This is a genomic window from Agrobacterium sp. M50-1, from assembly GCF_049843495.1.
Lineage (GTDB): Bacteria > Pseudomonadota > Alphaproteobacteria > Rhizobiales > Rhizobiaceae > Agrobacterium > Agrobacterium radiobacter.
The window spans coordinates 451989-563097 of sequence record NZ_JBBHZH010000002.1 but is presented as its reverse complement, the minus strand read 5'-3'; the positions used below and the strand labels follow the sequence as shown (position 1 = coordinate 563097).

The window sequence follows — 111109 nt, the reverse complement described above, 5'->3', positions numbered from 1 at the left end:
CCCCTGGCGATTTCTTCGCGAAGGAGCACCGTCGGGCAGAGGCCGATACCCTGTCCAGCCTTCAGCGCCGTGACGAGGAGATTAAAATCTGCGAAAATCGGTCCAGCGCCATAGGATAACGACAAGTCGGCCGCGGCAAACCAGCTCTGCCACGCGGTCTCGGTATCGTCATGCAGCAGTTCGGCCCGCAACAGGCTGGCTTCATCACTGAAGGGCCCAGATTTGGCGATGTAACCGGGAGCACAGGTGGGGCGCGTCTCGGCGCTGAAAAGCGGCACTGCATTGTCCGCAAAAGAGATTCCATGCCCGATGGTGAGATCGGCCGGGCCGGCATGTTGCGCCCCGGAATAGCTGATCGACACCTGTATATCAGGATGCAGCGCCCGGAAGCGGGGAAGGCGGGGCGTGAGGAAGTAGGTCACCACCGAAGGCAGGCTGGCAAGGTGAACAACGGGACGTTCGCGACCACGGCTGATCCGCTCTGCGCCGGAGGCGATCTGCTTTAAGGCGGTTGAAACCGTAGTGCCGAATTCCTTTCCGGCCGGGGTGAGCCTCACGCCCCTCGCATGCCGCTCGAACAGCGCCACGCCAAGCCAGGCCTCCAGATTGCGCACATGTTGGCTCACGGCCGCCGCCGTCATGCCGAGTTCCTGCCCGGCCAGAGAAAAACTCGTTCTTCTGGCCGCGGCTTCGAATGCGCGGAGGGTGGCAAGGGGAGGCAGTTTCATAGTCGTCAAGGCTAAGTCAGACTTGGCCTGAGCGCAAGAAAAACCCGTCTTGTCAGACGGGTATTCCTGACGCAATTTCGCATCGGTATTTTCATCGCCCAGAGGATTTCATGACCCCCATGCCCGTCGCCGAACCCGCTGACGCCGCCGCACGCCGCGCCGTCCGTCCCGTTGTCGTTTATCCGAATGGCACGCTTGAGACGCCGGACCTTGCTCGCCTCGCGCAGGCAAGTAATGGCATGGAAAAGATCGATGAGGTCATCGTGCCGCCGCGTGACGGCCGCACCTTTCATGTGCCGAAGGGACATTTCTTTCGCATCGTGAGTATTGAAGGTCCGCAGGTGGGAGACCTTAACCTCTGGAACGCCCACGATCTGACCGAGCGTTTTTTCAGCGGCAAGACCCGCGCCCTGCATGCCACCCATGTTACGGTCGGCAACCGGCTGTGGAGCAACCTGCCATCGCTGCGCCCCATGGCGACCATCACGCACGACACACTGTCATGGTATGGCTTCGACGAGGATGGCGGCGGGGTGCATGACGTGATCGGCACCCGCTGCGATCCCTATACCAACAAGCTCCTGAGCGGTGGCGACTATCACCATTGCTGCCATTCCAACCTGACGAATGCGCTCGCCTCCGCCAGTGGCCTGTCGTTCCGGGAGGCTGAGCCGCATGTGCACGACGTGCTGAACGTCTTCATGTGTACGGGCTTTACCCGCGACACGCATCAATATTTCATGAAAGCGAGCCCGGTGAGGCCGGGAGATTATCTGGAGCTTTTTGCGGAGATCGATCTTATCGGCGCTCTGTCCGCCTGCCCGGGCGGTGATTGCAGCGCCACGCATTCCAGCGATACGGCGGCCTGTTATCCGTTGAAGGTGGAGATATTCCGGCCGGATATGGCGGTGCTTGAAGGCTGGCCATGGCCAGAAAGGAATGCCTATCGCAACCCTGTGTGATAACGCGTCCGAAGTCCTCTCTTCCTTCATGCTCGGGCCTGTCCCGAGCATCCCCAACTTTTCTATGTCGCGATACGTGGTTGGATCCTCGGGACAAGCCCGAGGATGACGTCGCGCGTGAAGCCTGCATTACGACGCAAGCGCCGCCTTTATCTTTTCCGCATGGGCCTTCAATACCTCGCCATCGGCCATCACGCCGGAATGCGGCTTCAGCGGCTCGCCTTCCTTGCGCGGAATGACGTGGAAATGCAGGTGGAAGACGGTCTGTCCGGCCGCTGGCTCGTTGAACTGGGCGACGAAGACGCCGTCGGCATCGAAGGCTTCCTTGGCCGCGACGGCGAGTTTCTGCACCACGGGAATGGTCCTCGCCAGCACCTCCGGGTCGGCATCGAGCAGATTGCGCGAGCCGGTCTTGGGAACGACGAGCAGATGGCCGGGGGCCTGCGGCATCACATCCATGAAAGCAAGCGTATGCTCGTCTTCATAAAGCTTGTGGCTCGGAATTTCGTCACGCAGGATTTTTGCGAAGATATTGTTGTCGTCATAGGCGCTGGCCGTCATCGTGATCTCTCCTCGTAGCGGACTATACGTCCGGTTCCTGTCTCTCGCCCTTGCGGAAGGGCGTGTGTTCATCAAGATAATCGCCGATATGTTCGACCTCTTCGCGTTCGCGCTGAAGATAATCGGCAATGGCGCGGCGCAGGCCCGGATGGGCGATGAAATGCGCCGAATGGGTGGTCACCGGCACGTAACCACGCGCCAGCTTGTGCTCGCCCTGGGCGCCCGCTTCCACCCGTTTCAACCCCTTCGCCAGTGCGAAGTCGATTGCCTGATGGTAACAGACCTCGAAATGCAGGAAGGGATGATCCTCGATACAGCCCCAATGGCGACCATAAAGCGCATCCGAGCCTATGAAGTTGATCGCACCGGCAATATAGCGCCCATCCCGTTTCGCCATCACCAGCAGCACATCATCGGCCATGCGCTCGCCGATCAGCGAGTAGAATTTTCGTGTCAGATAAGGCCGGCCCCACTTGCGGCTGCCGGTATCCATGTAAAAGGCGAAGAACTGGTCCCAGATATCCTCGGTCAGGGCGCTTCCGGTCAGCCAGTCGATCTCGATGCCGTTTTCCACCGCCGCGCGGCGTTCTTTCTTCAGCCCCTTGCGCTTGCGCGAGGAAAGGGCGTCGAGGAAATCATCGTGGTCGCGATAGCCATTGTTGATGAAGTGGAACTGCTGGTCAGTCCTGTGCAGGAAATCGCGCGGCAGAAGGGCTGAAAGATCGCTCTCTTCCAAAAATGTGACATGTGCCGAGGAGACGCCGATCTTTTCAGTCACCTGCGCGAGACCGGAGGCCAGTAACGCCTTGAAGCGTGTCTCGTCTTCGTTTTCTGAAACGAGCAGGCGCGGCCCGGTTGCCGGAGTGAAGGGCACTGAACATTGCAGTTTCGGGTAATAATGCCCACCGGCCCGCTCGAAAGCATCCGCCCAGCCGTGGTCGAAGACGTATTCGCCCTTGCTGTGGTTCTTCAGATAGGCCGGCACTGCGCCGACGAGCACACCGGAGGCGTTTTCGAGAAGAAGATGGTGCCCAAGCCAGCCGGTCTTGGCTGTCGCTGACCCTGACTCTTCCATAGACGATAAAAATTCATGAGAAATAAAAGGGTTGTAGTGTTTTCCTAATGCATTACGCGATGTTCCGGAAAGCCGTTTCCAGCTTTCCGGATCGATATCCCCAAAGGATTGCGCAATGCTGATGGAATAGTCTTCTGTCATGCCGTCGCGGATGGGTTCTCTCTCGGGTCGAAACCTTCGAATGTCATCTGGTCCGCATATTTACAGGTGGTCTCGCGCGCATTTTCATCCCTGACCGTCCAGGTAATCACCGGAAGCCCGAGCTTTCTTTGCGCCTCGATAAAGCTGTTGGGCAGATGACCCCAATGATAGGAGATGAAATCGAGCCCCAGCTGCATCGCTTCATCATGTTTGAAGAAGTCTTCCGGCTTGTCGCCTTCGGCGGTTAGGCCCAGCGGCCAGGGTGAACCCGCAGCCTTCAGGTCCTTCAGCAGATGATGGTCGAAGCTCATAAGCGCCACATGGCCCTTGTAGCCTTCGAGGTCCTCCAGAACCGCCTCGGCGAAACCGTCATCGACGCCTTCGCCGGCGCGGCCCTTCAGCTCGATCACCAGCGGCACCCTGCCGGCGCAGAGCGCCAGAAGCTGCTTGAGGGTAGGCACGCGGTCCTTGGTCTGCCCGACGGCAAGCAGCGACAATTCAGCCGATGTGCGTTCGCGCACGTCGCCCTTGATGCCCGTCAGGCGGGCCATGTCGTCGTCGTGAAAAATCACCGGCACGCTGTCGGCTGCCAGCTGAACGTCGCATTCAATGGCGAAACCGGCCTCGATGGCGCGGGAAAATGCCGAAAGCGTGTTTTCCCAGACCGCCTTGTTGAGATCATGATAACCGCGATGGGCGACGGGCTCAGCCGTCAGCCAGGAAAGCTTGAGCGTCATACGTCGATTTCCACGATGGCGTCGATTTCGACTGATGCATTGAAGGGCAGGCAGGCCATGCCGACGGCGGCGCGGGCATGTTTGCCGGCATCCCCGAGAACATTGGCGAGAAGATTGGACGCGCCGTTGATGACGAGATGCTGTTCCACGAACTCCGGAACCGAGGCAACAAAGCCACTCAGCTTGATGACACGGCGGATTTTCGAGAGGTCACCATTCAAAGCGGCCTTGACCTGTGCGAGAATGTTGACGGCGCATAATTCGGCCGCGCGCTGGGCGCCTGGCACGTCGACATCGCGGCCAACGAGGCCCGTCACCGCAATCTTGCCTGATTCCATCGGCAGTTGACCCGATACATAAAGCAGATTGCCGCTGATGGCGAACGGAACGTAATTTGCGGCTGGCGCCGCGGCGACGGGAAGTGTGAAGCCAAGTTCCTTGAGGCGGCCTTCGATGACGTCCGACATTTTCGTCTCCGGTTTTGTTGTAAATCCTTCAAGAATCCGGCATTCAGAAGATGTTGATCCAAAAGCCGGGCGGTTGCTTGTACAATATGAGCGGCGAGTCCAACAGGAGATATTGCATGTTTGTCAGGACGCTTGGTTTCGTTGCCGCAACAGGGCTTATGACCGGCCTGTCAAGCGCTGCCAATGCCTTGCCCGTCACGGTTCCGGATCTCGTCGCCCACCGCGCCGTCTACGATCTCGAACTCAAGGATGCGTCGGATCGCTCCGGCATCGAGGGCATGACCGGCCGCATGGTCTATGAATTCACCGGCTCATCCTGTCAGGGGTACAAGACCGATTTCCGTTTCGTGACGCAGATCAACACCGGCGACGCCGTGCGCATGACCGACCAGCAGACCACGACTTTCGAAGACCTTGCCGCGAAGAAATTCACCTTCGAGACCAAATCCTACACCGATGACAAGCTGGACAAGGAAGTGCAGGGGGCCGCAACCGACAGCACCGAGGGCGTGAAGGTCGATCTCACCCGCCCGGATGCCCGTCAGGTCAGTCTCGTCGCCAGCGAATTCCCGACACAGCACATGTTTCAGGTCATCGAACATGCGAAACAGGGAAAGCGCATTTTCGAATCCCGGATATTCGACGGTTCTGATGATGGCGATGAAAGCCTGATCACATCCACGCTGGTCGGCAAATCACAAATGCCGAAGGATGGCGACGCCGACGCCGGCAAGGCGGGCGAATTCGCCAAGGCGGCCTTCTGGCCGGTGACGATCGCCTATTACAACGACAAGACCGGCACCGACGCCCTGCCGATCTATCGCATGTCGTTCAAGCTTTACGAAAACGGAATCACCCGAGATCTGACGATGGATTACGGCGATTTCGTTCTGACGGGAAAGCTTGCGAAGCTCGATATTCTCAAGCCCGAAACCTGCGAAAACAAGCCCGTTCGCTGAAACGCGGCTATTTCGCCGGTTTTTTCGCATAAATGCTTGCATTTTCATGCGGGCGACTGTATGCGGCTCACCATTCCACACGCGAAGCTTGGGATGTTCCGGGAGAAATCCGGTCCGTTCCGCCCGGTGGTGTCGATGAAAATCGGCGCTGTTCGCTTCGCGGGGGTTAAACCGGAAAAGGAGTAACAAGGCATGGCATTGCCCGATTTTTCTATGCGTCAGCTTCTGGAAGCTGGTGTTCACTTCGGCCACCAGACGCATCGCTGGAACCCGAAGATGAAGCCGTACATCTTCGGCGACCGTAACAACATCCACATCATCGACCTGGCTCAGACCGTTCCGATGCTGTCGCGCGCCCTTCAGGTCGTGTCCGACACCGTTGCCCGTGGCGGCCGCGTTCTGTTCGTCGGCACCAAGCGTCAGGCGTCCGAAATCATCGCCGACAGCGCAAAGCGTTCGGCCCAGTACTACGTCAACTCCCGCTGGCTCGGCGGCATGATGACCAACTGGAAGACCATTTCGAACTCGATCCAGCGTCTGCGCAAGGTTGACGAAATCCTGAACTCGGAAGGCTCCGGCTACTCCAAGAAGGAACGCCTGAACCTTGAGCGCGAGCGCGAAAAGCTTGAAAAGGCTCTCGGCGGTATCCGCGATATGGGCGGCGTTCCGGACCTGATGTTCATCATCGACACCAACAAGGAAAAGATCGCGATCGAAGAAGCCAAGCGTCTTGGCATTCCGGTCGTTGCGATCATCGACAGCAACTGCGACCCGGACCATATCGACTACCCGATCCCGGGTAACGACGATGCTTCGCGCGCCATCTCGCTCTACTGCGACCTGATTGCCCGTGCTGCCATCGACGGTATTGCCCGTCAGCAGGGCGCTTCCGGCCGCGACATCGGCGCTTCTGAAGAAGCGCCGATCGAGCCCGCTCTCGAAGACGAGGCTGGCGCCTGATTTAGGCCCTGTCTGGCGGCGATTTCTTGATCGCCGTCTCCTCGACCAGGATATGACAAGGCCGTCAAAGACCTTCAATGGGTTGACGGCCTTGTTCGTTTCAAGCGCTCCGCTACGTTTTTAGGAAACCGCTGGCGTCTGACGTGGTTGAAACGCAAGGCAGTCTTCATAACGCTGTCACACTTCGGCGGCACCCATCATTCCGATGTATGGAGACGCCGCAGCACTTGGGAATGCGCATGCCCCTTTCCTGAAATCCTCTCCGGTTTCAAAGGGTGTGCGGCCGGGTACAGTCATCACCCAGAACTTCGGCACGGCAAATTCCGCCGGCTGACCGATCGAACCGATAAGAGGCAAACAATGACCGAAATCACAGCCGCAATGGTGAAGGAACTGCGCGAGAAGTCTGGCGCAGGCATGATGGACTGCAAGAAGGCTCTTGCTGAGACCAATGGCGACATGGAAGCGGCGATCGACTGGCTGCGCGCCAAGGGTATCGCAAAGGCCGACAAGAAGTCCGGTCGCACGGCTGCCGAAGGTCTGGTCGGCGTTGCCACCATGGGTCACAAGGCTGTCGTTGTCGAGCTGAACTCCGAAACCGACTTCGTTGCCCGCAACGATGCGTTCCAGGACCTCATCCGCGGTATCGCCCAGGTTGCCCTCACCACCGACGGCACCGTTGACGCTGTTTCCGCTGCCACATATCCGGCAACCGGCAAGTCCGTTTCCGACAGCATCAAGGACGCGATCGCGACGATCGGCGAAAACATGACGCTGCGCCGCTCCGCTGCACTCGAAGTTCCGCACGGCGTTGTTGCGACCTACATCCACAACGCTGCCGGCGACGGCATCGGCAAGCTCGGCGTTCTCGTTGCCCTGAAGTCGGACGGCGACAAGGCCGTTCTGAACTCGATCGGCCGCCAGGTCGCCATGCACATCGCTGCAACCAACCCGCTCGCCATCCGTGCTGAAGAAGTCGACGCTGCCGTGGCCGAGCGCGAGCGCAACGTCTTCATCGAACAGGCCCGCGAATCCGGCAAGCCGGAAGCCATCATCGAAAAGATGGTTGATGGCCGCATGCGCAAGTTCTTCGAAGAAGTCGCCCTTCTGTCGCAGGCTTTCGTCATCAACCCCGACATCACTGTCGGCGCTGCCGTCAAGGAAGCCGAAAAGGAAGCCGGCGCGGCGATCGAAGTGACGGGCATGGTTCGCCTGCTGCTCGGCGAAGGCGTCGAGAAGGAAGAAAGCGATTTCGCAGCAGAAGTCGCCGCAGTCGCCAAGGGCTGATTATATTTACCCAATCTTGGGAAAACGGGAGGGCATCGCGTGACAACGCGGTGCCCTTCGTGTATCCGCGTTTCGGTTACATTTCCGAGGAGTCATGATGTCTTCCAAGCCGATCTACAAACGTGTTCTTCTCAAGGCTTCCGGTGAAGCCCTTATGGGCGATCAGGGTTTCGGTATCGATGTGGCGGTGGCCGACCGTATCGCCTCCGATATCGCCGAGGCGAGGGCGATGGGTGTTGAAGTCGGCGTTGTCGTCGGCGGCGGCAATATTTTCCGCGGCGTGGCCGTGGCCTCCAAGGGGGGCGATCGTGTTACCGGCGACCATATGGGCATGCTGGCAACAGTCATCAACGCACTGGCGCTCGCAACCTCGCTTCGCAAGCTCAGCATCGACACCGTCGTTCTCTCGGCAATCGCGATGCCTGAAATCTGTGAGAGCTTCTCCCAGCGCGCCGCCCTTCACCATCTCGCACAGGGGCGTGTGGTTATTTTCGCCGGCGGTACGGGCAACCCGTTCTTCACCACCGATTCTGCTGCAGCGCTTCGCGCAGCGGAAATGGGCGCCGAGGCGATCTTCAAGGGTACCCAGGTGGATGGCATCTACTCTGCCGATCCGAAGAAGGATCCGGCAGCCACCCGTTTCGACGAGTTGACCCATAGCGAAGTGCTCGGCAAGGGCCTGGCGGTCATGGATATCGCCGCCGTCGCGCTTGCCCGCGAAAACCATATTCCGATCATCGTCTTCTCGATCCACGAGAAGGGCGGTTTCGCGCAGATATTGACCGGCGGTGGCCGCAAGACCATCGTGCACGACAAGTAATCAAAAAAGACGCCGCCCCCTGGGCGAATTCCGGCCACAGCCGACAGAGACGGAGTATCAAGATGAGTGGTATTGACCTCAACGATATCAAGCGCCGCATGGATGGCGCCATCAACGCATTCAAGAGCGATATCGCATCGCTGCGCACCGGCCGGGCTTCGGCCAACATTCTCGATCCGGTCACCATTGAAGCTTACGGTTCGCGTGTGCCGCTCAACCAGGTTGCAAACATCACGGTTCCGGAGCCGCGCATGCTCGGCGTCAACATCTGGGACAAGTCGATGGTCAATGCCGTCGATCGCGCGATCCGGGAATCCAATCTCGGCCTTAACCCGATCGTCGATGGTCAGAACCTCAGAATTCCGCTGCCTGAACTGAACGAAGAGCGCCGCAAGTCGCTCGTCAAGGTCGCTCATGATTATGCCGAAAAGTCCAAGGTCGCGATTCGCCATGTGCGCCGCGACGGCATGGATGGTCTGAAAAAAGCCGAAAAGGATGGCGACATCGGTCAGGACGAAAGCCGTGGACAGTCGGAAAAGGTGCAGAAAATGACCGACGACACGATTTCGGAAATTGACCGCTTGCTTGCCGAGAAGGAAAAGGAAATCATGCAGGTCTGATATCGCTTGCGGTAGACCTGTATTTTATTCGTTTTAATTCCGCACTGCCCTGTTACTGGATCGATATGCCGACGACGACACGTTCCTCCATACCCGAGCACGTCGCCATCATCATGGATGGCAATGGACGCTGGGCAAAGCAGCGCGGTCTTCCGCGCGTGATGGGGCATCGCCGTGGGGTGGAGGCCGTGCGCGAGACCGTGCGCGCGGCCGGTGATTGCGGAATACGCTATCTCACGCTGTTTGCTTTCTCGTCGGAAAACTGGCGCAGACCCGAATCCGAGGTGAGTGACCTGATGGGGCTGTTGAAGGCTTTCATCCGGCGTGACCTTGCCGAACTGCATCGCGAAAATGTCCGTGTGCGGATCATCGGTGACAGGCAGGGGCTGAAGACCGACATACGCTCTCTCCTCGAAGAGGCGGAGCAGATGACGGCTGGCAATACCAAGCTGACGCTGGTGATCGCCTTCAACTATGGAAGCCGTGACGAGATTGTACGCGCCACGGCGGCAATCGCCCGCGATGTCGCCGAAGGCCGGCTCGATGCCGATTCGATCACGCCGGAGATGATTTCGGCCCGGCTCGACACGTCGGGCATGCCGGATCCGGATCTTATCATCCGCACCAGCGGCGAAGAGCGCCTGTCAAACTTCCTGCTCTGGCAGGCCGCTTATTCCGAGTTCCTGTTCGTTCCCGAATATTGGCCCGACTTCGACCGCCAGCGATTCTTCTCCGCAATCGAGCAATATGCAACGCGTGACCGCCGCTTTGGTGCACTCACCGAGCAGGTTGCCGTGGTAGGCGCCTGATGAGCCGTGAACTCAGACTGCGGATCGTCTCCGCAATCGTCATGGCGGCGGTCATTCTGGCCGCGACCTGGTATGGCGGCATTCTGTTTCGCATCGTCGCGGGTCTTCTGGCGATCCTCATCTATTATGAATGGTCGACGATTACCCGGCTGTCGGAAACCAACCCGACCGGCAATGCCTGGGGCTGGTTCGCGGTCGCCGTCATCGCCGGCAATACGATTTTTGGCGAATCCTCGCTCGATCTGCCGCTTTTATCCGGCTTCACGCTGACCGCAGCCCTGTTTCCGGTTTTGCGCGGCAGGAACTGGTGGCTGGTGGGCGGCATTTTTTATGCGGGCCTGAGCGGCATCTCGCTGGCGGCCATTCGCGGTGATGAGCTGACGGGCTTCGTGTCCATCCTTTTCATTTTCGCCGTCGTCTGGTCGACGGATATTCTCGCCTATTTCGTTGGACGCGCCATTGGCGGGCCGAAGCTTGCGCCTTCGATTTCGCCCGGCAAGACCTGGTCGGGTGCGATCGGCGGGGCAGCGGCGGCGGTGATCGGAGGCGGCGCAGTGTCCATGGCCTATCACGGCAGATTGAGCCTGCTGGTGCTGGGGCTCGCGTTCATCCTGTCGGTATTCAGCCAGATCGGTGACCTCTTTGAATCCTTCGTGAAACGGCGTTTCCAGGTCAAGGATTCCAGCCATCTCATTCCGGGCCATGGCGGCTTCATGGACCGTGTTGACGGTCTTGTTTTCGCCTGCTTTACGGTATTCCTCATTGCTTTCGTGCATGCGGCGGCAACCGGCGACGTGCCCGGATCGGGCGGCGGTCTGTTGCCGGGTTTCTGAATGGCGCGAAAGGTCACGACATAAAGGGCAGATTGTCATGAACACAGTAATGGCGGCGACCGGCTTTTTGACCGGCTATATCGTGCCCTTCATCCTGGTGCTGTCCCTGCTCGTTTTTGTCCATGAAATGGGCCACTATCTGGTCGGGCGCTGGTGCGGCATCCGTTCCACGGCATTTTCCATCGGCTTCGGCCCGGAGCTGATCGGTTTCACCGACAAGCACGGTACGCGGTGGAAGATTTCCGCGATTCCCCTCGGCGGTTACGTCAAGTTCTTCGGCGATGAGGATGCCGCCAGCAAGCCGGATAGTTCCGGCCTGTCGCATATGTCGCTGGAAGAGAGGGCGCAGACGCTTTCCGGCGCAAAGCTGTGGAAAAGAGCGGCCACGGTTGCTGCGGGCCCGATTGCAAATTTCATTCTCGCCATTCTCATCTTCGCGGTGCTTTTCGGCATTTATGGCCGGATGATCGCCGATCCGGTCGTGGCGGAAGTGCGCGAAAACAGCGCTGCCGCCGCAGCTGGCGTGCGGCCCGGCGACCGGCTGGTCGCAATCGATGGCGAAAAAGTGATGACTTTCGAGGATGTCCGCCGTTACGTCGGCATCCGCCCGGGCACGCCGATCACCGTAACCGTCGAAAGGGCGGGCGAGGAGATGAAGCTGCCGATGGTTCCGACCCGCACGGAAACCACCGACCAGTTCGGCAACAAGCTGGAAATGGGCATTATCGGCATCGTTACCGACCAGACCAGCGGCAATTTCCGCCATATTGAATATTCGCCGACCGAGGCCCTGGCCGAAGGCGTGCGCGAAACCGGCCACGTTATTACCGGAACCTTCAACTATATCGGCAATCTCGTGACCGGCCGCATGAATGCCGATCAGCTGGGTGGTCCGGTGCGGGTGGCGCAGGCGTCCGGCCAGATGGCGACGCTCGGCATTTCCGCTGTTATCCAGCTTGCCGCAGTCCTTTCCGTCTCGATCGGTCTGCTGAACCTGATGCCTGTGCCGGTTCTGGACGGCGGTCATCTGGTGTTTTACGCGATCGAGGCCATTCGCGGCAGGCCGCTCGGCGCGGGCGCGCAGGAAGTCGCGTTCCGTATCGGCATGATGATGATTTTGGGTCTTATGGTTTTTGCAACATGGAATGATATCAGCAGCTTGATCGGCTGAGGATTGTGTTTTAACGGTTTTGTTAGTTGTTTGTTTACCCTGTTTTTATGCCGAAGTGGCGAATGAGCCACTCTGGAGCACGAAGTAAACAGAATTTAACGTTCGCGCTTGCTTGTAGGGGAAAAGCAGGTAAAACGACGCACATGGCCGGAGTCGGGTTCCGCCCGCTGAGGGACAACGTAAAAAGGTAAGAATTGAAATGAAGGCTGGTTCAAGATTTTTGAACGCTGTGTCGGCGGTTGCTCTGTCTGCCGGTGTTGCTTCGGTTGCGGGCCTTGGCGTGCTTGCCTCTGCTGACGTTGCAAATGCAGCCGTCATCAGCAGGATCGATGTTCGCGGGGCTGAAAGGTCCGGCGCGGACTCCGTGCGTTCCAACATCACCATTGCGCCGGGTAAGAACTTTTCCAATTCGGATATCGATGAATCGGTGAAGCGTCTTTACGCCACCGGTTACTTCTCGAATGTCTCCATGCGCGTTTCCGGCAGCACGCTGGTCGTCACTGTCAATGAGAACCAGCTGGTCAACCAGGTGGTCTTCAACGGCAACCGCAAGATCAAGGACGACAAGCTCGCCGGCATCGTGCAGACCCAGTCCCTCGGCCCGTTCAATCAGGCCATCGTGACGGCGGATATCGCCCGCATCAAGGAAGCCTATGCCGCCATCGGCCGTAGCGATGTTGAAGTCACCACGCAGACCGTTTCCGTCGGTCAGGGCCGTGTGAACATTGCTTTCGTCATCAATGAAGGCGAGCGCACGAAGATCGGCCGTATCGATTTCGTCGGCAACAATGCCTATAGCGATGGTCGTCTGGCCGCCGTCATCAATACCAAGAAGTCCAACATGCTGTCGTTCCTGACACGCAAGGACGTCTACAACGAGGACAAGCTGCGCGCCGACGAAGAGGCGCTGCGCCAGTTCTACTACAACCGCGGTTACGCCGACTTCCGTGTCGTGTCCTCCGAAGCTGTGCTGGACGAGTCCAAGAACGAATACACCATCTCCATCACGGTCGATGAAGGTCAGCGTTACAACTTCGGCAACGTCGCGGTCGAATCGACCGTTCCGGGCGTCGACGGTTCGGAGCTGCAGGGCCTCGTGGAAACCCGTCAGGGTGGCAGCTACAGCGCCAAGGAAGTTCAGCAGAGCATGGAAGCGATTTCCAAGCGCGTGGCCGGCGAAGGTTATCCCTTTGCCCGCGTAACGCCGCGCGGCGACCGCGACATGGCTGGCAACACCATCGGTGTGACCTATATCGTCGACCAGGGCGAGCGCGCCTATGTCGAGCGTATCGAAATCCGTGGCAACACCCGTACGCGTGACTACGTCATTCGTCGCGAGTTCGATATCTCCGAAGGCGACGCGTTCAACCAGACGGTCATCACGGCTGCAAAGCGCCGTCTCGAAGCGCTCGGCTATTTCTCGAAGGTCAATATCTCGACCGCCGGCGGCAGCGCGCCTGACCGCGTCGTGATTGTTGTCGACGTCGAAGACCAGTCGACGGGTTCGTTCGGTATCGGCGCAGGCTATTCGCAGAACGACGGCGTTCTGCTCGAAGCCTCCATCGAAGAAAAGAACTTCCTCGGTCGTGGCCAGTACATTCGTCTTGCCGCCGGTGCGGGTGAAGACGATGCACGTAGCTACACGCTGTCCTTCACCGAGCCTTACTTCCTCGGCTATCGTCTTGCCGCAGGTTTCGACCTGTTCAAGAGCCAGAGCCGCAGCGAAGATTATTACGACTACGACGAGCAGGGTTTCGCGCTGCGTGTAACCGCGCCGATCACCGAGGACCTCTCGACCACGTTCAAGTACACCTACAAGCAGCTCAACTATGATGGCGAAGGCGACTGGGAAACCGGCAGTAACCTTGCCGCGCCTTATAAGGACCTGATCCGTGGCGGTGACTGGACGCAGTCCATCATTTCGAACACGCTGAACTACAACACGCTCGACGACCGCAACATGCCGCGTGAAGGCTGGCAGGCTGCTCTGACGAACGAATTTGCAGGCCTCGGCGGCGATTCCGAATATTACAAGATCTACGCCAAGGCTCGTTTCTTCTATACGCTGTCTGACGAATACGATGTCATCGGCTCGCTCACGGGTCAGGCCGGTCACGTAGTGCCGACGGGCGACAATCTGCTGGTCTTCGATCAGTTCAAGTTCGGCGGCCGTCAGGTTCGCGGCTTCAAGAACGATGGTATCGGTCCGCGTATCGGCTCCGACTCCATCGGCGGCACGACCTATTTCGCCGCGTCTGCTGAAGTCACGGCTCCGATGCCTGGCGTTCCGGAAGATTTCGGCCTGCGTCTTGCTGGCTTCGTGGATGCCGGCACGCTCTATGGCAACAAGGTTGCCAACAGTGCAGGTGTGAAGGACGACAACTCCATCCGCGCATCCGCTGGTGTCGGCGTGATGTGGGCGTCGCCCTTCGGTCCGATCCGCGTCGACTACGCGGTACCGATCGCCAAGGAAGACTACGACGAGGAACAGCGTTTCCGGTTTGGCATGTCCAACACTTTCTGATATCGGCAGTCCAGAACTGCAACTTTGAACGTTCTGGAGTTTCCGGCTGATGGAATACAATGCCTTTTTTCCGCCCCACGAAGGACTGCGATTGAAAGATATCGCAGACCGTTTTGGGGCGGAACTGTCTGACGACGCGGCGGGAGAACGGATTATCAGGTCCGTTTCGCCGGTCTATAGGGCAAAGCCCGATCAGCTCTGCTATATTCTTTCGCGCAAGAGCCGCGATGAGCTGCAGACCTGCGACGCTGGCGCCGTTATTTGTGATGCGGCGCTTGTAGACATGCTTCCGTCTCACACACCCGCGCTGATATCGAAGAACCCACACACTCTCTTTGCGCAGGTTGGCGCCCTTCTGCATCCTTCCGCCATGCGACCCGGTCCGATAGCGCGGATGGACGCCGAAATTTCCCATGCTGCGCATGTCGATCCATCCGCGAAGCTGGAGGCGGGCGTTATCGTCGAGGCGCTTGCCGTGATTGGAGCCGGCGCGCATATCGGCGCTGGTACACGGATTGGCCCCGGCGTCATCATCGGGCAGGATGTGCAGATAGGGCGCGATTGCACCATTGCAGGCGGCGCAAGCGTTCTTGCCTCGCTCATCGGTAATAATGTGATTATCCACAACGGCGCGCGCATCGGTCAGGACGGTTTCGGTTATGCCCCCGGTCCACGCGGCATGCTGAAGATCGTGCAGATCGGTCGTGTCATCATTCAGGACAATGTCGAGATTGGCGCCAACACCACGATCGATCGTGGCACCATGGATGACACGGTCATCGGCGAAGGCACCAAGATCGACAATCAGGTCCAGATCGGCCACAACGTCCGCATCGGCCGCCATTGCGGCATCGTCAGCAAGGTTGGCATTGCGGGCAGCACGCGCATCGGCGACGGTGTGATGATTGGTGGTGCGGCCGGCATCAATGGCCATATCAACATTGGCGACGGCGTGCAGATTGCGGCGATGAGCGGTGTTGTGGCGGACGTACCGGCAGGCGCCCGTTATGGCGGAACGCCTGCGCGTCCAATGAAATATTTCCTGCGCGACATGGCCGAAATTCTGGCGCGCGCTGAAGGGCGTGATAAAAAAACAGGAGAGAAAAACAATGACTGAAGAAACGAAGACGACGCTCGGCGCGGCTGACATTCTGGAAGTCATGAAGCTTCTGCCGCATCGTTACCCGTTCTTGCTGATCGACAAGATCATCGAGATCGATGGTAACAACTCGGCGATCGGCATCAAGAACGTCACCGTCAACGAACCGCATTTCACCGGCCATTTCCCGGATCGCCCGATCATGCCTGGTGTTCTGATCGTCGAAGCCATGGCCCAGACGGCAGGCGCGATCTGCGCCCGTAGCCAGGGTGAGGGCGGTTACCTCGTCTATTTCATGACCATCGACAATGCGCGTTTCCGCAGGCCCGTCGTTCCCGGTGATCGTCTGGAAATCCATGTGGTGAAGCAGCGTCAGCGCGGCAATGTCTTCAAATTCCATTGCGAGGCGAAGGTGGACGGCGCGCTGGTGGCGGAGGCCGATGTAGGCGCCATGATGATCCCCGAGGATCAGCAATGAGCACGATTGCCGCCTCGGCCAGAATTCATCCGAGCGCCGTGATCGAAGACGGTGCGGTGATCGGTGAAAACGTCGTCATCGGTGCGCTGAGCTATGTCGGCGCGAAAGTCACGCTGCATGACGATGTCCAGCTGCACAATCACGCCGTTGTTTCCGGCCTGACCGTGATCGGCCGTGGTTCGGTTGTCCATCCCATGGCGGTTATCGGCGGCACGCCACAGGCAATTCGCCACGACGGTTCGGAAACGACCCTCGAGATCGGTGAGCGCTGCATCATGCGTGAAGGCGTGACGATGAACGCCGGCAGTTCCGATGGCAGCAGCAAGACCATTATCGGTGACGATAATCTTTTCCTCGCCAATTCGCATGTGGCGCATGATTGCCGCCTCGGCAGCCACATCGTCCTGTCCAACAATGTGATGCTGGCGGGCCATGTCACCATTGAGGACCGCGCTATTCTCGGCGGTGGCTGCGCCGTGCACCAGTTCACCCGCATCGGCCGCCAGGCCTTTATCGGCGGACTTTCGGCGGTCAATTACGATGTCATTCCCTATGGCATGCTGAATGGCAATCCCGGCATCCTCGGCGGCCTGAACGTCGTCGGCATGACCCGTGCCGGCATCGAGCGCGCCGATATCCACAAGGTCAGACGCGTCTACAAGGCGATTTTCGAGGCTGAGGGCACGATCCGCGGCAATGCGGCGGCCATCGACCGTAACGACTATCTGGATTGCCCGCAGGCGCTTGAGGTCATCGATTTCATCGGTGCGGATAGCGACCGTGCGATCTCTTCGCCCAACCGGGGCAAGTGAGCCGTGACAGGCGGCGGGCGTCTCGCCATTGTGGCCGGCAGCGGCCAGCTGCCGCTTTATGTGGCGTCAGCCGCCCGTGAGATGGGCGAGAACCCTTTCATCGTGCGCCTGCGTGATGATTCCCGTTTCGACTGGAGCGGTTTCGACAATGCCGTCATCAGTGTCGGTGATGTTGCCGGGCTTGGCCGTATGCTGCGCGAAAACCAGGTAGACCGTGTCGTGCTTTCCGGCGGTGTGGCGCGACGGCCGGAATGGCGGGAAATCCGCCCTACACTCGGCATCCTGCTCAAACTGCCTTCCATTGTCAGAACACTGCTGTCGAGCGGCGACGACGCCGTTCTGCAGATGGTCATCAAGATCATCGGCACGCTTGGCGCAAAAGTCATCGGTGCCCATGAGATCGCCCCCGGCCTGCTGGCCTCTATAGGCCCTTTCGGTACGCAAAAACCTGCCGAGGATGATCTGCGTGATATACGCAAGGCTGCGGAAGCCGCGCTTGCGCTCGGCAAGCTCGATGTGGGGCAGGGTGCAGTTGCCGTCGGTGGCCGTATCGTTGCGCTGGAAGGCGTTGAGGGCACGGACGCCATGCTGGCGCGCGTCGCGGCATTGCGCGCCGAAGGACGTATATCCCCGCGCCGCAAGGGTGTACTCGTAAAGCTGTGCAAGCCGCAGCAGGATGTGCGCGCCGACCTGCCGACAATCGGTGTGGAAACGGTGGAGAATGCGCGCAAGGCCGGATTGGCCGGCATCGCCGTCGAAGCCGGACGGGCGCTGGTGCTTGATCGCGAGGCGATGTTGAAAGCGGCCGACGAGGCGGGCATATTCGTCTGCGGTATCGATACGTCACTCAGCGGAGACATGATGGGGGAGAGTTGATCGGATGACGGCGGCATTAAAAGTGGCGGTCATAGCCGGAGAGGTATCCGGTGATCTTCTGGGCGCGGATCTGATCCGGTCGCTCAAGGCCCGATATGCAGGCCCCGTCGAGCTGGTGGGTGTCGGCGGCGATGCGCTGGAAGCACAGGGTCTGGTTTCCCTGTTCGACTATTCCGAGCTCTCCATCATGGGCTTCACGCAGGTTCTGAAAAAGCTGCCGAAGCTCATTGCGCGGATCAACCAGACCGCTCAGGCAATCGCTGCTGCAAAGCCCGATATTCTGCTGATCATTGACAGCCCGGATTTCACCCATCGCGTTGCGAAGAAAGTCCGCCGGCAATTGCCGCATCTGCCTGTTGTCAATTATGTCTGCCCCAGCGTCTGGGCGTGGAAGGAATATCGCGCCACTGCGATGCTGTCCTATGTCGATCATGTTCTGGCTCTGCTCCCCTTCGAGCCGGAAGCGATGCGCCGTCTCGGCGGCCCCCCGACGACCTTTGTCGGCCATCGGCTCAGCGTCGATGCCGATGTGCTCTCAGTGCGGCAGAAGCGGGCGGAACGCGCTCTACCGGCAGATGGCCAGCCGAAAACCATCCTCCTCCTGCCGGGCTCGCGTTCCACTGAAACGACGCGGCTGATGGAGCCTTTTCAGGCGGCAGCGAGAGCTTTTGTAGAGCGCAACGGTCCGACGCGGTTTCTCCTGCCCACCGTGCCACGTCAGGAAAAACGCATCCGCGAACTGGCGGCATCATGGCCGGAGGATATCAGGCCCGAAATCGGCATCGATTCCGCCTTCAAATGGAACGCGTTTGCTGAAGCCGATGCGGCCATCGCCGCTTCCGGCACGGTCATTCTGGAACTTGCACTCGCGGGCGTACCAACCATCTCGGTCTACAAGACCGACTGGATTTTCACCATGTTGAGCAAGCGGGTGAAAACCTGGACTGGCGCCTTGCCGAACCTGATCGCCGACTACGCCATCGTTCCGGAATATTTCAACGAGGTGGTCAGGTCAGGCTCGATGCTGCGCTGGGCGGAACGTCTGTCTTCCGACACCACCGAGCGGCGGGCGATGCTCGAAGGTTACGCGCTGGTGCAGCAGCGTTTGCACACGGATGTACCGCCGGGCGAAACCGGCGCACGCATTCTTCTCGATGTCCTCAACAACAAGAACAGTCCCTCGGTATAGTCGCAGCCGTCCTGTCATCAGGCGGTGGAAAAAACGGTTTTTCCGATAGGTTAAGCTGGCCGCCGCCTTGCCGCCAATGCGGGCAGGCGAGGGGTCGGTTTTAACGCATTTGATCGTTAGGACGGCAATTCTCTGGCCTTCAGAGGGTTCGCGGCCGGCGAATTTACGTCTGGCACACCTCTTGCTTTCAATCTTGTATGCAAGATAGCCATACATCAGAAAGCGCCCAGAGCGCTGTGGAAGACGCCATCATATCAGGCATCCTTTCCGCTCGCATCCGCCCGGGCACTCGCCTTAGCGAGAACCAGCTCGCCAGCCTTTTCGGCGTGTCGCGCACGCGCATCCGCGAGGCGATGATGCGGCTTGAAACGCGCGGCATCGTTACCGTCAGCCCGCGCCGCGGCTGGTTCGTGGTGGAGCCTTCCGCCGAAGAGTCCATCAAGGTCTATGAGGCGCGGCGCATCATCGAATATGGACTTTTACGCAACCTTTCCGCCATCAGCGCGGAAGGCATAACGATCCTCGCCGATCATCTCGATGAAGAAAAGGCGGCGATTGCCAAAGGCGACCGCCAGCGCCTGACCTGTCTGATGGGCGATTTCCACATCCGCATCGCGGAGATCGCCGGAAACGACATCATCGTCGAAACGCTGCGCGACCTGACGGCCAGAACAATCCTCATCTCCATGCTCTACCAGTCCGATTTCCATGCGCAGCAATCGCATGACGGGCATTGCCGCATCTTCGAGGCGATCAAGGCGGCCGATTTTCACGCCGCCGCCGAACTCGCCATCCGCCACCTCGACGAAGTCGAAACCGGTCTCGATCTCACCCGCAGACCGGACCCGCTCTACGAACTTCGCAATTCGCTTTCACTGCAACCGCTTTCCTCAAGCCCCAAGGAGTAATTCCCAATGATTTCCAGACGTTCATTGCTTGCCATTGCCGCGATTTCCGCAACACTTGGTTTTTCGCCCGCAGCCTTTGCCGATGCGCTCGGTGATATCACGTCCCGAGGCACGATCCGCGTTGCGGTCCCGCAGGATTTCCCGCCCTTCGGCAGCGTCGGCACCGATATGGCCCCGCAGGGCTACGATATCGACGTCGCCAACCTGATCGGCGAGAAGCTCGGCGTGAAGGTCGAGCTGGTGCCGGTCACCAGCGCAAACCGCGTTCCCTATCTTCAGACCAACAAGGTCGATCTCGTCATTTCGAGCCTCGGCAAGAACCCGGACCGTGAAAAGGTCATCGACTTCTCCACCGCCTATGCGCCTTTCTTCAACGGCGTGTTCGCCCCGGACTCGCTTGCTGTCACCAAGGCCGAAGATTTGGCCGGCAAGACCATCGGCGTTACCCGTGGCGCCGTCGAGGATCTGGAACTGACCAAGGTCGCTCCCGCCGATACCACGATCAAGCGCTACGAGGACAATAACGGCACGATTTCGGCCTTCCTCGCCGGCCAGGTGGAAGCCGTCGCCACGGGCAATGTCGTGGCCGCCGCCATTCTCGCGAAGAACCCGCCGAAGCGTCCCGAGCTTAAGTTCCTGATCAAGAACTCGCCCTGCTATATCGGCCTGAACAAGGAACAGCCGGCGCTCCTGGAAAAGGTCAACGCCATCATCGCCACCGCAAAGACCGACGGTTCGCTGAACACCATCGCACAGAAGTGGCTGAAAACCGATCTTCCGAAGGATCTGTGACCAACCCGGAAAACACATGCGCCGGCCCCTTCTGATCCCGGTCCGGCGTATGGTTTGTCCTCTTCCGAAGGAAACATCGGGTGAAATACACGTTCGATTTTGGATGGCTCCTCGAATATTATCCGCAGATCGCCAAGGGTATCGCCGTCACGCTTGAATTGATCGCCGTCGGCGGCGTTCTCGGCATCGCGCTCGGCATATTCTGTGCCTGGGTGCGCGCGCTTGGCCCGAAATGGCTGCGGCCGCCGGTCGCGACCTATGTGGAACTCATTCGCAATACGCCGTTTCTCATACAATTGTTTTTTATCTTTTTCGGCCTGCCGTCGCTTGGCCTGCAACTGTCGGAACTGAGCGCTGCCAATATCGCCATGGTGGTCAATCTCGGGGCCTATAGCTGCGAGATCATTCGTGCCGGCATTCAGGCGACGCCGAAGGGGCAGTTCGAGGCCGGCGCAAGCCTTGCCATGACCCGTTTCGAAACCTTCCGCCACGTGGTGCTGGTTCCCTCCCTGCAACGAATATGGCCGGCGCTCTCCTCGCAGGTGGTAATCGTCATGCTCGGTTCGTCGGTCGTGTCGCAGATCGCCGCCGAGGACCTGACCTTCGCGGCCAATTTCATCCAGTCGCGCACCTTCCGCGCCTTCGAAGCCTACATGGTCTCCACCGTCATCTATCTCGTGCTAGCCATTCTTCTCCGGCAGGTGCTGCTGATGGGCGGCAACCTCATTTTTCCGCGCAGGAGTGTCCGATGATCGAGTTCTCCACCTGGGATATTCTCAGAAACCTGCTGCTCGCCACGCGCTGGACCGTGCTGCTCTCGCTCGTCTCCTTTGCGGGCGGCGGCTTGGTGGCGCTGCTTCTGCTCTTCATGCGCATTTCCCGGAAAAAATCGATACGGGCTTTCGCACGCTATTATGTCGAGCTTTTTCAGGGAACGCCGCTGCTGATGCAGCTCTTCATAGCCTTTTTCGGCCTTGGTCTCTTCGGTATCGATGTGCCGGCCTGGCTCGCGGCGGGTCTGACGCTGATCCTGTGGGCAGCAGCCTTCCTGACCGAAATCTGGCGTGGCTGCGTCGAATCTGTCGCCAAGGGGCAATGGGAGGCGTCGGCAAGCCTTGCCATGGGCCGCCTGCAGCAGATGCGTTACGTCATCCTGCCGCAGGCCATGCGGGTCGCCATTCCGCCGACCGTCGGTTTTTTCGTGCAGGTCATCAAGGGAACGGCGGTGACCTCGATCATCGGTTTCGTGGAACTGTCCAAGGCCGGCACGGTCGTCACCAACGCCACCTTCCAGCCCTTCACCGTTTATGGCCTCGTGGCCCTCATCTATTTCGCGCTGTGCTGGCCTCTGTCGAAGAGCAGCCAGATCCTCGAAAGGAAGCTCAATGTCGCTCATCGAAATCACTGAAGTCCGCAAAAGCTATGGCAGCAACGAGGTTCTGAAGGGCATCAATCTCGATGTCGAGCCGGGCGAGGTCATCGCCATCATCGGCAAGAGCGGATCGGGAAAATCGACCCTGCTTCGTTGCATCAACGGGCTCGAGACGATTTCGGCCGGTTCCATCTCGGTCGCCGGCGCGCAGCTTCTCGAAGATGATCTCCATCTCAAGGCGCTGCGGCTGAAGGTCGGCATGATCTTCCAGCAGTTCAACCTCTTCCCGCACCAGACCGTCGGCGGCAATGTCATGCTGTCACAGATGGTGGTCAAGAAGACGCCGAAACCGGAAGCGGAAGCCGTTGCCCGCAAGATGCTGGAACGGGTCGGGCTGGCGCATAAATTCGATGCTTATCCCGATGAATTGTCAGGTGGCCAGCAACAGCGCGTCGCCATTGCCCGCGCCCTTGCCATGCAGCCGATCGCTTTGCTCTGCGACGAAATCACTTCGGCGCTCGACCCCGAACTTGTTGCGGAAGTGCTTGCCGTGGTGCGTGAACTCGCCGCCGAAGGCATGACGCTCTTGATGGTGACGCATGAAATGAAATTTGCGCGGGACGTCTGCTCCCGCGTCGTCTTCATGCATGAGGGCAGGGTGCATGAAATTGGCCCGCCGGAAGAAGTGTTCGCCAATCCCGCAACCCCGGAACTCAAGCAGTTTCTGGGCGTTGCGGCGCGCCATTGAGAAGCATTCTGGCGTTCAACAAAAAAGGCCGGCGGGTGAAAACCTGCCGGCCTTTAATCTTATATGGTTTCGCGGCTTAGCGCTTGGAAACCGGAACGTAGTCGCGCTTGCCGGCGCCCGTGTAGAGCTGACGCGGACGGCCGATGCGCTGCTGCGGATCTTCGATCATTTCGTTCCACTGTGCGATCCAGCCGACGGTGCGGGCGAGCGCGAAGAGAACGGTGAACATGGTCGTGGGGAAGCCGAGCGCCTTCAGCGTGATGCCCGAATAGAAGTCGACATTCGGGTAGAGCTTCTTCTCGACGAAGTAAGGATCGGAAAGGGCGATTTTTTCCAGCTCCAGAGCAACCTGCATGATCGGATCGTCGGAGTTGCCGGTGGCTTCCAGCACTTCGTACATCGTCTTCTGCATGATCTTGGCGCGCGGGTCGTAGTTCTTGTAGACGCGGTGGCCAAAGCCCATCAGGCGGAACGGATCGTTCTTGTCCTTGGCGCGGGCGATATATTCCGGAATACGGTCAACCGTGCCGATTTCGTTCAGCATGTTGAGCGCTGCTTCGTTGGCGCCGCCATGAGCCGGCCCCCAGAGGCAGGCAATGCCAGCCGCGATACAGGCGAACGGGTTCGCGCCCGAAGAACCGGCAAGACGCACCGTGGAGGTGGAGGCGTTCTGCTCGTGATCGGCATGCAGGATGAAGATGCGGTCCATGGCGCGGGCCAGAACCGGATCGACCTTGTAGTCCTCGCACGGCACGGCAAAGCACATGTGCAGGAAATTGGAGGCGTAATCGAGATCGTTCTTCGGGTAAACGAAGGGCTGGCCGATATGATACTTATAGGCCATGGCGGCGATCGTCGGCATCTTCGCAATCATGCGCAGCGAAGCGACCATGCGCTGGTGCGGATCGGTAATGTCGGTCGAGTCGTGGTAGAAGGCCGAGAGAGCGCCGACCGTGCCGCACATGACGGCCATCGGATGTGCGTCGCGACGATAGCCGGTGAAGAAGCGGCTCATCTGCTCATGCACCATGGTGTGGCGCGTGACGCGGGTGTCGAAATCCTTCTTCTGCGCAGCCGTCGGCAGTTCGCCGTAGAGCAGCAGGTAGCAGGTTTCCAGGAAGTCACCCTGTTCGGCAAGCTGCTCGATGGGGAAACCACGGTGCAGGAGAACGCCTTCGTCACCATCGATATAGGTGATCTTGGATTCGCAGGAGGCCGTCGAGGTGAAACCCGGGTCGTAGGTGAAGGAGCCCGTGTGCTTGTACAGCGTGGCGATATCGACGACGCTTGGTCCAATCGTGCCTTCCCTGACCGGGAGTTCGACCTGTTTTTCGCCAAGTGTCACTGTAGCGCTTTTTTCCGTCATACTGATCCTCCGAAAACATGCGGGTGGGGGCGTTGAGACACGCCCCGCGGTTAAGCGTCTACCGATTAGCTATATGATCCTTGCGCCGATGCCAAGCTATCCAAAGGTCAAATTGTGCATTGCGGCATACGCAATTGCGTTGCTTTTCGCTTTATCATCATGGCAATTCGATCTCGGTCAACGCAGGGTTAAAGGAAAGCATTGCAATCCCTCGCATCCGCCTGCAAACCTGTTTCCGGTGCGGCAGGGGCGCGGCGCGGATTGCCTGGTCAAGGGGAAAAACAGCATTTCGGATATGCGGAAACGATGCAGGGCGGCTTGCCCGGCACGGCGGAGATTCTGTTTCCACTACACAGAGCCGGGGATGTCGCGACATATGACCCACCCGCCCTTGTCAGCAGGCCAAAACTGCGTGCTCTCGCCTCTCAAAAAATCGCCGCCTGCGTTGCCGAGGAGCGCGCATTCGGCCACGATTTTCTTTTCGCGCCGGTTTTCATCGGCTGTGGTGCGATCTTCTGGTTTTCCCTCGACACCTCGCCTTCACTCCCTGTTCTGGCGATCGCATGTCTCATTGCAGCGGGTCTGGCATCCTTCACGAAATATCGTTCGGGTCTGGCGGCGACGGCCTGCGGCTTTTTCGCGCTGTTCTTGCTGGGCATGCTTTTCGCCGAGATCGAAACGCGGCGGGTGGGAACCGTGGTGCTGGATACACCCGTCACCACTACCATTACAGGCACGGTGACGCGCCGGGAGGTCGATGCGCGCGGGGATTGGCGATATGTGGTGCGGCTTGCCGCGACGGAGGCGCCGGCATTGTCACGCCCGCCGGAAAAGGTCTCGCTTCTCTCACGCGGGGGAGGTGAGCCTGTCGCACTGGGCGCGACCATTCGTGGTAAGGCGCGGCTTTCGCCACCATCCGGCCCGGCTTTGCCGGGGCTCAACGATTTCGCCTTTGCCTCCTATTTCAGGGGCATAGGCGCGACGGGCTTCTTTTATAAGCCGCCACAGACGGTCATATCACCCGAAGATGACGTCAGGGCCGGAACGGACTGGCTGGAATGGGCCGATATGCGGCTTTATGGCCTGCGCACCGCCATTGCGGAACGCATCCGCAACACCATCGGCGGGGACGCCGGCGCTTTTGCCGCCTCCATCGTCACCGATGAGAGACAGGCCATATCCGCCGGGACGATGGAAGCGCTGCGGCTTTCCGGCCTTGCCCACATCGTCGCCATATCCGGGCTCAACATGGCGCTGGCGTCAGGCATATTCTTTGTGGGGCTGAGGCTTGCCTTCAGCCTTTTTCCGGCCTTTGCGCAGCGCTGGCCCGTCAAGAAAATCTCGGCTTTCGCCGCACTCCTGATGACGCTTGCCTATTATCTGATTTCCGGTTTCGCCGTCTCCGCCGAACGCGCCTGGCTGATGATGTCGGTGATGCTGATCGCTGTTCTCTTCGATCAACCCTCGCTCAGTCTCAGGAATGTTGCGCTTTCCGCTCTGGTCATTCTTGCCTTGTCGCCTTCGGAAATCATGGGGCCGAGCTTCCAGATGTCCTTTGCCGCAACCATCGCGCTCGTCGCCTCCTATGCCGCCTGGAGCCGCTGGCGTGTTGATCGCGAGCGGCTGTTCATCGGGCGCAAACCGGCATGGATGACGGTGGCGCAAACGGCGGGCGCCATCATCGGCGGCGTCATCACGACCTCGTTGATCGGCGGTCTTTCGACTGCGATCTATTCCGCCGAGCATTTTCAGCGTGTCACCACCTATGGACTTTTTGCCAATCTGGCCGCCATGCCGCTCATGTCGCTGATCGTCATGCCTTTCGGCCTTGTCGCCATGCTGCTGATGCCTTTCGGGCTTGATGCTCCGTTCCTCAAGGTCATGGGTTACGGTATGGCTCTCGTGATCGAAGTTTCTCGGGAGGTGGCCTCCTGGGGAGGAAGCGCTGCGACGGGGCGGCCACATGGCTGGTTCCTGGGGCTTGCCTCCGTTGGTTTTCTGCTGCTGGCATTGTTACGCAGCCGGCTGGCGCTTCTTGGTTTGCCGTTTCTGGTCCTCGCCTTTGGCCTGTCGGCGACCACGGCCTATCGCAATCCGCCTCATCTGCTTGTTCATGAGGATGGCATGCTGGTGGCGCTGCTGGAGGATGGCAAAGCCTACACGACGAAAACACGGCCGCAGGGTTTCGTTTATGACCAGTGGCAAAGGGCACTGCTGCTGCCGGAACAGCCAGTTCCGCCGGTCTTTCTCAAGAGCGAGGCTGCGGCAACCACCGTGGCTTTGACCAAGGCGAAGCTTGATCCGGAAAAGATGAGGGCTGTTGCACGGCAGATGACGGTGGCCCTGAGAGACGCGGAGCCCGGTATTTTCACCTGCAGCAAGGGCATATGGTGTGCCGCACGCGCGGGAAGCGGCGAATGGATCATCGTTCTGGAAGACGGTCGTTTTGCCGGAAAGGCTTGTGATATCGCCGACATTGTCGTCGTTTCCCGCAGAACGTCCTTCTCCCAATGCCGCTCGGGCGCACTTCTGCTGAACAGCGATATCCTGCGGCGGATCGGCTCTCTGGAAATAGATTTCGCCGGCAGCGATCAGGCAGCGGTAGTCGGAAGGCTGCGCGCCGCAATAGCCGGCATGGACAGGCCCTGGAGCGAACATCGCTATTACGACTGGAAAAGCGGCCGTTTCAACCATGACGTCCCTGATGCCGTCACGCGGTTGCTGGCGGCACCACAATGAGGGCCGCCAGGCTGGGCCGTCACGCCTTGATGCGCAGATCCGCCGTCAATTCGCCGATCCCGCCGATTTCCTCTTCATGCGCCGCGTCGCGCCAGGTTTCCTTGAGGCCCGCCTCGTACCATTCGCGCATGGCGGGCAAGGCGAGCAGCCGGTCACAATAGGCTTTCGCTGCGGGCGAAAGTTCCGCGCCGTAGGTCTGGAAACGGAAAGCCACCGGGCAGAAAAAGGCATCGACCGCCGTAAATTTCTGGCCGGCAAGAAAGGGCCCGCCGAATTTTGCAAGGCCTTCGCTCCACAGCGCATCGATGCGCTTTATGTCGGCCGCAAGCCCGGTATTGCCACCCTTCGGTTTCACGCGAATGCCGACCGACATCGGATAGAGATTGCGCAGCGAGAAAAAGCCCGCATGCATTTCGCTCGCAGCCGAACGCGACCATGCTCTTGCCTGCTTGTCGCTTGCCCAGACGCCCTGGTGTCGCTCCGCCAGATATTCGGCGATCGACAATGATTCCCAAACCGTCACGCCTTCATCAACAAGGCAGGGCACCTTGCCGGTTGGAGAAAAGGTGGAGAAGGAAACGCCTTCGCCGAAGGGAACGAGTTTTTCATCGAAAGCAATGCCGAGCGTGCGCATCAATACCCACGGCCGCAATGACCATGAGGAATAGTTCTTGTTGGCGATATAAAGATCGTACATGGCGTGTTCCCCGATATGATGCGCATTTCTATACCGGCGGATGGGCCCAGGAATATTGCAAATAATCCATGGCTCCCATAAGCCCTATTGATGAATGGGGTGGGGAGAAAAGAAGCACCTGCACGTCACCATTCGGAGATGACGGCGAAACACACTGCGACGAGACTGACGACCTGCATCCTTTCTCAACGAAATTAAGGATGCTCATTTTCAATCAGCTGTTTCTTACCGCTGCCCGCAGGCCTTCGCGACAAAAGATGCGCGGACCTGCCAGTAAGATCGCTTGTCACTTCTGCAGAACCACATCGTGGCAAGAAACAAGCTGCAATGCTCGATAAGGGGAGCGCCATCCTCTCGATAGCGCCCGCAGCGAAACGGACCGCGGCCCATGTCTTGGATCAATGGTAACGGCGGATCAGCCCAACCAGCTTGCCCTGGATTTTCACCCGGTCCGGCCCGAAAATGCGGGTCTCATAGGCGGGGTTAGCCGCTTCCAGAGCAATGGATGCGCCCTTGCGACGGAAACGCTTCAGGGTCGCTTCTTCATCATCCACCAGCGCTACGACGATATCGCCCGGATTTGCCGTATTGCCGTTGCGAATGATAACCGTATCGCCATCAAAAATGCCGGCCTCGATCATCGAGTCGCCCTTGACCTCAAGAGCGTAATGTTCGCCTGAGCCGAGCATATCAACAGGCACGGCCACATCGTGGGTGTTGTTCTGGATGGCGGAAATCGGCACGCCGGCGGCGATTCGGCCCATGACCGGCACGGTGACGGCCCCACCGAGATCGTTGGCGGGCGCCTTGGGGGCAGGTGCCGCTTCCGGCGCCTTGGGCTTGCCAAGGCTGCCTTCGATGACGCTTGGAGAAAAGCCGCGTTGCGGCCTTGCACCCGGCGTATAGGCCTCGGGCAGCTTGATGACTTCCAGCGCTCGCGCCCTGTTCGGTAGCCGGCGAATAAACCCGCGCTCTTCGAGGGCGGTGATCAGCCGGTGGATGCCGGATTTGGAGGCAAGATCGAGTGCATCCTTCATTTCATCGAAGGAGGGCGGCACGCCGGACTCTTTCATTCTTTCATGAATGAAGAGAAGCAATTCCTGCTGTTTGCGCGTGAGCATGAGGAAAACACCCTTTAGAATCGTCGTTGAAGTCGCGAAACAAATACAGAACGAACACTATATGTTCCATATGTGTTCCGCAATCCCCTAAAATTTCGTGAAGCTGCTATCTGTTGCTTTGATGATTTGCTTCTTTGCGTCTGATTGTGCTTTTCTGCGTTCCAGATCGTCCAGGCATGCCCGGGCGGAGCGAAAGCGCAGGAGACAGGTCATGTTGAAATCCCATTGCGTCGATCATCTCGTTCTGCCGGTGCAGGATATCGACGTCGCGGTGAAACGTCTTGCCAGCCTTGGATTTACGGTCGCGCCGGAGGCTTTGCATCCTTTCGGCACCCGAAACGCCTGTGTTTTCTTCACCGACGGGACCTATCTGGAGCCGCTCGCAATTGCTGATCCGGCTAAATATAATGCGTCGGCAGACAAGGGGGATGTGTTCACGGGCAGGGACAGGGCCTTCCGCCAGCGTGACGGGCAGGAGGGTTTTTCGGCTCTGGTCGCCAAAACCGAAGATGCCCTTGCCGACCATGACAGGTTTCTGGCGTCCGGCGTCTCAGCGGGCGATGTGTTCCAGTTTTCGCGGCCTGTGCGGATGCCGGACGGGTCGCAAAGCGAGGCGGCGTTTCGGCTGTCTTTTGCGGCGAGCGGGGCGACGACGGATTTCTTCCTGTTCAGCTGCCAGCGGCTGCAGGCCCTGCCGGGCGATCGCGCGGCGCTGGAGCGCCATGCCAACGGGGTCTCCGGCCTCAGCGAAATCGTTTTGTTCTCCGGTGATGATCCGAACGCGGCGCGCCTGATCGAAACGGTGTTTGGTTGTGAGGGTAAGATATCTCCGGATGGTGATATGGTTTTCGCGCCCGGCAATGCGCACATCAGATTGACCGGAAAACCTGATTTCAGCGGACAGGCCCCGAATACTCCAGAATGGAGCGGCGACGGATTGCGCGGTGCGGGCATCGTCTTTTCGTCACACGATCTTGCCGTGACAGAGGCGGCGCTTGCTGCTAATGGCGTGTCCTGCGCAAAAGCGGGCGGCCGCCTGGTGGTGCCAGCAGCACCCGGTCAGGGCGTAACATTCGCCTTCGAGGAAAAATGATGAGCGTTACGAACAATCTCAAAGTCACCGCCGGCGATGGCGCCAGCAAGGTTTCCTTCTCCAATGCCGAGCGGTTTTCGCTGATTGCCGGCCCGTGCCAGATGGAAAGCCGCGAACATGCCTTCATGATCGCCGGTGTCCTGAAGGAGCTTTGCGACAAGCTGGGAATAGGGCTTGTTTACAAGTCCTCTTTCGACAAGGCGAACCGTACTTCGCTTTCCGGCAAACGCGGCATCGGCCTTGACAGCGCGATGCAGGTTTTCGCCGATCTCAAGAAGGAATTCGGCTTTCCTGTTCTGACCGACATTCACACCGAGGAGCAATGCGCCATCGTTTCCGAAGTCGTGGACGTGCTGCAAATCCCGGCGTTCCTTAGCCGCCAGACCGATCTTCTCGTCGCCGCCGCCAAGACGGGCCGTGTCATCAACGTCAAGAAGGGCCAGTTCCTGGCGCCCTGGGACATGAAGAACGTGCTTGCCAAGCTTAATGAGAGCGGCAACCCGAATGTACTTCTGTGCGAGCGCGGCGCTTCCTTTGGGTACAACACGCTGGTTTCCGACATGCGCTCGCTGCCGATCATGGCATCGCTTGGCGCACCTGTTGTCTTTGACGCCACCCATTCGGTGCAGCAGCCGGGCGGGCAGGGCGGCTCCACGGGCGGTCAGCGTGAATTCGTCGAGACTTTGGCACGCGCGGCGGTGGCTGTCGGCGTGGCCGGCCTCTTCATCGAGACCCATGAGGACCCGGACAATGCGCCGTCCGACGGCCCCAACATGGTCCACCTGAAGGACATGCCGAAACTGCTCGAAAAGCTTCTGGCTTTCGACGCCATCACGAAAGGCTGAGGGCTGGCCGCTGCGGCGGGCGCCGTTTGTGCCAATCGATTTTAATGGCTGGCGGCCCGTTTCCGCCGTCCGCCGTCATTGTAATTTCTTCACCATCGTCTAAGACAGGCGACGGAAAATATCTGTTCCATTCCCAAGGGAGAGACCATGACTGCCATTACCGATATCATCGCGCGCGAAATCCTCGACAGCCGCGGCAATCCGACCGTTGAAGTCGACGTTTATCTCGAAGACGGCTCCATGGGCCGCGCCGCCGTTCCCTCCGGCGCCTCGACAGGCGCGCATGAGGCGGTTGAGCTGCGCGATGGCGGCAAGCGTTATCTCGGCAAGGGCGTGGAAAAGGCGGTAGAAGCCGTTAATACGGAAATCTTCGACGCCATCGGCGGTTTTGACGCTGAAAACCAGATCCAGATCGACCAGACCATGATCGTGCTCGACGGCACGCCGAACAAGTCGCGCATTGGCGCCAACGCCATCCTCGGCGTATCGCTTGCAGTCGCCAAGGCTGCCGCTGAGGCTTCCGGCCTGCCGCTTTACCGTTATGTCGGTGGCCCGAACGCACATCTGCTGCCGGTTCCGATGATGAACATCATCAACGGCGGCGCGCATGCCGATAACCCCATCGACTTCCAGGAATTCATGATCCTGCCGGTCGGCGCGGACAACATTCGCGAAGCCGTGCGCATGGGCTCCGAAGTCTTCCATACGCTGAAAAAAGAACTGTCCGCACAGGGCCACAATACCAATGTCGGCGACGAGGGTGGCTTTGCACCGGGTCTCGAAAGCGCACCGGCTGCACTCGATTTCATCATGAAGTCGATCGAAAAGGCCGGTTACCGTCCGGGCGACGACATGTTCGTTGGTCTCGACTGTGCATCGACCGAATTCTTCAAGGACGGAAAATACGTTCTTGAAGGCGAAGGCCGCACGCTGGAGCCGGGTGCGATGGCTGAATATCTCGCCGATCTGGTCGGCAAGTATCCGATCATCTCCATCGAAGACGGCATGGCCGAAGACGACTGGGAAGGCTGGAAGACGCTGACCGATCTCGTCGGCAACAAGTGCCAGCTGGTGGGCGACGATCTTTTCGTCACCAACTCCGCACGTCTTCGCGATGGCATCAAGATGGGTGTCGCCAACTCCATCCTCGTCAAGGTCAACCAGATCGGTTCGCTTTCCGAGACGCTGGATGCGGTCGAAACGGCGCACAAGGCCGGTTACACCGCCGTCATGTCGCACCGCTCGGGCGAAACGGAAGATTCCACCATCGCCGATCTCGCGGTCGCAACCAACTGCGGTCAGATCAAGACCGGTTCGCTTGCCCGTTCCGACCGGCTCGCAAAGTACAACCAGCTTATCCGCATCGAGGAAATGCTGGGCCCGCAGGCCGCTTACGCCGGCCGTTCGATCCTGCGCGGGTAATGTGTGTTCGCGGGGCGGCAGAGCCTCGCTGACCGGCTGACCGAGGTTGACAACAGGTCTGGCAACACATTCGACGTCATCCTCGGCCTTGTGCCGAGGATCTGCCAATGTCCCAGTAACTTGAGACGTTGCAGATGCTCGGGACAGGTCCGAGCATGACGGAGGAGAGATTGAAGGACTTCGTCACCAGTTCAAGCCCGCCCTCCGGCGGGCTTTTTTATGCCTATCTGCCGACAGGAATTTAAGGTCAACGGATAGTTAAACAATCCGGCTTAGTCTCAGAATCACGTTATGCGTTTTAAGGCTTCTCTCCGGTATGTGGACCAGACATCATAAAAAGAGACGATTCGGCCGCTTGATCGTTCCGGCCATCACGATCGCTTTTCTTTCCTATTTCGGGTATCATTCCATTCATGGCGACTTCGGCCTCCAGGCGACGGAGCGGCTGGAGCGGCAGCGTATTACCCGTACTGCGGAGCTCGCAAAGCTCACGCAGGCGCGCGTGGCGCTGGAGCGGCAGGTGGAATTGATGAGCGACGGCTCGCTTGAGCGGGACATGATCGACGAGATTTCGCGCTATCAGCTCAATATGTCCCGCACGGACGAAATCGTCATCATGAACACTTATTTCTAATTAACCGAAATCAAGTTAATTAATCATTTGTGATTTATTCACAGCGCTTTAGCGTGAATATGTGCCATGCGTTTAAAGCATTGCTGCATGGCATTTTCTTGCATATGGTACGCGCCACTCTATCCATTCAAACGGCAACTCAGGGAGGGATGAATGGCGCCGCGAAAACCAGCGACCGTATCCGGCCGCAAGACAACGGCAAAGGCTGCAACCGAATTTACCGGCAAGAACAGCCCGGACTTCTCGAAGGAAGAAGAGCTTCACGCTTATCGTGAAATGCTTCTCATCCGCCGTTTCGAAGAAAAGGCCGGCCAGCTTTATGGCATGGGCTTCATCGGTGGTTTCTGTCACCTCTACATCGGTCAGGAAGCCGTTGTTGTCGGCATGCAGATGTCGCAGAAGGAAGGCGATCAGGTCATCACCGCTTACCGTGACCACGGCCACATGCTCGCTCTGGGCATGAGCGCGCGTGGCGTCATGGCCGAGTTGACCGGCCGCAGGGGCGGCCTGTCGAAAGGCAAGGGCGGCTCCATGCACATGTTCTCCAAGGAGAAACATTTCTACGGCGGTCACGGCATCGTCGGTGCGCAGGTTTCGCTTGGGACCGGTCTCGCCTTCGCCAACCGCTATCGCGGCAACGACAATGTCTCCGTGACCTATTTCGGTGACGGCGCCGCCAACCAGGGTCAGGTTTACGAGAGCTTCAACATGGCCGCTCTCTGGAAGCTGCCGATCATCTACATCGTTGAGAACAACCGTTACGCCATGGGCACCTCGACCGCCCGCGCCACCGCCCAGTCGAACTATTCGCTGCGCGGCCAGTCCTTCGGCATTCCCGGCATCCAGGTGGATGGCATGGATGTGCGCGCCGTCAAGGCGGCCGCCGATCAGGCGCTGGAACATTGCCGCTCCGGCAAGGGTCCGATCATTCTGGAAATGCTGACCTACCGTTACCGTGGTCACTCCATGTCCGACCCGGCAAAATACCGTTCGAAAGACGAAGTGCAGAAGATGCGCTCCGAACACGACCCGATCGAACAGGTCAAGGCACGGCTCATCGACCATGGCTGGGCAAGCGAAGACGAGTTGAAGGCCATCGACAAGGATGTCCGTGATATCGTCGCCGATAGCGCAGACTTCGCCCAGAACGACCCAGAGCCGGATGTATCCGAGCTCTACACCGACATTCTGCTCTGATCGGGAAAGGGAAACCCATGCCAATAGAAATTCTTATGCCCGCCCTTTCCCCGACCATGGAGGAAGGCACGCTTTCCAAATGGCTTAAAAAGGAAGGCGACAAGGTCACATCCGGCGACGTGATTGCCGAGATCGAGACCGACAAGGCGACCATGGAAGTGGAAGCTGTGGATGAAGGTGTTATCGGCAAGCTGCTGATCGACGCCGGCACCGAAGGCGTCAAGGTCAACACGCCGATCGCCGTTCTCATCCAGGAAGGCGAAAGCGCTGCCGACATCTCTTCTTCCGCCAAGAAGGAAGAGCCGAAGGCTGAAGCTGCAAATTCCGATTCGGATGCCGCAGGCGGCAAGACCCGCGAAGCATCCGAGGAGCCGAGCGCTGCCAAGGAAGCCGCAAAGGTTCCGGCAGCACCTAAGATCGAAGTCGCTGCCGATCCGGATATTCCTGAAGGCACCGAAATGGTGATGACGACGGTGCGTGAAGCGCTGCGCGACGCCATGGCCGAAGAAATGCGCGCCGACGAAAAAGTCTTCGTCATGGGTGAGGAAGTCGCCGAATATCAGGGCGCCTACAAGATTACCCAAGGCCTGTTGCAGGAATTCGGCGAACGCCGCGTTATCGACACCCCGATCACCGAGCACGGTTTTGCCGGTATCGGCGTCGGTGCGGCAATGACGGGCCTGCGGCCCATCGTCGAATTCATGACCTTCAACTTCGCCATGCAGGCGATCGACCAGATCGTCAACTCGGCTGCGAAGACGCTTTACATGTCGGGCGGCCAGATGGGTGCGCCGATGGTGTTCCGTGGCCCCTCGGGTGCTGCTGCCCGCGTTGGCGCTCAGCATTCGCAATGTTACGCCGCATGGTACAGCCATATTCCGGGCCTCAAGGTCGTCATGCCCTACACGGCAGCGGACGCCAAGGGTCTCCTGAAGGCAGCCATCCGTGACCCGAACCCGGTCATCTTCCTTGAGAATGAAATTCTCTACGGCCAGAGCTTCGAAGTACCGAAGCTCGACGATTTCGTGCTGCCGATCGGCAAGGCGCGCATTCACCGCAAGGGCAAGGACGCGACCATCGTATCCTTCGGCATCGGCATGACCTACGCGATCAAGGCGGTTGCGGAACTCGAAAAGCTCGGCATCGACGTCGAACTGATCGATCTGCGCACCATCCGTCCGATGGATCTGCCCACCGTCATCGAATCGGTCAAGAAGACCGGTCGTCTGGTCACGGTCGAGGAAGGTTTCCCGCAGTCATCGGTCGGTGACTTCATCGCCAACCAGGTCATGCGCGCCGCTTTCGATTATCTCGATGCGCCGATTCTTACGATCGCCGGCAAGGATGTTCCGATGCCTTACGCGGCAAACCTCGAAAAGCTGGCTCTGCCGAACGTCGATGAAGTCGTTCAGGCTGTCAAAACCGTCTGCTACAAGTAAGGGGAGGCGTTTCGATGCCGATAAACATCACCATGCCTGCCCTTTCTCCGACGATGGAAGAGGGCAATCTGGCCAAGTGGCTGGTCAAGGAAGGCGACAAGGTCGCACCCGGTGACGTGATCGCCGAGATCGAGACCGACAAGGCAACCATGGAAGTGGAAGCCGTCGACGAGGGCACGGTCGCCAAGCTCGTAGTTCCCGCAGGCACCGAAGCCGTCAAGGTCAACGCCCTGATCGCTATCCTCGCCGCCGATGGCGAGGATGTGGCCGAGGCGGCAAAGGGCGGCGCTGCCGCTCCCGCCCCGTCTCAGGCCAAGGCGGAAGCTCCGAAGCAGGAAGCTGCAAAGGCCGAAGCGCCGAAGGAAGAAGCTGCACCGGCCAAGGCTGAAAAGCCGGTCGCCGATCAGGCTGCCGCATCTTCCACGCCGGCGCCGGTTGCAAAGTCCGGCGAGCGCATCTTCGCTTCGCCGCTTGCCCGCCGTCTCGCCAAGGAAGCCGGTCTCGACCTCTCGGCCGTTTCCGGCTCCGGCCCGCATGGCCGTATCGTCAAGACAGACGTGGAAAAGGCCGCCGCTTCCGGTGGTGCGAAGGCAGCTCCTGCCGCCGCAGCATCCGCAGGCGCACCGGCTGCCGCCCTTGCCAAGGGCCCGTCCGAGGAAGCTGTTCTCAAGCTGTTCGAACCCGGTTCCTACGAGCTGGTGCCGCACGACGGCATGCGCAAGGTCATCGCCAAGCGTCTGGTCGAATCCAAGCAGACGGTTCCGCATTTCTACGTTTCCGTGGATTGCGAACTGGATACGCTTCTCGCGCTGCGCGCCCAGCTCAACGCGGCTGCGTCTGAAAAGGACGGCAAGCCGGCCTACAAGCTTTCGGTCAACGACATGGTCATCAAGGCGCTGGCTCTTGCGCTACGCGACGTGCCTGACGCCAACGTCTCCTGGACGGAAAGCAACATGGTCAAGCACAAGCATTCGGATGTCGGCGTCGCCGTTTCCATTCCGGGTGGCCTGATCACGCCGATCATCCGCAAGGCGGAAGAGAAGTCGCTCTCCACCATCTCCAACGAGATGAAGGACTACGGCAAGCGCGCGAAAGAGCGCAAGCTGAAGCCCGAGGAGTATCAGGGCGGCACGACCGCCGTGTCCAACATGGGCATGATGGGCGTGAAAAGCTTCTCTGCCGTCATCAACCCGCCGCACGCCACCATTCTGGCGGTCGGCGCGGGTGAAGAGCGCGCTGTCGTGAAGAACGGCGAGATCAAGATCGCGAATGTCATGACGGTTACGCTTTCTACCGACCACCGTTGCGTCGATGGCGCGCTCGGAGCCGAGCTGATCGGCGCCTTCAAGCGCTATATCGAAAACCCGATGGGCATGCTGGTTTGATCGGAGCGTGAGATGGTGAAGTCGGTCCTCTGCTTTGGCGATTCCCTGACATGGGGATCAGATGCGGAAACGGGTGGCCGGCACAGCCATGACGATCTTTGGCCGAGCGTCTTGCAAAAGGCGCTCGGGCCTGATGTGCATGTGATCCACGAAGGGCTGGGCGGCCGCACCACCGCCTATGATGACCACACCGCTGATTGCGACCGCAACGGCGCAAGGCTTCTGCCGACGCTTCTGCACAGCCATGCGCCGCTCGATCTTGTCATCATCATGCTCGGCACCAACGACTTGAAGCCGGCGATTCATGGCTCGGCCATCGTCGCGATGAAGGGTGTGGAGCGGCTGGTCAAACTGGTGCGCAACCATGTCTGGCAGGTGCCGGACTGGGAAGCGCCGGATGTTCTGATCGTCGCGCCGCCGCAACTGTGCGAAACGGCCAACCCTTTCATGGGCGCGATCTTTCGTGACGCGATCGATGAATCGGCCATGCTGGCTTCCGTTTACCGGGACCTTGCCGACGATCTCGATTGCGGATTTTTCGACGCCGGGTCGGTTGCCCGCACGACGCCGGTGGACGGCGTTCATCTCGATGCTGAAAACACGCGGGCCATCGGGCGCGGGCTGGAGCCCGTCGTTCGCATGATGCTCGGACTTTGACAACAATTCTCGTTTCGGAACGGCATGCCGTGACCCGATAAGACAAGGCAGGACACCTATGGCTCAATCTTATGACGTCATCATCATCGGTTCGGGACCGGGCGGTTATATTGCCGCGATCCGTGCAGCCCAGCTCGGCATGAAGGTTGCCGTGGTCGAGCGCGAACACCTTGCGGGCATCTGCTCCAACTGGGGCTGCATTCCCACCAAGGCCCTGCTGCGCACCGCCGATGTCATGCACACCGCCACCCATGCCAAGGATTACGGCCTGACGCTGGAAGGCTCGATCAAGCCTGATGTGAAGGCGATCGTTGCGCGTTCGCGCGGCATTGCCGCGCGCATGAACAATGGCGTCGGTTTCCTGTTCAAGAAGAACAAGGTCGATATCATCTGGGGTGAAGCAAAAATCACCAAGCCGGGCGAAATCGTTGTCGGCAAGTCCACCAAGCCGGTGGTTCAGCCGCAGGGTCCCGTGCCGAAGAACACGCTGGGCGAGGGCACTTACACTGCCAAGCACATCATCGTCGCTACAGGCGCCCGCCCGCGCGCGCTTCCGGGCATTGAGCCGGATGGCAAGCTGATCTGGACCTATTTCGAGGCGATGAAGCCGGAAGAACTGCCGAAGTCGCTGCTCGTCATGGGTTCGGGCGCGATCGGCATCGAATTCGCCAGCTTCTACCGCACCATGGGCGTCGACGTTACCGTCGTCGAAATCATGAGCCAGGTCATGCCGGTCGAGGATGCGGAAATTTCCACCTTCGCCAAGAAGCAGCTCGAAAAGCAGGGCATGAAAATCCATCTGGAAACCAAGGTTTCCAAGGTGGAGAAGGGTGCGAACTCCATCACCGCGACGCTTGAGAAGAAGGACGGTTCTTCCGATAAGATCACCGCTGACCGGATGATTTCGGCCGTCGGCGTCGTCGCCAATATCGAAGGTATCGGCCTCGAGGCAGCGGGCGTGAAGACGGATCGCGGTTTCATCGTCATCGACGGTTACGGCAAGACCAACGTACCTGGTATCTATGCCATCGGCGACGTTGCCGGCCCGCCGCTGCTTGCCCACAAGGCCGAACATGAGGCCGTCATCTGCGTCGAAAAGATCGCCGGTCTGCCGAATGTCCACCCGATGGACAAGCTCAAGATTCCCGGCTGCACCTATTGCAACCCGCAGGTCGCCTCGGTCGGTCTCACCGAAGCCAAGGCGAAGGAACAGGGACGCGACATCCGCGTCGGCCGCTTCTCCTTTGCAGCAAACGGCAAGGCCGTGGCGCTCGGCGAAGATCAGGGCATGGTCAAGACCATTTTCGACAAGAAGACGGGTGAACTGCTTGGCGCGCACATGGTCGGTGCTGAAGTGACCGAACTCATTCAGGGCTTCGTTGTTGCGATGAACCTTGAGACCACTGAAGAAGACCTGATGCACACGATCTTCCCGCATCCGACCATTTCGGAGTCGATGAAGGAAAGCGTGCTCGACGCCTATGGGCGTGTGCTGAACGCATAAGTGCTCCGTGATACCCGGCATTGTCTAACCTTGCCGGGTGTCCCATATGTCTCGATGCAGGCCGCTCAAGGGGCCGGTTCTTTCAGGGAGCGTGGGAATGGAAAGTGTAGGCTGGATTGCAGCAATCATCATCGGCGGTCTCGCCGGCTGGCTTGCGGGCAAGCTCATGGACATGCGCTTCGGCGTTTTCATGAACATCGTGCTCGGTATTGTCGGTTCGGTGGTGGCTGTTGCGGTGCTGAGAACCTTCGATGTTTTCGTGCAGGACAGCAGGCTCGGCTACTTCGTCACGTCTTTCCTCGGGGCAAGCCTGCTGCTGTTTCTGGCGAAGCTGGTGCGGCGCTGACAAGGCTTCGTGACCGGAAGGGGCTTACGCTTTTTCTGGAATTGTTCTAAAGCATCCGGCCAACAGATGTTTAGATCGCTAAAGGCGATGGAAGCAGGTTTTTAATGGTCACTATTCTCGACAGGACGTCGTCCGAAGAAAAGCGTATCCGTCACCCGGAAAAGGCGCACAAGCCCGATACCGAGGTCATGCGCAAACCGGAGTGGATCCGCGTCAAGGCGCCGACCTCCAAGGGTTATCACGAGACGCGCGAACTGGTGCGCAGCCACAAGCTGGTAACGGTGTGCGAGGAAGCCGGCTGTCCGAATATCGGCGAGTGCTGGGACAAGAAGCACGCGACCTTCATGATCATGGGTGAGATCTGCACCCGCGCCTGCGCCTTCTGCAACGTCGCGACCGGCAAGCCCAATCCGCTTGACATGGACGAGCCCGAGAATGTCGCCAAGGCCGTGAAGCAGATGGGCCTGTCGCACGTCGTCATAACCTCGGTCGACCGCGATGACCTCGCCGATGGCGGCGCTGAACATTTCGAGAAGGTGATCTGGGCGATCCGTGCGGCGTCTCCGACGACGACCATCGAAATCCTCACGCCTGACTTCCTGAAGAAGCCCGGCGCGCTGGAGCGTGTTGTTGCCGCGAAGCCCGATGTCTTCAACCACAATATGGAAACCGTTCCGGGCAACTACCTGACGGTTCGTCCCGGCGCGCGTTATTTCCACTCCGTGCGCCTGTTGCAGCGGGTGAAGGAACTCGACCCCACCATGTTCACCAAGTCGGGCATCATGGTCGGCCTTGGCGAAGAGCGAAACGAAGTGCTGCAGTTGATGGACGACCTGCGCAGCGCCGATGTGGACTTCCTGACCATCGGCCAGTATCTGCAGCCGACCCGCAAGCACCACAAGGTCGAGGCCTTCGTGACACCGGAGGAATTCAAGTCCTACGAGACGGTGGCCTATACCAAGGGCTTCCTCATGGTCTCGTCGAGCCCGCTGACCCGCTCCTCGCACCATGCCGGCGACGACTTTGAACGCCTGCGTGCGGCCCGCGAGAAGAAGCTGCTGGCTGCTGCGGAGTAAGCAGGGGCGGAAAGGCTGGGCAAAACGACGTGTCATCGCACGTTTTGCACGCTCTCATGCTCGGGCTTGTCCCGAGCATCTGCAACCTCTGTACTTTACGATACGTGATTGGATCCTCGGGACGGGCCCGAGGATGACGTTGAGCTGGAGGCGATCCTTACGAAATGGCTCAATCGCCTGTCTTCGGCCCTTAAGCTAATTACGCCACAGCCTTCTCCGGCCGATGCGCCCGCATGCACAGCACCACGCTCAGCACCACCGAGCAGATCGCGACGACCTCAACCAGCGTTGGGCCACGTCCCTCCCAGAGAAAACCGTAAAGCAGCGCAAACAGCGTTTCGAACAGGATCATCTGTCCGACCATGGTGAGCGGCAGAAGCCGGCTCATGCGGTTCCATAGCGCATTGCCGATGATCGAGGCGGTGACGCCGAGGCCTGCGGCAACGGCGGCGAAATGCAGCCAATCCGCGGAAGTGTGGCTTGCGCCGCCAAAGCCGAAAGCCGGAATTGCCAGCGCCAGAGCCAGCGCGCCGGTCACCACACCCGTCATCATGTTCCAGTCATCGGCGCTGACATCGTGGAGGCGGGAAAGCCAGCGGGCGTTACCGACGGCGAAGGCCGTCCACGAGGCAAGTGCGCCGAGTGCGCAGGCAAGGCCGATGACGCGTGAAACATTGAGCCCACCATCGCCTTGCACCAGCGATTGCCAGGAAATGCCGACAATGCCGATCGCGCCGAAAACAAGCGACGGCCATAGCCGCCGCAGCGATACCGCGCCGTGATCGCGGCTGCCGATGATGGTGACGGCGACGGGCAGGAAACCGATGATGATGGAGGTGAAAGCAACGCCGCTGAGTTTAACCGCCGTGGAAATGAAGACATAATAGGCGATATTGCCGATCATGCTCAGCCAGCCCAGAGCAAGCCATTCCCGTGCGCCAAAACGGGCGGAAACCCGCCTGATGCGCGGTCCGATGATGATGAGGGAAATCAGCCCGTAGGTGAGGTAACGCGCCGTCGACAGTTGCAGGGCGGAAAAATCCGGCACGAGTTTGGGGGCGAGGAAGATGCCTCCCCACATCGCTCCCGCCAGCATGCCATAAAAAACACCGAGACCTGTTCTGTTCATGTCCTGTCACATCCGCATTCACATTTGCCTGCGATGTGCCACAGCCCCTTTCGGCTGTCTTGACAAAAACTCCTGATGTCCGTGTCGATGGTTCTAATGAATGCCGCGGTTCCGGCGATAGGCAGCGGGTGTTTCACCCACTGCATTGCGCATGGCGCGCGTCAATGCCGTCTGGTCGGAAAAGCCGGCCCGCAGGGCAATCTCGGCAATTGGCAGGGTGGAATCGTCGAGCAATGCACAGACCTTGTCCATGCGCAGCCGGGCCAGCCAGCGGTGAGGCGGCAGGCCGAATTCTTCGAGAAAAAGAGCATGCAGACGGCTGTCGCTGATCGTCACGCAGGAGGCAAGCATCCCTATGGTCCAGGGGAAGAACGGCTCCGCCCTAATGATCCCAGCGAGCCTGTGCAGACGTTGGCGGATATCGGTTCTTTCATCGGCCAGACTGTCGATCAGCAGTGGCGCCCACAGGCCGGCAATATCGTCGCGCCGCCCTTCCGTTCCGATGATGCCGCGCATATAGGCGATCAATTGCCGCGTATCCTGCGCTATGTCGAGAAACGGTGAACGGGCAAATTTTTCGAGTGTTTGCGCGGGAAGGGCGCTTTCATCGATATCGACGACCAGTGAGTGATTGCTCGCTGTCGCCTCCTGGGTATGCGGCGCGTCGCGATGGATGAAGACGCCGCGCCCGCTCGACAATTCGTCCTGCCGTCCGGCTACATCGATCAGCAGACGCCCAGAGACCGGAAGAACGATTTGAACGAAGCCATGCCGTTCTTTCGGTCTTTCTTCCCTGTAGGTTCTGATATCGGCGGATGCGGCTGTCATGACGCTGTCGTTTCCATTGTGCAAAGAAATGGCCGCCTGGAAAAAGCGGCCGTTTTCATTGTTTGATTATGACATCGTCTTGAAGATTGGGCCAGTCGGCTTTATCGGTCGGCTCTGCGCGCCGGCAATTAACAGTCTTCCTTGGCGGTTGATTCGCCGCGTTTGCGCTTGCGCAGAACCGGCTTGTTCTCTCTCGCCTCGCATTTCGCGACATCGATAAGATAGGCAAGCACCGGCATGCCGTTCATCGATGCGAGTTGTTTTGCGGATTCGAGAAGGTTGATGATGTTGGAAAAATCGTCCATCGGCTCACTCAGTGGCTCAAAGCGGTTATGTGTCGGGTCTGAACCCAAGGATGAATACGCTGGGTGAAATCGGGAGCTTCCAGCGCCGTTGCATCCAATGGGTGTAATATTAGTCGCAAATAAATAGCAATCCCTGCGACGGGGTTACAATAGTCAATTTTCCGTAACTGCCATGCGCGGTAACGATATCGCTCAAGCGTTATGACCGGGTGGCAGAAATATATCCAGCGGTTAGATGAGGTCTATCAAATGCCGAACTATCTTCACAGGGTAGAAGATGCCGCCGCGATTATCGCCGGCGCGCAGCGCATCTTGGTCGTTGGCTGTTCCGGCGGCGGCAAGTCGACCCTTTCGCAGAAGCTGGCACGCAATTTCGGTCTTCGTTATATCTCCATGGATCGTGAGATTTTCTGGCTGCCCGGCTGGCAGGCGCGCGCCCGCCATGAGCAACGGCAGAGGATAGCCGCCATCATCACCGAAGAACGCTGGCTGATGGACGGCAGCAACCCGTCGTCTTTCGATATGCGTCTGCCGAGGTCTCACATCGTTCTCTGGGTGCGCATGCCGCGCTGGCTCTGCCTGTGGGGCGCCGTCAGCCGGGCGATCAAGGGTTACGGCAAGGCGCGGCCCGAAATGGCGGAGGGATGTCCCGAAAGGATAGACATCGATTTCCTGCGCTATATCTGGAATTTCGAACGCCGCCACGCGCCGATTTTTGAGCAGAATTTCGCGCTTTATGGTCCTGATGTGCCGGTATTCCAGCTGAAAAGCCGAAAACAGTTTCGCCGCCTTCTTGATCTTCTCGTTATCGAGGATTAACTGCCGCTCATGCCACAGTTCGAAACGCATCGCCTTGTCAAACACTCGCCCGACCGCATGTACGACCTCGTCGCCGATGTGGAGAAATATCCGCAGTTTCTTCCCCTTTGCGAGGCGCTCACGGTCCGCTCGCGCAAGGAACGCGACGGCAAGATGCTGCTGGTGGCGGATATGACGGTTGGTTACAAGGCCATTCGTGAGACCTTCACCACCCAGGTGCTGCTGAATCCTGCGGAGCGCGCCATTGATGTGAAATATATCGACGGACCGTTCAAATATCTCGAAAATCGCTGGCGTTTCGAGGCCTCGGACGAGGACGGCTCAGCCATTCATTTCTTCATCGACTATGAATTCAAGAACCGACTGCTCGGCGCGGTCATGGGGTCGATGTTCGACCGGGCGTTCCGCATGTTCGCGGAAGCTTTCGAGACCCGCGCCGACAAGATTTATGCCGACCCGGCCTGACTAAGTGCGGTCAGCATCTCGAGCGCTGTCTTAACCGTCGCAAGACGGATTTCGGTGCGACCGATATCGCCGTAATGCATCTCCTTATGCAGGCTCTGGCCGTTGCGCGCCTTGGCCGCTAGATGCACCAGTCCCACCGGTTTTTCCGAAGAGCCGCCGCCCGGGCCTGCAATGCCGGTTACGGCCACGGCAAAATCCGCCCGTGAACGGAATAGCGCGCCATGCGCCATCTGCAGCGCCGTCTGCCGGGATACCGCGCCGAAATTCGCCAGTGTCGCGACGCCAACCCCCAGCATGTCCATCTTGGCTTCATTGGTATAGGTGACGAAACCACGATCGACGACGGCGGAAGAGCCGGCAATCTCCGTCAGCGTGCCGGCGATCAGGCCGCCCGTGCAGCTCTCGGCTGTCGAGACCATGAAACCGCGGGCGGTGAAATCGGCGATGATCCGCCGCGCCAGTTCTTCTATGTCAGCGGGAAAAAGGCTCATAGCGGTCTGCCCCGGTAGACAACGGTGGCGGTGGCGATCGCCGCAATGCCCTCCCGGCGGCCGACGAAGCCAATCGTCTCGTTGGTCGTCGCCTTCACCGAGCAGCGCTCCAGCGCGATGCCGAGCATGTCCGAAAGCGCTTCCCGCATGGCCTGGCGGTGCGGACCGATGCGTGGCGCTTCGGCGATCAGCGAAACGTCGGCATTCATGATCGTGCCGCCATTGTCTCGCACCACCTTGGCCGCGTGTTCGAGGAAGATACGGGAGGCCGCACCCTTCCATTGCGGATCCGAGGGCGGGAAATGGTCGCCGATATCGCCGGCGCCGCAGGTGGCGAGCAGCGCATCGGTCAGCGCATGCAGCGCCACATCGGCATCCGAATGACCTTTCAGTCTCTGGTCATGATCGATGAAGATGCCGCAGAGGGTGACGCCATCCCCGGCCTCAAGCTGATGCACGTCGTAACCATTGCCGGTGCGCACGTCGGGCAATCCGTGAGAAAGCTTTTCATCGGCCATGGCGATATCCCGCTTGAGAGTGAGTTTTACGTTGTCGACCGAACCTTCGGTCAGCGTCACCGTCAGCCCGGCCCATTCGGCGATGGATGCGTCATCGGTGAAATCCGTTTTGCCGGAAGCAGCAGCAGCGCGATGCGCGCGAAGAATATCACCGTAATTGAAGCTCTGCGGTGTCTGCGCCGCATAAAGACCCTGCCGGGAAACTGTCTCTACGACGAGGTCGTCAGAGCCGCGCTTCAGTGTATCGGTGACGGGCAGGGCAGGCAGAACGCCGGTGGCGCCAGCCTGATGCAGGGCGATGATGCGTTCCAGCATGTCCACGGCGACGAAAGGCCGCACAGCGTCATGGATCATAACATGCGTCAGCTCTTCCGAGGCGAGCGCCTCCAGCCCGGCCAGCACCGATTGCTGGCGCGTCGCGCCGCCTGTCACGGTGACAATCCGCTCACCCGCATCCAGTCGCTGCAGGATTGGTGACAGCAGTGCTTTATCGTCGGCATGGCTGACGACCACGATGGGGGAGGCGCCATTCCAGCCGAGGAACGTCGCCAATGTATGCTCGATCACGGCCCTGCCGCCGATCGGGCGATATTGCTTCGGCCCTTCCTGTGGCGAGCCTGCCCTTTCACCGCGTCCCGCGGCGACGATGACGATGCCGAGTTTCATAGTACTTTCCTGCATTGGTCATATGCTTTGCGCGCAACCCTTAGCGGTTGACAGTCCTGCTCTAGCGTTTCAAAACCCGGATGGCCAGCCCGATAAGACGCGCATTCGCCCCTGCATGTCGCAGGATCGGTCGTCATTGGCCTTTCAACCTGCACAAATTGCTGCCGACAGCAAAACAGGCAGGCAGTCGCCCAGCAAATAAAAGGTGCAACCCTCTAAAAGTGCTTGGCAACCGCGCAAACACTGTCTAAAAATAATGCAAATAACCCTTCTGCATGAAAGATCATCAATTGCATCTTCCGGAGTTGTCAGAACCGTTCAGCATCGGCTCAGTTACGATCCGTAATCGTGCCGTGCTGGCGCCCATGTCGGGCGTCACGGATCTGCCGTTTCGGCAGCTTGCCTGGCGTTATGGTGCGGGTCTCGTCGTGACGGAAATGGTGGCGAGCCGCGAACTTGTCGCTAACAGGGGAGAATCCTGGGCGCGGCTGAAAAATGCCGGCATGGTTCCGCATATGGTGCAGCTTGCCGGGCGCGAGGCGCATTTCATGGCCGAGGCGGCGAAGATCGCGGCCGATAACGGCGCCGGCATCATCGATATCAATATGGGATGTCCGGCCAAGAAGGTGACGGGCGGTTATTCCGGCTCGGCGCTGATGCGTGACCCCGATCACGCGCTCTCGCTGATCGAGGCGACGGTCAATGCGGTCGATGTGCCTGTGACGCTGAAGATGCGGCTGGGCTGGGACGAAAACACCATCAATGCGCCTGATATCGCCCGCCGCGCCCAGGCGGCAGGTGTTCAGCTCATCACCATTCACGGCCGCACCCGCATGCAGTTTTACGAGGGACGGGCGGACTGGAACGCCATCCGCGCCGTTCGCGATGTAATTTCCGTCCCTCTCATCGCCAATGGAGATGTGGAGACCGCCGAAGATGCGCGCGAAATCCTGCGCCGTTCGGGTGCGGATGCCGTCATGGTCGGGCGCGGCGCACAGGGACAACCCTGGCTGCCGGCAGTGCTCGCCGGACATGCAGCACCGCACCGCGACGATATTCCCGCCATTGCCATCGAGCATTACGAAATGATGCTGGAATTTTACGGAATGGAAGCCGGTCTCCGGCATGCCCGCAAACATCTGGGTTGGTATCTCGACCGTTTCGCGCCAGAGATCGCCACGCCAGACAAGGCTCAAATCATGACATCGCGTGACACGGTGGAGGTGGCCGATCTGCTGCGCTCCGCACTTTGCGCAAATGCGGGCGAAGACGCCGCAAGGAAGGCCGCATGAGCGCCGACAAACACAGCCCGGCAGATGCAAACCCGCTTGCCATGGCGGTTCTGAACGCGGTTCAGAATCCCGTCATTCTGGTGGATGCCGAAGGTTTCATCGCGTTTGCCAATTGGGAAGCGGAAGCCTTTTTCGGGGCGAGCGCCTCCCATCTCGCCCGCTATCGCGTCTCCACATTCATTCCCTTCGGCAGCCCGCTTCTGGCGCTGATCGATCAGGTGCGGGAACGCCGCGCGCCGGTGAACGAATATCGGGTCGATCTGAGTTCGCCACGGCTTGGACAGGACAAGCTGGTCGATCTCTATGTAGCGCCTGTTGTCAGCGAGCCGGGTTCGGTTGTCGTCGTCTTCCAGGAACGGTCGATGGCCGACAAGATCGACCGGCAATTGACCCATCGCGCCGCTGCCCGTTCCGTCACCGGCCTTGCCTCGATGCTCGCGCATGAAATCAAGAACCCGCTGTCAGGCATTCGCGGCGCGGCCCAGCTTCTGGAGACATCGGTTGCCGATGAGGACCGGGCGCTGACGCGGCTGATCTGCGATGAGACCGACCGTATCGTTTCGCTGGTCGACCGCATGGAGGTGTTTTCCGACGAGCGGCCGGTGGATCGCGTGCCGGTCAACATCCATTCGGTGCTCGATCATGTGAAGGCCATCGCCAGGGCCGGTTTTGCCCGCAACATCAAGATTTCCGAGAACTATGACCCGTCGCTGCCGCCGGTCTATGCCAATCGTGACCAGCTGGTGCAGGTCTTCCTCAATCTGGTGAAGAATGCGGCCGAAGCCGTCGGTAATCAGCCGGATGGCGAGATATTGCTGACGACGGCCTATCGTCCCGGCATGCGGCTTTCGGTCGCCGGCAGCCGCGAGCGCATCTCGCTGCCGCTCGAATTCTGCGTGCATGACAATGGTCCGGGCGTTCCGGCCGATCTGCTGCCGCATCTCTTCGATCCCTTCATCACCACCAAGACGAATGGTTCGGGCCTGGGCTTGGCGCTTGTCGCCAAGCTGATCGGCGCCCATGGCGGCATTGTCGAATGCGACAGCCAGAACCACCGCACGACTTTCCGCGTATTGATGCCCGTCTCGCCGGAAGTGGCGCTCGACGACATCACCTTGCCGAACACGACAGGAAATGACCCATGACAGCTACGATCCTCGTCGCCGATGATGATGCCGCAATCCGCACCGTTCTGAACCAGGCGCTGAGCCGCGCCGGTTACGACGTGCGCATCACCTCCAATGCCGCAACGCTCTGGCGCTGGGTTTCGGCGGGCGAGGGCGATCTTGTCGTGACCGATGTCGTGATGCCGGATGAAAACGCCTTCGACCTTCTGCCGCGCATCAAGAAGGCCCGTCCGGATCTGCCGGTTCTCGTCATGAGCGCGCAGAACACCTTCATGACCGCCATCAAGGCCTCGGAAAAAGGCGCTTACGACTATCTGCCGAAGCCCTTCGACCTGACGGAACTGATCGCCATCATCGGCCGCGCCCTGTCGGAGCCGAAGCGCAAGCCGGCCAAGCTTGATGACGACATGCAGGATGGCATGCCGCTCGTTGGCCGTTCGGCGGCGATGCAGGAAATCTACCGCGTTCTCGCCCGCCTGATGCAGACCGACCTGACGCTGATGATAACAGGCGAATCCGGTACGGGTAAGGAGCTGGTGGCGCGCGCGCTGCATGATTACGGCAAGCGCCGCAACGGGCCCTTCGTCGCCATCAACATGGCGGCAATCCCGCGCGATCTGATCGAATCCGAACTGTTCGGCCATGAGAAGGGCGCTTTCACCGGCGCGCAGAACCGCTCGACCGGCCGTTTCGAACAGGCCGAGGGCGGCACGCTGTTCCTCGATGAAATCGGCGACATGCCTATGGACGCCCAGACGCGCCTGCTGCGCGTCTTGCAGCAGGGTGAATACACGACCGTCGGCGGACGTACGCCGATCCGCACCGATGTCCGCATCGTCGCCGCCACCAACAAGGATTTGAAGCAGTCGATCAATCAGGGTCTCTTCCGCGAAGACCTCTATTATCGCCTGAACGTCGTGCCGCTGCGCCTGCCGCCGCTGCGCGACCGTGCCGAGGATATTCCCGATCTCGTGCGCCATTTCATCCAGCAGGGTGAAAAGGAAGGATTGGAAGGCAAGCGTTTCGAGACCGAGGCGCTGGAAGTCATGAAGGCCTATGCCTGGCCGGGCAACGTGCGCGAGCTGGAAAACCTGATCCGCCGGCTGATGGCGCTTTATCCGCAGGAAGTCATCACCCGCGAGATCATCGAGCAGGAATTGCAGTCGGATGTCCCGGACAGCCCGCTCGACAAGATGGCGGTCCGTACCGGCTCGCTCACCATTTCGCAGGCGGTCGAGGAAAACATGCGGGATTATTTCGCAAGCTTCGGCGATGGCCTGCCGCCGCCGGGTCTTTATGACCGCGTGCTGCGTGAACTGGAATATCCGTTGATTCTCGCCGCCTTGACGGCGACGCGCGGCAACCAGATCAAGGCTGCCGATCTTCTCGGCCTCAACCGCAATACATTGCGCAAGAAAATCCGCGAGCTTGGAGTTTCCGTGTATCGCAGCTCCCGCCCCAGCTGAGAATGTTGACAAGGTCGCATCTGTCGTTGCATTTTCGCCACATTGTGTTGCTTGGAAAACACTAGGAGGGAGAGATTCGCCGAACTGCGGCGAGTCTTGCCTGACTTCAGGAATGTGGTGCTGGCTGGCCAGCGATTGGGAGTAGTTGATGCGGAAACCCGCCGCCGAAAACGCCGTTGCTGACGAAGCAGCGGGCATGGTGGTTGCCGATCGCAGGATGTCTTTCGCTCTGCCGGGGCTGGTGCTCGCTGGCGTCGCCCTCGTCTGCGCCATTCTCACCCTTTTCGTGCTTCTCGGCGTGACGCCCATTGCGCCGACATCGAATGTCGTCATCGCTTCGGTCGTGATCAATTCGATTTTTGTGATCGGTCTGATTTTCCTGATCGGCCGAGAAATCAACCGCCTGCTGAAAGCGCGCAAAAAGGGCAGGGCGGCGGCGCGTCTGCACGTACGTATCGTCGTGCTGTTCTCCATCGTGGCGATCACGCCCGCCGTGCTTGTCGCCATTTTCGCCAGCCTGACGCTGAATGTCGGTCTCGACCGCTGGTTTTCGCTGCGCACGCAGTCGATCGTCGATTCATCGAGCAACATCGCCCAGGCCTATATGATGGAAAATGCCGGTTATCTTCAGGGCCAGACCCTGTCGATGGCCACCGACCTCGACCGCAACCGCGCGCTTTTTTATCTCGACCGTACCGGCTTCGTTGACCTCATGACCCGTCAGGCCAAGGGACGCGGCCTGCTTGGCGCGTTTCTGGTGCAGGAAGACGGCGACGCCGTCGCGCAGGCCGATATCAAGACGGAAAAACCGCTTCCCGCCATTCCGCATGATGCGCTGGAAAAGGCCGCCGCCGGCCAGCCGACGTTGATCCCGCCTGGCATCACCAACCTCGTTGGCGCCATTATCAAGCTTGAGGGCATCAGCGGCACCTTCCTTTACACCGTACGCGCCGTCGATCCCAAGGTGATGGGCGCGATGCGGTTGATGGAAGAGAACCGCGCCGAATACAAGGCGATGGAGGCAGGCCGCGCGCCGCTGCAGATCGCGTTTGCGATCCTCTATCTCGGTTTCGCGCTGATCGTGCTTCTTGCGGCGATATGGACGGCGATCGCGGTGGCCGACCGTATCGTGCGGCCGATCCGCCTTCTCATCAGCGCCGCCGACAGTGTCGCCACCGGCAACATGCATGTGCTGGTGCCCGTGCGCGCCGTCGACGGCGACGTCGGGCGTCTCTCGCGCACCTTCAACAAGATGGTCTCGGAACTGCGCAGCCAGCAGGACCAGATCATCGAAGCGAAAGACGATATTGACGATCGCCGCCGCTTCATCGAGGCCGTGCTGTCAGGCGTCACCGCCGCTGTCATCGGCGTCGATGAGAACCGCAGGATCACCATCGTCAATCCCTCGGGTGAAGAATTCCTGGCGCAGACCTCCGAGCAGCTTATCGGCGCGCAGCTTTCGGAGATCGCGCCTGAAATCGAACAGGTCGTGACCGAGGCGAATACCTGGTCGCGCGGTAACTTCCGCAAGCAGATCAACATCATGCGGCGCGGCAAGGAGCGGACTCTGAACGTGCAGGTGACCCGCGAGGACGCCCGCGACAGCCGCGACAGCTACGTCATCACGCTCGATGACATTACCGATCTCGTCATTGCCCAGCGCTCGACGGCATGGTCGGATGTGGCGCGCCGCATTGCCCATGAAATCAAGAACCCGCTGACGCCGATCCAGCTTTCCGCCGAGCGCATCAAGCGCCGTTTCGGCAAGCAGATAGACGAGAGCGACCGCGCCATCTTCGACCAGTGTACGGATACCATCGTCCGGCAGGTTGGGGATATCGGCCGGATGGTGGATGAATTCTCGGCTTTTGCGCGTATGCCGAAGCCGACGAAGGAAAAATCGGACCTGCGATCGATACTGAAGGACGCGGCGTTCCTGCGCGAAATCAGCGCCGCCGACACGAAGTTCTCAACAGAGCTGGGCGACATCCCGCTGGAGGGCATGTTCGATGCCCGCATGCTGGGGCAGGCCTTCGGCAATCTCATCAAGAATGCGACGGAAGCGATTGAGGCGGTGGAAGGCGAAAAGCGTCCGGGTAAAATCCTGGTGCGCGCATCCTTCGACGAGGCCAATTCGCGTTTCGTGGCCGATATCATCGACAATGGCCGCGGCCTTCCCGTCGAGAACCGTCACCGCATTCTCGAACCCTATATGACGATGCGGGACAAGGGCACGGGCCTCGGCCTCGCCATCGTGAAGAAGATCATCGAAGAACATGGCGGGTATCTGGAGCTCCATGATGCCCCGGCCGAATTCGACCATGGCCATGGCGCCATGATCCGAGTGCTGCTGCCCTATATCGAGGCGGTCGGCAGCGAAAATAACAAGGAAGCAGCATATGGCGTCTGATATTCTGGTCGTGGATGACGAGGCGGACATTCGCGAAATCGTAGCGGGCATTCTTTCCGACGAGGGGCACGAGACCCGCATGGCGTTCGACAGTGACAGCGCGCTGGCCGCCATTTCGGAACGCGTGCCGCGCCTGATCTTTCTCGACATCTGGATGCAGGGCTCGAAGCTCGACGGTCTGGCGCTGCTGGATGAAATCAAGAGCCGCCACCCTGAAATTCCTGTCGTCATGATTTCCGGTCACGGCAATATCGAAACCGCCGTCAACGCCATCAAGCGTGGCGCTTTCGACTTCATCGAAAAGCCGTTCAAGGCCGACCGGCTGATCCTGATCGCCGAGCGGGCGCTGGAAAACTCCAAGCTGAAGCGCGAGGTTCAGGAACTCAAGAAGCGCACCGGTGACGCGGTTGAACTCGTCGGCGCATCACTTGCCGTGTCGCAGCTTCGCCAGACCATCGACCGGGTCGCCCCCACCAACAGCCGTATCATGATCCTTGGCCCCTCCGGTTCCGGCAAGGAGCTGGTGGCGCGCATGGTGCATAAGAAATCCTCACGCGCCACGGGACCTTTCGTGGCGCTGAATGCGGCGACGATCACGCCGGACCGCATGGAAATCGCGCTTTTCGGTACGGAAGGCCTGCCAGGACAGCCGCGTAAGGTGGGCGCGCTCGAAGAGGCCCATCGCGGTGTTCTCTATCTCGATGAAGTCGGCGAAATGCCGCGCGAAACGCAGAACAAGATCCTGCGCGTGCTGGTCGATCAGCAGTTCGAGCGTGTCGGCGGCGGCAAGCGGGTGAAGGTGGATGTGCGCATCATTTCCTCAACCGCCCATCACCTTGAAAGCCTGATCGCCGAAGGCCAGTTCCGCGAGGACCTCTATCATCGTCTCGCCGTTGTGCCGGTGAAGGTGCCGGCGCTTTCCGAGCGCCGCGAGGATATCCCTTTCCTCGTCGACATGTTCATGCGGCAGATTTCCGAGCAGGCGGGCATCCGCCCGCGCAAGATCGGGGATGACGCCATGGCCGTTCTCCAGACCCACGACTGGCCGGGCAATATCCGCCAGCTTCGCAACAATATCGAGCGGCTGATGATCCTGGCGCGTCCCGAGGGCGGCGAAGCGCCGATCTCGGCCGACATGCTGCCGTCGGATATTGGCGATATGCTGCCGAAGATTTCGGCGCAGGGCGACCAGCACATCATGACCCTGCCGCTGCGCGAAGCGCGTGAAATGTTCGAGCGGGACTACCTGATGGCCCAGATCAACCGCTTCGGCGGCAATATTTCGCGCACGGCGGAATTTGTCGGCATGGAAAGGTCGGCGCTGCATCGCAAACTGAAATCTCTCGGCGTATAAGGGACGAAGGCGCTTCGCCGTAAACGATTATTCCGTCAGAGAGACAGCATGAAAGTCATCATTTGCGGCGCAGGGCAGGTGGGTTACGGCATCGCCGAACAATTGTCGCGGGAAGACAATGAGGTATCTGTCATCGATACCGCCGCACCGCTTATTACCGCCATAACCGAGACGCTGGATGTGCGCGGTTATGTCGGCCATGGCGCTCACCCGGACATGCTGGCCAAGGCCGGCGCCGATCAGGCCGACATGATCATCGCGGTGACGTTGCATGACGAGATCAATATCGTCGCCTGTGAGGTGGCGCATGCGCTCTTCAGCGTGCCGACCAAGATCGCCCGCATCCGCGACCAGAGCTATCTGAAGCCGGAATATGCCGATCTCTTCAGCCGCGAGAACATGTCCATTGACGTGACGATTTCTCCGGAAGTCGAAGTCGGCAAGATGGTGCTGCGGCGTATCGCTTTCCCGGGCGCCACCGACGTCGTGCGATTCGCGGAAGATACGATCTACATGCTGGCCATCGAGTGCATGGAAGATTGCCCTGTCATCAATACGCCGCTGCAGCAACTCTCCAGCCTCTTTCCCGACCTCATCGCCACGGTGGTGGGCGTTTACCGAAATGGTATCCTCAAGGTGGCGCATTCTTCGGAACAGTTGCGGGTGGGCGACCTTGCCTATGTCATCTGCCAGCGCCAGCACGCCCGCCGTACCTTAAGCCTCTTCGGTCACGAGGAGCAGGAAGCGCAGCGCATCGTGATTGCAGGCGCCGGCAACATCGGCCATTTCGTCGCGCGCAAGATCGAGGAGCTGCAGCCGAAAACGCGGGTGAAGATCATCGAGGCCGACCGCGACAGGGCGGTTTCCGCATCCGAGCAGCTGAGCCACACCATTGTCATGCACGGTTCGGCGCTCGATCAGAAAATCCTGATGCAGGCCGATATTCAGGATGCGGACCTGATTGTCACGCTCACCAACAATGACCAGACCAATATTCTGGCCGCCGTGATTGCCAAGCAGCTCGGCTGCAAATCGAATCTGGCGCTCTTGAACAGCACGTCATTCCACGATGTCGCCCGTTCTCTGGGTCTCGATGCCTATATCAACCCCAGGGCAGTGACGATCTCCCGCGTGCTTCAGCATGTGCGCAAGGGTCGCATCCGTTCGGTCTATGCCGTGCAGCGCGGTTCGGCGGAGGTAATCGAGGCGGAGGCGCTGGAGACATCGCCGCTGGTCGGGCAATCGTTCCGCGACATCGACATGCCCGAAGGCGTGCGCATCGGAGCGATCTATCGCGACGGCGTGGTGATCCGTCCTGACGGCAGCACGAAAATCAAGGCGAAAGACCGTGTCGTACTCTTTGCATCCGCCGATGCGGTGCGCGACGTGGAACAACTTTTCCGTGTTTCGATACAATATTTTTGACTGTCCCGAATCGAAAATGCGGGTCAATACTCGTAGTCGTCAGACTGTTTTGACCGTTGCGGAACGGAACATGATTTGATACCAGAGTTTGAGGTCAGCCAAGCGGGGGACAAGACTTGGCCGGCTTATTATTGATTGATTATTTTCCGGTATCCCTGCCGGCAAAAAAGAAAGAAGCGGCGCTATGGCGGAACGTTCTCAAAACCTTCAGGATCTCTTCCTCAATACCGTTCGTAAGCAGAAGATTTCGCTCACGATTTTCCTGATCAACGGCGTCAAGCTGACGGGCGTTGTCACCTCCTTCGACAATTTCTGCGTGCTTTTGCGCCGTGACGGTCATTCGCAGCTGGTCTACAAGCATGCGATCTCCACCATCATGCCCGGCCAGCCGATGCAGATGTTCGAAAGCGAAGAAGGCGCGGCCTGATCGGCTCCCTCGACGGATATTCGATATAGACTGACCCGGATCGGGAACATTTCCCGTTCCGTCAGGTTAGTTCCCATGGCCGCCCGCGCGGATGCGGTCGGCCGCAATCTTCTTTCTGGATAAGGCTGAGCCCATTTCGACGCGCGACACTTCGAACGAATCGATCATTCCGGAGCAGGAGAAGCGCCGCGACGACATGCGCGCGGTTGTCCTCGTGCCCGTCCTCAAGCAGCAGCGCGAAAATCGCGAGGCGGCGGCAGGCCCCGTCGCTCCCGGCCGCTCCGTTGAAGCCAAGCTTGAGGAAGCGAAGGGTCTGGCGCTCGCCATCGATCTGGATGTGACGCAGGGTCTGATCGTTTCGGTCAACCAGCCGCGTCCGGCGACATTGTTCGGCACCGGCAAGATCGAGGAAATCGGCCATCTGCTCGATGAGACCGATTCCGGCCTGGTGATCGTCGATCATCCTCTGACCCCGGTGCAGCAGCGCAATCTCGAAAAGCAGTGGAATGCCAAGGTCATTGACCGCACGGGTCTCATCCTTGAAATCTTCGGCCGACGCGCCTCCACCAAGGAAGGCACGCTGCAGGTCGATCTCGCGCATCTGAATTACCAGAAGGGCCGCCTTGTCAGAAGCTGGACCCACCTTGAACGCCAGCGCGGTGGTGCGGGCTTCATGGGTGGTCCGGGTGAAACGCAGATTGAGGCCGACAGACGATTGCTGCAGGATCGCATCGTCAAGCTCGAAAAGGAGCTGGAGCAGGTGGTGCGCACCCGCCAGCTTCATCGCGCCAAGCGCCGCAAGGTTCCGCATCCGATCGTGGCCCTCGTTGGTTACACCAATGCCGGTAAATCCACGCTGTTCAACCGCATCACCGGTGCGGGCGTTCTGGCGGAGGACATGCTGTTCGCCACGCTCGACCCGACATTACGCCGGATGAAGCTGCCGCATGGTCGCACAGTCATCCTGTCCGATACGGTGGGTTTTATTTCCGACCTGCCGACGCATCTCGTCGCCGCCTTCCGCGCCACGCTGGAAGAGGTGCTGGAAGCCGATCTCGTTCTGCACGTGCGCGACATGTCCGATCCGGATAATGCCGCCCAGTCTGCGGATGTGCTGCGTATTCTCGGCGATCTCGGCATTGACGAGAAGGAAGCCGAAAAGCGCATCATCGAGGTCTGGAACAAGGTCGACCGTCTCGAGCCGGAAGCGCATGACGCCATCATGCAGCGCGCCGAAGGCCGTTCGGATATTCGCGCCGTTTCGGCAATCACGGGTGAGGGCGTCGATGCCCTGATGGACGAGATTTCAAAGCGCCTCTCCGGTGTGCTGACAGAAACGACCGTCGTGCTTTCCGTTGAGCAGCTGCCGCTGATTTCCTGGGTCTACAGCAATTCCATCGTGGATGCCCGTGAAGACCATGAGGACGGATCGGTGGCGCTCGATGTGCGCCTGTCGGAAACGCAGGCCGCCGAGCTGGAGCGCAAGCTTGGTAAAGCGACCGTCCGCGAACGCGAGGACTGGGAGCGCTGAGGTCTTCGAGAACGATGGCGGAGCTTCCCTCACGTCAGCAGTCTCGGGAGCGCCGACGCGCCTGTTTTTCGGACAGATCCGGTTGATCAGGACGAAACTGTATCGAGCGAGCGCTCGATACGTTTTGCCGCCTGCCACAGGTCTTCCATCCGCTCAAGGCTCGCTTCTTCCAGCGTCTCGCCATTTTCGGTGAGCGATGTCTCGATGTGATTGAAACGCCTGCGGAATTTCGTATTGGTGCCGCGCAGCGCATCTTCCGGATCGGCTTTGACGTGCCGGCCGATATTGACGAGGGCAAAGATCAGATCGCCGAGTTCGTCCGAGACTTTCTCCGGTTTCCCCTCCGCCAGCGCCTCACGCAGTTCGGCGATTTCCTCCTCGATCTTGTCGAGAATGGGAGCGGGATCTGACCAGTCGAAACCGGCGCGCGCGGCCTGTTCCTGCAGCTTCAGGGCCTCGGTGAGCGCCGGCTGGCTGCGCTGCACGCCGCCCAGAAAGCCGGCCTTGAAATCCTCGGTGATCCCCCGGCGCGCACGGCGCTCAGCCCGCTCGCGTTTTTCCTCGGCCTTGATCCGGTCCCATTGCAGCTTGACGCTGTCAGGCGTATCGGCCTCGGAGACGGCAAAGACATGCGGGTGGCGGCGGATCATCTTCGCGGTGACGGCCTCGACCACGTCGCCAAAGGCGAATTCACCCCGTTCCTCGGCAATGCGGGCATGGAAAACCACCTGCAACAGAAGGTCGCCCAGCTCCTCACAAAGATCATCCATGTCCTTGCGCTCGATGGCGTCGGCGACTTCGTAAGCTTCTTCGATGGTGTAGGGCTTGATCGTCTCGAAGGTCTGGACGACATCCCACGGGCAACCGGTTTCCGGCTGGCGCAGGGCTTCCATGATCTCGATCAGGCGGGAAATATCCTTCGAGGCTTCCATATGTCTCAAACCTTCGTTCTTCGCTTTTTTGCGCATTATCCTGACGGAAAACCGCCCGGAGACGCTCTAATTCAACGGAATGTCGTTGCCGCTCTTGGACGACTGATAGCTGGTGGAAAGATCGTCGTAAGCGGCCTTGATACGGGCCGTCTGCGCCTTTAGCGTGGTTTTCAGCGGATCGTCTTCGCCCTCCACCAGATCGGCGATGAAGAAAGAGTTCCAGAAGGCGTTATTGCGGCGATAGCCGCCCGGCTCCAGCCCGAAAACTTCCTTCAGGATTTTCAGATCGTGCGGGATCGCGAAAGCGTCGCGTGAATCCTCATGGCTGAAAAAGGAATAGAAATTGTCGAAACCGGCCCAGGTGATGGCGGACATGCACATGGTGCAGGGTTCATGGGTAGAAAGAAAAATCAGCTCCTTCGTGTTCGGCTTCTCGCCCAGCTCGTAAAACCGCTTCAGCGTGTGCACTTCGCCATGCCAAAGCGGGTTTTCCAGCTCGTTATTGGTCTCCGCTATCACCAGCGACAGATCGGATTTTCGCAGGATCGCCGCACCGAACACCTTGTTTCCAAGGCTGACGCCGCGCGCCGTCAAGGGCAGAATATCCTGTTCGATGACATCGAGAAGGCGGGCGGCGAGGGTGTGGCTGGTCAAGGGTCTGATCCTTCGTGCCGCCTCAGGGAAAAGCGGTCTTTGCATGGAGAAATCGACGGATAATCGTTGCTCCTTGTTCGGCGCGGGCACCCGCTTTGTCAAGGGATTCTGAGGGGATTCTCAGGCCTCGCGCAGGCGCGAAAAAGCGGTGCCGGTTTGTTTTCCTCCAAAACCGGGGTCTTCGAGAAATAAAAATCCAGGTGTTGGAAAGGCTTGAATTTCTGTTTCTTCAATCTTGCACCGCAATGCGGGATATATGTCCAATGCACAACGAACATGATTTTTCCGTAGCCGGCGACCGCCTTTCAACCTTCCCCGCCTTCTTCCGGGTTGAGGGACGGCAGGTTGCTGTGTTCGGCAATGGCGATGAGGCCTTCGCGAAGGTGAGGCTTCTTGCCAATACCAATGCGCACATCATCGCCTATGCCGACAGGCCGGAAGCCGATTTTGCCCGTTATCTCACCGAAAACGGTATTGATCATCGGGTGTTGGCTTTCGCTGGCGAGTTGATCGAAGGCGCTACGCTGGTCTTTGCTGCCACTGGCAATGAGGCGCTGGATCGCGACATCGTCACCACCGCCCGTGCCCGGAAAATCCCCGCCAATGCGGTGGATCAGCCTGAATTCTGCGACTTCTTCACCCCGGCGCTTGTCGCCCGTGCGCCTGTCGCCATCGCCATCGGCACTGAAGGGGCAGGGCCTGTGCTCGCCCAGATGATCCGTGCGCGTATCGACCAGATGCTGTCGCCGTCGCTTGGCAAGCTTGCGCGCCTTGCCGTGCAATATCGCGACGCGGCCGAGCGGAATGTTCCCAAGGGAGCCTTGCGGCGCAATTTCTGGCGGCGGTTTTTCTCCGGCGCTGTCGCGAATGCCGTCGCTCTCGGCGATACGCTTTCCGCCCGCGATGCCGCTGACCGTCTGCTGCAATCGCCCGAACGCAGCGAAGGCCGCGTCTGGCTTGTCGGCGCCGGTCCGGGTGCTGAAGACCTGCTGACGCTGCGCGCGCAGCGCGTGCTGATGGAAGCCGACGTCATCGTTTATGATGCACTCGTGCCTCAGGCGATTGTCGATATGGGACGCCGCGATGCCGAAAGGCTGTCTGTCGGCAAGCGCAAAGGTTGCCATACGAAGTCGCAGGACGAGATCAACCGCCTGCTGGTGCGTCTTGGCAAAGACGGCAAGCGTGTCGTCCGCCTCAAATCCGGTGATCCCCTGGTCTATGGCCGGGCGGGCGAGGAAATGGCGGCTCTGCGTAATGCCGGTATCGGTTACGAGATCGTGCCCGGCATCACTTCGGCCTTCGCCGCCGCTGCGGATTTCGAATTGCCGCTGACGCTGCGCGGTGTCGCCTCGTCGCTGATCTTCACCACCGGCCACGATCTGACCGGCGACGTTCTGCCCGACTGGGCGCGTCTTGCCGTTTCCGGCGCGACGATTGCCGTTTACATGGGCCGCAGCGTCGCTGCTTCGGTCGCCACAAGGCTGATAGAGGCGGGTCTCGGCGTGGAGACGACGGTTGCCGTCATCGAAAATGCCAGCCGCGCGGATCGCCGCCTGCTGCATGGCACATTGAACGATCTGCCCGACCTCGAGCATCGCGATGAGCTGACCGGTCCGGTCATGGTCATCATCGGCGATGCGGTGGCGGGCGCCAATTTCGACAGGTCCGAGGCGCTTGCGCTTGCTGCGAGGCCAGTGAACCTTAAACGGGAGTATGCAAATGGCTGACAAGGTTTTGACCGCCAACCGTCTGGGCGATGGTATCGCCGTCTGGCTCGACGCCAATGGCGAATGGACGGAGAACCTGCAGGGCGCGATCGTTGCGCGCCATGCGGAGGCCGTCGCCTCGTTCGAGGAAATCGGCAAGCGCGATTTTTCCGCCAACAAGGTCGTTGACGTGAATATCGTCGATGTCATTGAGGAGAACGGCAAGCTCTGGCCGACGCGGCTTCGCGAGCGCATTCGCGCCGCCGGCCCGACCATGCACTATGCCAACGGCTTCAAGCCGGCCGATGCAGCATTTATCGCAGTCTGAGGAAGAATATGTACCGTTACGACGAATTCGATCACGCATTTGTTGAAGGCCGCGTGGCACAGTTTCGCGATCAGGTCGAGCGCCGGCTGTCCGGTGAACTGGCCGAGGACGCGTTCAAGCCGCTGCGCCTGATGAACGGCGTCTATCTCCAGCTCCATGCCTATATGCTGCGCGTCGCCATTCCCTACGGTACGCTGAATTCCAAGCAGATGCGGATGCTGGCCCATATCGCCCGCAAATATGACCGGGGTTACGGCCACTTCACCACCCGCCAGAACATCCAGTACAACTGGCCACGCCTTTCCGACACGCCGGATATCCTGTCCGAACTGGCGAGCGTGGAAATGCATGCGCTGCAGACTTCAGGCAACTGCATTCGCAATGTGACCGCCGATCATTTCGCCGGTGCTGCGGCTGACGAAGTCGCCGATCCGCGCCCCTATGCGGAAATCCTGCGTCAATGGTCTTCCGTCCATCCGGAATTCTCGTTCCTGCCGCGCAAGTTCAAGATCGCGGTCACGGGCGCCGAGCGCGACCGCGCCGCCATTCAGGTTCACGATATCGGTCTGCACCTGAAAAAGAACGACAGGGGTGAGATCGGTTTTGCCGTTTATGTCGGTGGCGGGCAGGGCCGCACGCCCATGATCGCCAAGAAAATCCGTGACTTCCTGCCGGAAGAAGATCTCCTGTCTTACACGACCGCGATCATGCGCGTTTATAACCTGCACGGCCGCCGAGACAACAAATACAAGGCGCGTATCAAGATCCTCGTGCACGAAACCGGTGCGGAAGAACTGGCCCGCCAGGTCGAGTTGGAATTCGCGGAACTGAAAAACACCGAATTGAAGCTTCCGGATGCGGATATCGCGGCCATCACCGCCTATTTCGCGCCGCCGGCATTGAAGGACCGCCCTGAAGGCTGGGAAAGCCTGGCGCGCTGGAAGCGGGCGGATGAGGGCTTTGCCCGCTTCGTCGAGCAGAATGTCGCGCCGCACAAACATCCTGACTACGGCATGGTGACGATCTCGCTGAAGCCAATCGGCGGCATCCCCGGCGATGCGACCGACGAGCAGATGGAACTCGTTGCCGATATCGCGGCGGAATATGCCTTCGATGAAATCCGCATCAGCCACGAGCAGAACATCATCCTGCCACATGTGGCGCTGGCCGATCTCGAGCCGGTCTATCGCGCGCTGGTGGGTGCGGGGCTGGCAACCGCCAATGCTGGGCTCATCACCGATATCATTGCCTGTCCCGGGCTGGACTATTGCGCGCTTGCCAATGCGCGCTCCATTCCGGTGGCGCAGGAAATTTCCACCCGTTTCGGCGCACCGGAACGTCAGGCGGAAATCGGCGAGCTGAAGATCAAGATTTCCGGCTGCATCAATGCCTGCGGCCACCACCATGTCGGCCATATCGGCCTTCTGGGCGTGGAAAAGAAGGGTGCCGAACTCTACCAGATCACGCTTGGCGGGTCGGGTGATGAAAACACCTCGATCGGCGAGATCATCGGCCGTGGTTTTGAGCCGGAAAAGGTGACAGATGCGGTGGAAACCATCGTCGACACCTATCTGGGCTTGCGCCTTTCGAAGGAGGAGAACTTCCTCGAAGCCTATCGCCGCGTCGGACCGCAGCCATTCAAGGATGCGCTCTACGGTTCCGCTGCTGAAGCCGCCTGAGGAGATTGCCATGACGAAAATCTGGAACCGCGACGGCTTCGTGGAAAACGATCCCTGGGTGATTGAAACCGAGGAAGTGAAGGCAACAGCCGAGCAAAAGCCGGTACTGCCGCTTGCCGATTTCCTCGTCCGCGCCGCTGAAAGCAACGATATCGGCCTCGGCGTTCTCATCGCTCCGGCTGACGATGTCCTCAGGCTCGAACCCTATCTCGACCGTATCGACCTCGTCGCCGTCAGCTTTCCTGCATTCAATGACGGTCGTGGTTTCAGCCACGCTTCGCTGCTGCGCAGCCGTCTAAATTTTGCGGGCGAGGTGAGGGCGGTTGGCGATGTGCTGATCGACCAGGTGCCGCTGAAGCTGCGCACCGGCTTTTCAAGCTTTGCGGTGACGAACGACACGGCGATCCGTCGCCTGTCCGAAAATCGCCTGCCGGAAATCCCGGTCTATTACCAGCCGACGGCCCGGCCGGCGAGTGGTGGCGAGGCCTATAGCTGGCGTCGCCGTGCGGCCCAATGACACGTTGCGTGGAAATATGAGTTTAGGATACATATTTTCTGCGCATGGCAGTATTGACATTCTCATGCCTTCAAACCGGAGCAAAAATGGTATAATTGCCCGGACGGAGAATGTCGCTTATCGAATGAACGGACGGAACCTGAAATGAACGCGCCAGCCAAGACGGAAGATTTCGCGATCAAGATACCTGATGGTGTTTACGCCGAGACGGTTTTGTCGGTGGAGCATTATACGGATCACCTGTTCCGTTTCCGCATGACGCGTCCGGCCGGCTTCCGTTTCCGCTCTGGCGAATTCGCGATGATCGGACTGATGGTCGGCGAAAAGCCGATCTACCGCGCCTATTCCATCGCCAGCCCCGCCTGGGACGAGGAACTGGAATTTTTCTCGATCAAGGTTCCCGATGGCCCGCTGACCTCCCATCTGCAGGCGATCAAGCCCGGCGATACCGTGCTGATGCGCAAGAAGCCGACAGGCACGCTGGTTCTGGATGCGCTGACACCGGGCAGACGGCTCTACATGTTCTCGACCGGCACCGGCATTGCGCCTTTTGCGAGCCTGATACGCGACCCGGAGACCTATGAGAAGTTCGAAGAGGTCATCCTCACCCATACCTGCCGCGATGTGGCCGAACTGAAATACGGTTTCGATCTGGTCGAGGAAATCAGGAACCATGAATTCCTGAGCGAAATCGTCGGCGACAAGCTCAAGCATTACGCGACCGTCACCCGCGAGGATTACCCCTTCAAGGGCCGTATCACCACGCTGATCGAGAACGGCAAGCTGTTTACGGATCTCGGTGTTCCCGCACTCGATCCCGAAATCGATCGCGGCATGATCTGCGGATCCTCAGCGATGTTGAAGGACACCAAGGAACTGCTTGAAAAGGCCGGCCTTACTGAAGGCGCCAACAACAAGCCTGCCGAGTTCGTCATCGAGCGCGCTTTCGTCGGCTGATTGCACTAAGAAACTATGAGATTTCCGGAGGCCGTCAGGCCTCCTTTTTATTTGTCGACCTCAGTTCTGCTATTGAGAAACTGCGTCGTCATTCTGTTTCGGCGCTATCTCGTTGCGATAGATAAGAAAAAGCCCGATGGCGATAGCGGCAACGCCGCCGCCGACGAGATGCGACAGCGAATAACCGCCCTTCGTCACCAGCCAGCCTGCAACGACATTGCTGAATGATGCGCCGATGCCCTGAACCATCATGACGCTGGCAAGGCCGACATTAAAACGGCCGGTGCCCTTTAAAATCCTCTCCACCGCAACGGGGGTGACGATGCCGAGCAGGCCGGCGCCAACGCCGTCAAGAAACTGCACCGGGAAGATGACCCAGAAATCCGTAAAGGCTGAGGCAAGAAGACCTCGTATGGGCAGGGCGACCAGTGCGACGATAAACACGGTCGAGAGACCGAAACGGCGTATCAGCCATGGGGCCATTGCGGCGACGAAGATCATCGCGAATTGCGCGACGCCGGTAATGATCGCGGTAGTGCGGAAGGGCGTCTGCAATTCGATGGCGAAATCCTGCGCGATCAACCGGCCCATCGGCGCGTTGCCGAAGTGGAAGATAAGCATAATGATGGCGAGAAAGATCAGCCCGCGCTCCTGCAGCAGCACCTTGATGCCGGATGGACCGGGTTCCCCCTTGTCTTCGGCAAGGCCGCGGGCGACCTTGTGGTCGATTCGATCAGGGTCGATGGCCGCCGTCGCGACCAATGCGCCTGCGGCAGTCAGCAGCATGAGGCCGATGATGCCGTTCATGCCAAAGAAGGTGACCACCACATAGGTCGCGAAAAGCGAGGCGAAATTGCCGCCATGGTTCCAGAATTCGTTGCGCGAGATCTGATGGGAGAACAGGCGCTCACCGACCAGGCCGAGTGTGAGGCCGGCAAGCGCAGGTCCGACCACTGCGCCGACAACCGCCGTCATGATCTGACCGGTCCAGACGATCCATGCATCCGGAAAGATCAGCGTGATCAGCGCGCCGATGGTCACGAGGACGACTGGAATGGCAATCAGAGTCCTCTTCCACGTGGTACCATCCACCAGCGCACCGCATAGCGGTGTGGCAAGCAGACCGACGAGGCCTCCGACCGTGGCGATCATGCCTAGTGAAAGCGAAGACCAGCCCTGCGTCGCCAAAAATGCATCCAGAAACGGCCCAAGGCCGTCGCGGGCATCGGCGAGAAAAAAATCAGCGCTGCAAGAGCAAAAAGCGTGCGGTCTGAAATGCCACCGCTGCGGGGCAGACCACCGGAAGGAAGGCTGCCGCGCGGTGCCGAAATGCCGATAGTCGTCATGAAATATGCTCCGAAAAATATGCAAGAGCTGATCGGAAATTGATCGAGGCTGGCGAGAAACATCTGTGCCCGCATTTGGTTGCATTGACACGACAGAAACATAAGTCCTTCGATATTTTGCCCTTTGCAGAATAGGCCGGAGGAACGTTTCGCGGTGCAAGCGAGTTAGTCTTTGAGGAAAAAACGGATACTCGCCATGAAGACCAAGGCTCTCGCAATTTTATTTTCCGCCGGATTGCTCGGCGCACAGCCCGCGCATGCCGATGAACGCGAATTCCTCTCGTCGCTGAAAGGCACATGGGCGGGCAAGGGAACCGTGATTACCCGCATCGGCACGCCGCCAATCAACGTAAACTGCACGCTGAATTCCAATGCGGGGGCATCGTCGCTCAACATGTCCGGCACTTGCCGGGGACTTCTCGTCGTAAGGCGCGCAATCGCCGCCGATCTCTCGGCGAAGGGTGGCCGCTATAGCGGCGCCTATACCGGTCCTTCCGGTCGCCCGTCTGCCCTTTCGGGCACAAGGCGGGGAAATGCGATCAACCTCACGGTTCGCTGGAACCGGGATATCAACGGTGACCGCATCGCCGCCATGACCATCGAGAAGGTTGGCGCCAATGGCCTGCGCCTGCGCACCACCGACAAGGATGGCCGGACCGGCAAGACGGTGGTGACGAGTGATATACGGCTGGTGCGCTGACGCAGCAGGCCGTGAAAAATGACGGATGATGTTGCTCGGTGTCTTCAGCTGAATTCGAGCAGCAAAGGGCAGTGATCCGAGACCTCCGGCTGCCTCACCACATCGAAGTGATCGACCTTCACCGCCGGATTGACCAGCATGTAGTCGGCATAACGGTTGTCTTTGGCATAATGCAAGGTCCGGGTATCGGTAAAGCCGCGTGTCGTGACGAGCTCGACGAGATTCAGTTCCTTCAGCACGGTGAAGGTTTCACTGTCAGGCAGCACATTAAAATCACCGCAGACGATGATCCGGTCGCCATCTTCAGCAATGTTTTTGACAAGTTGCACAAGGCGTTTTGCCTGCGCCAGGCGGGCAGGGATATCGTGTTTGCCGTTGGGATCGCGCAGCCCGTGCATATGGGCAATGACGGCCGGCTGACCGGTCGTGAAGTCGAAGACCCTGATGGCGTGACCCGTGCGCGAGCGCGGGTGATCTCCATATCCGTCCGCAGAGAAGCTGCCGTGTACGAACCCTTGCGCCTGCGCAACGATGGCGATGGACTTACGCACAAAGGTCGCCAGCCCCCATTGGGAAGAATATCGTGTCTCGCCGTGCCAGAGATCGCCCAGCGCCGCCGGGCAGAAGATCGCCAGATGATCCGGCAAGGCCCCGGCGATATCGTGGAAGAAGTTCGCCCTCTGCGGCAGGTCAATGCCGTGATCGCGGTAGCTCAGCCAGTCCTGCCTGGCAGTCGGCGTGTGCACCACCTCTTGCAGGCACAGAATATCGGGATCGGATGAGGCGATATAGGGAACAAGCTCGTCATGAAGCTTTCCGCCCCAACCATTCAGGCAAATCAGACGCATTTACACTCCATCCCCGCTTGATTGCACATCCGGTTTATCATGGAACGCGTGACGATCAATCGTGTGTGGCGAGGTCTTTAAATCTTGGCGCTGCAACGGAAAAGGCCCGGAGCGATCCGGGCCTCTGTATGTGCCAGTCGTCTGCCGTTTCGCTATATTACATCTTCGGCAGCAGCACCTTGTCTATGACGTGAATGACGCCGTTGGATTGCTTGACGTCCGCGATGGTGACGTGCGCAACCGTGCCGTTCTCATCCGTCAGGGTAATTTTGCCCATGCTTTCCTTGGCTTTGAGCACACAGCCGCCGACGGTCTTCACATCATGCTCGCCTTTGTCGTCCTTGATCATTTTTTCGATGGCGGGTGAAAGTGCGTTGGCGGCAACCACGTGGCAGGTCAGCACTTTGACCAGCTTTTCCTTGTTCTCCGGCTTCAGAAGATCATCGACCGCACCCTTCGGAAGGGCCGCAAAAGCTTCGTTGGTCGGTGCGAACACCGTGAACGGACCTTTGCCTTGAAGCGTTTCGACAAGACCGGCGGCCTTCACCGCTGCGACGAGCGTGGTGTGGTCTTTCGAGTTCATCGCATTTTCAACGATGTTCTTGTTCTCGAACATCGCGGCGCCGCCAACCTTGGGGTTTGCGGCATAAGCGGAAACCATGCCGATGGAAAGAGCTGCGGCCAGCGTCAGGGCGCGAACAGAAACTTTGTACATTGTTATTCCTCCTTGGTGACATCCTCGCCCCGAAAGGTAGTCCTTCCAGTGGCCGCTATCGGTCATCCGTAGCAACACAAGAGACGGAGGTTGGCCCCGCGAAGTTTCAGGCAAGCCAGGAAAAATGATAAGTATCTGATTTTAAAAAGGATTAACTGCGTGCCTGTTACAGGCGACGCGCAGTACCCGAAGCCACGATCGGGCCGGTGGGAAGGCCGGTGGGCGAACCACCGAACGGTTCAAGGCTGACGGCGAATACCGAACCTTCGCCGAGACTACCCTGTATCCCGGGCGAAATGACCATGTCGGCATCAACGGCCGCATTGATGATGCCGAGCGATTTCGGATTGCCTGCCGGCGGCACCAGCCACAGTTCGAGCGACCGGCGTTCACCGCCATCTGCTGCAACGGGCGTGATCTTCAGGCGTCCGCTCGACGCGTCGTAAGACGCCGCGAGATCGATCACGTTGCCGGGGGCTGTGAGGTTGGCAACGAGCAGCGCCGCCTGCCTGCCAGTAGGCGGAAGCATACCTGATACAAAGACTATCGCGACGACAGCCGCAAGCGACGAGACAAGCGATACGCCGCGCCAGAAGACGAGCGACTGCCAGAGCGAACCGGCGGCATTATCGGGGCGGTCGGCGAACAGGCGCTGTTCGATGCGGTTAAACACCGAGGCATCGGGGGCAATCTCGCCATAGGCATCGTTGAACGTCACGGTGTCGCTCTGCCAGCGCTCCACATGGCGCTGAAAGTCGGCGTCATCAGCCATGCGCCTTTCGACCATCTGGCGCCTTTCCAGCGAAAGAAGGCCGAGCACGTATTCAGCCGCCAGGACTTCATCCTGCGGACTGATGCCATGACTATGTGCGCCCGATGTCATCATTCCATGCATTCTCTCAGTTTCAGCAGGTGCGGCGAAGCCATGTCCGCACCGTGTTGAGCGGCGCGTTCATCTCCTCCGCCAGTTCCGCATAACTCAAACCCTCCACATAGGCTCGCCGCACGGCAGCAGCCTGATCCGGCCGCAACTCCTCCCTGCATCTATCAATCCGCCGGCCTTCATCGCGCATCAAGATTTGCATTTCCGGGTCGGGGGATCGATTGGTCTTCAAGGTCCAGCACGATATCGATGTCGTCGCTCACGGGTTTTCGCGCCCGGATGAGGTCGATAGATTTTCTGTAGCGCCTCCGCATCCGTCTGGTCTTTCAAGATACGGATGCAGATCGCAAAAAGTTTCGGGCTGGTTGCCTGATAAAATGCGGAGCGGTCTTCGAGCGCAACGCGCCCGATCAGGACAGCAATCTGGTCGCCTTGCATCCTCGCACTTGTTAGACAAGCAGGATCGAAAAACACAGGCCCTTGCAGCGAGAAAGCCCGGTTAGGCCCGCACTGCGATTTCTTCATGAAAAAGGCCCGGATTCCTCCGGGCCTTCGTATGTTGGTTTGTACTGATGCCTTATTCAGCCGCTTCGGCGTAAGCCTCCATCGGCGGGCAGGTGCAGATGAGGTTGCGGTCGCCATAGACGTTGTCGATGCGGTTGACCGGCGACCAGTATTTGTCGATGCGGAAGGCGCCGGGCGGGAAGCAGCCCTTTTCACGGCTATAGGGACGATCCCACTCGCCGACGAGGTCTTCCACCGTATGCGGGGCGTTCTTCAGCGGATTGTTGGTCTTGTCCGCACGGCCTTCCTCGATGTCGCGGGCTTCCTCGCGGATCGCCAGCATGGCATCGCAGAAACGGTCGATTTCCGCCTTGGTCTCGGATTCCGTCGGCTCGATCATCAGCGTGCCGGCAACCGGCCAGCTCATGGTCGGCGCATGGAAACCGCAGTCGATGAGGCGCTTTGCAACATCGTCCACCGTCACGCCGCAGCTATCCGCCAAGGGCCGGGTGTCGATGATGCACTCATGCGCTACACGTCCGGTTTCGGACTTGTAGAGCACATCGTAAGCGCCCTTCAGCCGCTCGGCGATATAGTTGGCGTTGAGGATCGCCACCTTGGTCGCCTGCGTCAGCCCTTCGCCGCCCATCATCAGGCAATAGCTCCAGGAGATCGGCAGGATCGAGGGCGAGCCGAAGGGGGCAGCCGAAACCGCGCCCTCGCGACCGTCCGTCGTCGGATGGCCGGGAAGGAAGGGCGCAAGATGCGCCTTGACGCCGATCGGCCCCATGCCCGGACCACCGCCGCCATGCGGAATGCAGAAGGTCTTGTGCAGGTTGAGGTGCGAAACATCAGAACCGATATCGCCGGGACGGGCAAGGCCGACCATGGCATTCATGTTGGCGCCATCGAGATAGACCTGTCCACCATGGTTGTGGGTGATCTCGCAGATCTCGCGAACCGTCTCCTCGAACACGCCGTGGGTGGACGGATAGGTGATCATGCAGCACGAGAGGTTTTCCGCATACTGCTCTGCTTTTGCACGGAAATCATCGATGTCGATGTCACCATTGTCCCGCACCTTCACCGGCACGACTTTCATGCCGACCATCTGCGCGGAGGCGGGATTGGTGCCATGCGCGGAGGTCGGAATGAGGCAGACATCGCGATGGGTGCCGCCATTGGCGAGGTGGTAGTTGCGGATGGTCAGAAGCCCCGCATATTCCCCCTGCGCGCCGGAATTCGGCTGCATGGAGAAGGCGTCGTAACCGGTGACCGAGCACAGCTTTTCCGAGAGATCGTCGATCATTTCCTTGTAGCCGAGCGCCTGATTGGCCGGTGCGAAGGGGTGGATGTCGGAAAATTCCGGCCAGGTGATCGGCAGCATCTCCGCCGTCGCATTCAGTTTCATGGTGCAGGAACCGAGCGGGATCATCGAGCGGTCGAGCGCCAGATCACGGTCCGAAAGACGGCGGATGTAACGGGTCATCTCGCTTTCGGCACGGTTCATGTGGAAGATCGGATGCGTCATGTACTGGCTGGTGCGCAGCAGTTCCTTCGGCAGGCGATATTCCGGCTCGAAATCCGAGATCGAGAAATTGCCGCCGAATGCGCGCCAGACGGCCTCAAGCGTCGCCGGGCGGGTGCGCTCGTCAAGGCTCATGCCGATCTTGGTCGCACCCACCTTGCGCAGGTTCACGCCTTCCGCAACGGCCGAGCGCAGGATGACGCCCTGCATGTGACCGACTTCGACGGTGATCGTGTCGAAGAAGGTTTCCGGCTCTATGGTGTAGCCGAGCTTTTCCAGACCCTTGGCCATCAGCACGGCCTTCTGGTGGGTCTGCTGGGCAATCGCCTTGATGCCCTGCGGGCCGTGGAAGACGCCGTACATGGAAGCCATGACGGCCAGCAGCACCTGCGCCGTGCAGATGTTGGAAGTGGCCTTTTCGCGGCGGATATGCTGCTCGCGGGTCTGCAGCGACAGGCGATAGGCGCGGTTGCCGCGCGCATCGACCGAGACGCCGACCAGACGGCCCGGCATGGAGCGCTTATGCGCATCCTTGACGGACATATAGGCCGCATGCGGGCCGCCGTAACCGACCGGAACGCCAAAACGCTGAGAGGTGCCGATGGCGATATCCGCACCCATTTCGCCCGGAGACTTCAACAGCGTCAGCGCCAGAAGATCGGCGGCGACGGCGGCGATGGCGCCGGTCTGGTGCAGGCGGGAAATCAGGCCGGAGAAGTCGCTGACATGACCGTGCGTTCCCGGATACTGGAAGATCGCGCCGAACACGTCGACCGGATCGAGATCGGTAAAGGGATTGCCGACGATCACCTTCCAGCCGAGCGGGGCAGCACGGGTCTCGATCAGCGCAATGGTCTGCGGATGGCAATTGGCATCGACAAAGAAGGCGGTCGCCTTGGATTTGGCGACGCGCTGGCACATGGCCATTGCTTCGGCAGCGGCCGTCGCTTCATCGAGCAGCGATGCGTTGGCGACATCAAGGCCGGTCAGGTCGCAGACCATGGTCTGGTAGTTCAACAGCGCTTCAAGGCGGCCTTGGCTGATTTCCGGCTGGTAGGGCGTATAGGCCGTATACCAGGCCGGATTTTCCAGAATATTGCGCTGGATGACCGGCGGCGTGATCGTGCCGTAATAACCCTGACCGATCAGCGACGTCAGCACCTGGTTCTTGTTGGCCGTTTCGCGCAGGCGATCGAGCGCCTCGCGTTCGGTCAGCGCAGCGCCCCAGGTCAGCGGCGCCTTCTGGCGAATGGAGGAGGGAACGGTGGCGTCGATGAGCGCGTCGAGGCTTTTGTAGCCAACGACCTTCAGCATGTCAGCCATTTCCGACGGCGACGGCCCGATGTGACGCCGGTTGGCGAAATCATAGGGCTGATAGTCGGTGAAATGGAATTCTGTGGGCGTCGTCATTACGCGATCAGCTCCTTGTAGGCTGCCTCGTCGAGCAGCGTATCGGCATCCGCGGCGTTGGAAAGCTTCAGCTTGAAGAACCAGCCGGCGCCCTGCGGATCGGAATTGACCAGCGAGGGGTCGTCAACGATGGCCTGGTTGATTTCCACCACTTCGCCATCCAGCGGACAATAGACATCGGAAGCCGCCTTGACGGATTCAACGGTCGCCGCGTCACCATCCTTGGAGAAGGTGGCGCCCACTTCCGGCAATTCGACAAAAACGAGGTCGCCAAGCTGTTCAGCGGCGTGGCTGGTGATGCCAACGGTGGCGATATCGCCTTCGAACTTCAGCCATTCGTGTTCTGCGGTAAATTTCAGCATCGTATTCTCTCCGGAGATGGGATGAAGATTATCGTTTGTAGGTAGGCTTGATGAAGGGCAGGGCAGCGACAGTGACGGGCAGATATTTGCCGCGCACTTCCGCAAAGATCGCCGTACCGGGAGCCGTGTAGGCCGTTGGCACGTATCCCATGGCGACGGGACCTTCGACCGATGGGCCGAAGCCGCCGGAAGTCACTTCGCCGATTTCCGTCTTGCCCTCGGCATCCGCGAAAAGCTTGGAATGGCCGCGCACCGGTGCCTTGCCCTCGGGCTTCAGGCCGACACGGCGGCGCGATGTGCCGTCTTTCAGTTCGCCGAGAATGCGCTGCGCACCCGGAAAGCCGCCCTCGCGATCGCCACCGGCGCGGCGCGCCTTCTGGATCGCCCATTCGAGCGAAGCTTCGATGGGGGAGGTCGTGGTGTCGATATCATTGCCATAAAGACAAAGGCCGGCTTCCAGACGCAGGCTGTCGCGCGCGCCAAGACCGATCGGCTCGCAATCGGGATGTTCGAGCAGGGCATTGGCGATCTCTTCCGCCTTTGCCGCAGGCACGGAAATCTCAAAACCGTCCTCACCGGAATAACCGGAGCGGGAAACGATGCAGGGAACATCGTGCAGCGGAACTTCCAGCACGTCCATGAACTTCATTTCAGACACGCCGGCCCAAAGTTCGGCCAGAACCGCTTCCGCGCGTGGTCCCTGCAGCGCGATCAGCGCCCGATCATCGAGCAGGGTAATCTCACAGTCGCCGGAAAGATGCGCCTTCATATGGGCGACATCGGCGTCCTTGCAGGCCGCGTTGACGACGACGAAAAGATGATCGCCGCGATTGGTGATCATCAGGTCATCCACGATGCAGCCGTTTTCATCGGTGAAGAAACCGTAGCGCTGGCGGCCTTCCTTGAGACCGAGAATATCGACCGGCACCAGCTTTTCCAGTGCAAGCGCTGCGTCGGCATTGTTGCCGGACTTCGCCTTCACGATCACCTGGCCCATATGGGACACGTCGAACAGTCCGGCTGAGGTGCGGGTCTGAAGATGTTCCTTCATAACGCCGGCCGGATATTGCACCGGCATATCGTAACCGGCAAAAGGCACCATGCGGGCGCCAAGCGAAAGATGCAGGGAATTGAGCGGCGTGATTTGAAGCTCGGCGTTATCGTCCAAGGACGCCTCCAGGGTTGCGCGAATGATCGCGCGGGCTCAGGTCGTGGCGCGAAAGCGCCGGTTCAAGAGCCCCCTCTGTCCTTGTCGCCTGAGATTGTTATCCCTTCGGCGAGCCGTCCTGTTTAAAGGTGGCTTCTCTCCAGAGTTTCGTCTTCACCGCTGGTCCTTTTGCCTGAGAGTTTCCGGGGCGGTTGCTCCTTCGGCACCGCATTGAAGCGGTTTCTCCCAACGATGATGCGACGCTCATTATCTTCGAAGGCCCGTTATTGGCAAGGACCAAATGACGCATCTGAACAGATTCTTGCTCCATCTGCGCCATCAACATCTATCCTGTCCGGTATAACGGTTTTAAGACCGCGTTTCGTACTCGTCGGAGTAGTCCGGTCGATGCGGCTCGCATGGGCGCGACGAGGCTTTTTCAGCGCACGGCTTCAGGCTGGCTGGAAGGGGCGGCGCTAATCGGATTTTTTCTCCGGCAGGCCTTTGCGTTTCGTCGAGGCGAAATCCTCAAGTTCCTTTTCTGTCATGGATTTCTCCATGCTTTTTGAAGCACCTTGTAAACTGGATTTCTTCGTCTCACCCCGTTTGGCGGCGAGTGCGGCGCCGGCGGCTTTCTGCTGGGCTTTCGATTTGGCTGGCATGTCGGATCTCCCTTCAAACGGTGGTTCCGACGGGAAAATGCCGCCTTGCGGCGATTGTTCCCTTGCAACTGTTAAGCCTGCGGCAAAATTCCCCTTTGAAATCGGCAGGAAAGCGGGATATCGCATGGGATTATGGATGCAAATCGAAAACGACGGCTGACAGGGATGGAGAAGGTGCTTCGCATTTTCTGCGCGACCCTGATGTTGTCGCTCGGTTTTGCCCACAAGCCAGCACTTGCCGTTGCCCCGGCGGTTGTCCTCGACGAGAGCTACCGGCTTCCGGATGGCACCTTTGCCGAAATCTGCCTTGGCCACGCCGGCGGTTTGAATGCCTCCCACACCAAGGACAGCCCGGCCCATTCGGGTGACGCGATCCTCTTCTGCGAGGCCTGCCTGCTGGCATCGTCCATTCTTCTGCCGATGCCCGATACGGAAGGCTGGCTGAAGACCGAGTTTGCCTGGCTCGACAATCGCCTCTCTGCGGAATGGAGCTTCCGCTCTGTCCTGACGATCCAGAAACCCGCCGCACGCGGCCCGCCACCCCATTCCGCCTGATTTTTCGCTTTACGGGATCATCGCCGTCTTTGGCGGCACGGAGCGGCTGCGCAGACCCAGTGGGTAGCAGTCGCAGGGATAAGCAAATGAAAACCACCAAGATCATCACCTGCGGCCTTTTCGTCGCCTCGGTTTCGACTGCACAGGCTTTTGCCCATGCCACATTCGTTGAGGGTTCGGCCGAACAGGACAGTACCGTCGTTGCCGCCCTTCAGGTGCCGCATGGCTGTGACGGCGGGCTCGCCACCACCGAAGTCCAGATCAAGCTGCCGGAAGGCTTCATCTCCGCCAAGCCGCAGCCCAAGGCCGGCTGGGAGCTGGAGATCATCAAGGGCGACTACCAGAAGGCCTATAAGAACCACGGCAAGGAGATCAAAAGCGGCCCGATCGAAATCCGCTGGAAGGGCGGCAACCTGCCGGACGAGTTTTACGATACCTTCGCGGTGCAGGGTAAGATTTCCGGCATCGAAGCAGGGCAGGACCTGCCTTTCAAGGTGACGCAGCTTTGCGGTGACAAGGGCAAGGTATCCTGGGATGAGGTCGCGGCGGCCGGCGTCGATCCCCATTCCCTGAAAAGCCCGGCGCCGACCATCAAGGTTGCTGCCAAGGCGCATGCGGGCAGCCATGACCATGCCGGCATGAGCATGGATATGGATGTCGTAAAGGCCGGCAGTCTCGAAGTGTCTGGCGGCGCCACCAAGGCCATGTTGCCGGGCCAGCCCGTGGGCGGCGGCTATGTGTCGATCAAGAATACCGGCGATAGCGACGACAAGCTGGTTGGCGTTGAATCCTCGGCTGCGGGTCGCGCCGAAATCCATGAGATGGCCATGGTCAACGAGGTCATGAAAATGCGCAAGCTGGATGACGGCATCGTCATTCCCGCCGGCCAGACAATGGAGCTGAAGCCCGGCGGCCTGCACATGATGTTCTTTGACGTAAAGAAGCCCTTTGCCGAAGGCGACAAGGTGCCGGTGACGCTGATCTTCGAAAGGGCCGGCAAGGTCGAGATCGTGCTCTCCACTGGCGCAGCCAAGGGCGGCAGCGACCACAAGCATAATTGACCAATGAAAAGCGGCTACCGGAACGCGTGACAGGTCCGGTAGCCGCAAGATTTTTCATATATTGTATTGTTCTTCAGCGCCGTGATGGAAAAAAGGAGAGGGTGTCCGCCATCGCGATTTTCCGGAACTCGGTCGAAAATATCTAGAAAATCAAGCTGACATCAAGCTGAACACGAATGTCCGTTCGACGTGGTCAAGAGACCGAGAAACCAAATTAAGATACCTATATATCGGTATGATCTAACACGTCATTTCTGGGTTTTTGTGTGCTGTTGTTTTCTTCGTAAGCCTCGACAGCCTGCTCCAGCGTCGCCTGCGGCTCGTGGCGCTGGCTGGCAACGGTCAGGAAATAGAGCGTCAGGGCGGGTGGCTTGATCACCGTCATCATGCCACGCAGCTGGAAGTCATCCCCACCTTCGGCCTTGCGCGCCAATTCGTGAATGGCCTCTTCCACTTCGCTTTTGCGCGGAACGCGCTGCGCTGGCTTTACGGCTTCCAGCGCATAGGCTGCTGTATTCGCGGAAACAGAAAGAACCTGTGTCATCCAACCCCCGGCAATTCTCGCCGACCCTTAAAAAGCCGAGATTAGCAGCCGCATCTTGTTGGAAGGCTAAATCGCGACGCTGCAATTTAATCGTATTTTAATGGACGAAGACGCCTGCCAAAGGGCTTTCACCCGCTGTGCCCTTGGTCTAGAAATGCGTCGGACTGCACAGGTCCGGCAATTTCCGGAGATACCATTCCCATGATCAATATCGCTCTTGTCGCGACAGGCGGCGCCATCGGTTCCGTGTTCCGTTATCTGGTCGGAGTCTTGAGCGTGCGGCTGGCCGGACCCAATTTCCCCTGGGGAACGCTCGCAGTCAATGTGGCCGGGTCTTTCCTCATCGGCCTGCTGGTCGAGCTTGTAGCGCGGCGGCTGAACGCCTCAATGGAAATGCGCCTGTTTCTCGTCACCGGCGTGCTCGGCGGGTTCACGACATTTTCTTCCTTCTCGCTCGATACGGTGGCGCTTTTCGAACGCGGTGCGCTCGGCCTTTCGGCCGTTTACGTCCTTGCAAGTCTTGTGGTTTCCATTGCTGCGGTTTTCGCCGGGCTGGCCTTGGGCCGCAACTTGTTCTAAAGGCTTGATCCAAACGGCGCGCCGAACAGCGGGCGCGCGATCAAGACAGAGAGACTGGAAATTTCATGGCAGGTATCGAGCATATCAAGGTCGGGGCCGACGAGGCCGGTATGCGCCTCGATCGCTGGTTCAAGATTCACTATCCGGGACTTGGTTTCGGGCAATTGCAGAAGCTGTTGCGATCCGGACAGGTGCGCGTGGATGGCGGCCGGGTGAAGACGGATGCGCGGGTGCAGCCGGGACAGATGGTGCGCGTGCCGCCGGTCGATTCCGACCTCAAGGTCAAAAGCGGACCGATCGGATCAAGGGATCTCAAACATTCGGAAGACGCGGAACTTCTGGCGCGCATGCTCTTGCATGAAGACGACAAGGTTTTCGTTTTCAACAAGCCGGCCGGCATTGCCGTTCAGGGCGGTTCCGGCGTCAACCGCCATATCGACGGGCTTCTGGAAGCCTGGACCAGCCCGAAGGGCGAAAAGCCGCGTCTGGTGCACCGTCTCGACCGCGATACCTCTGGCGTGCTGGTGGTTGCCCGCACCCGCGGTGCTGCACAGAAGCTGACGGCCGCCTTCCGTGAGCGCGACACCAAAAAGACCTATTGGGCGCTGGTCAAAGGCGTGCCGCGCAAGCACCAGGACAAGATTTCCACCTGGCTGGTCAAGGAACAGACCATGGATGGCGACCGTATGCGTATCGCCAAGCATGGCGAGGAGGGGGCCGATCACGCCATTTCCTATTACCGTGTCATCGATACCGCCGCGCAGAACCTCGCCTGGCTGGAAATGGAACCCTATACCGGCCGCACCCATCAGCTTCGCGTTCACGCCCTGCATATGGGCCACCCGATCATCGGCGATCCCAAATATTATATCGACGATCCGAACTGGGATTTCCCCGGCGGCATCCAGAAGCGCCTGCACCTGCATGCGCGCCATATCGACATTCCGCATCCGAATGGGGGCCGGCTTCGGGTCAGCGCGCCTTTGCCGCCGCATATGGTGCAGACATGGAACCTGCTCGGTCTCGACGTGGCCGATGGCGACAGGGAAGACTGAAAGCGATGAAGCTCGTTCTTTTCGATTGCGACGGCACACTCGTGGACAGCGCCGGCCTGATCCATGCGGTCATGGTCGAAACCTTTGCCGATTTTGGCAAGCCGCGGCCTGATATCTCGCAGACCAAGGCAATCATCGGGCTGACGCTGGATATCGCCATCGCCCGCATGCTCGGCAAGACGCATGTCGATGATGAGGCGCAGGCGATGACGCGGCGTTACAGGGAAGTTTATCATCCCCTGCGCGAGCGTCCCGAAATGACGACGCCGCTTTTCGACGGTATCGCGCCGCTGATCGACACGCTGTCGAAACGGGACGACGTGCTGATCGGCGCGGTGACCGGCAAGGGAAGGCGCGGGCTCACCCATATTCTCGAAACCCACGGCTTTGCCGAACACTTCATCGTTTCGCGCACGGCGGATGATTGCCCGTCAAAGCCGCATCCGGCCATGGTCATGGAATGTTGCCATGATACCGGCATGGTTCCGGCCGATACTATCGTGATCGGCGATGCGATCTATGACATGCAGATGGCCAAGGCTGCCGGCGCAAAAGCGATTGGTGTCGCCTGGGGGTATGCCTCCGTCGATGAACTCTGGACGGCGGGCGCAGATGCAGTTGTCAGCCATCCGCGTGAAATTCCGGCCTATGTTCCGGCCGATAATCTCTAACCTTTCTATCCGACTGATGAGGACGTGCCATGCGTGATCTCCTGAACGACCTTTCGGAGGGCCTGAGCCACCCCGACCCGATCCTGCGCGCGCAAATCCAGATGCAGAAACCTTTGCCGAAGCGTTTCTACAAGGATGTCACCGTCGGAGAGACGCAGGAGGGCGGCTTTACCATCCTTCTCGATGGCAAGCCGCTGCGCACGCCCGCCAAGAAGCCGCTGACCGTCCCGTCTCGAGCGCTGGCAGAACTGCTTCGCGATGAGTGGGATGCCCAGAAAGAGGTGGTGAACCCGGTGGTCATGCCGGTATCGCGCCATGTGAACACCGCCATCGATGGCGTCGCCAACGACACCCAGGCGGTTTTTGAGGATATCCTCCGGTTTTCCTCTTCCGATCTTCTCTGCTATCGCGCCGGTGACCCGGAAGCGCTGGTTGCGCGGCAGGCGGACCATTGGGATCCCGTGCTGGACTGGGCGGCCAATGTGCTCGGCGCGCGCTTCATTCTCGTTGAAGGCGTGATGCATCAAGACCAGCCGCGCGAAGCCATCGCGGCTTTTGCAGTAACGCTGAAGAAATATGACACACCGATTGCGCTTGCCGCTCTTCACACCATGACGTCGCTGACCGGCTCCGCCATTCTGGCGCTTGCGCTGGCGGAAGGTCAGTTGACGCTGGAAGAAACATGGGCCCTTGCCCATCTCGATGAGGACTGGACCGCCGAGCAATGGGGGGAGGACGAGGAGGCGCTGGAGCGCCGCGCGGTCAGGCTTGTCGACATGCGCGCAGCACTCAATGTTCTGGGCGCCCTGAAGAGCGCTCCTTAACGCTTTTCTAACCCTGATGGCCGAATATGCGGTTACCTCACGTTAGGGGAGCCGCTGATCATGATCACCACGCTGAAACGCCTTGGCATTCTTGTGCTGGCGTGTTTCACGCTCATGTCTTTCAGGCTGGAACCGGAAGCGACCAATACCGACCGGCTGCTTTACGATGTGCGCGGCGCATTCGTCGCCGCCCGCCCGGATGTCGCTCCGGCGCTGATGCAATCCATTCATGCGCAGGTGCAGAATGCGATCAAGACCACGGCGCGTGGAGAGACCCGCCCGCGTGTGGTGCTGACCATCCGTCTCGCATCCGTTACACGCGGCCCCTTCCTGTTCGGGGAACGGGCGTCGGCCAAGGTCATCGTCCGCGCTGCCGCCGTGGCGACAGGAGAAGTGATCGCCGAAGCCAAATTCACCGCCACCGTCGTCAGCTTCGACAATCAGTCTATCGAGCAGGAACTCGCCTATGGCGTCGCAGAGCGCGTGATCCGCGAATTCAGGCTCAACCGATCCGGCCCGACGACGCTTGCCACGGCGCTCTTCCCGTAGCGTCCGTAGAAGCGGCGGCACAATCACGATGTGTCATTTCTCAGCGTCGCGCCACCATTGCTTTGATATGATCCACTCACATACATCGCGTATATTTGTTTGACATGCGCAGTGTACGTTCCTATCTCGCATACGCAACGTATGTAAACTGGACGCTGACGCCATAGAGCGCGGCATCGTCAATCAGCTGAAAGAGAGATGGAAATGAGTAAACGCGAAGCAATTTTCCCCGCCCACAGGCACGCGCTTTACGAGGAGCATGGCTACTCTGCTGCCATCAAATCCGGTGATCTGCTATTCGTTTCGGGTCAGGTGGGCAGCCGTGCCGATGGAACACCCGAACCCGAATTTGAACGGCAGGTCCGGCTGGCCTTCGAAAATCTCAAGGCAACGCTTGAGGCGGCGGGCTGCACTTTCGACGACATTGTGGATATCACGACGTTCCACACGGATCCGGAAAACCAGTTCGGAACGATCATGACCGTCAAGCAGGAGATTTTCAGCCAAAAGCCTTACCCGAACTGGACCGCCGTCGGCGTCAACTGGCTCGCGGGCTTCGATTTCGAGATCAAGGTTATTGCCCGTATCCCGTAATATCAGATTAAATCTGAAACGGCGGCGCTCACAGGGCGCCGCCGGCTTGCTTCTGCGCCCTTATCCAAGCCGCTCGGCATGCCATTTCAGATGGTCATCCATGAAGGTGGAAATGAAGTAATAGGAGTGGTCATAGCGGTCATGCATGCGCAACGTCAGTCCGATATCCGTGCCCTTGATCGCCTCTTCGAAGAGCCAGGGGCGCAGGCCTTTTTCAAGAAAACTGTCGGCCTTGCCCTGGTCGATCAGGAATTCGGGAAAACGCGCGCCATCCTCGACCAGCGCACAGGCGTCGTATTGACGCCATGCGGCCTTGTCCGCACCGAGATATTTTTCCAGCGCCGGCTCTGACCAGTCGGCTGACGAGGGAGCCACGATCGGTGCAAAGGCCGAGCAGCTTTTGAAACGGCTGGGATTCTTGAGCGCCATGGTCATCGCGCCATGTCCGCCCATTGAATGGCCAAAAATACTCTGGCGGCTCATATCCGCACGGAAATGCTGGCCGATGAGGGCGGGCAATTCTTCCGTGACATAGCTGTACATCTGGTAGTGCTCGGACCAGGGTTCCTGTGTGGCGTCAAGATAAAATCCGGCGCCCTTGCCCATCTGCCAGTTGGTCAGTTCGTCTGGCACGTCATTGCCGCGCGGGCTGGTGTCCGGGCAGACGATGATGAGCCCGAGTTCGGCGGCCATGCGGCGATATTCGCCTTTTTCCATGACGTTGGCATGGGTGCAGGTGAGACCGGAAAGATACCACAGGACGGGGCAGGGCTCGTGGATCGCCTTCGGCGGCACGTAAACCGCAAAGGTCATCTCACATTTCAGGGTTTCCGATACGTGCGAAAATACGCCCTGCATGCCGCCAAAGGCCGTATTCTGCGAGATGATGTTCATGAAGACATTCCTTGTGAAAATTCCGGTTCAGCCCGCAAGCGAGACTGCGGCATTGACCGCCGCCGCCACCAGAACCGTGTTGAAGAAGAAAGAAACGATCGAGTGCAGCAGCGTGACCTTCCGCATGGCAGTTGTGGTTATTCCCACATCCGATGTCTGCGCCGTCATGCCGATCACCACGGCGAAGTAGAGAAAGTCGTAACCGCAGGGTTCCTTGGTCGCCGGAAAATCCATGCCGCCGCGATGCTGCCGCTTGCCGTCCACCGTGGCAGGCCGCCAGTAAAGATGGGCGTAGTGCAGGGCTGTCATGGTGTGGATGGTCAGCCAGCCGAAGATCACCGAGGCAAAGGCGATGAGCAGCGTCCAGACCGTCTCGCCCGTGTGGTTGAGCGCCTGGAACAGCGACACCACGGCGACAGCGACGGCTAGCAGCGTGACGGCGATGATGGCGACCGCGGGCAGATCGTCGCTATCGGCATGCGCCTTCAGATGCTGCGCCGTCAGGCCCGACAGGCGAAAGCCAATCAATGTGAGATAGGTCAGGAAGAACAGAACGGCGGCGATCTCGATCGCCAGCGGCGGCGCCAGAACCAGAGCCAGCCCAAGGCCCATGGCGCCGACAAGAAAAGCAATGACGAAAGGTTGATGGCGGCGATAGCTGCTGCTTTTCATATTGGCCGGGGTCATGGGCGGCACCTTTCTGTTGGCACCGTCACTTTTTGACACGACGGCAGAAACGGTCAAGCGTCTCCAGAAAGGCGGAGCGATCGCGCGGTGAAAAAGCCGCGTTATATCCCTTGCTTTCACCGGTTTCACGCAGATGTGAACCGAGGTCGCGCATCGCCGTCGCCATCCCGATATTCGACTGGTCAAAAACGCGCCCCGTCGGCCCGGTGACCAGCGCACCCTTGGCGACACAGCGGCCAGCAAGCGGCACATCGGCGGTGATGACGATATCGTTTTCGCCGGCGTGATCGGCGATCCAGTCGTCCGCAGCGTCGAAGCCGGCGGAAACAATGACGTTTTTCACCATGGGATCGCGCGACGGGCGCAGACCGGAATTGGCAACAAAGGTCACTTCCAGCCCATGCCGTTCCGCCACCTTGAGAATTTCCGGCTTCACGGGGCAGGCATCGGCATCGACATAGATTTGCGGGTTTTGCGGCATGGACACTCTTTTCGGATATTTCCTGCCACGCTTCTAAGCGCAAACGCCACGATTACCAAGCCCACGATGGCTGAAATAAGGGCTCGATACCGGGCGCGGATAGTACTTGCGACGATCATGAAAACGGCTTATGTTCACTTTATGTTCTTATTTCGAGGGGTGTCATGCTGGAAGAGTTCATCGTGCAGGCCAAGTCCGCCACGTATGTTGGCGGCGGTAACAAATCCCCGACGCCCACGCGCAAGGGATCGCACGATCTCGGCTATCAGAACGGCGACTGGCACTATATCGACAGCTATTTCGGGGGAACTGATTTCATCGGTCAGGAGGTCGTCTGGCATCAGGGGACGGCCCTCTGGGCGATGAGTTATTACGGCCGTATCCTCCGGCCCGACATGATCGACGGTGCGACAGCCGGAATGGTCATTCAGCGGTCGCTTTCCACGCTCTATCGGCAGGGCCGCTTTCTCGGCGGCTTTACCCACCCGGTGGAAAATCTGGTCTATGTCGATACGAATGCGGGTGAGTTCCAGTCCTTCACTGGCGTCGAGCGCATTTACCGGGGACATGTCGAGACATACCGGCTTGACTATCATGGTGGGATCATAAAGCCATAGAGCGCAAGAAATGCCATGGACGGGAATTTGCAATGGCAAATGGCGACGCTCAATTTTTCAAGGCGACACTCTATTTCGACAGCGAACCCGCGATCTCGGACTTGACCCTGACGGAAGCGTGGGGCGAGGAGGGATATGAATGCGAGCGGGTGGGCGAAAAAGGCGTTTTTGACGGACTGCGCGGTGCAACCAGGGTTTTTGTCGGCACTCCCGAGCCGGTCGTGGCGACGCCGGTTGCGCCGGCCCAATATCCGGCAGTTGCGAGGGCGAGGGTCGACTGGTCAAAGACCTTTTGTATCGATGCAAAAGCGGCATATGACGATTTTAGCCGTGCGACACACCGGTGCGAATTCAGATTTCTCATCCTGGCGGATGAAGATGATCCAGAAATCGCGCATAACGAGATCGCCTCGACCTTGCTCGGCATCCACCAGCTCGCCCCCATGCGGGCGGTTGCGTTGCACTATCTGGACATGATCGTCGGCCGCGCCAATCTCGATGACTATCTGAACTATGCAAACAGCCATCTGGATCAGCCGCAGCAAATGGCGACGATGCTGGCCTTCGGAGCCTTTGTGACGGAGGAGGGGGAAAAGATCAGAGCCTGGACAACGGGTCTGGAACATTTCGGCCAGACAAATCTGCTTTTCGACAGCTCGTCGGGAGATGCGGCGGAAGCGCTTCTTACGATATTCGGCCTCGGGCATCTCGTCGTCAACGGACGACGCTTCTCCGCCGGTGAAGCCATAACATCGTTCGATCTTCTTGCGCGTTTCACCCCCGCCGAACTCGATGACCGGCCAATGCTGCTCGTCGCGAAGCAGGAAGCCGGCTAGCGCGCGCCGTCATACCCCGGAACGGATGGGACGATGCGTTTTTACCGCCCCATCACAGGTTTCAAAATCAGCCGGGCTGCTTTGTCTTGCGCAGATAGGGAAGAACCGTGTCGTAGGAGCCGAAACGGGCTATTGCATCTTCGTTGGAGACGGCGGCGGTGATGATGACGTCCTCACCCTGCTTCCAGTTGGCAGGCGTCGCCACCTGGTGTTTGGAGGTGAGCTGAATGGAATCGATGGCGCGGAGAATTTCCTCGAAATTGCGGCCTGTGGTCATCGGGTAGGTGAGGACCAGCTTGATCTTCTTGTCGGGACCGATGACGAAGACGGAGCGCACGGTGGCGTTATCGGCAGGCGTGCGGCCCTCGGAACTTTCGCCGGCGCCGGCCGGCAGCATGTCGTAGAGCTTCGCGACCTTCAGGTCCTTGTCGCCGATCAGCGGATAATCAACGTTGAAACCGGTCGCCGTGCGAATATCATTCTTCCATTTTTCATGGCTTTCGACCGGATCGACCGAAATGCCGATGATCTTCACACCGCGTTTTTCGAATTCCGGCTGCAGGCCGCCCATCGCACCGAGTTCCGTCGTGCAGACGGGCGTGAAATTTTTCGGATGTGAAAACAGGACCGCCCAGCCGTCGCCGATCCAGTCGTGAAAGCTCACCGGACCATGGGTGGTCTTGGCGGTGAAGTCTGGTGCTATATCGTTGATACGCAGGCTCATCTGATGCTTTCTCCCTGATGATTTGACTGAAAATCTGATGGTTCTCGACAATTCGTGTCCGGCGCTGGAGCTTAGAGTTTTTGCATGAAATGGCCAGCCTTTTCATCCGGCCTCAGTGGTGTTTGCTTCAGCCCCACAGAGATTTGATAAACCTGATTTCCCTTGTTTGCCGCGCTTGCGCGATTTCCGCCCGGTTGATTGTTTCAGGGGGGAAAGGATTACTCCAAAGGCAATGCCAACATTGTTTTCACTCATCCCAACGCATATTGTGATCTAACGTCAGGCGGCGGCATTCGAGGGCGTTTCGGCACGAAATGACGAAGCACCAATCGTCTCCGGAAAAACGTGATGGAGAGCAGCAATGACAATCACCATTACCGCTTTTGAACGCTCGCCCGATGGCGGCAAGGGTCTCGCCCGCGATATGCGCGTCCGCTGGGCATTTGAAGAAGTGGGCCAGCCCTATGATGTCCGCCTCCTTTCCTTCAAGGCGATGCGGGAACCGGCGCACCTTGCGCTTCAACCCTTCGGGCAGATCCCGACCTATGAGGAGGGCGACCTCGTCCTGTTTGAATCCGGTGCGATCGTGCTGCATATAGCCGAACGTCATGCCGGCCTGTTGCCAGAGGATGCGGATGCGCGGGCGCGGGCAATCATGTGGATGTTCGCCGCGCTCAGCACCATGGAACCGCCCATCGTCGAGCATTTTGTCACTGGCTTTCTCGAAGGGGACAAGAGCTGGCACAGCGAGCGCCTGCAGATCGTCCATGACCGTATTCGCAAGCGGCTTGGCGAACTGTCCCACCGCCTCGGTGACGCCGACTGGCTCGACGGCGAATTCAGCGCCGGCGATCTGCTGATGGTGTCTGTCCTGCAAAGGATAAAAAGCTCAGGCATCCTCGATGAGTATGCGAACCTTTCGGCCTACGTCGCCCGAGGCGAAGCGCGCCCCGCCTATAAACGCGCCTTTGCCGACCAATTGGCGATTTTCAAGGCTGCGTCGAGCGGCTGAACGACGGCCGGCAAGACCGTAGCTGCGGGTTGCCAGCGGTCGTTCGATGCACATGACAAGCCGCTCTTGTTTGACGATGTCGCAGCGCGAGGGCCTGAACCTTCAGACCCTCGCGTTACCTTTAGCAATCCGCCGTTGCGGGTTCCCATAATTGTTCCGGAGCGAAGCCGTCACAGCGCTCGATCACAATCCGCGCGCCGTTTTTAACGCGCCGCCGCCAAACATCGGAACGGTCGGACTGCGCCCGTATCATGCCGCCATCGTGAAGCTTCTGCAGCATCGACCGTGACAACCCCAGTTCGGACGCCAGCAGGCGATCAAGGCGTATGCCGCTCTGAAGCGGAACCGTGAGATCAATCTCGGCCATGGTCCAGTCGGGAGGTTCGTCCTTGATCTTTTTCTCGATATCGAACTCGGGAAACTCGTCGATACGTTGCGATTTGCGTCTCAGGGCTTCGAGGTTGAATGTTTCCGCCCTTATCCATTGCGGATCGTTGGACATCAGCGCTTCCATAACGGAAGGGCTGATGTCGCGGAGATTCTGCCGCTCGAAAATCGGCCGGTTCCAGCTTTTGTCGCAGATCAGGCATTTATAGATGAGCCAGGCATCCAGTTTGCGGCCATTGGCGTTAAGCCGGATCTTGCCGCTGGATTGAAACGCCCTCAGATCGCCGCATCCGCTGCATGCGAGCCATGGCTGGGGCGCCGTTCGTGGCGTGATGGTCCATTGGACCCGAAGTACATTGCACATATTGTCTTGGTCTTCCATTTGGAAGTCCACCAAGATGGTGCAGGAGAAAACCCTGACGGGAACGGCGTGGCGATGTTTCGGGTGGGTGAAGAGCTGAGACAGCAAAGCTGCGCAGGGCACATTTTAACAATGCCAGACCGGTCTCTTGCCACCACCCGATGAACGTGATCATACGCCGACAGCCTGTGGCTATCCGCAGTACGGGTGAAACTGGATTGAGACCGGTATTTACTTAGGCAAAGTCTACCTCGATGCGCCAATGCTCTTCGGCGGTAACGATAACAAATGATCGGTCAGAAATGGAAGCATGCGGCGCGCCCGTCCGCCGAAAGCCACTGCGATGTGACTTTTGCGCAACTTCGGGTAGCCTGCCAATTCCGCGGTCAAAACGATGTCACCAGCTGGGCATGACTTGCGCCTCTATTTCCGGGAGGACACAGTTTTGCGCCTGTTATTCGCGGCTGCCGGAGACGGAAGCATACGCCGGAGGGTTGAATCTTTGCGGATGAAATGGTGCCATAGCGCTGCCGTCACATGTAGAAATACGATGGCTGCGGCGAGATAGGCGAGGGTGGCATGAACCTCTGTCCAGAACGCCTCCGCCTGATCGGAAATCGCCAGAGGCAACCCCGGCACGACCACGAGATCGAAGACGTAACTGGGGATTTGCAGGGGAGACGTCGAAGCGACGGCCCAGCCGGCGAGGGGAACGGCAAGGGTAAGGAACAGCAATGCGACATGAGCGGCGCGCGCCGCGAACCTTGAAACCGGGCCTTCGCCATCGACAGGCTGCGGCTTCCGGCTGAAAACCGACCATAGGAAACGCGGCGCGGCGAGGGCCAATACCAGAAACCCTATCGACTTGTGATATTGGAACAGGTCGAACTGAAGGACCGGATCGATATCGTTGCGGCTCATCACATATCCCAGCGCAAGCTGCGCGAGGAAAAGCAGCGCGATCGTCCAGTGGAACGCGATCGCCACCCATCCGAAAGATGTCGGCGAATTACGCCACAGCCGTTCACCCGCTGCTACACTATCGGAATGATCCTCGAAATATCTCATCGGCTAACTCAATTGCTGATAGGTGTCTTTCGCGATGGCGTCCATGCGGTCGGACGGCAGGTTGCCGACCAAAGCGCAGCGGATCATTTCGTCGTCCCAGGAGACGGTCTCCAGTGAACCGACGCTCGAGCGCCGCATGGCGGTGTCGCTCGAGTCGGCCGCAGCCACGATATAAAGAGTGACGCGATGCCCGCTTTTATCTTCATACATGAGCTGGGCTGCGACGCCTTCGGAACTTGGGAGGACACGGCCGCCGACAAGGGACAGACCATGGCGGGTGAGGTCGGGAATGTTCAGTTTGCGGTCCAGCCGTTTCGACAGCCATTTCGGCAGGCTGGAAGCATTTTCCGCATCGGCCCGAATTTCCACCGGATGCAGAACATCGCTCGCAAACAGCCTATGCGCCTGCATAGCATCCGCCACGAGAGAGTGGGCGGGTTCCGCGACCTGAGACACCAGCCCGCGCCCGAACCAGCCGCCCGCCAAACCAACGGCCAGAACGAGGATGGATGCCGCCGCCATGTTGCGCCATTCGGCACGCTGCGATCGCAGACGCCGCTCGATCCGGTAAACATCGAGGCGCTCGGGTAAAGCACCGGTATCAAGAGGGCCGTAGAGCGCCGTCAGCGTGGTGTTCTGCTGCTGCCATATCGCAACCTTGCGTGCGTCGGCCGGATTGGAGGCGAGGTGAGCGCGCACGACGTCACGCCGCTGGTCTTCGAGCTGCCCGTCGACGTAAGAGATCAGATCGGCTTCGGTTATCTGAGGCTCGTTGCCGGTCATTTTATCACCTTGAGATTTGGCTGGTCTTCCTGGGTCATGCGGGCGAGGGCCGTTCGGGCTCGCCCCAGACGGGACATCAGAGTGCCCAACGGAATTTCAAGAACATTTGCCGCTTCCGCATAACTGAGGCCTTCGACAACGACGAGGAGGAGGGCTTCGCGATGTTCGCCGGACAGTTTTTCAATGGCGCGGGCCATTTCGGCCAGCGCTATCCGGCCCGTTTGCGCCGCCGGCACGAACAGCTGTTCCGCAACGTCGTCAATCGGGATTTGTGAGGGCCGGCGATTTCGGCCGCGCAGATTGTTGCGATAGACGTTGACAAGCACCCGGTACAACCAGGGACGCAGCGGTCCCTGCGGTTTCCACAACGCCTTTTTGCGGATGGCTCTCTCCAGACAGTCCTGGACGAGATCGTCAGCCGTTTCACGGTCGTGTGTGAGCGCATTCGCGTAACGTCGAAGCGCCGGTATGCAACTCGTGATCTCGTCCAGAAAATCCGGCATGGATACTATTCCTTGGCAATGTGCCAGACGCCGCCGACGCCATCGCCTGTGACATCGCCCGGCTTCTTGTCCATCTGCCAGCGATAGAGCGGCTTTCCGTCATGCGACCATTGCATCGTACCATCTTTACGGGAAACCGGTTTGTAGTCGCCATCCGCCTTGTCGGTTTTCGAGGCGGCGAGGGGCGGCCATTTCTTTGCACAGCTATCGTAGCAGGCCGACGCGCCACTGGTATCATTGTCGAAAGTATAAAGGGTCATGCCTTTGGAGTCGGTCAGGATCGTGCCTTTGGCCGTTGCCTTTTCAATCACCGCGCCACCGGCATAGGGTTCGGCCAGTGCAGCCGTGGCCGTGAGCGCTACAAGGCCGGCCAGAACGAAATGATGTGCACGCATGGGATAGTCCTTTGAGGAATGATGGATCGGAGAAGATGCCCGATATTGGAGAAACACCGGCCAGCGGCGCTTAATCCCAGCGCCGCTGTTTTTTTTGCCCCCTCGCTTTTTATCTGACGCCCTTCAAATCAAAGTCGAATGCCACCGTATTCGAATAGAGCGGCACCCCAACACCCATGCCATAGGGCAGGCGGGCGACATTGCCGGTGACGTGGAAGGTGACGGATCCCTTCTGTTGCTCGACGAATGTAGCGTGAAACGTCTCGGGTCTGGATATGCCTCTGGCTGTCAGTGTGCCTTCAACCACTGCGCTGCGCGGTCCGTCCTGGGTAACGCGGTTGGAGCGAAACACGATCTGCGGATAAACGGCGATATTAAAAACCGCGCTGGATCGCAGAAAGTTTTCCACCCGTTCCTGTCCCGTCTGGACACTGGAAGGGTTGAGACTGATCTCCACGTAGGACTTGGCCGGCTGATCCGGATCGATGTCGAAACGGCCGGATATGTCGGGAATTGTGCCTTTGATCCCGGGGCCGGCAACCTGTGCTATTGAAAAGCGTATGTGAGAGGCAGGATCGATGCGATATCGTCCGGCTGCGGACGAGAACGGGCTGGCAGATACCGGCAGGCCGGCCAATGTCACCATGAAGAGAGTGAGGGAATAGGAACATTTCACGGCGCAAGCTCCTTTACGAGTAGTCGCACTCAGGAGAACACCGCAGGAAGAGGTTTAATCCGTACCACGCCGGCAGATCGTCAAAATCCCGCTCACAGGGGAATAACCGGCTTTGATTATGCGGCGGGCAAACATCCACAGGGGTATGGCTTCAATCCATGAACAATAATCGCATAAGATAGATTATGGAACTTATTTGATGGTGCAGTCAGGGATTTGTGTGGTTATTGCCCGTTGCATATGTCGCGGCGCGATCGAGCTCTGGTCGGCTCAACGCCTCCAAAGCAACTCGGTATCTTCTCCCGTTGCGATCGATTCAATCAAAGTGTTCGTGAGCCGAAAAGCACGAACCGGCCCACCAGGGCCGACCGGTCAGATCGATCCAAGCGAAACACGTTTTTCAAGCTCGTCTGCCTGCTCTTTGCGTTCACTGTAGCGATCTGTCAGATAGCTGGAAGCATCACGCGTCAGCAGCGTGAATTTCACCAGTTCCTCGCAGACATCCACGACCCGGTCATAATAGGATGACGGTTTCATCCGGCCTTCCGCGTCGAATTCCTGAAACGCCCTTGCCACCGAAGACTGGTTTGGGATGGTGATCATCCGCATCCATCTGCCGAGAATTCGCATCTGGTTCACCGCATTGAAGGACTGGCTGCCGCCGGAAACTTCCATGACGGCGAGCGTCTTGCCCTGTGTCGGCCGAACCGATCCGACTGCGAGAGGAATCCAGTCTATCTGTGATTTCATGATGCCGGTCATAGCGCCGTGGCGTTCGGGACTTACCCAGACCTGTCCCTCCGACCATTGGGAGAGTTCACGCAGCTCCTGCACCTTGGCATGGCTGGCCGGCGCTTCATCGGGCAAAGGCAGGCCCTTCGGATCGAATATCCGAACCTCGCAACCAAGCAGTTCGAGCAACCGCCCGGCCTCGAATGCAAGCAGACGGCTATACGAAACCTCGCGCAGCGAGCCGTAAAGGATCAGGATGCGCGGCTTGTGGGTCGAAAACGCCGGACGCAGCGCATCCGGGTCAATGCTGTGCAGGTGCTGCGCCTGCAATGCGGGAAATGTCTCAGGCAATGCGCTTTCCTTCATTGTCGAGGACCTGCTCGCCATCCTCCTTGAAGAACGGTCCGTTGAAAGTCCTGGGCAGAATATCCAGCACGACTTCAGACGGACGGGCGAGCCTGGTGCCGAGCGGTGTCATCACGAAAGGACGATTGATGAGGATCGGCGTCTCTATCATGGCGCCGAGCAGCTGATCGTCGGTCAGATCAGGATTGTCGAGACCGAGCTCGGCATAGGGTGTCCCCTTCTCGCGCATGGCTTCGCGCACCGTCAGGCCCGAATCCGCAATCATTTTTGCGAGCCGTTCGCGCGTCGGCGGTTCCCGCAGATATTCGACCACGGTCGGCTCGATCCCTGCCGCGCGGATCAGCGCCAGCGTGTTGCGAGACGTTCCGCAGGACGGATTGTGAAAAATCGTGGCGTCCATAATCATAGCCTTTCGGTCACTGTCGTTCGGGAAACGGCGGGGGCAGCCTCATACCAGTTCTTCGAGCGGTTCACGATCCAGACGACCGAAAGCATGACCGGGACTTCGATGAGAACACCGACAACGGTTGCCAGCGCCGCGCCTGACTGAAAACCGAACAGGCTGATGGCGGCAGCGACGGCCAGCTCGAAGAAATTGCTGGCGCCGATGAGGGCCGAAGGCCCGGCGACGCAATGGCGCTCACCCGTCATCCGGTTCAGGAGGTAGGCAAGCCCCGAATTCAGATAGACCTGGATGAGGATCGGGATAGCAAGCAGGCCGATTACGGCTGGCTGGGCGATGATTTGCTCCCCCTGGAAGGCGAAGAGAAGAACCAGCGTCGTAAGCAGCGCCATCAGTGAAATCGGCTGGAGCCCTGCAAGAACCCGATCCAGCGTTCGTGACGTTCCATCCGCCATGAGCCACCGCCTGATCAGCTGCGCGAGGATGACGGGAACGACAATATAGAGCGCGACAGAGAGAACGAGCGTATCCCAGGGCACGGTGATGGCCGAAAGGCCTAGCAGCAGCCCGACAATCGGAGCAAAGGCCACAACCATGATCGCATCGTTGAGCGCGACCTGCGACAATGTAAACAGCGGTTCACCCCGTGTCAGGTTGCTCCAGACGAAGACCATGGCGGTGCATGGAGCAGCGGCAAGGATGATCAACCCGGCGATATAGGAGTCGATCTCACCAGCCGGAAGATAAGGGCGGAACAGCCAGCCGATGAAAAACCAGCCGAGCAGCGCCATTGAGAACGGCTTGACGGCCCAGTTGATGAACAACGTCACGCCAATGCCGCGCCAGAATGTGCCGACCTGCAAGAGAGAGCGGAAATCGATTCTGAGCAGCATCGGGATGATCATCAGCCAGATCAGGATCGCAACCGGGATATTCACCCTGGCGATCTCCGCAGCAGCGACGAGTTGAAAGACGCCGGGCATCCAATGGCCAAGCGCGACACCGACAACGATGCACAGCAACACCCAGGCGGTCAGATAACGTTCGAAGATGGACATCAGGCCGACTTTCCTTCGGGAGTGGTGGTTCCATCCAGAGCGCCGATCTGCCGGAGCCTGGTTTCCAGCGCCATTCGATCGATCGATTGCAGGGGCAGGCTGATGAAAACCGCGATCCTGTTCTTGAGGAAACGCGCAGCCTGCGCGAAGGCGCGCTGAACCTCGGCCTCTGAGCCGACCACGGCGGCGGGGTCCTCTATACCCCAATGAGCCGTCATCGGATGACCGATCCAGACGGGGCAAGCTTCACCTGCGGCGCTGTCGCACACAGTAAAAATGAAGTCCATCTGGGGCGCGTCAGGCCCGGCAAAAACATCCCAGCTTTTCGAGGTGAAGCCAGCGGCAGGATAACCAAGCGCCGCCAGTTCCTTCAGGGCGTGAGGGTTCACCTCTCCCTTCGGCTGGCTGCCGGCCGAATAGGCGTTGAACCTCCCCTCACCCTCCTTGGCGAGAATGGATTCGGCAAGAATGGAACGAGCGGAATTGCCCGTGCACAGAAAGAGCACGTTATAGATCTTGTCGGTCATGGTTTCGGTCCGTGGTTAGATCGGCGGCCTTACAGGCCCGGCGATGGTTTCGCCTCCGGGCTGCAGCAGGGTGTCAGTTCGGCAATCAGCGGCGCACAAAGTTCGGCGGAACCACCGCAGCAATCCTTCAGCAGAAACAGGGTCAGCAGGCGCAATCCGCCAAGATCGGCGCGATAGATGACAGACCGGCTTTGCCGCTCGCTCTTGACCAGACCCGCCCGTGAAAGCGTGGCGAGATGCGCTGACATCGTGTTCTGGGGAACATCGACAAGGCGTGCAAGTTCACCGGCGGGAACGCCGTCCGGCTCGTGCCTAACGAGCAGCCGGAATGTCTCCAGACGGGTGGATTGGGCCAAAGCGCCAAGCGCTGTTATTGCGGTTAAATTATCCATATATCCAGAATAATGGATACAATGAGATTGTCAAGACATCAAACGAGACAGGATTATTAAATAAAAAGAATAATTTATATCAATAAATTGCTCGAATTTCCTAATGTACATTATAATTCGCCGGACGCCTCCCGACGCCTCAAATCGAGTTCTTCGCTGTAACGCCGCAGTGTATGGCTTTCGGTGAGCAGGCCAACGGGCCGGTTTTCGATCTTGTCGTTGACGACCACAAGCGCCTCGCTCTCCGCCGCATCGAAGGCGGCCGCCGCCTGACGGGCATTCATGGTCGGCAGCAGCACGTCATTCTTGTACTGCAGATAGGTTTCAAGGCTGATCTTGCTGGGGTCGCGATCCATCGGGTCGGCATAGATTTCCGGGACGAGGACGATGCCGGCGTAACGTCCATCATCATGGGTCATGATTACCCGTTGCGTCGAGCCGAGCGGGAACTTCTCCTTGAAGGCCGGAAGACCCATGCTGACATTGGCCTTGCGGATATCGGCGCGCATCATCTTGCCGACCGTCAGGTCGCGGATCCAGCCGATATCGTGGGCGCTGCGAATGCTCTCGCCACGCAGGTGAAAACGCCATGTGGCGAAGGAGTAACCGAATGTGGTGCGCACCACGAGCGAGGTGGTGATGACGGCGGCAAGCACCAGAGCCGTGATCTGGAAGTCGCCGGTCAGTTCCAGCGCCAGAAACGTCATCGTCAGCGGCCCACCGATGATGGCGGCGGCAAAGGCGCTCATGCCGATCACGGCATAGACGATCGGCGCCGTCGATCCATAACCGATATAGGGGGCGCAGAGCGCGAAAATCTTGCCGAGCAGCGATCCCATGAACAGCGAGGCGAAAAACAGGCCGCCGCGGAAATTCGAACCGATGGAAATGGCGCTGGCCGCCGCCTTCAGCAGGAACAGCCCGGCCAGCCCGTATATCGTCAGTTCGGCGTCAATATTGAGATGCAGCGCGCCATGGCCGCTCGACAGCACCTGCGGTGAAATCAGCGCAAGCCCACCCACCGCCACGCCGCCGATTGCAGGACGCAGCCAGCCGGGAATGGCGCTTTTGCGGGCCGTCTCCTCGATGAAGGACACCGCCTGCATCAGCGTGATGCCGATGGCCGCGCACACGACGCCGAGAAAGATGGCGGGCACATAATCCGCCGGCGTCACACGGCTGGCATCGACGATATCTATGGAAAGGCCATGGCCGCCGATAATCCCGATGACGGTCGTCGCCACCAGCGCCGAAACGATGAGCGGCGCAAGCGTTACGACGGTATAGGTGCCGATGATGAGTTCGATGGCGTAGAAAGCCCCCGTCAGAGGCGCGTTGAAGGCGGCGGCAATCGCCCCTGCGGCGCCGCAGCCGACGAGGATGCGCATGTCCCCTCGCCTCAGTTTCAGCTTGATACCGATCTTGGAGGCGACGCCGCTGGCGATCTGCGTGTAACCCGCCTCAAGCCCGACAGACGCGCCAAAACCGTTGGAGACGATGTTCTGCAGGCAGACAATGATACTGTCCGTCAGCGACAGGCGGCCGCCATGCAGCGCATTCGCCTCGATCGGGTCGACCATGGGTTTCTTGCGGGTCTTCGATAGAATGAAGATGATCAGGCCAAGCACGACGCCGCCGATGATCGGACCGGCAAGCACGATCCATCCGGACAGGTCACTGCTGCTCAGTCGCTCGACGCCGAAGACCAGCACATGCAGCGCAGTGCTCAAGGCGCCGATCAACGCCACCAGGAGACCCGCTGCGATGCCGATGAAGACGGCGAGAGCAACCAGCCCCAGTTCGCCGCGACGGAACATTGCCCGCAACCGGCTGGCGCGCAGATTGTCGAAGAAGCTCGCCATACTGGGTGCACGGAAAGGCTTGGTCGACATGCTGTTCCTTTTCAGGCGGCGTCAGGCTGCTTCGATATCGATCTCGAAACGCATCTGATCATAAGCCGGTTCAACATTATCAGGCGTTTCACGCATCACCGTGTCATAATCGAGCGGAATATGCATGTGGGTCAAGATCGCCCGTTTGGGTGCGAATTTCTCGATCCAGCCGAGCGCCTGTTCCAGAGACAGATGGCTGGGGTGGTAACGGTGCTGCAGCGCGTCGATGACGAGGATATCGAGGCCGGAAAGCTTCGGCAGGGTCTCAGTCGGAAAATCGCTGACATCGGTGCAATAGGCGACGTCACCAATACGGAAGCCCAGCGAATGCACATCGCCATGCTGCTGCATATGAACGTTGAAAGGTATCGGCCCGCCTGCCCCGTCGATGATAACGGGCGCATCGATATCCGCGATGATCCGTGGTTCGACGATGGGCGGATAGCTGCTGCCCGGCGGCGTCTCCAGGCAATAGGCGAAACCATCCCATATACGCGCCATGGTGACGGGATCGGCATAGATGGGAATGCGGTTTTGCTGAATGGCGAAATAGATGCGCAGATCGTCAATGCCATGCAGATGGTCGGCATGGGCGTGGGTGTAAAGCACCGCATCGACCGCCTCCACCTTCGCCGCGATCATCTGTTCGCGAAAATCCGGGCCGGTATCGATGACAACGGTCGTCTTGCCGCCATCCGGACCGATCTGCTCCACCATGAAGGCGGTGCGGGTGCGCCGGTTCCTGGGGTTATCAGGATCGCAGGCGCCCCAGTCGCCGTTGATGCGCGGCACGCCGGGCGACGACGCGCATCCGAGAACCGTGAAGCGGCGACGGTAGATTGCCACACCTACACCCTTGTCATCTTCGAAAAGCAGCGGAAGGCGTTTTCGGTGGTGATTTCGGCCATGCGCTCATAGGAAACGCCATGTACCTCGGCCAGAACCTCCGCGGTGTTGACCACGTAGGAAGGTTCGTTGCGTTTGCCGCGCCAGCGCTTCGGCGCAAGATAAGGCGCGTCCGTCTCCACCAGCAGCCGCTCCAGCGGCACGGTGGCGGCGATATCGCGGATATCCTGTGATTTCGGGAAGGTCAGAATACCGGAGAAGGAAACATAACCGCCAAGTTCGACACCGGTTTTCGCCAGCTCCGGACCAGCGGAGAAGCAGTGCAGAATGAAGGGGAATGCTCCCTTTTCGCTCTCGGCGCGCAGAATGGCGGACATGTCGTCGTCAGCGCTGCGGCTATGAATGACGAGCGGCAGCTTCGTTCTCCTTGCCGCCTCGATATGGCGGATGAGGCCGGTCTTCTGGTCTTCCGGCTTCTGCGTGTCGTAGAAATAATCCAGACCCGCCTCGCCGATCGCCACGATCTTGTCGTGGCTTTCGGCCAGCCGCACCAGATCATCGGCCGAAATATCCAGTTCTTCGGCCGCGCTGTTGGGATGCGTACCGACGGAGCAGAAGACCGATGGATATTTTTCCGTGATCTTCAAGAGCTCGGGCAGGCGGCGCACCCGTGTCGAGATCGTCACCATCTGGCTGACACCCGAAGCATGGGCGCGGGCGATGATATCGTCACACTCCGCTTCGAAATCGGGAAAGTCCAGATGGCAATGGGTATCGATCAGCATGGTTGTCGCCTTCACGCTTCCGGCGCGACATAACGCGGGAAAACCGGCTTCGGTGCTTCCAGCGGCGTGCCCGGAACCAGGCGGCCAGCTTCGCCCAAAGCAGCGAAATCACGTTTATCGGCAGGCGCAGCGACGAGATCGAGCAGCTTGTCGCAGGATTGCGGCATGAAGGGCTGCAGGAGAATACCGATCTGGCGCACCACTTCCGCCGTGACGTAAAGAACCGTGCCCATGCGCTCGGGATCGGTCTTCTTCAGCGCCCACGGCTCCTGCGAGGCGAAATAACGGTCGGTTTCCGAAACAACGGCGATGATGGCCGCCAGCGCGCGGTGGATGAGCTGCTTGCCCATCTCCTCACGGCAGAGCGCCAGCAGTCCGTCGGCGGAGGCGAGCATCGCCCTGTCTTCTTCGGTGAACTCACCGGGCGTCGGGATATGGCCGTCGCAATTCTTGACGATCATCGACAGCGAACGGCTGGCGAGATTACCGATGCCATTGGCAAGATCGGCATTGATGCGGGTGGCGATGCCCTCTTCGCTATAGCTGCCGTCCTGACCGAAGGAGACTTCGCGCAGGAAGAAATAACGGACCTGATCGAGACCGAAATGGTTCACCAGATTGGCCGGATCGACGACATTGCCGAGCGACTTTGACATCTTCTCGCCCTTGTTGAGCAGGAAGCCATGGGCATAGACCCGCTTGGGCAGAGGCAGCTTCGCGCTCATCAGGAAAGCCGGCCAGTAGACCGCGTGGAAGCGGATGATGTCCTTGCCGATGATATGCACGTCGGCAGGCCAATATTTGGCGCGCGGGCCGTTCTTGTCTTCGATGTATCCGGTGGCGGTAATGTAGTTCGTCAGCGCATCGACCCAGACATACATGACGTGCTTGGGATCGTTCGGAACCTTGATGCCCCAATCGAAAGTGGTGCGGGAAATAGACAGGTCCTTGAGGCCGGATTTCACGAAGGAGATGATTTCGTTGCGACGCTCGGCCGGGCCGATGAACTCCGGGTTTTCCTCATAGAGCTTTAGCAGCTTGTCCTGATATTCGGAGAGCTTGAAGAAGTAGCTTTCCTCCTCCACCCACTCGACCGGCGTGCCCTGCGGCCCGTAACGAACGCCGTCAGTGCGCACTTCCGTCTCGTCCTCGCCGTAATAGGCCTCGTCGCGCACGGAATACCAGCCGGCATAGCTGTCCTTGTAGATGTCGCCGCTATCGGCCATCAGGTTCCAGATGTTGCGCGAGGTCTCGTGGTGACGCTCTTCCGTGGTACGGATGAAATCATCGTTTGAGGCATTGAGCAGCTTGCCCATCTCGCGGAACTGGTCGGAATTGCGCTGCGCCAGCTCTTCCGGCGAAATACCTTCCGCCCGCGCCGTCTGCTGCATCTTCTGGCCGTGTTCGTCGGTGCCGGTCAGGAAGAACACATCCATCCCATCCAGGCGCTGAAAGCGTGCCATGGCATCCGTCGCAATCAACTCATAGGCATGGCCGATATGCGGCTTGCCGTTAGGATAGGAGATCGCGGTGGTGATGTAGAATGGTGTCTTGTCTGTCATGACGGTCTATCGACTTTACAGGCTGTTTTTTGGATAGACCGCTCTTAAACCATTGTTCGCAGCAGCGAAACAACAACTTCCCCATTTCGGGTATGATTCCTGATCCCGGCACTTAAACCGAACGGATATCTTCCAGAATGGAAAGCACCATCTGCTTCTTGTCGAGATTATAGGCCTGCGCCACGGTGATGCGTTCCGAAAGCGCCGAGGAAAGCCGCGCATGTTTTTCCGCCGCCGCGATATCGCCCGCCATCGCCGCCGCCCGCGCCCTCTTCATAAGCTCTTCCGTCACATGCTCCATGAAGAAGCCGAGAACGATGTCACCATCCTTCTGTGCCAGAACCTCGGCAAGCTTGTGCATCTGCTTGCGCGCACCCGGCCCTTCGGCGCCCATGACCTCGGCAAAGGCCTCGACAATGTCCGAGCCGCCGTAATTCAGCAGCTTGAGCGCCTGCGCCACACTGCCCTTGGAGGCGGCAAGCAGGGCGTCGCGTTTTTCACCGGATGGGCTGATGCCGAGATGATCGAGCGACTGCACCATGGCCGCATCGGAAAGCGGCAGGAGCCTGAGCGGCATGCAGCGCGAGCGGATGGTCGGCAGCAATTTTCCCGGCGCATGCGACAGGACGAGGAACATCGCCCGCTTTGGCGGCTCCTCCAGTATTTTGAGGATGGCATTCGCGGCGTTGCGGTTGAGGTCGTCGGCGGGATCGATGACGACGATACGCCAGTTGCCGGTGCCCGATGTCTGCGAGAAGAAGTGCCCTGCCCGCCGCACTTCGTCCACGGTGATGGCAGATTTCACGCGGCCCGTCTTTTCGTCCACCGGGCGGGTGAGATGCAGGAGATTATGCGAGGCCCCGGCGGTGATCTGCCGGCTGACCAGCGATTGCGGATCGGGATCGGCAAGAAAATCCGGCGCCAGCGACGGATCGGGATGGCTGAGCACATGATTGGCAAAACGGAAGGCGAGCGTCGCCTTGCCGATACCCTCCGGGCCCTCGATCAGAATGGCGTGATGGCCCTTACCGGAACGATAGGATTGCGCGAGGAACGCTTCCGCCTCTTCATGGCCAAAAAGCTTCGTGTTCTGCTGTGGCGCAATCGCGCCGTCGAGAACGCCCTGAACCTCACTCATGCGCCGCGCCCGCCGCCGTTTCCAGCTGTTCAAGCAAAGGTTCTACGAAGGACAGGACATCCTCCGCCACCTTTCCTTCCGGCTGGTCGGCATTGACGATCCGGCAACGACGCGGTTCGGCGAGCGCAATATCCAGATAGGCTTCCCGCCGCTTTTCGTGGGTTTCGATTTCCTCTTTCTCGAACCGATCAGGCGCAGCGCCCTCATCCGCACGCTTTCTGGCGCGGGCGAGCCCCTTTTCGGCGGCGATATCGAAAATCAGCGTCAGTTCGGGCACGACGCCGTCAATCGCGATGCGTTGCAGGGTCTCGATGAATTCCGGCTCCAGATTGCCGGTCGTGCCCTGATAAACACGGGAGGAATCGAGAAACCGGTCGCAGAGCACGATCTCGCCGCGTGTGAGCGCCGGGCGAATGACCTCCTCGACATGGTCGTTGCGAGCAGCCGCGAACAGGATTGCTTCCATGCGCACACCGAAGGATTCGGCCGCACCCGAAAGGAGAACGTGCCGGACAGCCTCTGCGCCCGGTGAGCCACCCGGCTCACGCGTCACGACCACCTTAAAACCACGGCCGCGAAGCGCCTCGGCAAGGGTGCGAATCTGCGTCGACTTACCAGCGCCTTCGCCGCCTTCGAAGCTGATGAACAATCCGGTCTTTTCGGCCAATGTCACGTCCTGCACGGGTTTTCTAAAATTCGAATTGCCTGTTTACAGCATCGAAGCGAAATGTGTGAAGCGCTTTTCAGAAAAACAGGTGCCTGAACAAAAGCATAGGAACAAGGCGGCGCGTGGAGCAGGCATTCAGAGCCAGAACAGCAGCAGTTCCTTCAGCGCACCCGTTGCATTCTGGGTAAGCGACCCCTTGCCGACCGCCGCCTTCGTATAAAGTGGAACCTCCCGCAACAGGCGTTCGCCCGAAAAAATCTTGAGCGTTCCGGCATTTGCACCAACGTCCAAAGGTGCGTTCAGCGGCCAGCGATAGACGATTCGTCCGGAAATACGCTCCGGATTATTGACCGGCACCAGCACGCTGACATCTTCCTTCGGCGAAAGATCGATATGCGCGACATCGCCGCCATAAACGCCGACCGACCCGACAGCCTCGTCCTTGCTGAAAAGATGGCGTTTTTCAAAGGCTGTCAGGCCCCAGTCCACCACCCGGCGGGCTTCTTCCTGCCGCGTCTTGTCGTCCACTATGCCTGAAAGCGCCAGATAGACCCGGCGGCCTTCCCTCTCGGCCGAGACGACGGCGGCAAAACCGCTGCCTTCGGCAAAACCAAGCCCGAGACCATCGATACCGCTGCCCGGCATCAAGAGCGTGTTTTTATTGCGCTGGAAAATCCGGTTCCATTCGAAATCCGGCTTGGTGAAAAGCCCGTAACGGTCGGGGTAGCTGTCATGCAGATGCTGGGCAAGGCGCACCATGTCCCTGGCGGTCGTCTGGTTGCCGGGATCGGGAAGCCCCGTGGAATTGGTGAAGGTGCTGCGGCTCATGCCAAGTTCGCCCGCCCGCACCGTCATGCGCTTGGCGAAGGCGGCATCCGAGCCCGCCATGCCTTCGGCGATGACAATGCAGCCATCATTGGCGTTCTGGACGATGATGCCGGTCAGAAGATCATTGATGCTGACGGAGGATTTCAGCGCCGCGAACATGGTCGACGTGCGCGATGGCGCACCGCCCGTGCGCCAGGCATATTCCGAGACAGGATAAGCGGTCTCCGGCGTCACCTGCCCCTTGGACAGCGCATCCAGCACCACCTCCACCGTCATCAGTTTGGCAAGCGATGCGGGCGGAAAAGGCTGGCTCTCATTTTGCGAAAGAAGCACCGTGCCCGTTTCGGCATCGATCATATAGGCCTGTTCGGCCTTGGCGATGAAGGGGGCTGTCTGTGATTGTGCCGGGCCTGCACTGAGAAACGCAAGCGCTGCCGCTGCGACGACCGAACGATAGGAGCGATGAATGGCCTTGCGCATGAAACCGCCCAGTCCTGCCTGCCGTAACCGGCTGCCCGCGATAAAGGCGGGAGGCCGGCCGTATCCTTCATTCCGTCAGCGCGACTTCGCCTGCTGACGCTTCACATGGGCGAGTATCGATTGCTCATTGAGCGCACCACGATCTACGAGCACGCTGTCGAAGGCGCTTGCGGTCCTGGAAACTGTAGCAGATTCTTCGGAATAGGCCGCGGCAAATTTGGAAGACGGTGTCGGCACGCGCAGATAATTGCCGCCGGGGGCAGCCGGCTCACGCATGAAATTGCCTTCCGGACGCTCGGCCAGGATAGGGCCGATTTCAGGCAGGATCGCGAATTGTTCGAAAACCGGCGCCGGGCCATTGACGAGCGGCATGGCCTGAAGCGCCGCATTCTTCTTGGAACCGACGAGCGCCGTCTGCGTGGAGGCGCCATAATTCGGGTTGGATGTGGGCGCGGGAACGAAATTCGGCGATGCCGAAGCCACCATCACGCCCGTTGCGATCTGCCCTTCGGGTGCTACACCCGGCGAACGCGAACCCTTCGGAATATAAGACGCCATCAGATAGGGCATGTCGTGACCGTCAAGCGGCGCACGGCCGGCATATTGCACCCGTACATTCGCCGTGCCGGTGGCCTTCATGTCGAGAAGGTCGGCCGTCTTGCTGGAAACGTCAATCAGGCGGCCTTCATGGAACGGTCCGCGATCGTTGACGCGCACGAGAACCGAAGCGCCATTCTCCATGTTGGTGATGCGCGCATAGCTCGGCAGGGGAAATGTCGGATGTGCGGCAGAAAGATGTTCTTTGTCGTAGACTTCGCCATTGGCGGTCAGGCGGCCATGGAAGGCGGAACCGTACCAGGAAGCCAGACCGGTCTTGTTGTAACCCGGCTCTTCCTTCGGGAAATAGCGGCGGCCCTTGACGGTATAGGCATTGCCGACCAGCTCGCGCCCGCCACCCTTGGGAATGCTTTTGCCATCGGCCACACGCGGGCTGGCTTTGACGCCATATTCGGATTCGGAAAAATATTCCTTGCTGCGCTTGGGCTTAGGCTTGGTCTCGGACGTCGTGGAACACGATGCGGTCGCAGCGCAAAGCACGGAAATTGCGAGCCACTTCACGCCTGACCTGGCGTTGATGCCGAGTTTCTTGACCGAAGAATTCAAATCGTCTGCCCCACGCTGCTATTGGCTCGGAGAACCGCACCCTCACTTGCCTCGATAATTGCCCCTGCCATCGAAGCACCTAACAGTCGCTTAATCTTGTGCATAACGTGGCGAAAATGCGAACGACTTCTGCAAATTCGATAAAATTGTAACGAACGTGGTTAATGATTTCTATCTTTTAAGCCCGCCTGTCGGGCTCGATCTGCCCACCTCGGCCTCCCTTCCCGACCGTATCCTCAAGGAACAAACGGACGACGACCGCGTTTTCTCCCCGCAAACAACGAGCTTCCGCCGGTTTCGGCTGAGGGAGGAAACATGATCAAGTTTATGAAAACCACAGGTCTGGCGATTGGCATCGCCTTGGTATCCTTCGCCGCACCAATCCCTGCAGGCGCGCAGGACATGGAGCTCAGAATCGGCCCTGACGGCGTTCGCCCCGTCATCCGTGATCGTGACCGGGATGTCGACCGCCGTGGCCCGCCCCGCATGCGCGGTTGCAGCGAACGCGAAGCCCGTGCCGCCGCCCGTGAGGCAGGCCTGCGCGATCCAGAGGTCGTGCGCGTCACGCCGGGTCGCGTCGTCGTCGAAGGCTTCACGCGCCGGGGACCGGATCGCATCACCTTCGCGAATGAACGGGGTTGCCCGGAAATCTGATTAAACCAGCCGCCTGGAACCCGCCGAAAGGCGGGTTTCCCATTCGCGCCGATCTCCAGCCATTCCAAAGCAAAATAACGCGATCGAAGCATCCTTCATTGCTGCGCTCTTGGAGTAGTTTTCGGGCTAAATGGCAGATGGGGTGGGATTCGAACCCACGGTACGCTCTCACGCACGCCGGTTTTCAAGACCGGTTCCTTAAACCACTCGGACACCCATCCATCGGTGGTGAGGCTTTATAGCGGTTTGAAAAAGGCCGTCAATCCCGGCCGGGCGAGCGGCGCCGTCCTTCTCTTTATGGCTGGCAGTTCATTGCCCCGGGGTCGTTGCCGGCGGCAGCAGGGATCCGTCGCCTGAAGGTATCGACGGCACCTGCTGGGCCGTATCGAACAGCGTCAGGCTCAAAACAATTGCAATCAGCACCAGCAAAAGCGCCACGAAGAAAATTCCGGATTTATCCATGCGTCTGCTCATGTCACGTTATGTTAAAGGCGAATATGTGCAATTCGAGGCAATGCAAAGAATAAAGGGGAAGTCTGTCAAGTTGTCTTACAGATTTGCCGAGCTCATCTTTTAAAAATCTGCTGATTGAACAAAATTTATGCGTGGGCGTACTGTTTGGGTCAGAAGTGGCCTATCGCGTCAGCACTCTTGTCATTTATATCAAGCCATCGCTCCCGGGCATTGCCCAACTTTCCCCGAGCGATCAACCTGCCCCGCCTATTTGCGGGGCTTTTTTTTCTTTTGCGATCACTAAAGGCTGAAGCACGCCCGAGGGGCCGGCTATGCGCCGGATGTCCTCGCTTCAGACGCCGATGCCCGGCCCGCCACTGCCATGCCTGCCGTCGCCGCGAAGAATATCCTCGAACAGGTTCAGCAGAGCGGGCGGCAAGGTGTCTGACAATTCCGCGATGATTTCATTGGCGCGATTATAGGAATAGATGGCGCAGAGCGTGAGCACCAGGAGCAGGATCCACGGCCAGATCGGTTTGCGCCTTTGCGGCGCTCCATCAGGTTGTTGCGGTAAAGTCATGCGGGCACCTCCCGTTCAGGCCTTCACGCGCGGCTCGCCTCCCGGCGCATAGGCGGTTTTCTGCAGGAAACGGAATATGTTGCCGCACTGGGCGCAGCGGATCATGAAATCCGTCGGATCGCCCGAGGCGCGCTCCGCGCGAAATCCCCGAGGCATTTCATCGATGCGAAAATCGACGTCCCGGCGGCTCTTGTCATCCGATTCCGACGCTTCGGCAAAACCATGATGACCACATTTGGAACATTCGAGCTTCCGGGAATATCTGTCGCGCGCTGCCATATGCCGTCCTTTGCTTGGTCGTTATCAGGTAGCAGCGGCAAAACATCATTTCAATGCCGATCGCCTCAGGTTAAAGCTTTGCACGGCTATTTCCCGTTCCGGAAAATCGTCCGGCGGCCAACCGATATGGAAGTCTATGAAAGACCAGAAACCCCTGCTTTCTTCGTCACTCATGCTCCGCGCCGCCCTCATTGCCGGAATTCTTCTCATCTTTCTCGGCGTCCTCAATGTCGGCATCAAGTGGTACGGCGAGCGGATTCTTCGGGCTGGCCATACGACGGCCACCGAGGAGGTGGAGATCGTCATCGGCAACGACCGGCTGAAGCTTGCGAAAAACACCCTGCGGTCGCCTTCTGAGCGACACGGCGCAGAGCGCGAACGCGTCGACCTCTATTTAAGCTGGCCTGACCTCCGGGGTTATGAGGAGGCGAATCGCGCCGTCTTCGACGATCCGGTGCAAGCGACGGGGCTGATTTTCATCCAGCTTTCGCAAAGCACCATGTCGGAGGATATGTCCGGTCGTTTCGGCCCGATTTATTCACGGCTGACAGAAGGAGAGTCGGTGCCGCTGAAACACGGCCTCGTGCTGCACCGTCTGCGCGCCGATTCCGGTTACGGCAAGGAAGTCATATTGACCGGCGAGCGTGATGGCGACAATACCTATGTGGTGCGCTGCCTCCTGCCGCAACCGCCGCAGGAGGCCACCGGCAGCGATTGCCAGAGGGATATTCACGCCGGACAGGATCTCAGCCTGTTCTACCGTTTCTCATCAGCCCTGCTGCCGCAATGGCAAAAGCTGGATGCGGATGTGAAAAACTATATCGAGCGCCGCCTCGTAAAAGACGGAAATCCGTGACACGGCACGGCACAGATTGGGTGCGAAAAGTCGCATTTTATGGAAGGCGGATACCTTTCATAAACCACTTGGTAACGCCATCCCGATAAAGTTTCGTCTCGGAGCATCGGGCGGGGCGTGTCCGAGCGGAACATAAATATGCGATTGAAGAGTTCAGCAGTGTTGAAAAGTCTATCTGGAGCACATTCGCACAAAGCGGGTGCAACGTCTTTCGTGAGGTTTATTGCGTTAACCCTTGCTGCGGCGTTCATAACCGCAACATCCGTTCAGACCGCAAAGGCCGACCCGAAATATGCGGGTATCGTCATCGACGCCAAGACCGGCAAGGTCCTCTATGGTGAGGATCCGGACGGCCTGCGTTATCCAGCTTCGCTGACGAAGATGATGACGCTTTACCTGACGTTCGAAGCACTCAATACCGGACGTATCTCGCTTGATTCCAAGGTGCCGGTCTCGGCCAATGCAGCCAAGGAGCCGCCGTCCAAGCTGGGCGTGCGCGCCGGCGGCAGCATCACCGTGGAGCAGGCCATCCTTGCACTCGTCACCCGTTCTGCAAATGACATGGCGACCGCGCTCGGCGAATATATCGGCGGCTCGGAAGACCGCTTCGCCAGAATGATGACCGCCAAGGCCCGTGCACTCGGCATGACCCGCACGACCTATCGCAACGCCAACGGCCTGCCCAACACGGCGCAGATGACGACGGCGCGCGATCAGGCCCGCCTCGGCGTGGCGCTTCGCCAGCATTTTCCGCAATATTACGGCTATTTTTCCACCCGCACCTTCAATTTCGGCAAGCAGGTTATCGGCAACCATAACCGCCTCGTCGGAACCGTAAAGGGCGTGGATGGCATCAAGACGGGTTACACCCGCGCAGCCGGCAGCAACCTTGCCACGTCGGCGCAGATCGACGGCCGCTCAATCGTCGCTGTCGTTCTCGGCGGCCGTTCGAGTGCTGCCCGTGACGCAACCATGCGCAAGCTTGTCGCAACCTATCTGCCGCAGGCATCGCGCGGCGGCAACAGCAACCTGATCGCGCAGACCCGCTCAGCGCCTGTGGAAGAACCCGTCGCCGTAGCCGCTGCTGTTCCTTCCGTGGCAGTTGCAGCAACCGCAGCCGGCCTGCCCAATTCCGGTCCGGTGCCGCAGACCCGTTACGAAGAAGCCCCGGTTACCGCCTTCGCAGGCTCCTCTTCCAATGCAGCCGTCAAGGCCATGGAAGCGGCCACCTGGCAGAAGGGCAAGGATCCAATCAATCAGGCACCCGCTGCACCCGACCGCAAGTTGATCACCAATTCGACCAAGGTGGACAATATCGTCACCGCCTCCACCACGGCGTCTGTCGCCTCCGCCCCTTCTGTTTCGGCCCGGTCCGAGGCTCCGCAGGGCGGCTGGGTCATCCAGATCGGCGCATCGCCGGACGAGAATTCCGCGCGCGGCCTGTTGCAGAATGCGCAGGAAAAAGGCGGCGCGGCGTTGCGCTCCGCAAAACCCTTCACGGTCGCCTTCAGTAAGGACGGCTCCCAGATCTACCGCGCCCGTTTCGGCGGCTTTGATGGCCAGAACGCCGCGGTGAATGCATGTAATGCACTGAAAAAGAAAGGCGTCAGCTGCTGGGCGTCACTCCAGTAACTGATGTTTCCGCAGGCGATGCTTCATTGTCGAAACATCGCCTGTCTCCTCGAATTGTGTAATGAGTAGCGAGGCTTTCCAAGATGGCAGTTAACGAGAATTATTCGGACATTGCGTCTGGCAATGGGCATGGCGGCCTGTCGGTTCTGCATCCCATTCACGAGGCGGCAATGCGTATCGCCGATCTCGGTCTCAACCGCTCCAAGGCAAAAACGCGCGATCTCGTGGCGCTGCTTCTGTCGCATGGCGCCCGCGCCTGGCGCTCCAATCAACCCGAAGCAAACATCCACCTTCATGTCGCGAGCCGCTCGGGTCGCGCTCCGGTCCATATTCGGATTCGCTGAAAATCAGACGCAGCTGATACGACACAAAGAAAAACCCCGCGGAGCCTGAGCGCCGCGGGGTTTTCCTGATTGGTAACCGAAGATGACGAGGCGGCTTACGCCTCGTTCTCCGGCGCCTCCGGCGTATCCGGCAGATCGTCGGCGGCATCTTCGCCATTACCGTTTTCTGCTTCGTCTTCGCCTTCCGGCTCGTTGATGCGCTCTACGGAAACCACCTTCTCATCCTTTGCGGTAGAGAAGATCGTTACGCCCTTGGTGGCGCGGCTGGCGATGCGGATGCCGTTGACCGGCACGCGGATGAGCTGACCACCATCGGAAACGAGCATGATCTGGTCGTTGTCTTCGACCGGGAAGGCCGCAACCAGTTCGCCGATTTCCGTCGTCTTGGAGGTATCGGTGGCGCGGATGCCCTTGCCGCCACGACCCGAGGTGCGGAAGTCATAGGAGGAGGAGCGCTTGCCGAAGCCCCTTACGGAAACTGTCAGCACGAATTCTTCGCGTGCCTTCAGTTCCTGATAACGCTCTTCGCTCAGTTCACCCTCTTCCGTCACTTCCTCGCCAACAAGCGCGATATCGTCCTCATCAACGCCCGCGGCACGCCGTTCAGTAGCCGAGCGCTTCAGATAGGCTGCACGCTCCCACGGCTCCGCTTCCACATGGCCGACAATGGTCATGGAGATGATGCGGTCGCCGTCGGCCATGTTGATGCCGCGCACGCCGACGGAATTGCGGCCGGCAAAGACGCGCACATCATCCACGGGGAAGCGGATGCACTGGCCGAGCGCGGTCGTCAGCAGCACGTCGTCGCGGTCAGTACAGGTTTCGACGGAGAGGATTTCATCACCCTCCTCATCCAGCTTCATGGCGATCTTGCCATTGCGGTTGACCTGCACGAAATCGCCGAGCTTGTTGCGGCGAACCGTGCCGCGTGTCGTCGAGAACATCACATCGAGCGTTTCCCAGGTCGTCTCGTCCTCGGGCAGCGGCATGATGGTGGTGATGCGCTCGCCGGGCTCCAGCGGCAGCATGTTGATGAGAGCCTTGCCCTTGGACTGCGGCGTGCCGATCGGCAGACGCCAGACCTTTTCCTTGTACACGATGCCGCGCGAGGAGAAGAACAGCACCGGCGTATGCGTATTGGCAACGAAGAGCCGGTTGACGAAATCCTCGTCGCGCGTCGCCATGCCGGAACGCCCCTTGCCGCCGCGACGCTGCGCCCGGTAGGTGGTCAGCGGCACGCGCTTGATGTAGCCGAGATGCGAAACGGTGACGACCATATCCTCACGGGCGATGAGGTCCTCATCGTCCATGTCGGGGCCGCCCTCGACGATTTCGGAACGGCGCGGCGTACCAAACTCGTTGCGGATGGCGACGAGCTCTTCCGTGACGATCTGCATGATGCGCAGGCGTGACGACAGAATCTCAAGATATTCGCTGATTTCCGCGCCGATCTTGTTCAGCTCGTCGCCAATTTCATCGCGACCAAGTGCGGTGAGGCGGGCAAGGCGCAATTCGAGAATGGCGCGCGCCTGCTCTTCGGAGAGATTGTAGGTGCCGTCTTCATTGATGCGATGACGCGGATCATCGATCAGACGGATCAGGCTCTCCACTTCCTGCGCCGGCCAGCGCCGGGTCATCAGTTCCTCGCGGGCCGAAGCCGGATCCGGAGCATGACGGATGACGCGGATGACCTCATCGATATTGGCGACGGAAATCGCCAGACCGACCAACACATGCGCACGCTCGCGCGCCTTGCGCAGCAGGTACTTCGTGCGGCGGCTGACGACTTCCTCGCGGAAGGAGACGAAAGCGCGCAGCATGTCGAGCAGCGTCATCTGCTCCGGCTTGCCGCCGTTCAGCGCCACCATGTTGCAGCCGAAGGAGGTCTGCAGCGGCGTGTAGCGATAAAGCTGGTTCAGGATGACATCGGCGTTGGCGTCGCGCTTCAGCTCGATGACGACGCGGTAACCCTGACGGTCGGATTCATCACGCAGGTCGGAAATGCCCTCGATGCGCTTTTCCTTGACCAGTTCGGCCATCTTCTCGATCATCGACGACTTGTTCACCTGATAGGGAACCTCGGTGATGATGATCTGCTCGCGGTCGCCACGCATCGGCTCGATGGTGGCGCGGCCGCGCATGATGACCGAACCGCGGCCCGTCTCGTAAGCCGAGCGGATGCCGGAACGGCCCATGATCAGAGCGCCGGTCGGGAAATCCGGGCCGGGAATGATCTGCATCAGTTCGGGCAGCTCGATCGCCGGATTTTCGATCAGCGCAATACAGCCGTCGATGACTTCGGACAGATTGTGCGGCGGAATATTGGTGGCCATGCCGACGGCGATGCCGCCTGCCCCGTTGACCAGAAGGTTCGGGAACTTGGCCGGAATGACGACCGGTTCCTGCAATGTGCCGTCATAGTTGTCGCGGAAATCGACCGTTTCCTTGTCGAGATCGTCGAGCAGCGAATGGGCGGCCTTTTCCAGACGGCATTCGGTATAACGTTCGGCCGCCGGCGGATCGCCGTCGATGGAGCCGAAATTGCCCTGCCCGTCGATCAGCGGCAGACGGAGCGACCAGTCCTGCGCCATACGCGCCAGCGCGTCATAAATCGCCGAATTGCCGTGCGGATGGAATTTACCCATCACGTCACCGGTAACGCGGGCGCATTTGACGTATTTCTTGTTCCAGTCGATGCCGAGTTCGGACATGCCGTAAAGAATACGGCGATGAACCGGCTTCAGGCCGTCTCGCACATCGGGAAGCGCGCGGGAAACGATAACGCTCATGGCGTAATCGAGATACGACCGCTGCATTTCCTCCATGATGGAAATCGGTTCAATGCCTGGCGGAAGTTTTCCGCCGCCGGGGGGGCTCTGGTCAGTCAAAACGGATCACATTCTCTGTTAAGAATCGGATGGATTTTTATAGCGGAAACAGCCACGTTAAGCCAATTTCCCGGCGAGTTTTGAACAGTCTTTTGCGTCATTTGCAAGACATACACCGCTTTTCGCCATTTAGGTCAGCAAAAGCGTCGCCACTCCCTTTTAAAGCGATTGCGACTTGCGTAGTCTCACGCGCAAAAAGGCAATAAGCGGGGAAAAAATGGCCAGCAGCGAAACGCTCATCAACGCGCTTACCACACTTCTGGTCACACTCGATCCTCCGGGTCTCGCCCCCGTCTTCCTGGCGCTCACCGCCGGCATGAACCGCGCCCAGCGCAGTCAGGTGGCGCTACGCGGCTCGCTGATCGCCTTCGGCATTCTAGCCGTCTTCGCCCTGTTCGGGCTCACCATCCTCAACCTGCTCGGCATTTCGCTCGGCGCCTTCCGCATCGCCGGCGGACTGCTGCTGTTCTGGATTTCCTTCGAGATGATTTTCGAGAAACGCCAGGAACGCAAGGAAAAGACCTCCGAGATCGCCATCACCAAGGACCATCTGCACAATCTGGCGGTCTTTCCGCTCGCCCTGCCGCTGATTGCGGGACCGGGCGCGATTTCCGCCACGGTGCTTCTGGCCGGCACGATGAAGACGACACTCGAAATGGTCGTGCTCATTCTCATCCTGGCTTTCGCCATGGCGCTCGTCTATGCCGTCTTGATCGTGTCTGAGCGCATGGACCGCTTCCTCGGCAATACCGGCCGCGCCATCCTGACAAGGTTGCTCGGCGTCCTGCTCGCCGCCCTTTCCGTGCAATTCGTGGTCGATGGAATAAAGTCTGCCTTCGGCTTCTGAGCCGCCGCCCATCTTGATGCTCGCGCAACAAAATCCCGCGACCGGCCGAAATTGCGGAAAATCCTCCCTTTAAATCCGAGCCCCGTCTCGGCTAAAAGACGCATGTTTTCCGGATTCGAAAGTTATCTCCATGCGATCCACGCTGCGCCGCCTCATCCCGGATGCCGCTCCCGTCAGTCACAGGGAAAGGCTGCGCTCCGCAACCGGCGCCTTTGTCGGCATCCTGCTGACCGGCCTTCTGGGGAGTCTCGCTCTCCGTTTCGATCCCACCCTGCCAGCAATGATAGCGCCGATGGGCGC

115 protein-coding genes, 1 tRNA gene, 2 pseudogenes and 1 riboswitch (2 of these 119 only partly in view) are annotated in these 111109 nt (G+C 59.4%); of the genes and pseudogenes, 65 read left to right on the top strand and 53 right to left on the bottom strand.

The genetic code is table 11. The features are described 5' to 3' along the window. On the bottom strand, nucleotides 1-728 hold the 5' portion of the coding sequence (locus WDZ78_RS06895) for a LysR substrate-binding domain-containing protein (RefSeq protein WP_425672704.1). The gene continues 157 nt to the left of window position 1, outside the view; only the first 728 of its 885 coding nucleotides appear in the window; the start codon lies at nucleotides 726-728; its stop codon lies off the left edge, out of view. A 110-nt stretch (nucleotides 729-838) separates the two neighbouring features. On the opposite strand from WDZ78_RS06895, the gene WDZ78_RS06890 reads away from it, so the two are divergent. Then, nucleotides 839-1690, top strand: coding sequence for an urea carboxylase-associated family protein (locus WDZ78_RS06890; protein WP_425672638.1), 852 nt, complete (start codon nucleotides 839-841; stop codon nucleotides 1688-1690). Between the two features lie 129 nt (nucleotides 1691-1819). Here the strand turns inward: WDZ78_RS06890 and WDZ78_RS06885 are convergent, their stop codons facing one another. Genes WDZ78_RS06885 through WDZ78_RS06870 form a run of 4 tightly spaced genes read right to left on the bottom strand, consistent with a single transcriptional unit; the run spans nucleotide 1820 to nucleotide 4671 of the window. Then, a complete protein-coding gene (locus WDZ78_RS06885) occupies nucleotides 1820-2251 on the bottom strand; it encodes an HIT family protein (RefSeq protein ID WP_425672637.1) in 432 nt (143 codons plus the stop codon). A gap of 22 nt (nucleotides 2252-2273) precedes the next feature. Further along, the gene (locus tag WDZ78_RS06880) at nucleotides 2274-3467 is read right to left on the bottom strand and encodes a GNAT family N-acetyltransferase (RefSeq protein ID WP_425672636.1); all 1194 of its coding nucleotides are present in this window, start codon (nucleotides 3465-3467) and stop codon (nucleotides 2274-2276) included. After that, complete coding sequence (locus tag WDZ78_RS06875) at nucleotides 3464-4204, bottom strand: glycerophosphodiester phosphodiesterase (protein ID WP_425672635.1); 741 nt, start codon at nucleotides 4202-4204, stop codon at nucleotides 3464-3466. The genes WDZ78_RS06880 and WDZ78_RS06875 overlap by 4 nt, the downstream gene beginning before the upstream one ends. Continuing rightward, nucleotides 4201-4671, bottom strand: a complete 471-nt coding sequence (locus WDZ78_RS06870; RefSeq protein WP_425672634.1) for a RidA family protein — start codon at nucleotides 4669-4671, stop codon at nucleotides 4201-4203. The genes WDZ78_RS06875 and WDZ78_RS06870 overlap by 4 nt, the downstream gene beginning before the upstream one ends. Before the next feature lie 116 nt (nucleotides 4672-4787). Here WDZ78_RS06870 and WDZ78_RS06865 point away from each other — a divergent pair, with 116 nt between their 5' ends. The 19 genes from WDZ78_RS06865 to WDZ78_RS06775 all read left to right on the top strand — a co-directional run bounded on the left by WDZ78_RS06865 (nucleotide 4788) and on the right by WDZ78_RS06775 (nucleotide 22928). Next, the gene (locus tag WDZ78_RS06865; RefSeq protein ID WP_020012415.1) at nucleotides 4788-5630 is read left to right on the top strand and encodes a cell envelope integrity EipB family protein; all 843 of its coding nucleotides are present in this window, start codon (nucleotides 4788-4790) and stop codon (nucleotides 5628-5630) included. 192 nt (nucleotides 5631-5822) lie between these two features. Beyond that, complete coding sequence (rpsB, locus tag WDZ78_RS06860; protein ID WP_003502558.1) at nucleotides 5823-6590, top strand: 30S ribosomal protein S2; 768 nt, start codon at nucleotides 5823-5825, stop codon at nucleotides 6588-6590. Nucleotides 6591-6950: 360 nt separating this feature from the next. Then, on the top strand, nucleotides 6951-7877 hold the full coding sequence (tsf, locus tag WDZ78_RS06855) for a translation elongation factor Ts (protein ID WP_020012416.1): 927 nt from the start codon (nucleotides 6951-6953) through the stop codon (nucleotides 7875-7877). Between the two features lie 97 nt (nucleotides 7878-7974). Further along, complete coding sequence (gene pyrH, locus WDZ78_RS06850; protein WP_035218853.1) at nucleotides 7975-8697, top strand: UMP kinase; 723 nt, start codon at nucleotides 7975-7977, stop codon at nucleotides 8695-8697. A gap of 62 nt (nucleotides 8698-8759) precedes the next feature. Then, complete coding sequence (frr, locus tag WDZ78_RS06845; RefSeq protein WP_003502562.1) at nucleotides 8760-9317, top strand: ribosome recycling factor; 558 nt, start codon at nucleotides 8760-8762, stop codon at nucleotides 9315-9317. Between the two features lie 65 nt (nucleotides 9318-9382). After that, a complete protein-coding gene (locus WDZ78_RS06840; RefSeq protein WP_425672633.1) occupies nucleotides 9383-10126 on the top strand; it encodes an isoprenyl transferase in 744 nt (247 codons plus the stop codon). Next, nucleotides 10126-10959, top strand: coding sequence for a phosphatidate cytidylyltransferase (locus WDZ78_RS06835; RefSeq protein ID WP_020012418.1), 834 nt, complete (start codon nucleotides 10126-10128; stop codon nucleotides 10957-10959). The genes WDZ78_RS06840 and WDZ78_RS06835 overlap by 1 nt, the downstream gene beginning before the upstream one ends. 49 nt (nucleotides 10960-11008) lie before the next feature. Further along, complete coding sequence (rseP, locus tag WDZ78_RS06830) at nucleotides 11009-12130, top strand: RIP metalloprotease RseP (protein WP_425672703.1); 1122 nt, start codon at nucleotides 11009-11011, stop codon at nucleotides 12128-12130. Between the two features lie 199 nt (nucleotides 12131-12329). Next, nucleotides 12330-14654 carry an outer membrane protein assembly factor BamA gene (gene bamA / locus WDZ78_RS06825; RefSeq protein ID WP_020012420.1) on the top strand — a complete coding sequence of 775 codons (2325 nt, stop codon included), beginning with the start codon at nucleotides 12330-12332 and terminating at the stop codon, nucleotides 14652-14654. Nucleotides 14655-14703: 49 nt separating this feature from the next. After that, a complete protein-coding gene (lpxD, locus tag WDZ78_RS06820; RefSeq protein ID WP_425672632.1) occupies nucleotides 14704-15771 on the top strand; it encodes a UDP-3-O-(3-hydroxymyristoyl)glucosamine N-acyltransferase in 1068 nt (355 codons plus the stop codon). Further along, a complete protein-coding gene (gene fabZ / locus WDZ78_RS06815; protein WP_003502572.1) occupies nucleotides 15764-16231 on the top strand; it encodes a 3-hydroxyacyl-ACP dehydratase FabZ in 468 nt (155 codons plus the stop codon). Before lpxD ends, fabZ begins: the two co-directional genes overlap by 8 nt. After that, nucleotides 16228-17043 (top strand): acyl-ACP--UDP-N-acetylglucosamine O-acyltransferase, encoded by an 816-nt coding sequence (gene lpxA, locus WDZ78_RS06810; protein ID WP_003521399.1) that lies wholly within the window; start codon nucleotides 16228-16230, stop codon nucleotides 17041-17043. The genes fabZ and lpxA overlap by 4 nt, the downstream gene beginning before the upstream one ends. Before the next feature lie 3 nt (nucleotides 17044-17046). Next, nucleotides 17047-17919, top strand: a complete 873-nt coding sequence (locus tag WDZ78_RS06805; RefSeq protein WP_425672631.1) for an LpxI family protein — start codon at nucleotides 17047-17049, stop codon at nucleotides 17917-17919. Between the two features lie 4 nt (nucleotides 17920-17923). Next, nucleotides 17924-19108: a lipid-A-disaccharide synthase gene (lpxB, locus tag WDZ78_RS06800; RefSeq protein WP_425672630.1), complete on the top strand. Its 1185-nt coding sequence runs from the start codon at nucleotides 17924-17926 to the stop codon at nucleotides 19106-19108. A 197-nt stretch (nucleotides 19109-19305) separates the two neighbouring features. Then, nucleotides 19306-20016: a GntR family transcriptional regulator gene (locus WDZ78_RS06795; RefSeq protein WP_020012425.1), complete on the top strand. Its 711-nt coding sequence runs from the start codon at nucleotides 19306-19308 to the stop codon at nucleotides 20014-20016. Between the two features lie 6 nt (nucleotides 20017-20022). Next, nucleotides 20023-20808, top strand: coding sequence for a transporter substrate-binding domain-containing protein (locus tag WDZ78_RS06790; protein ID WP_020012426.1), 786 nt, complete (start codon nucleotides 20023-20025; stop codon nucleotides 20806-20808). Between the two features lie 80 nt (nucleotides 20809-20888). After that, complete coding sequence (locus tag WDZ78_RS06785) at nucleotides 20889-21560, top strand: amino acid ABC transporter permease (RefSeq protein WP_020012427.1); 672 nt, start codon at nucleotides 20889-20891, stop codon at nucleotides 21558-21560. Further along, complete coding sequence (locus tag WDZ78_RS06780) at nucleotides 21557-22216, top strand: amino acid ABC transporter permease (protein WP_020012428.1); 660 nt, start codon at nucleotides 21557-21559, stop codon at nucleotides 22214-22216. Before WDZ78_RS06785 ends, WDZ78_RS06780 begins: the two co-directional genes overlap by 4 nt. Next, complete coding sequence (locus tag WDZ78_RS06775) at nucleotides 22194-22928, top strand: amino acid ABC transporter ATP-binding protein (RefSeq protein ID WP_425672629.1); 735 nt, start codon at nucleotides 22194-22196, stop codon at nucleotides 22926-22928. Before WDZ78_RS06780 ends, WDZ78_RS06775 begins: the two co-directional genes overlap by 23 nt. 76 nt (nucleotides 22929-23004) lie before the next feature. Here WDZ78_RS06775 and gltA read toward each other — a convergent pair whose 3' ends face one another. After that, entirely contained in the window at nucleotides 23005-24294 is a 1290-nt protein-coding gene (gltA, locus tag WDZ78_RS06770; RefSeq protein ID WP_003502585.1) for a citrate synthase, read from the bottom strand. Nucleotides 24295-24600: 306 nt separating this feature from the next. Here gltA and WDZ78_RS06765 point away from each other — a divergent pair, with 306 nt between their 5' ends. Then, nucleotides 24601-27033, top strand: a complete 2433-nt coding sequence (locus WDZ78_RS06765) for a ComEC/Rec2 family competence protein (RefSeq protein WP_425672628.1) — start codon at nucleotides 24601-24603, stop codon at nucleotides 27031-27033. Nucleotides 27034-27052: 19 nt separating this feature from the next. Here the strand turns inward: WDZ78_RS06765 and WDZ78_RS06760 are convergent, their stop codons facing one another. Together WDZ78_RS06760 and lexA are read right to left on the bottom strand one after the other, a co-directional pair. Then, nucleotides 27053-27730, bottom strand: a complete 678-nt coding sequence (locus WDZ78_RS06760; RefSeq protein WP_425672627.1) for a glutathione S-transferase family protein — start codon at nucleotides 27728-27730, stop codon at nucleotides 27053-27055. Nucleotides 27731-28128: 398 nt separating this feature from the next. Then, a complete protein-coding gene (gene lexA / locus WDZ78_RS06755) occupies nucleotides 28129-28851 on the bottom strand; it encodes a transcriptional repressor LexA (protein WP_020012431.1) in 723 nt (240 codons plus the stop codon). Between the two features lie 211 nt (nucleotides 28852-29062). Between lexA and WDZ78_RS06750 the strand changes: the two genes are divergently transcribed. The 11 genes from WDZ78_RS06750 to lipA all read left to right on the top strand — a co-directional run bounded on the left by WDZ78_RS06750 (nucleotide 29063) and on the right by lipA (nucleotide 40449). Further along, on the top strand, nucleotides 29063-29944 hold the full coding sequence (locus WDZ78_RS06750) for a VOC family protein (RefSeq protein WP_425672626.1): 882 nt from the start codon (nucleotides 29063-29065) through the stop codon (nucleotides 29942-29944). Then, nucleotides 29944-30789 carry a 3-deoxy-8-phosphooctulonate synthase gene (gene kdsA / locus WDZ78_RS06745; RefSeq protein ID WP_425672625.1) on the top strand — a complete coding sequence of 282 codons (846 nt, stop codon included), beginning with the start codon at nucleotides 29944-29946 and terminating at the stop codon, nucleotides 30787-30789. Before WDZ78_RS06750 ends, kdsA begins: the two co-directional genes overlap by 1 nt. Nucleotides 30790-30936: 147 nt before the next feature. Further along, on the top strand, nucleotides 30937-32211 hold the full coding sequence (gene eno, locus WDZ78_RS06740; RefSeq protein WP_425672624.1) for a phosphopyruvate hydratase: 1275 nt from the start codon (nucleotides 30937-30939) through the stop codon (nucleotides 32209-32211). Nucleotides 32212-32527: 316 nt separating this feature from the next. Continuing rightward, entirely contained in the window at nucleotides 32528-32845 is a 318-nt protein-coding gene (locus WDZ78_RS06735) for an FtsB family cell division protein (protein ID WP_003502598.1), read from the top strand. A 153-nt stretch (nucleotides 32846-32998) separates the two neighbouring features. Further along, entirely contained in the window at nucleotides 32999-34042 is a 1044-nt protein-coding gene (gene pdhA / locus WDZ78_RS06730) for a pyruvate dehydrogenase (acetyl-transferring) E1 component subunit alpha (protein WP_020012450.1), read from the top strand. 17 nt (nucleotides 34043-34059) lie between these two features. Then, on the top strand, nucleotides 34060-35481 hold the full coding sequence (locus WDZ78_RS06725) for a pyruvate dehydrogenase complex E1 component subunit beta (protein ID WP_425672623.1): 1422 nt from the start codon (nucleotides 34060-34062) through the stop codon (nucleotides 35479-35481). A 14-nt stretch (nucleotides 35482-35495) separates the two neighbouring features. Continuing rightward, nucleotides 35496-36866 carry a pyruvate dehydrogenase complex dihydrolipoamide acetyltransferase gene (locus WDZ78_RS06720; RefSeq protein ID WP_425672622.1) on the top strand — a complete coding sequence of 457 codons (1371 nt, stop codon included), beginning with the start codon at nucleotides 35496-35498 and terminating at the stop codon, nucleotides 36864-36866. A 12-nt stretch (nucleotides 36867-36878) separates the two neighbouring features. Beyond that, entirely contained in the window at nucleotides 36879-37523 is a 645-nt protein-coding gene (locus WDZ78_RS06715) for an SGNH/GDSL hydrolase family protein (RefSeq protein ID WP_425672621.1), read from the top strand. 58 nt (nucleotides 37524-37581) lie between these two features. Beyond that, nucleotides 37582-39027: a dihydrolipoyl dehydrogenase gene (gene lpdA, locus WDZ78_RS06710; protein WP_425672620.1), complete on the top strand. Its 1446-nt coding sequence runs from the start codon at nucleotides 37582-37584 to the stop codon at nucleotides 39025-39027. A gap of 97 nt (nucleotides 39028-39124) precedes the next feature. Further along, a complete protein-coding gene (locus WDZ78_RS06705; RefSeq protein WP_003502608.1) occupies nucleotides 39125-39373 on the top strand; it encodes a GlsB/YeaQ/YmgE family stress response membrane protein in 249 nt (82 codons plus the stop codon). A gap of 104 nt (nucleotides 39374-39477) precedes the next feature. Beyond that, complete coding sequence (gene lipA / locus WDZ78_RS06700; protein WP_087743870.1) at nucleotides 39478-40449, top strand: lipoyl synthase; 972 nt, start codon at nucleotides 39478-39480, stop codon at nucleotides 40447-40449. Between the two features lie 199 nt (nucleotides 40450-40648). Here the strand turns inward: lipA and WDZ78_RS06695 are convergent, their stop codons facing one another. The 3 genes from WDZ78_RS06695 to WDZ78_RS06685 all read right to left on the bottom strand — a co-directional run bounded on the left by WDZ78_RS06695 (nucleotide 40649) and on the right by WDZ78_RS06685 (nucleotide 42711). Next, on the bottom strand, nucleotides 40649-41578 hold the full coding sequence (locus WDZ78_RS06695; protein WP_425672619.1) for a DMT family transporter: 930 nt from the start codon (nucleotides 41576-41578) through the stop codon (nucleotides 40649-40651). Between the two features lie 93 nt (nucleotides 41579-41671). After that, the gene (locus WDZ78_RS06690; protein ID WP_425672618.1) at nucleotides 41672-42406 is read right to left on the bottom strand and encodes an AraC family transcriptional regulator; all 735 of its coding nucleotides are present in this window, start codon (nucleotides 42404-42406) and stop codon (nucleotides 41672-41674) included. Between the two features lie 128 nt (nucleotides 42407-42534). Then, entirely contained in the window at nucleotides 42535-42711 is a 177-nt protein-coding gene (locus tag WDZ78_RS06685) for a hypothetical protein (RefSeq protein ID WP_003496171.1), read from the bottom strand. A 249-nt stretch (nucleotides 42712-42960) separates the two neighbouring features. Here WDZ78_RS06685 and WDZ78_RS06680 point away from each other — a divergent pair, with 249 nt between their 5' ends. Together WDZ78_RS06680 and WDZ78_RS06675 are read left to right on the top strand one after the other, a co-directional pair. After that, nucleotides 42961-43530 (top strand): ATPase AAA, encoded by a 570-nt coding sequence (locus WDZ78_RS06680; protein ID WP_026364090.1) that lies wholly within the window; start codon nucleotides 42961-42963, stop codon nucleotides 43528-43530. 9 nt (nucleotides 43531-43539) lie between these two features. Further along, the gene (locus WDZ78_RS06675; RefSeq protein WP_020012458.1) at nucleotides 43540-43995 is read left to right on the top strand and encodes a type II toxin-antitoxin system RatA family toxin; all 456 of its coding nucleotides are present in this window, start codon (nucleotides 43540-43542) and stop codon (nucleotides 43993-43995) included. Here the strand turns inward: WDZ78_RS06675 and WDZ78_RS06670 are convergent. Together WDZ78_RS06670 and WDZ78_RS06665 are read right to left on the bottom strand one after the other, a co-directional pair. Beyond that, nucleotides 43977-44486 (bottom strand): CinA family protein, encoded by a 510-nt coding sequence (locus tag WDZ78_RS06670; protein ID WP_425672617.1) that lies wholly within the window; start codon nucleotides 44484-44486, stop codon nucleotides 43977-43979. The genes WDZ78_RS06675 and WDZ78_RS06670 overlap by 19 nt on opposite strands. Then, nucleotides 44483-45670: a bifunctional 2-C-methyl-D-erythritol 4-phosphate cytidylyltransferase/2-C-methyl-D-erythritol 2,4-cyclodiphosphate synthase gene (locus WDZ78_RS06665; RefSeq protein WP_020012460.1), complete on the bottom strand. Its 1188-nt coding sequence runs from the start codon at nucleotides 45668-45670 to the stop codon at nucleotides 44483-44485. The genes WDZ78_RS06670 and WDZ78_RS06665 overlap by 4 nt, the downstream gene beginning before the upstream one ends. Before the next feature lie 275 nt (nucleotides 45671-45945). Between WDZ78_RS06665 and dusB the strand changes: the two genes are divergently transcribed. The 8 genes from dusB to hflX all read left to right on the top strand — a co-directional run bounded on the left by dusB (nucleotide 45946) and on the right by hflX (nucleotide 56702). Beyond that, the gene (gene dusB / locus WDZ78_RS06660) at nucleotides 45946-46962 is read left to right on the top strand and encodes a tRNA dihydrouridine synthase DusB (protein WP_425672616.1); all 1017 of its coding nucleotides are present in this window, start codon (nucleotides 45946-45948) and stop codon (nucleotides 46960-46962) included. Next, nucleotides 46959-48107, top strand: coding sequence for a two-component system sensor histidine kinase NtrB (locus WDZ78_RS06655; RefSeq protein ID WP_425672615.1), 1149 nt, complete (start codon nucleotides 46959-46961; stop codon nucleotides 48105-48107). The genes dusB and WDZ78_RS06655 overlap by 4 nt, the downstream gene beginning before the upstream one ends. Further along, nucleotides 48104-49555, top strand: a complete 1452-nt coding sequence (gene ntrC / locus WDZ78_RS06650; RefSeq protein WP_020012463.1) for a nitrogen regulation protein NR(I) — start codon at nucleotides 48104-48106, stop codon at nucleotides 49553-49555. The genes WDZ78_RS06655 and ntrC overlap by 4 nt, the downstream gene beginning before the upstream one ends. Nucleotides 49556-49703: 148 nt before the next feature. Next, on the top strand, nucleotides 49704-51965 hold the full coding sequence (locus WDZ78_RS06645; RefSeq protein WP_020012464.1) for a sensor histidine kinase NtrY-like: 2262 nt from the start codon (nucleotides 49704-49706) through the stop codon (nucleotides 51963-51965). Beyond that, nucleotides 51955-53319 carry a sigma-54-dependent transcriptional regulator gene (locus tag WDZ78_RS06640; protein WP_006315356.1) on the top strand — a complete coding sequence of 455 codons (1365 nt, stop codon included), beginning with the start codon at nucleotides 51955-51957 and terminating at the stop codon, nucleotides 53317-53319. Before WDZ78_RS06645 ends, WDZ78_RS06640 begins: the two co-directional genes overlap by 11 nt. A gap of 48 nt (nucleotides 53320-53367) precedes the next feature. Beyond that, the gene (trkA, locus tag WDZ78_RS06635; RefSeq protein ID WP_020012465.1) at nucleotides 53368-54744 is read left to right on the top strand and encodes a Trk system potassium transporter TrkA; all 1377 of its coding nucleotides are present in this window, start codon (nucleotides 53368-53370) and stop codon (nucleotides 54742-54744) included. Nucleotides 54745-54928: 184 nt separating this feature from the next. Continuing rightward, nucleotides 54929-55171, top strand: coding sequence for an RNA chaperone Hfq (gene hfq / locus WDZ78_RS06630; RefSeq protein WP_003496145.1), 243 nt, complete (start codon nucleotides 54929-54931; stop codon nucleotides 55169-55171). A 91-nt stretch (nucleotides 55172-55262) separates the two neighbouring features. Then, nucleotides 55263-56702 (top strand): GTPase HflX, encoded by a 1440-nt coding sequence (gene hflX, locus WDZ78_RS06625; RefSeq protein WP_020012466.1) that lies wholly within the window; start codon nucleotides 55263-55265, stop codon nucleotides 56700-56702. A gap of 86 nt (nucleotides 56703-56788) precedes the next feature. Here hflX and mazG read toward each other — a convergent pair whose 3' ends face one another. Both mazG and WDZ78_RS06615 read right to left on the bottom strand, forming a co-directional pair. Next, nucleotides 56789-57634, bottom strand: coding sequence for a nucleoside triphosphate pyrophosphohydrolase (mazG, locus tag WDZ78_RS06620; RefSeq protein ID WP_425672702.1), 846 nt, complete (start codon nucleotides 57632-57634; stop codon nucleotides 56789-56791). A 66-nt stretch (nucleotides 57635-57700) separates the two neighbouring features. Beyond that, nucleotides 57701-58333 (bottom strand): deaminase, encoded by a 633-nt coding sequence (locus tag WDZ78_RS06615; RefSeq protein ID WP_425672614.1) that lies wholly within the window; start codon nucleotides 58331-58333, stop codon nucleotides 57701-57703. Between the two features lie 218 nt (nucleotides 58334-58551). Here WDZ78_RS06615 and cysG point away from each other — a divergent pair, with 218 nt between their 5' ends. The 5 genes from cysG (at nucleotide 58552) to WDZ78_RS06590 (ending at nucleotide 63475) form a co-directional block, all read left to right on the top strand. Beyond that, nucleotides 58552-60015, top strand: a complete 1464-nt coding sequence (cysG, locus tag WDZ78_RS06610) for a siroheme synthase CysG (protein ID WP_425672613.1) — start codon at nucleotides 58552-58554, stop codon at nucleotides 60013-60015. Next, a complete protein-coding gene (locus WDZ78_RS06605; RefSeq protein WP_020012470.1) occupies nucleotides 60008-60322 on the top strand; it encodes a DUF2849 domain-containing protein in 315 nt (104 codons plus the stop codon). The genes cysG and WDZ78_RS06605 overlap by 8 nt, the downstream gene beginning before the upstream one ends. An 8-nt stretch (nucleotides 60323-60330) precedes the next feature. Continuing rightward, on the top strand, nucleotides 60331-62001 hold the full coding sequence (locus WDZ78_RS06600) for a nitrite/sulfite reductase (protein ID WP_425672612.1): 1671 nt from the start codon (nucleotides 60331-60333) through the stop codon (nucleotides 61999-62001). A 10-nt stretch (nucleotides 62002-62011) separates the two neighbouring features. Next, nucleotides 62012-62518, top strand: coding sequence for a DUF934 domain-containing protein (locus WDZ78_RS06595; RefSeq protein WP_425672611.1), 507 nt, complete (start codon nucleotides 62012-62014; stop codon nucleotides 62516-62518). Between the two features lie 144 nt (nucleotides 62519-62662). Continuing rightward, on the top strand, nucleotides 62663-63475 hold the full coding sequence (locus WDZ78_RS06590; RefSeq protein WP_020012473.1) for a ferredoxin--NADP reductase: 813 nt from the start codon (nucleotides 62663-62665) through the stop codon (nucleotides 63473-63475). A 69-nt stretch (nucleotides 63476-63544) separates the two neighbouring features. Here WDZ78_RS06590 and WDZ78_RS06585 read toward each other — a convergent pair. Continuing rightward, nucleotides 63545-64884, bottom strand: a pseudogene (locus tag WDZ78_RS06585) (MFS transporter). 133 nt (nucleotides 64885-65017) lie between these two features. On the opposite strand from WDZ78_RS06585, the gene WDZ78_RS06580 reads away from it, so the two are divergent. Beyond that, the gene (locus WDZ78_RS06580) at nucleotides 65018-65521 is read left to right on the top strand and encodes a hypothetical protein (RefSeq protein ID WP_425672610.1); all 504 of its coding nucleotides are present in this window, start codon (nucleotides 65018-65020) and stop codon (nucleotides 65519-65521) included. A 44-nt stretch (nucleotides 65522-65565) separates the two neighbouring features. Here the strand turns inward: WDZ78_RS06580 and WDZ78_RS06575 are convergent, their stop codons facing one another. From WDZ78_RS06575 to WDZ78_RS06540, 8 genes and pseudogenes are all read right to left on the bottom strand, one after another. Next, the gene (locus WDZ78_RS06575; RefSeq protein WP_425672609.1) at nucleotides 65566-66369 is read right to left on the bottom strand and encodes an endonuclease/exonuclease/phosphatase family protein; all 804 of its coding nucleotides are present in this window, start codon (nucleotides 66367-66369) and stop codon (nucleotides 65566-65568) included. Between the two features lie 157 nt (nucleotides 66370-66526). After that, nucleotides 66527-67084, bottom strand: coding sequence for a fasciclin domain-containing protein (locus WDZ78_RS06570; protein WP_425672608.1), 558 nt, complete (start codon nucleotides 67082-67084; stop codon nucleotides 66527-66529). A gap of 166 nt (nucleotides 67085-67250) precedes the next feature. Next, on the bottom strand, nucleotides 67251-67970 hold the full coding sequence (locus tag WDZ78_RS06565) for an anti-sigma factor (RefSeq protein WP_425672607.1): 720 nt from the start codon (nucleotides 67968-67970) through the stop codon (nucleotides 67251-67253). After that, nucleotides 67967-68405 (bottom strand): annotated as a pseudogene (locus tag WDZ78_RS06560) (sigma-70 family RNA polymerase sigma factor). Before WDZ78_RS06560 ends, WDZ78_RS06565 begins: the two are co-directional and overlap by 4 nt. Nucleotides 68406-68544: 139 nt before the next feature. Beyond that, on the bottom strand, nucleotides 68545-71409 hold the full coding sequence (gene gcvP / locus WDZ78_RS06555) for an aminomethyl-transferring glycine dehydrogenase (protein WP_425672606.1): 2865 nt from the start codon (nucleotides 71407-71409) through the stop codon (nucleotides 68545-68547). Further along, complete coding sequence (gcvH, locus tag WDZ78_RS06550) at nucleotides 71409-71771, bottom strand: glycine cleavage system protein GcvH (RefSeq protein ID WP_003502678.1); 363 nt, start codon at nucleotides 71769-71771, stop codon at nucleotides 71409-71411. Before gcvH ends, gcvP begins: the two co-directional genes overlap by 1 nt. A 28-nt stretch (nucleotides 71772-71799) precedes the next feature. Continuing rightward, entirely contained in the window at nucleotides 71800-72939 is a 1140-nt protein-coding gene (gene gcvT, locus WDZ78_RS06545; RefSeq protein WP_425672605.1) for a glycine cleavage system aminomethyltransferase GcvT, read from the bottom strand. Nucleotides 72940-73089: 150 nt separating this feature from the next. Beyond that, a riboswitch (glycine riboswitch) is annotated at nucleotides 73090-73177 on the bottom strand. Between the two features lie 217 nt (nucleotides 73178-73394). Next, complete coding sequence (locus WDZ78_RS06540; RefSeq protein WP_020012481.1) at nucleotides 73395-73580, bottom strand: DUF3008 family protein; 186 nt, start codon at nucleotides 73578-73580, stop codon at nucleotides 73395-73397. A gap of 165 nt (nucleotides 73581-73745) precedes the next feature. Here WDZ78_RS06540 and WDZ78_RS06535 point away from each other — a divergent pair, with 165 nt between their 5' ends. Then, a complete protein-coding gene (locus WDZ78_RS06535; RefSeq protein ID WP_020012482.1) occupies nucleotides 73746-74135 on the top strand; it encodes a hypothetical protein in 390 nt (129 codons plus the stop codon). 86 nt (nucleotides 74136-74221) lie between these two features. Beyond that, nucleotides 74222-75196, top strand: coding sequence for a copper chaperone PCu(A)C (locus WDZ78_RS06530; RefSeq protein WP_425672604.1), 975 nt, complete (start codon nucleotides 74222-74224; stop codon nucleotides 75194-75196). Nucleotides 75197-75419: 223 nt separating this feature from the next. Here the strand turns inward: WDZ78_RS06530 and WDZ78_RS06525 are convergent, their stop codons facing one another. Beyond that, entirely contained in the window at nucleotides 75420-75740 is a 321-nt protein-coding gene (locus WDZ78_RS06525) for a hypothetical protein (protein ID WP_020012484.1), read from the bottom strand. 201 nt (nucleotides 75741-75941) lie between these two features. Between WDZ78_RS06525 and crcB the strand changes: the two genes are divergently transcribed. The 6 genes from crcB to WDZ78_RS06495 all read left to right on the top strand — a co-directional run bounded on the left by crcB (nucleotide 75942) and on the right by WDZ78_RS06495 (nucleotide 80012). Continuing rightward, nucleotides 75942-76319: a fluoride efflux transporter CrcB gene (gene crcB / locus WDZ78_RS06520; protein WP_020012485.1), complete on the top strand. Its 378-nt coding sequence runs from the start codon at nucleotides 75942-75944 to the stop codon at nucleotides 76317-76319. 65 nt (nucleotides 76320-76384) lie between these two features. Then, nucleotides 76385-77374, top strand: a complete 990-nt coding sequence (locus WDZ78_RS06515; RefSeq protein ID WP_020012486.1) for an RluA family pseudouridine synthase — start codon at nucleotides 76385-76387, stop codon at nucleotides 77372-77374. Between the two features lie 5 nt (nucleotides 77375-77379). After that, nucleotides 77380-78045, top strand: coding sequence for an HAD family hydrolase (locus WDZ78_RS06510; protein ID WP_425672603.1), 666 nt, complete (start codon nucleotides 77380-77382; stop codon nucleotides 78043-78045). A gap of 29 nt (nucleotides 78046-78074) precedes the next feature. Next, nucleotides 78075-78869, top strand: a complete 795-nt coding sequence (locus WDZ78_RS06505) for an ATP12 family chaperone protein (protein ID WP_425672602.1) — start codon at nucleotides 78075-78077, stop codon at nucleotides 78867-78869. Between the two features lie 60 nt (nucleotides 78870-78929). Beyond that, nucleotides 78930-79418, top strand: a complete 489-nt coding sequence (locus tag WDZ78_RS06500) for a hypothetical protein (protein ID WP_020012489.1) — start codon at nucleotides 78930-78932, stop codon at nucleotides 79416-79418. A gap of 204 nt (nucleotides 79419-79622) precedes the next feature. Beyond that, nucleotides 79623-80012 carry a RidA family protein gene (locus WDZ78_RS06495; protein WP_425672601.1) on the top strand — a complete coding sequence of 130 codons (390 nt, stop codon included), beginning with the start codon at nucleotides 79623-79625 and terminating at the stop codon, nucleotides 80010-80012. A 60-nt stretch (nucleotides 80013-80072) separates the two neighbouring features. Here the strand turns inward: WDZ78_RS06495 and fghA are convergent, their stop codons facing one another. The 3 genes from fghA to WDZ78_RS06480 are packed head-to-tail and all read right to left on the bottom strand — an operon-like array spanning nucleotide 80073 to nucleotide 82074. Then, nucleotides 80073-80906 carry an S-formylglutathione hydrolase gene (gene fghA / locus WDZ78_RS06490; RefSeq protein ID WP_020012491.1) on the bottom strand — a complete coding sequence of 278 codons (834 nt, stop codon included), beginning with the start codon at nucleotides 80904-80906 and terminating at the stop codon, nucleotides 80073-80075. A gap of 27 nt (nucleotides 80907-80933) precedes the next feature. Further along, nucleotides 80934-81593 (bottom strand): DUF1345 domain-containing protein, encoded by a 660-nt coding sequence (locus tag WDZ78_RS06485; RefSeq protein WP_026364094.1) that lies wholly within the window; start codon nucleotides 81591-81593, stop codon nucleotides 80934-80936. Between the two features lie 25 nt (nucleotides 81594-81618). After that, on the bottom strand, nucleotides 81619-82074 hold the full coding sequence (locus WDZ78_RS06480) for a YaiI/YqxD family protein (protein WP_425672600.1): 456 nt from the start codon (nucleotides 82072-82074) through the stop codon (nucleotides 81619-81621). A 164-nt stretch (nucleotides 82075-82238) separates the two neighbouring features. On the opposite strand from WDZ78_RS06480, the gene WDZ78_RS06475 reads away from it, so the two are divergent. Both WDZ78_RS06475 and WDZ78_RS06470 read left to right on the top strand, forming a co-directional pair. Then, a complete protein-coding gene (locus tag WDZ78_RS06475) occupies nucleotides 82239-82691 on the top strand; it encodes a DUF5680 domain-containing protein (protein WP_020012493.1) in 453 nt (150 codons plus the stop codon). A gap of 32 nt (nucleotides 82692-82723) precedes the next feature. Then, nucleotides 82724-83527 carry a hypothetical protein gene (locus WDZ78_RS06470; protein ID WP_425672599.1) on the top strand — a complete coding sequence of 268 codons (804 nt, stop codon included), beginning with the start codon at nucleotides 82724-82726 and terminating at the stop codon, nucleotides 83525-83527. 67 nt (nucleotides 83528-83594) lie between these two features. Here WDZ78_RS06470 and WDZ78_RS06465 read toward each other — a convergent pair whose 3' ends face one another. After that, nucleotides 83595-84251: a peroxiredoxin gene (locus tag WDZ78_RS06465; RefSeq protein WP_425672598.1), complete on the bottom strand. Its 657-nt coding sequence runs from the start codon at nucleotides 84249-84251 to the stop codon at nucleotides 83595-83597. A 361-nt stretch (nucleotides 84252-84612) separates the two neighbouring features. Between WDZ78_RS06465 and WDZ78_RS06460 the strand changes: the two genes are divergently transcribed. After that, nucleotides 84613-85263 (top strand): glutathione S-transferase family protein, encoded by a 651-nt coding sequence (locus WDZ78_RS06460; RefSeq protein WP_425672597.1) that lies wholly within the window; start codon nucleotides 84613-84615, stop codon nucleotides 85261-85263. Between the two features lie 121 nt (nucleotides 85264-85384). Here WDZ78_RS06460 and WDZ78_RS06455 read toward each other — a convergent pair whose 3' ends face one another. The 19 genes from WDZ78_RS06455 to WDZ78_RS06365 all read right to left on the bottom strand — a co-directional run bounded on the left by WDZ78_RS06455 (nucleotide 85385) and on the right by WDZ78_RS06365 (nucleotide 102276). Beyond that, nucleotides 85385-86014 carry a DUF1062 domain-containing protein gene (locus WDZ78_RS06455; protein WP_425672596.1) on the bottom strand — a complete coding sequence of 210 codons (630 nt, stop codon included), beginning with the start codon at nucleotides 86012-86014 and terminating at the stop codon, nucleotides 85385-85387. 420 nt (nucleotides 86015-86434) lie between these two features. Beyond that, a complete protein-coding gene (locus WDZ78_RS06450; RefSeq protein WP_425672595.1) occupies nucleotides 86435-87079 on the bottom strand; it encodes a cytochrome b in 645 nt (214 codons plus the stop codon). A gap of 3 nt (nucleotides 87080-87082) precedes the next feature. Further along, entirely contained in the window at nucleotides 87083-87862 is a 780-nt protein-coding gene (locus WDZ78_RS06445; protein WP_425672594.1) for an anti-sigma factor family protein, read from the bottom strand. Further along, entirely contained in the window at nucleotides 87859-88365 is a 507-nt protein-coding gene (locus tag WDZ78_RS06440; protein WP_020012499.1) for a sigma-70 family RNA polymerase sigma factor, read from the bottom strand. The genes WDZ78_RS06445 and WDZ78_RS06440 overlap by 4 nt, the downstream gene beginning before the upstream one ends. Before the next feature lie 5 nt (nucleotides 88366-88370). Then, nucleotides 88371-88760 carry a COG4315 family predicted lipoprotein gene (locus tag WDZ78_RS06435; RefSeq protein WP_425672593.1) on the bottom strand — a complete coding sequence of 130 codons (390 nt, stop codon included), beginning with the start codon at nucleotides 88758-88760 and terminating at the stop codon, nucleotides 88371-88373. A 109-nt stretch (nucleotides 88761-88869) separates the two neighbouring features. Then, nucleotides 88870-89436 (bottom strand): YceI family protein, encoded by a 567-nt coding sequence (locus WDZ78_RS06430; RefSeq protein ID WP_026364096.1) that lies wholly within the window; start codon nucleotides 89434-89436, stop codon nucleotides 88870-88872. 372 nt (nucleotides 89437-89808) lie between these two features. Then, a complete protein-coding gene (gene arsH, locus WDZ78_RS06425) occupies nucleotides 89809-90534 on the bottom strand; it encodes an arsenical resistance protein ArsH (protein ID WP_026364097.1) in 726 nt (241 codons plus the stop codon). Beyond that, entirely contained in the window at nucleotides 90512-90934 is a 423-nt protein-coding gene (arsC, locus tag WDZ78_RS06420) for an arsenate reductase (glutaredoxin) (protein WP_425672592.1), read from the bottom strand. Before arsC ends, arsH begins: the two co-directional genes overlap by 23 nt. Before the next feature lie 2 nt (nucleotides 90935-90936). Continuing rightward, entirely contained in the window at nucleotides 90937-91995 is a 1059-nt protein-coding gene (gene arsB, locus WDZ78_RS06415) for an ACR3 family arsenite efflux transporter (protein ID WP_425672591.1), read from the bottom strand. Beyond that, on the bottom strand, nucleotides 91995-92522 hold the full coding sequence (locus tag WDZ78_RS06410; RefSeq protein ID WP_425672590.1) for an arsenate reductase ArsC: 528 nt from the start codon (nucleotides 92520-92522) through the stop codon (nucleotides 91995-91997). Before WDZ78_RS06410 ends, arsB begins: the two co-directional genes overlap by 1 nt. 29 nt (nucleotides 92523-92551) lie before the next feature. Further along, nucleotides 92552-92914, bottom strand: a complete 363-nt coding sequence (locus WDZ78_RS06405; RefSeq protein ID WP_425672589.1) for an ArsR/SmtB family transcription factor — start codon at nucleotides 92912-92914, stop codon at nucleotides 92552-92554. A 110-nt stretch (nucleotides 92915-93024) separates the two neighbouring features. Beyond that, complete coding sequence (locus WDZ78_RS06400) at nucleotides 93025-94806, bottom strand: chloride channel protein (protein ID WP_425672588.1); 1782 nt, start codon at nucleotides 94804-94806, stop codon at nucleotides 93025-93027. A gap of 21 nt (nucleotides 94807-94827) precedes the next feature. Further along, nucleotides 94828-95652, bottom strand: a complete 825-nt coding sequence (locus WDZ78_RS06395) for an MBL fold metallo-hydrolase (RefSeq protein ID WP_020012508.1) — start codon at nucleotides 95650-95652, stop codon at nucleotides 94828-94830. Between the two features lie 2 nt (nucleotides 95653-95654). Then, on the bottom strand, nucleotides 95655-96437 hold the full coding sequence (locus WDZ78_RS06390) for a TatD family hydrolase (RefSeq protein ID WP_425672587.1): 783 nt from the start codon (nucleotides 96435-96437) through the stop codon (nucleotides 95655-95657). Between the two features lie 11 nt (nucleotides 96438-96448). Next, nucleotides 96449-97999, bottom strand: coding sequence for a methionine--tRNA ligase (gene metG / locus WDZ78_RS06385; protein WP_425672586.1), 1551 nt, complete (start codon nucleotides 97997-97999; stop codon nucleotides 96449-96451). Between the two features lie 112 nt (nucleotides 98000-98111). Continuing rightward, complete coding sequence (locus tag WDZ78_RS06380; protein ID WP_425672585.1) at nucleotides 98112-99137, bottom strand: DNA polymerase III subunit delta'; 1026 nt, start codon at nucleotides 99135-99137, stop codon at nucleotides 98112-98114. Continuing rightward, a complete protein-coding gene (tmk, locus tag WDZ78_RS06375; protein ID WP_020012512.1) occupies nucleotides 99130-99804 on the bottom strand; it encodes a dTMP kinase in 675 nt (224 codons plus the stop codon). Before tmk ends, WDZ78_RS06380 begins: the two co-directional genes overlap by 8 nt. Nucleotides 99805-99939: 135 nt before the next feature. Beyond that, nucleotides 99940-101112 carry a D-alanyl-D-alanine carboxypeptidase family protein gene (locus WDZ78_RS06370; protein ID WP_425672584.1) on the bottom strand — a complete coding sequence of 391 codons (1173 nt, stop codon included), beginning with the start codon at nucleotides 101110-101112 and terminating at the stop codon, nucleotides 99940-99942. A gap of 75 nt (nucleotides 101113-101187) precedes the next feature. Next, nucleotides 101188-102276 (bottom strand): septal ring lytic transglycosylase RlpA family protein, encoded by a 1089-nt coding sequence (locus WDZ78_RS06365; protein ID WP_020012514.1) that lies wholly within the window; start codon nucleotides 102274-102276, stop codon nucleotides 101188-101190. Nucleotides 102277-102591: 315 nt separating this feature from the next. Here WDZ78_RS06365 and WDZ78_RS06360 point away from each other — a divergent pair, with 315 nt between their 5' ends. Beyond that, nucleotides 102592-102930, top strand: coding sequence for a hypothetical protein (locus WDZ78_RS06360; RefSeq protein WP_020012516.1), 339 nt, complete (start codon nucleotides 102592-102594; stop codon nucleotides 102928-102930). A gap of 131 nt (nucleotides 102931-103061) precedes the next feature. Here WDZ78_RS06360 and WDZ78_RS06355 read toward each other — a convergent pair. The 4 genes from WDZ78_RS06355 to WDZ78_RS06340 all read right to left on the bottom strand — a co-directional run bounded on the left by WDZ78_RS06355 (nucleotide 103062) and on the right by WDZ78_RS06340 (nucleotide 104242). Then, nucleotides 103062-103151, bottom strand: a tRNA-Ser gene (locus WDZ78_RS06355). A gap of 88 nt (nucleotides 103152-103239) precedes the next feature. Then, the gene (locus WDZ78_RS06350; RefSeq protein WP_020012517.1) at nucleotides 103240-103392 is read right to left on the bottom strand and encodes a hypothetical protein; all 153 of its coding nucleotides are present in this window, start codon (nucleotides 103390-103392) and stop codon (nucleotides 103240-103242) included. Between the two features lie 343 nt (nucleotides 103393-103735). Next, complete coding sequence (locus WDZ78_RS06345) at nucleotides 103736-103963, bottom strand: hypothetical protein (RefSeq protein ID WP_425672583.1); 228 nt, start codon at nucleotides 103961-103963, stop codon at nucleotides 103736-103738. Nucleotides 103964-103978: 15 nt separating this feature from the next. Then, nucleotides 103979-104242 carry a hypothetical protein gene (locus tag WDZ78_RS06340; protein ID WP_020012519.1) on the bottom strand — a complete coding sequence of 88 codons (264 nt, stop codon included), beginning with the start codon at nucleotides 104240-104242 and terminating at the stop codon, nucleotides 103979-103981. 136 nt (nucleotides 104243-104378) lie between these two features. Between WDZ78_RS06340 and WDZ78_RS06335 the strand changes: the two genes are divergently transcribed. The 3 genes from WDZ78_RS06335 (at nucleotide 104379) to WDZ78_RS06325 (ending at nucleotide 107074) form a co-directional block, all read left to right on the top strand. Then, a complete protein-coding gene (locus tag WDZ78_RS06335) occupies nucleotides 104379-105098 on the top strand; it encodes a hypothetical protein (RefSeq protein WP_425672582.1) in 720 nt (239 codons plus the stop codon). A gap of 213 nt (nucleotides 105099-105311) precedes the next feature. Further along, on the top strand, nucleotides 105312-106730 hold the full coding sequence (locus WDZ78_RS06330; RefSeq protein ID WP_020012521.1) for a D-alanyl-D-alanine carboxypeptidase family protein: 1419 nt from the start codon (nucleotides 105312-105314) through the stop codon (nucleotides 106728-106730). 83 nt (nucleotides 106731-106813) lie between these two features. After that, nucleotides 106814-107074, top strand: a complete 261-nt coding sequence (locus WDZ78_RS06325) for a hypothetical protein (protein ID WP_020012522.1) — start codon at nucleotides 106814-106816, stop codon at nucleotides 107072-107074. Nucleotides 107075-107169: 95 nt separating this feature from the next. Here the strand turns inward: WDZ78_RS06325 and gyrA are convergent, their stop codons facing one another. After that, the gene (gene gyrA / locus WDZ78_RS06320) at nucleotides 107170-109962 is read right to left on the bottom strand and encodes a DNA gyrase subunit A (protein WP_425672581.1); all 2793 of its coding nucleotides are present in this window, start codon (nucleotides 109960-109962) and stop codon (nucleotides 107170-107172) included. 217 nt (nucleotides 109963-110179) lie between these two features. Between gyrA and WDZ78_RS06315 the strand changes: the two genes are divergently transcribed. Both WDZ78_RS06315 and WDZ78_RS06310 read left to right on the top strand, forming a co-directional pair. Beyond that, on the top strand, nucleotides 110180-110809 hold the full coding sequence (locus WDZ78_RS06315; RefSeq protein ID WP_425672580.1) for a MarC family protein: 630 nt from the start codon (nucleotides 110180-110182) through the stop codon (nucleotides 110807-110809). Between the two features lie 130 nt (nucleotides 110810-110939). Next, nucleotides 110940-111109: the beginning of an HPP family protein gene (locus WDZ78_RS06310; RefSeq protein WP_020012525.1), read on the top strand. Its footprint extends 979 nt past the window's final position; only the first 170 of its 1149 coding nucleotides appear in the window; its start codon is at nucleotides 110940-110942; its stop codon lies beyond the right edge, outside the window.

What these genes read in the sequence shown, in the direction of transcription:
- WDZ78_RS06890 (WP_425672638.1), top strand. Translation starts at nt 839, where the DNA reads ATGACCCCCATGCCCGTCGCCGAACCCGCTGACGCCGCCGCACGCCGC.
- WDZ78_RS06885 (WP_425672637.1), bottom strand. Translation starts at nt 2,251, where the DNA reads ATGACGGCCAGCGCCTATGACGACAACAATATCTTCGCAAAAATCCTG.
- WDZ78_RS06880 (WP_425672636.1), bottom strand. Translation starts at nt 3,467, where the DNA reads ATGACAGAAGACTATTCCATCAGCATTGCGCAATCCTTTGGGGATATC.
- WDZ78_RS06875 (WP_425672635.1), bottom strand. Translation starts at nt 4,204, where the DNA reads ATGACGCTCAAGCTTTCCTGGCTGACGGCTGAGCCCGTCGCCCATCGC.
- WDZ78_RS06870 (WP_425672634.1), bottom strand. Translation starts at nt 4,671, where the DNA reads ATGTCGGACGTCATCGAAGGCCGCCTCAAGGAACTTGGCTTCACACTT.
- WDZ78_RS06865 (WP_020012415.1), top strand. Translation starts at nt 4,788, where the DNA reads ATGTTTGTCAGGACGCTTGGTTTCGTTGCCGCAACAGGGCTTATGACC.
- rpsB (WP_003502558.1), top strand. Translation starts at nt 5,823, where the DNA reads ATGGCATTGCCCGATTTTTCTATGCGTCAGCTTCTGGAAGCTGGTGTT.
- tsf (WP_020012416.1), top strand. Translation starts at nt 6,951, where the DNA reads ATGACCGAAATCACAGCCGCAATGGTGAAGGAACTGCGCGAGAAGTCT.
- pyrH (WP_035218853.1), top strand. Translation starts at nt 7,975, where the DNA reads ATGTCTTCCAAGCCGATCTACAAACGTGTTCTTCTCAAGGCTTCCGGT.
- frr (WP_003502562.1), top strand. Translation starts at nt 8,760, where the DNA reads ATGAGTGGTATTGACCTCAACGATATCAAGCGCCGCATGGATGGCGCC.
- WDZ78_RS06840 (WP_425672633.1), top strand. Translation starts at nt 9,383, where the DNA reads ATGCCGACGACGACACGTTCCTCCATACCCGAGCACGTCGCCATCATC.
- WDZ78_RS06835 (WP_020012418.1), top strand. Translation starts at nt 10,126, where the DNA reads ATGAGCCGTGAACTCAGACTGCGGATCGTCTCCGCAATCGTCATGGCG.
- rseP (WP_425672703.1), top strand. Translation starts at nt 11,009, where the DNA reads ATGGCGGCGACCGGCTTTTTGACCGGCTATATCGTGCCCTTCATCCTG.
- bamA (WP_020012420.1), top strand. Translation starts at nt 12,330, where the DNA reads ATGAAGGCTGGTTCAAGATTTTTGAACGCTGTGTCGGCGGTTGCTCTG.
- lpxD (WP_425672632.1), top strand. Translation starts at nt 14,704, where the DNA reads ATGGAATACAATGCCTTTTTTCCGCCCCACGAAGGACTGCGATTGAAA.
- fabZ (WP_003502572.1), top strand. Translation starts at nt 15,764, where the DNA reads ATGACTGAAGAAACGAAGACGACGCTCGGCGCGGCTGACATTCTGGAA.
- lpxA (WP_003521399.1), top strand. Translation starts at nt 16,228, where the DNA reads ATGAGCACGATTGCCGCCTCGGCCAGAATTCATCCGAGCGCCGTGATC.
- lpxB (WP_425672630.1), top strand. Translation starts at nt 17,924, where the DNA reads ATGACGGCGGCATTAAAAGTGGCGGTCATAGCCGGAGAGGTATCCGGT.
- WDZ78_RS06795 (WP_020012425.1), top strand. Translation starts at nt 19,306, where the DNA reads ATGCAAGATAGCCATACATCAGAAAGCGCCCAGAGCGCTGTGGAAGAC.
- WDZ78_RS06790 (WP_020012426.1), top strand. Translation starts at nt 20,023, where the DNA reads ATGATTTCCAGACGTTCATTGCTTGCCATTGCCGCGATTTCCGCAACA.
- WDZ78_RS06780 (WP_020012428.1), top strand. Translation starts at nt 21,557, where the DNA reads ATGATCGAGTTCTCCACCTGGGATATTCTCAGAAACCTGCTGCTCGCC.
- WDZ78_RS06775 (WP_425672629.1), top strand. Translation starts at nt 22,194, where the DNA reads ATGTCGCTCATCGAAATCACTGAAGTCCGCAAAAGCTATGGCAGCAAC.
- gltA (WP_003502585.1), bottom strand. Translation starts at nt 24,294, where the DNA reads ATGACGGAAAAAAGCGCTACAGTGACACTTGGCGAAAAACAGGTCGAA.
- WDZ78_RS06765 (WP_425672628.1), top strand. Translation starts at nt 24,601, where the DNA reads ATGCAGGGCGGCTTGCCCGGCACGGCGGAGATTCTGTTTCCACTACAC.
- WDZ78_RS06760 (WP_425672627.1), bottom strand. Translation starts at nt 27,730, where the DNA reads ATGTACGATCTTTATATCGCCAACAAGAACTATTCCTCATGGTCATTG.
- lexA (WP_020012431.1), bottom strand. Translation starts at nt 28,851, where the DNA reads ATGCTCACGCGCAAACAGCAGGAATTGCTTCTCTTCATTCATGAAAGA.
- WDZ78_RS06750 (WP_425672626.1), top strand. Translation starts at nt 29,063, where the DNA reads ATGTTGAAATCCCATTGCGTCGATCATCTCGTTCTGCCGGTGCAGGAT.
- kdsA (WP_425672625.1), top strand. Translation starts at nt 29,944, where the DNA reads ATGAGCGTTACGAACAATCTCAAAGTCACCGCCGGCGATGGCGCCAGC.
- eno (WP_425672624.1), top strand. Translation starts at nt 30,937, where the DNA reads ATGACTGCCATTACCGATATCATCGCGCGCGAAATCCTCGACAGCCGC.
- WDZ78_RS06735 (WP_003502598.1), top strand. Translation starts at nt 32,528, where the DNA reads ATGTGGACCAGACATCATAAAAAGAGACGATTCGGCCGCTTGATCGTT.
- pdhA (WP_020012450.1), top strand. Translation starts at nt 32,999, where the DNA reads ATGGCGCCGCGAAAACCAGCGACCGTATCCGGCCGCAAGACAACGGCA.
- WDZ78_RS06725 (WP_425672623.1), top strand. Translation starts at nt 34,060, where the DNA reads ATGCCAATAGAAATTCTTATGCCCGCCCTTTCCCCGACCATGGAGGAA.
- WDZ78_RS06720 (WP_425672622.1), top strand. Translation starts at nt 35,496, where the DNA reads ATGCCGATAAACATCACCATGCCTGCCCTTTCTCCGACGATGGAAGAG.
- WDZ78_RS06715 (WP_425672621.1), top strand. Translation starts at nt 36,879, where the DNA reads ATGGTGAAGTCGGTCCTCTGCTTTGGCGATTCCCTGACATGGGGATCA.
- lpdA (WP_425672620.1), top strand. Translation starts at nt 37,582, where the DNA reads ATGGCTCAATCTTATGACGTCATCATCATCGGTTCGGGACCGGGCGGT.
- WDZ78_RS06705 (WP_003502608.1), top strand. Translation starts at nt 39,125, where the DNA reads ATGGAAAGTGTAGGCTGGATTGCAGCAATCATCATCGGCGGTCTCGCC.
- lipA (WP_087743870.1), top strand. Translation starts at nt 39,478, where the DNA reads ATGGTCACTATTCTCGACAGGACGTCGTCCGAAGAAAAGCGTATCCGT.
- WDZ78_RS06695 (WP_425672619.1), bottom strand. Translation starts at nt 41,578, where the DNA reads ATGAACAGAACAGGTCTCGGTGTTTTTTATGGCATGCTGGCGGGAGCG.
- WDZ78_RS06690 (WP_425672618.1), bottom strand. Translation starts at nt 42,406, where the DNA reads ATGACAGCCGCATCCGCCGATATCAGAACCTACAGGGAAGAAAGACCG.
- WDZ78_RS06685 (WP_003496171.1), bottom strand. Translation starts at nt 42,711, where the DNA reads ATGGACGATTTTTCCAACATCATCAACCTTCTCGAATCCGCAAAACAA.
- WDZ78_RS06680 (WP_026364090.1), top strand. Translation starts at nt 42,961, where the DNA reads ATGCCGAACTATCTTCACAGGGTAGAAGATGCCGCCGCGATTATCGCC.
- WDZ78_RS06675 (WP_020012458.1), top strand. Translation starts at nt 43,540, where the DNA reads ATGCCACAGTTCGAAACGCATCGCCTTGTCAAACACTCGCCCGACCGC.
- WDZ78_RS06670 (WP_425672617.1), bottom strand. Translation starts at nt 44,486, where the DNA reads ATGAGCCTTTTTCCCGCTGACATAGAAGAACTGGCGCGGCGGATCATC.
- WDZ78_RS06665 (WP_020012460.1), bottom strand. Translation starts at nt 45,670, where the DNA reads ATGAAACTCGGCATCGTCATCGTCGCCGCGGGACGCGGTGAAAGGGCA.
- dusB (WP_425672616.1), top strand. Translation starts at nt 45,946, where the DNA reads ATGAAAGATCATCAATTGCATCTTCCGGAGTTGTCAGAACCGTTCAGC.
- WDZ78_RS06655 (WP_425672615.1), top strand. Translation starts at nt 46,959, where the DNA reads ATGAGCGCCGACAAACACAGCCCGGCAGATGCAAACCCGCTTGCCATG.
- ntrC (WP_020012463.1), top strand. Translation starts at nt 48,104, where the DNA reads ATGACAGCTACGATCCTCGTCGCCGATGATGATGCCGCAATCCGCACC.
- WDZ78_RS06645 (WP_020012464.1), top strand. Translation starts at nt 49,704, where the DNA reads ATGCGGAAACCCGCCGCCGAAAACGCCGTTGCTGACGAAGCAGCGGGC.
- WDZ78_RS06640 (WP_006315356.1), top strand. Translation starts at nt 51,955, where the DNA reads ATGGCGTCTGATATTCTGGTCGTGGATGACGAGGCGGACATTCGCGAA.
- trkA (WP_020012465.1), top strand. Translation starts at nt 53,368, where the DNA reads ATGAAAGTCATCATTTGCGGCGCAGGGCAGGTGGGTTACGGCATCGCC.
- hfq (WP_003496145.1), top strand. Translation starts at nt 54,929, where the DNA reads ATGGCGGAACGTTCTCAAAACCTTCAGGATCTCTTCCTCAATACCGTT.
- hflX (WP_020012466.1), top strand. Translation starts at nt 55,263, where the DNA reads ATGCGGTCGGCCGCAATCTTCTTTCTGGATAAGGCTGAGCCCATTTCG.
- mazG (WP_425672702.1), bottom strand. Translation starts at nt 57,634, where the DNA reads ATGGAAGCCTCGAAGGATATTTCCCGCCTGATCGAGATCATGGAAGCC.
- WDZ78_RS06615 (WP_425672614.1), bottom strand. Translation starts at nt 58,333, where the DNA reads ATGCAAAGACCGCTTTTCCCTGAGGCGGCACGAAGGATCAGACCCTTG.
- cysG (WP_425672613.1), top strand. Translation starts at nt 58,552, where the DNA reads ATGCACAACGAACATGATTTTTCCGTAGCCGGCGACCGCCTTTCAACC.
- WDZ78_RS06605 (WP_020012470.1), top strand. Translation starts at nt 60,008, where the DNA reads ATGGCTGACAAGGTTTTGACCGCCAACCGTCTGGGCGATGGTATCGCC.
- WDZ78_RS06600 (WP_425672612.1), top strand. Translation starts at nt 60,331, where the DNA reads ATGTACCGTTACGACGAATTCGATCACGCATTTGTTGAAGGCCGCGTG.
- WDZ78_RS06595 (WP_425672611.1), top strand. Translation starts at nt 62,012, where the DNA reads ATGACGAAAATCTGGAACCGCGACGGCTTCGTGGAAAACGATCCCTGG.
- WDZ78_RS06590 (WP_020012473.1), top strand. Translation starts at nt 62,663, where the DNA reads ATGAACGCGCCAGCCAAGACGGAAGATTTCGCGATCAAGATACCTGAT.
- WDZ78_RS06580 (WP_425672610.1), top strand. Translation starts at nt 65,018, where the DNA reads ATGAAGACCAAGGCTCTCGCAATTTTATTTTCCGCCGGATTGCTCGGC.
- WDZ78_RS06575 (WP_425672609.1), bottom strand. Translation starts at nt 66,369, where the DNA reads ATGCGTCTGATTTGCCTGAATGGTTGGGGCGGAAAGCTTCATGACGAG.
- WDZ78_RS06570 (WP_425672608.1), bottom strand. Translation starts at nt 67,084, where the DNA reads ATGTACAAAGTTTCTGTTCGCGCCCTGACGCTGGCCGCAGCTCTTTCC.
- WDZ78_RS06565 (WP_425672607.1), bottom strand. Translation starts at nt 67,970, where the DNA reads ATGATGACATCGGGCGCACATAGTCATGGCATCAGTCCGCAGGATGAA.
- gcvP (WP_425672606.1), bottom strand. Translation starts at nt 71,409, where the DNA reads ATGACGACGCCCACAGAATTCCATTTCACCGACTATCAGCCCTATGAT.
- gcvH (WP_003502678.1), bottom strand. Translation starts at nt 71,771, where the DNA reads ATGCTGAAATTTACCGCAGAACACGAATGGCTGAAGTTCGAAGGCGAT.
- WDZ78_RS06540 (WP_020012481.1), bottom strand. Translation starts at nt 73,580, where the DNA reads ATGCCAGCCAAATCGAAAGCCCAGCAGAAAGCCGCCGGCGCCGCACTC.
- WDZ78_RS06535 (WP_020012482.1), top strand. Translation starts at nt 73,746, where the DNA reads ATGGAGAAGGTGCTTCGCATTTTCTGCGCGACCCTGATGTTGTCGCTC.
- WDZ78_RS06530 (WP_425672604.1), top strand. Translation starts at nt 74,222, where the DNA reads ATGAAAACCACCAAGATCATCACCTGCGGCCTTTTCGTCGCCTCGGTT.
- WDZ78_RS06525 (WP_020012484.1), bottom strand. Translation starts at nt 75,740, where the DNA reads ATGACACAGGTTCTTTCTGTTTCCGCGAATACAGCAGCCTATGCGCTG.
- crcB (WP_020012485.1), top strand. Translation starts at nt 75,942, where the DNA reads ATGATCAATATCGCTCTTGTCGCGACAGGCGGCGCCATCGGTTCCGTG.
- WDZ78_RS06515 (WP_020012486.1), top strand. Translation starts at nt 76,385, where the DNA reads ATGGCAGGTATCGAGCATATCAAGGTCGGGGCCGACGAGGCCGGTATG.
- WDZ78_RS06510 (WP_425672603.1), top strand. Translation starts at nt 77,380, where the DNA reads ATGAAGCTCGTTCTTTTCGATTGCGACGGCACACTCGTGGACAGCGCC.
- WDZ78_RS06505 (WP_425672602.1), top strand. Translation starts at nt 78,075, where the DNA reads ATGCGTGATCTCCTGAACGACCTTTCGGAGGGCCTGAGCCACCCCGAC.
- WDZ78_RS06500 (WP_020012489.1), top strand. Translation starts at nt 78,930, where the DNA reads ATGATCACCACGCTGAAACGCCTTGGCATTCTTGTGCTGGCGTGTTTC.
- WDZ78_RS06495 (WP_425672601.1), top strand. Translation starts at nt 79,623, where the DNA reads ATGAGTAAACGCGAAGCAATTTTCCCCGCCCACAGGCACGCGCTTTAC.
- fghA (WP_020012491.1), bottom strand. Translation starts at nt 80,906, where the DNA reads ATGAACATCATCTCGCAGAATACGGCCTTTGGCGGCATGCAGGGCGTA.
- WDZ78_RS06485 (WP_026364094.1), bottom strand. Translation starts at nt 81,593, where the DNA reads ATGACCCCGGCCAATATGAAAAGCAGCAGCTATCGCCGCCATCAACCT.
- WDZ78_RS06480 (WP_425672600.1), bottom strand. Translation starts at nt 82,074, where the DNA reads ATGCCGCAAAACCCGCAAATCTATGTCGATGCCGATGCCTGCCCCGTG.
- WDZ78_RS06475 (WP_020012493.1), top strand. Translation starts at nt 82,239, where the DNA reads ATGCTGGAAGAGTTCATCGTGCAGGCCAAGTCCGCCACGTATGTTGGC.
- WDZ78_RS06470 (WP_425672599.1), top strand. Translation starts at nt 82,724, where the DNA reads ATGGCAAATGGCGACGCTCAATTTTTCAAGGCGACACTCTATTTCGAC.
- WDZ78_RS06465 (WP_425672598.1), bottom strand. Translation starts at nt 84,251, where the DNA reads ATGAGCCTGCGTATCAACGATATAGCACCAGACTTCACCGCCAAGACC.
- WDZ78_RS06460 (WP_425672597.1), top strand. Translation starts at nt 84,613, where the DNA reads ATGACAATCACCATTACCGCTTTTGAACGCTCGCCCGATGGCGGCAAG.
- WDZ78_RS06455 (WP_425672596.1), bottom strand. Translation starts at nt 86,014, where the DNA reads ATGTGCAATGTACTTCGGGTCCAATGGACCATCACGCCACGAACGGCG.
- WDZ78_RS06450 (WP_425672595.1), bottom strand. Translation starts at nt 87,079, where the DNA reads ATGAGATATTTCGAGGATCATTCCGATAGTGTAGCAGCGGGTGAACGG.
- WDZ78_RS06445 (WP_425672594.1), bottom strand. Translation starts at nt 87,862, where the DNA reads ATGACCGGCAACGAGCCTCAGATAACCGAAGCCGATCTGATCTCTTAC.
- WDZ78_RS06440 (WP_020012499.1), bottom strand. Translation starts at nt 88,365, where the DNA reads ATGCCGGATTTTCTGGACGAGATCACGAGTTGCATACCGGCGCTTCGA.
- WDZ78_RS06435 (WP_425672593.1), bottom strand. Translation starts at nt 88,760, where the DNA reads ATGCGTGCACATCATTTCGTTCTGGCCGGCCTTGTAGCGCTCACGGCC.
- arsH (WP_026364097.1), bottom strand. Translation starts at nt 90,534, where the DNA reads ATGAAGGAAAGCGCATTGCCTGAGACATTTCCCGCATTGCAGGCGCAG.
- arsC (WP_425672592.1), bottom strand. Translation starts at nt 90,934, where the DNA reads ATGGACGCCACGATTTTTCACAATCCGTCCTGCGGAACGTCTCGCAAC.
- arsB (WP_425672591.1), bottom strand. Translation starts at nt 91,995, where the DNA reads ATGTCCATCTTCGAACGTTATCTGACCGCCTGGGTGTTGCTGTGCATC.
- WDZ78_RS06410 (WP_425672590.1), bottom strand. Translation starts at nt 92,522, where the DNA reads ATGACCGACAAGATCTATAACGTGCTCTTTCTGTGCACGGGCAATTCC.
- WDZ78_RS06405 (WP_425672589.1), bottom strand. Translation starts at nt 92,914, where the DNA reads ATGGATAATTTAACCGCAATAACAGCGCTTGGCGCTTTGGCCCAATCC.
- WDZ78_RS06400 (WP_425672588.1), bottom strand. Translation starts at nt 94,806, where the DNA reads ATGTCGACCAAGCCTTTCCGTGCACCCAGTATGGCGAGCTTCTTCGAC.
- WDZ78_RS06390 (WP_425672587.1), bottom strand. Translation starts at nt 96,437, where the DNA reads ATGCTGATCGATACCCATTGCCATCTGGACTTTCCCGATTTCGAAGCG.
- metG (WP_425672586.1), bottom strand. Translation starts at nt 97,999, where the DNA reads ATGACAGACAAGACACCATTCTACATCACCACCGCGATCTCCTATCCT.
- WDZ78_RS06380 (WP_425672585.1), bottom strand. Translation starts at nt 99,137, where the DNA reads ATGAGTGAGGTTCAGGGCGTTCTCGACGGCGCGATTGCGCCACAGCAG.
- WDZ78_RS06370 (WP_425672584.1), bottom strand. Translation starts at nt 101,112, where the DNA reads ATGCGCAAGGCCATTCATCGCTCCTATCGTTCGGTCGTCGCAGCGGCA.
- WDZ78_RS06360 (WP_020012516.1), top strand. Translation starts at nt 102,592, where the DNA reads ATGATCAAGTTTATGAAAACCACAGGTCTGGCGATTGGCATCGCCTTG.
- WDZ78_RS06350 (WP_020012517.1), bottom strand. Translation starts at nt 103,392, where the DNA reads ATGGATAAATCCGGAATTTTCTTCGTGGCGCTTTTGCTGGTGCTGATT.
- WDZ78_RS06345 (WP_425672583.1), bottom strand. Translation starts at nt 103,963, where the DNA reads ATGACTTTACCGCAACAACCTGATGGAGCGCCGCAAAGGCGCAAACCG.
- WDZ78_RS06340 (WP_020012519.1), bottom strand. Translation starts at nt 104,242, where the DNA reads ATGGCAGCGCGCGACAGATATTCCCGGAAGCTCGAATGTTCCAAATGT.
- WDZ78_RS06335 (WP_425672582.1), top strand. Translation starts at nt 104,379, where the DNA reads ATGAAAGACCAGAAACCCCTGCTTTCTTCGTCACTCATGCTCCGCGCC.
- WDZ78_RS06325 (WP_020012522.1), top strand. Translation starts at nt 106,814, where the DNA reads ATGGCAGTTAACGAGAATTATTCGGACATTGCGTCTGGCAATGGGCAT.
- WDZ78_RS06315 (WP_425672580.1), top strand. Translation starts at nt 110,180, where the DNA reads ATGGCCAGCAGCGAAACGCTCATCAACGCGCTTACCACACTTCTGGTC.